Raw genomic sequence first — 113,970 nt, forward strand, 5'->3', positions numbered from 1 at the left:
GCGCAGGCGGCCGGCAAGCCGTTGAGCATCCGCGGGATGCCAGAAGACATGCGCGAAATCGCCCAGGTCAGTGAGCTGACCGAGCTGTTGGCGCATCCCTAACCCGCATCGACAAACAAGCCCCCCGTCCGAGTCCTGCTTGGCGGGGTTCGCAGGCGCGGGGCTTTTTTGTATGATGTCCGACCCGCGCGCACAGGGCGCCGATTGAGGTTGAGCATGCAGGCCGTAGAAGTGAAGAGCTTCCTTGAAGGAAAGCTGCCCGGAACGTTGGTAGAAGTTGAGGGCGAAGGCTGCAATTTCCAGCTGAACGTGATTAGCGATGAACTGGCGGCGTTGAGCCCGGTCAAGCGTCAGCAGCAGATCTATGCCCATTTGAACCCATGGATCACCGATGGCAGCATCCATGCGGTCACTATGAAATTTTTCAGCAGCGCGGCCTGGGCCGAGCGCACCTGAGCCCAAGGGCGTCGAGATTCTTATGGATAAATTGATTATTACCGGTGGCGTTCGTCTTGATGGCGAAATCCGCATCTCCGGGGCAAAGAACTCTGCCCTGCCGATCCTGGCTGCCACCCTGCTGTGCGACGGCCCGGTTACCGTGGCCAACCTGCCGCACCTGCACGACATCACCACGATGATCGAGCTGTTCGGTCGCATGGGCATTGAGCCGGTGATCGACGAGAAACTCAGCGTCGAAATCGACCCGCGCACCATCAAGACCCTGATCGCTCCGTACGAACTGGTTAAAACCATGCGTGCGTCGATTCTGGTGCTGGGCCCGATGGTTGCCCGCTTCGGTGAAGCCGAAGTCGCGTTGCCTGGCGGTTGCGCCATCGGTTCGCGTCCGGTCGACCTGCACATCCGTGGCCTGGAAGCCATGGGCGCGGTCATCGATGTCGAAGGCGGCTACATCAAGGCCAAGGCGCCTGAAGGCGGCCTGCGCGGTGCGCACTTCTTCTTCGACACCGTCAGCGTGACCGGTACCGAGAACATCATGATGGCGGCCGCTCTGGCCAAGGGCCGCAGCGTACTGCAAAACGCCGCTCGCGAGCCTGAAGTGGTCGACCTGGCCAACTTCCTCAACGCCATGGGCGCCAAGGTTTCCGGCGCCGGCACCGACACCATCACCATCGATGGCGTCGAGCGTCTGCACACCACCACCTACAAGGTCATGCCCGATCGTATCGAAACCGGCACCTACCTGGTGGCGGCGGCCGTGACTGGCGGTCGTGTGAAGGTCAAGGACACCGATCCGACCATTCTCGAGGCGGTGTTGGAAAAGCTGCGCGAGTCGGGTGCCGAAATCACTTGCGGCGAAGACTGGATCGAACTGAACATGCACGGCAAGCGGGCCAAGGCCGTCAACGTGCGGACCGCTCCGTACCCGGCGTTCCCGACGGACATGCAGGCGCAGTTCATATCCCTCAACGCCGTTGCCGAAGGCACGGGCGCCGTGATTGAGACGATCTTCGAAAACCGTTTCATGCACGTTTACGAACTGCACCGCATGGGCGCCAAAATCCAGGTCGAAGGCAACACTGCGATCGTCACCGGCACCGAAAAACTCAAGGGCGCGCCAGTCATGGCGACCGACTTGCGTGCTTCGGCCAGCCTGGTGATCTCGGCCCTGGTTGCCGAAGGCGATACCTTGATCGATCGCATCTACCACATAGACCGTGGCTACGAGTGCATCGAAGAGAAACTGCAGATGCTGGGCGCCAAGATCCGTCGCGTTCCGGGCTAGTAGTGCTGCATGGGCACAGGGACGTGCCTGTTGGATTGATATAAGTCGAGCCGGTTTCCGGCTCGATGCGTGTCCGGCGCCGATTGCGTCCGGGCATAAGATTGCTGATTAAGGGCTGACGTTTCCCATGCTGACTATCGCACTGTCCAAGGGCCGCATCCTTGACGACACCTTGCCGCTTCTGGCTGAAGCGGGCATCGTGCCGACCGAGAATCCGGACAAGAGCCGCAAGCTGATCATCCCCACGACCCAGGACGATGTACGTCTGCTGATCGTGCGCGCTACCGATGTGCCGACCTACGTCGAACATGGTGCCGCGGACCTCGGCGTGGCCGGTAAGGATGTGCTGATGGAATATGGCGGCCAGGGCCTGTACGAGCCACTGGACCTGCAGATCGCCCAATGCAAGCTGATGACCGCCGGTAAAGTCGGGGCGATCGAGCCCAAGGGCCGCCTGCGCATCGCCACCAAGTTCGTCAACGTCGCCAAGCGCTACTACGCCGAGCAAGGTCGTCAGGTCGATATCATCAAGCTTTACGGCTCGATGGAGTTGGCGCCGCTGATCGGCCTGGCCGACAAGATCATCGACGTTGTCGACACCGGTAACACGCTGCGGGCCAATGGCCTGGAGCCACAGGATTTCATTGCTGCCATCAGCTCCCGGCTGATCGTCAACAAAGCTTCGATGAAAATGCAGCACGCCCGTATCCAGGCGTTGATCGACACCCTGCGCAAGGCAGTGGAGTCTCGACACCGCGGCTGATTCACCTGCGCGACGTTAAGTTGCGCCCGTCTATCCGCCTCATAGCCAGAATCTCAGGTGCCCAAGCGGAAACGACTGCTAAGTTAGGGCGCCTGAGTTTTTGCCATTCCTATGAGGCTCTCGCTATGACCGCACCGACTGCAATTCGCCGACTCAACGCTGCTGACCCGGATTTCGCGCATCATCTGGATCATCTGCTGAGCTGGGAAAGTGTGTCTGACGACTCGGTCAATCAGCGGGTGCTGGACATCATCAAGGCTGTGCGTGAGCGTGGCGACGCGGCACTGGTGGACTTCACCCGCCAGTTCGACGGCCTGGACGTAGCGTCCATGGCCGACCTGATCCTGCCGCGCGAGCGTCTGGAACTGGCACTGACCCGTATCTCCGTGCCCCAGCGCGAAGCCCTGGAAGTCGCCGCCGCCCGTGTGCGCAGCTACCACGAAAAGCAGAAGCAGGACTCCTGGAGCTACACCGAGGCCGACGGCACCGTGCTGGGCCAGAAAGTCACGCCGCTGGACCGTGCCGGCCTGTACGTCCCGGGTGGCAAGGCATCGTACCCGTCGTCGGTGTTGATGAACGCGATTCCGGCCAAGGTCGCCGGTGTCACCGAAGTGGTCATGGTCGTACCGACTCCGCGCGGTGAAATCAACGAGCTGGTACTGGCCGCCGCTTGCATCGCCGGCGTTGACCGTGTGTTCACCATCGGTGGTGCCCAAGCGGTTGCCGCGCTGGCTTACGGCACCGAAAGCGTGCCGAAGGTCGACAAGGTGGTAGGCCCGGGCAACATCTATGTCGCCACCGCCAAGCGCCACGTGTTTGGCCAGGTCGGTATCGACATGATTGCCGGCCCTTCGGAAATTCTCGTGGTTTGTGACGGTCAGACCGATCCGGACTGGATCGCCATGGACCTGTTTTCCCAGGCCGAGCACGACGAAGACGCTCAGGCGATTCTGGTCAGCCCGGATGCCGAGTTCCTCGACAAGGTTGCCGCCAGCATCGACAAGCTGATGCCGACCATGGAGCGTGCCGCGATCATCGAAACCTCGATCAATGGCCGTGGTGCACTGATCAAGGTTCGCGACATGGAGCAGGCCATCGAAGTCGCCAACCGCATTGCTCCTGAACACCTGGAGTTGTCGGTCGCCGATCCGCAAGCCTGGCTGCCGCAGATCCGTCACGCTGGCGCAATCTTCATGGGCCGCCACACCTCTGAGGCCTTGGGCGACTACTGCGCAGGTCCCAACCACGTGTTGCCGACCTCCGGTACTGCGCGTTTCTCCTCGCCGCTGGGTGTTTACGACTTCCAGAAACGTTCGTCGATCATCTTCTGCTCCGAGCAAGGCGCGTCAGAACTGGGCAAGACTGCTTCCGTGCTGGCCCGTGGCGAATCGCTGAGCGCTCACGCACGTAGCGCCGAATACCGCATCAAAGACCAAGCGAAGGGGAACTGAGCATGAGCAAATTCTGGAGCCCGTTCGTCAAGGATCTGGTGCCTTATGTGCCGGGTGAGCAGCCGAAGCTGACCAAACTGGTCAAGCTCAACACCAACGAGAACCCGTACGGTCCGTCGCCAAAAGCCTTGGCGGCGATGCAGACCGAACTCAATGACAACCTGCGCCTGTACCCGGACCCGAACAGCGATCTGCTGAAAAATGCAGTCGCCAGGTATTACGGCGTGCAGAGCAATCAGGTGTTCCTCGGCAACGGTTCGGATGAGGTGCTGGCGCACATTTTCCACGGTCTGTTGCAACACGAGCAGCCGATTCTGTTCCCGGACATCAGCTATAGCTTCTACCCGGTGTATTGCGGGCTGTACGGCATCAAGTTCGATGCAGTGCCGCTGGATGAGGAATTCCAGATCAACCCGGCGGACTACGCCAAGCCGAACGGCGGGATCATTTTCCCTAACCCGAACGCGCCGACCGGTTGCCTGCTGGCACTGGACGCGGTCGAGCAAATCCTCAAGGCCAGCCCGAACTCGGTGGTGGTTGTGGATGAGGCTTATATCGACTTCGGCGGCGAGACCGCGATCAGTCTGGTGGACCGTTATCCGAACCTGCTGGTGACTCAAACCCTGTCCAAGTCCCGTTCGCTGGCGGGCCTGCGGGTTGGCCTGGCGGTTGGGCACCCGGAGCTGATCGAGGCGCTGGAGCGGATCAAGAACAGCTTCAACTCCTATCCGCTGGACCGTCTGGCGAATGTCGGCGCGGCGGCGGCGTTCGAGGATCGCGAGTACTTCGACAAGACTTGCCGTCTGGTCATCGAGAGCCGTGAGTGGGTGATCGCGCAGTTGCAGGCCAAGGGCTTTGAAGTGTTGCCGTCGGCAGCGAACTTCATTTTTGCCCGGCATCAGCAGCATGACGCGGCAGGGCTGGCGGCGAAACTGCGCGAGCAGGGCGTGATCGTGCGCCACTTCAAGCAGGAGCGGATTGCGCAGTTCCTGCGGATCTCCATCGGCACACCTGAGCAGAACCAGGCGCTGATTGACGGTCTTGGCGATCTTTAACCCACGACGACTAACCCTGATGTGGGAGCGGGCTTGCTCGCGAATACAGTTTTTCATTCAACAGAAATGTTGGCTGATCGACCGCTTTCGCGAGCAAGCCCGCTCCCACATTGGTTCTTGTATACGGCTTCAGTTTTCTTCTTTCTCTTTGACCGGAGCCGGCGGCGGACGCAGGCCGATTTCCGCGCTCAGCTTGAGTTCCTTGCCGTTGCGCATCACCTGGATCGACACCTTGTCGGTCGGTTTGATCCGCGCCACCTGATTCATCGAACGGCGACCATCACCCGCCGGCTCGCCGTCGATGGCAAGAATCACATCGCCCAGTTGCAGGCCGGCTTTCTGCGCCGGACCGTCGCGGAAAATTCCCGCAACGACAATTCCCGGACGTCCCGACAAGCCAAAGGACTCGGCCAGTTCCTGGGTCAACGGCTGCACTTCAATGCCCAGCCAGCCGCGAATCACCTGGCCGTGTTCGATGATCGACTTCATCACCTCCATCGCCAGTTTCACCGGGATCGCGAAGCCGATGCCCTGGGAGCCACCGGACTTGGAGAAAATCGCCGTATTGATGCCGGTCAGGTTGCCGCTTGCATCCACCAGCGCACCACCGGAGTTGCCGGGGTTGATCGCCGCATCGGTCTGGATGAAGTCTTCATAGTTGTTCAGGCCCAGCTGGTTGCGCCCGGTGGCACTGATAATACCCATGGTCACGGTCTGGCCGACGCCGAACGGGTTGCCAATGGCCAGCGCGACGTCGCCGATGCGGATGTTGTCGGAACGGCCAACCGTGATCGATGGCAAACTTTTCAGATCGATCTTCAGCACCGCAAGGTCGGTTTCCGGATCGCTACCGATCACCCGGGCCAGGGTCTCACGCCCGTCCTTGAGCGCCACGACAATCTGGTCGGCACCGCTGGTCACGTGGTTGTTGGTCAGGATGTAGCCTTCCGGGCTCATGATCACGCCGGAACCCAGGCTCGACTCCATGCGCTTTTGCTTGGGCGAGTTGTCGCCGAAAAAGCGCCGGAACTGCGGGTCTTCAAACAGCGGATGAGAGGGTTTGTTAATGACCTTGGTGGTGTAGAGGTTGACCACCGACGGCGCGGCCGTGGTCACCGCGTCGGCGTAAGACACCGGCCCTTGCTGTACGCTGGTGGTTTGCGGGGCTTGTTGCAGATTGACGTCGAGGCTCGGGAGCCCGACCCACTGCGGGTAACGCTGGATGATTAACAGAGCGACAAGCACGCCGGCCAACAGCGGCCAGCCGGAAAAACGCAGCGCCTTGAGCATTAAGCACGTCCTGAGAGAGTTGCAGGCGGAATGAGACCGCTCATAATGTCGCGCATTATACGAGGCCGCGCGTGCCTCTGAACGGGATATTTAGGAGTCTTTTATGGCCGTAGCCCTGAGCACCCTGGTCGAAGAAGCCGACCGTTACCTTGGCAGTTCGAAAATTGCCGATTACTGCCCCAACGGCCTGCAAGTGGAGGGGCGGCCGCAGGTGCTGCGCATCGTCAGCGGCGTCACCGCCAGTCAGGCCCTGCTCGATGCCGCCGTGCAAGCCAACGCCGATCTGGTGCTGGTGCATCATGGCTACTTCTGGAAGGGCGAGAATCCGTGCATCACCGGCATGAAGCAGCGTCGTCTGAAGACCTTGCTCAAGCACGACATCAGCCTGCTCGCTTACCACTTACCCCTGGATCTGCACCCGGACGTCGGCAATAACGTGCAGTTGGCGCGCCAGCTGGATATCACCGTCGAAGGCCCGCTCGATCCGGATAACCTGAAAATCGTCGGCCTGGTGGGCTCATTGAATGAACCGGCGACCCCCCGGGATTTCGCCCGACGGGTCCAGGAAGTCATGGGCCGCGAGCCACTGTTGATTGAAGGTAGTGCGATGATCCGACGGGTTGGCTGGTGCACCGGGGGTGGCCAGGGCTACATCGATCAGGCAGTAATGGCCGGGTGCGACCTGTTCCTCAGTGGCGAGGCGTCCGAGCAAACCTTCCACAGTGCCCGGGAAAACGACATCAGCTTCATCGCCGCCGGCCACCACGCCACCGAGCGTTATGGTGTTCAGGCGCTGGGGGATTACCTGGCACGACGCTTTGCCCTTGAACACATCTTCATCGATTGCCCGAATCCCATCTGAATACTCGATCCCAGAGACACCAATAATCTAATGTGGGAGCGGGCTTGCTCGCGAAAGCGGTCTTACATTCAGCGGCAGAGTTGAATGATCCACCGCTTTCGCGAGCAAGCCCGCTCCCACATTAGAAGCGCCGCTGTCCCCGAACCGGTGGGCATATTCATATACTTTTTCGATCTAGTTGGCGTCCTGATTAGAAGAGGTCGCTGTGCTAGGATTCCTCGCTCGAACACGGCCCGCTGGCCGTTCATAAGAAAGCTTTCGTGAGTAGCCATGGTCGACAAACTGACGCATCTGAAACAGCTGGAGGCGGAAAGCATCCACATCATCCGCGAGGTGGCCGCCGAGTTCGATAACCCGGTGATGCTGTACTCCATCGGTAAGGACTCCGCCGTGATGCTGCATCTGGCACGCAAGGCGTTCTTCCCGGGCAAGCTGCCGTTTCCGGTGATGCACGTCGACACCCAGTGGAAATTCCAGGAGATGTACAGCTTCCGCGACAAGATGGTCGCCGAACTGGGCCTCGACCTGATCACTCACGTCAATCCTGACGGCGTGGCGCAGGGCATCAACCCGTTCACCCACGGCAGTGCCAAGCACACCGACATCATGAAGACCGAAGGCCTCAAGCAGGCCCTGGACAAACATGGTTTCGACGCGGCCTTCGGTGGTGCGCGCCGCGATGAAGAGAAATCCCGCGCCAAGGAGCGCGTGTACTCGTTCCGCGACAGCAAGCACCGCTGGGACCCGAAAAACCAGCGTCCCGAGCTGTGGAACGTCTACAACGGCAAGGTCAACAAGGGCGAATCCATCCGCGTATTCCCGTTGTCGAACTGGACCGAACTGGACATCTGGCAGTACATCTACCTCGAAGGCATCCCGATCGTGCCGCTGTACTTCGCCGCCGAGCGTGAAGTCATCGAGAAGAACGGCACCCTGATCATGATCGACGATGAGCGCATCCTCGAACACCTGAGCGATGAAGACAAAGCCCGTATCGTCAAAAAGAAAGTGCGTTTCCGTACCCTTGGTTGCTACCCGTTGACGGGCGCGGTGGAGTCCGAGGCCGAAAGCCTCACGGACATCATTCAGGAAATGCTCCTGACGCGAACTTCCGAGCGCCAGGGCCGTGTCATCGACCACGATGGCGCCGGCTCCATGGAAGACAAAAAACGTCAGGGTTATTTCTAAGGGGTTGTCATGTCGCACGTATCTGATTTGATCAGCGAGGACATCCTCGCCTACCTGGGCCAGCACGAACGTAAAGAGCTGCTGCGCTTTCTGACCTGCGGTAACGTCGATGACGGCAAGAGCACCCTGATCGGGCGCCTGCTGCACGACTCCAAGATGATCTACGAAGATCACCTGGAAGCCATTACCCGCGACTCGAAAAAAGTCGGCACCACTGGTGAAGACATCGACCTGGCACTGTTGGTCGACGGCCTGCAGGCCGAGCGCGAGCAAGGCATCACCATCGATGTCGCGTACCGCTATTTCTCCACCGCCAAGCGCAAATTCATCATCGCCGATACCCCAGGCCATGAGCAGTACACCCGCAACATGGCCACCGGTGCGTCCACCTGTGACCTGGCGATCATCCTGGTCGACGCCCGTTACGGCGTGCAGACCCAGACCCGTCGCCACAGCTTCATCGCCTCGTTGCTGGGCATCAAGCATATCGTTGTGGCCATCAACAAGATGGACCTCAAGGGCTTCGACCAGGGCGTGTTCGAGTCGATCAAGGCCGACTACCTGGCGTTCGCCGAAGGCCTGAAGCTCAAGCCGACCAGCATGCACTTCGTGCCGATGTCCGCCCTCAAGGGCGACAACGTGGTGAACAAGTCCGAGCGCTCGCCGTGGTACACCGGCCAATCGCTGATGGAAATCCTCGAGACCGTGGAAGTGGCGGGCGATCGCAACTTTACCGACCTGCGTTTCCCGGTGCAGTACGTCAACCGTCCAAACCTGAACTTCCGTGGTTTCGCCGGCACCCTGGCCAGCGGCATCGTCAAGAAAGGCGACGAAGTCGTGGTCCTGCCTTCGGGCAAGAGCAGCCGCGTGAAGTCCATCGTCACCTTCGAAGGCGAACTGGAGCACGCAGGTCCTGGCCAGGCTGTAACGCTGACCATGGAAGACGAGATCGATATCTCCCGTGGCGACCTGTTGGTGCATGCCGACAACGTTCCGCCAGTCACCGACAGCTTCGAAGCGATGCTGGTGTGGATGGCTGAAGAGCCGATGCTGCCGGGCAAGAAGTACGACATCAAGCGCGCCACCAGTTACGTGCCGGGCTCGATTGCCAGCATCGTCAACAAGGTCGACGTGAACACTTTGGAAGAAGGTCCGGCCAGCGCATTGCAGCTGAACGAAATCGGCAAGGTCAGGATCGCGCTCGACGCGCCGATTGCCCTCGACGGTTACGACAGCAACCGCACCACCGGCGCGTTCATCATCATTGACCGGTTGACCAACGGCACCGTTGGCGCTGGCATGATCGTCGCCCAGCCTTTGGCCCACGGCACCAGCACGCACCACGGCAAACTGGCTCACGTCGCTACCGAAGAGCGCGCTCAGCGCTTCGGCCAGCAACCGGCCACCGTATTGTTCAGCGGCCTGTCGGGCGCGGGCAAGAGCACTCTGGCTTACGCCGTCGAGCGCAAGCTGTTCGACCTGGGCCGTGCGGTGTTTGTGCTCGATGGCCAGAACCTGCGTCACGACCTCAACAAAGGTCTGCCGCAGGATCGCGCCGGGCGTACCGAGAACTGGCGTCGTGCGGCCCACGTCGCCCGTCAGTTCAACGAAGCCGGCCTGCTGACCCTCGCCGCATTCGTTGCGCCGAGTGCTGAAGGTCGTGAACAGGCCAAGGACCTGATCGGCAAAGAGCGTCTGGTGACGGTCTATGTCCAGGCCTCGCCGGCGGTCTGTGCCGAGCGTGACCCGCAAGGCCTGTACGCTGCTGCCGGGGACAACATCCCGGGCGAGTCCTTCCCGTACGATGTGCCGCTGGATGCCGATCTGGTGATCGACACCCAGTCTGTTTCGCTGGAAGAGGGCGTGAAGCAGGTGCTGGATCTGTTGCGTAGCCGTGGCGCGATCTAAGTCTTAGCCAGAAATGAATAACCCGCCGATGAGTGATCAACGGCGGGTTTTTTATTTCAGGTCGACCCGGTCAACTGTGGGAGCGGGCTTGCTCGCGAATACGGACGAACATTCAACGTTGATGCCGACTGATGCGCCGCTTTCGCGAGCAAGCCCGCTCCCACATTGGTTCAGCGGCGGTCTGGGTATTCCCGATGCATTTGCCCCAACAACGCATCCTTGTCTTCCCACAACTGGTTAATCCACCCCTGAAACTGCAAGCGGTACTCACCATCCTGATCGTAGTTCTTGCCAATGAACTGCGGCGGAATCTTCAGTTCCTCAAAATGCACCACCACATCCGCGACATTCCCGCACAGTAAATCCCAGAAACCGGGACGTCCGGCGGGGTAGTGAATAGTCACGTTGACGATGGATTCCAATTGCTCACCCATGGCATCCAGCACGAATGCAATGCCGCCAGCCTTGGGTTTGAGCAAGTACTTGAACGGTGACTTTTGCTGGGCGTGCTTGCGCTCGGTGAAGCGCGTGCCTTCGACGAAATTGAAAATCCCCACCGGGTTATGGCGAAATTTCGCGCACGTCTTGCGGGTGGTTTCCAGGTCCTTGCCTTTCTTCTCCGGGTGCTTTTCCAGATAAGCCTTGGAGTAGCGCTTCATGAACGGAAAATCGAGCGCCCACCAGGCCAGGCCGATCACAGGGACCCAGATCAGCTCTTGCTTGAGAAAGAACTTCAACGGCTGGATGCGGCGGTTGAGCACGTATTGCAGCACGAGGATGTCGACCCAGCTCTGGTGGTTGCTGGTGATCAGGTAGGAGTGTTGATAGTCGAGACCTTGCAGGCCACTGATGTGCCAACGGGTACGGCGCACCAGATTCATCCAGCCTTTATTGTTGCTGATCCAGGCTTCGTGGGTATGGCTCATCAGCCAGTGTGCGAAACGCCGGGTAAGGGCGAACGGCAAGGCTTTCAACAGCGCCACGCAGAACAGAAAGGTGCAGAGCAATATCGTGTTCAGAGCCAACAGCACAGAGGCGATCACGCCTCGCAGCGGTGCAGGTAGAAAATCCAGCATTTAAATATCCATAGGTCGGTTGGCAGCCTGAATCGCGGTCAGTGCGATGGTATAGACGATGTCGTCGACCTGCGCGCCGCGCGGCAGGTCGTTCACCGGTTTGCGCAGGCCTTGCAGCATCGGCCCGAGGCTGACGCAGTCGGCGCTGCGCTGCACGGCTTTGTGAGTGGTGTTGCCGGTGTTGAGGTCGGGGAACACGAATACCGTGGCGCGACCGGCCACCTGGCTGTTCGGCGCCAGTTGCCGGGCCACGGTTTCGTTGGCGGCGGCGTCGTACTGCAACGGGCCATCGATCAGCAGTGAATTTTGCTGTTCGTGGGCGAGCAGGGTGGCCTCGCGCACTTTTTCGACTTCTTCGCCACTGGCCGAATCACCGCTGGAGTAGCTGATCATAGCCACCCGTGGCGTGATGCCGAACGCAGCGGCCGAGTCGGCGCTTTGCAGGGCAATCTCGGCCAGTTCACTCGCGCTCGGGTGCGGGTTCATGACGCAGTCGCCATAGACCAGCACTTCTTCGGGAAACAGCATGAAGAACACCGACGACACCAAGGTGCAGCCGGGCGCGGTCTTGATCAGCTGCAGGGCCGGGCGGATGGTGTTGGCGGTGGAGTGAATGACACCCGATACCAGGCCGTCGACCTCATCCAGCGCCAGCATCATGGTGCCGATCACCACGGTGTCTTCCAGTTGCTGCTCGGCCATTGGCGCGTTGAGGCTCTTGCTTTTGCGCAGGGCGACCATGGGTTCGACGTAGCGCTCGCGGATCAAATCCGGATCGAGGATTTCCAGCCCCGGCGGCAGCTCGATGCCCTGGGCGCGAGCGACCGCCTGCACGTCTTCGGGTTTGGCCAGCAACACGCAGCGAGCGATGCCGCGCGCCTGGCAGATCGCCGCGGCCTGCACGGTCAGCGGCTCGCTGCCTTCGGGCAGGACGATGCGCTTGTTGGCGCCCTGGGCGCGCTGGATCAATTGATAGCGGAATACCGCCGGCGACAGGCGCATCTCCCGAGGTGTGCCGCAGCGCTGGTGCAGCCAGTTGGCGTCCAGATGGCTGGCGACAAAATCGGTGATGATCTCCGCGCGCTCGCGGTCATCGATGGGGATCTCCTTGTTCAGGCCGTTCAACTGGTTGGCGGTGTCATAGGAGCCGGTGCTCACTGACAACACCGGCAGGCCAGCCTGCAAGGCGCCTCGGCACAGGTCCATGATGCGCGGGTCGGGCAGGGTGTCGCTGGTCAGCAACAGGCCGGCCAGAGGCACGCCATTCATCGCCGCGAGGCTGACGGCGAGGATGATGTCGTCGCGATCGCCGGGGGTTACCACCAGCACGCCGGGCTTGAGCAGCTCCACAGTGTTGCGCATGGTGCGAGCGCAAATGATGATTTTGGTCATGCGTCGGGTTTCGTAGTCGCCGGCGTTGAGCACTTGCGCGCCCATCAGGTCGGCTACGTCGCGGGTGCGCGGCGCGTTCAATTCCGGCTGGAACGGAATGCAGCCCAGCAGGCGGAAATCGCCGCTGCGCAACAGTGGCGAATGTTCCTTCAGCCGTGCGGCGAACGCCTCCATGCTCTCGTCGGTCTTGACCTTGTTGAGAATCACGCCAAGGACTTTCGGGTCCTTCGGGCCACCGAACAATTGCGCCTGCAATTCCACGCGGCCGGACAGTTCGGTCAGCACTTCGTTTTCCGGTGCCGAGACCAGAATCACCTCGGCGTCGAGGCTCTTGGCCAGATGCAGGTTGACCCGTGCGGCGTAGCTGGCGCTGCGGGTCGGTACCATGCCTTCGACGATCAGCACGTCCTTGCCGATGGCGGCCTGCTGATAGAGCGTGATGATCTCTTCGAGCAATTCGTCCAGTTGACCATCGCCCAGCATGCGCTCGACATGGGCCAGGCCCAAAGGCTGTGGTGGTTTGAGCCCGTGGGTGCGGGCCACCAGCTCGGTGGAGCGCTCGGGCCCGGTGTCGCCGGGATGGGGCTGGGCAATCGGCTTGAAGAAGCCGACTTTCAGGCCGGCCCGCTCAAGGGTGCGCACCAGCCCGAGGCTGATGGAGGTCAGACCCACGCCAAAATCGGTGGGGGCGATAAAAAAAGTTTGCATGCGGATTCTCTTGAGGTGCATGGCAATGGTGACGGCCTATGACTGGCCCTCTACCGAAATTCAGTGGTCAAGATTATCGCTAACCGAGCCTTGTGCGCACCAACCGCAAGCAAAGGGCTGGCCTATTTTTTCCTGGCGTTGCGCAGGGTCCATGACCCAGGCCCGGGATTGCCACGGCGGCTGATGCCGCAGGTGTTGGGTATGGCCGCAGGAAAGCTCGGCCACCCAGTGCCCGTCCTCGTCCTGATGGAAGCCTGTGATCGTCACACCCCGTCTGTCCGGGTTGTGTTCGCTTTCGGGCGATGGCTTCGCTAAACTTGGTCTTTCAAATTTCTTATGCAAAAGGTCTCGCCCCATGCTGATCGCCGCCAATAAGGCTGTCTCCATCGACTATACCCTGACCAACGACGCTGGTGAGGTCATCGACAGCTCCGCCGGCGGCGCGCCGCTGGTTTACCTGCAAGGTGCAGGCAATATCATCCCGGGCCTGGAAAAGGCACTGGAAGGCAAGGCCGTCGGCGACGAACTGACTGTAGCCGTTGAACCTGAAGACGCTTACGGCGAATACGCTGCCGAACTGGTCAGCACCCTGAGCCGCAGCATGTTCGAAGGCGTCGATGAACTGGAAGTGGGCATGCAGTTCCACGCTTCCGCTCCGGACGGCCAGATGCAGATCGTGACCATTCGCGACCTCGATGGCGACGACGTTACCGTTGACGGCAACCACCCGTTGGCTGGTCAGCGCCTGAATTTCCAGGTCAAGATCATCAACATCCGTGATGCCAGCCAGGAAGAAATCGCTCATGGTCACGTCCATGGCGAAGGTGGCCATCACCACTGATTTCTGCGCTAAGCTCAGATAACTGGAGAGGCGCCCCGAGGGCGCCTTTTTAGTCTGCGGTCGTCCCGGCGACACCGCCAAGTGGCTGTTTCGAGAAGAACACGGGAATCTGGAGTACGCCATGAGTGCTTTTCACGACCTTAAATTGACAGCCCTGGATGGACAGGAGCTACCACTGGCGCCCTTCAAAGGGCAAGTTGTGCTGGTGGTTAACGTCGCGTCCAAATGTGGCCTGACTCCGCAGTACGCGGCGCTGGAAAACCTTTACCAGCAATACAAGGCCAAAGGCTTCAGCGTGCTGGGCTTGCCCTGTAACCAGTTTGCCGGGCAGGAACCGGGTAGCGAGCAGGAGATCAAGGATTTCTGCAGCCTCAACTATGGCGTGACCTTTCCGTTATCCAGCAAGCTGGAAGTCAACGGACACGAGCGTCATCAGTTGTACCGCCTGCTGGCGGGAGAGGGCGCGGAATTCCCCGGCGACATCACCTGGAACTTCGAGAAGTTCCTGTTGGGCAAGGACGGCCGCGTACTGGCGCGTTTCTCGCCGCGCACGGCGCCGGATGATCCGACCATTGTCCATGCGATTGAAAAAGCCCTGAGCTGACGTCCCCCTGTAGGAGCGAGCATGCTCGCGATGGTCTTGAACGATAACGCGGGGTAACTGACACCCCACGGCGTTCTCAGGTTTATCGCGAGCAGGCTCGCTCCTGCAACGTTATTCGTTACCTTTTGAGCCTTAATCACCAAAATCAATAATGCTGTTAAATGCTTTGCGGACGCAATATTATGGCTGTCATAAAGTCATTCTTCCGTGGAGCGTCCCATGCCAGTAAAAGCCCTGTTCAAACCGTTCCACCTCGGCACCCTCCAATTGCCGACCCGCGTCGTCATGGCGCCGATGACCCGCTCGTTTTCCCCAGGTGGCGTCCCTAATTCCAAAGTGATCGAATACTACCGTCGTCGCGCCGCTGCGGGCGTCGGCCTGATCATCACCGAAGGCACCACCGTCGGGCACCAGGCTTCTAACGGTTACCCGAACGTTCCGCATTTCTACGGTGAAGCGGCTCTGGCCGGCTGGAAAAAAGTCGTCGACGCGGTCCACGCCGAAGGCGGCAAGATCGTTCCGCAACTGTGGCATGTGGGCAGCGTGCGTCGCATCGGCACCGAGCCGGACGCCAGCGTGCCGGGTTACGGCCCGTCGGAAAAAGTGAAGGACGGCCAGGTCGTGGTTCACGGCATGACTAAACAAGATATCCAGGAGGTGATCGCCGCGTTTGCCCAGGCTGCCAAGGATGCCCAGAGCATCGGCATGGACGGCGTGGAAATCCACGGCGCCCACGGCTATCTGGTCGACCAGTTCTTCTGGGAAGGCAGCAACCAGCGCACCGACGAATACGGCGGCAGCCTGGCCAACCGTTCGCGCTTCGCCATCGAGCTGATTCAGGCGGTGCGTGCCGCAGTCGGGGAAGATTTCCCGATTATCTTGCGCTTTTCGCAGTGGAAACAGCAGGACTACACCGCGCGCCTGGTACAAACCCCGGAGGCGCTGGGCGAGTTCCTCAAGCCGTTGTCTGATGCGGGTGTGGATATTTTCCACTGCTCGACCCGCCGTTTCTGGGAGCCGGAATTCGACGGTTCCGAGCTGAACCTTGCAGGCTGGACCCGCCAACTCACCGGCAAGCCAACCATCACTGTGGGCAGCGTCGGCCTGGACGGCGAGTTCCTGCAGTTCATGGTCAACACCGACAAGGTCGCGCAGCCTGCCAGCCTGGAGAAGCTGCTGGAGCGCCTGAACAACGATGAGTTCGACCTGGTTGCGGTCGGTCGTGCCTTGCTGGTTGACCCGGACTGGGCGCAGAAAGTGCGTGACGGTCGCGAGGAAGACATCCTGCCGTTCAGTCGTGAGGCGTTGATGAAGCTGGTTTAAGCGACGTCTGGACTTACGCCTTCGCGAGCAAGCCCGCTCCCACATTTGACCTCATCTCTCTGAGATAACCCGGTAACCTGTGGGAGCGGGCTTGCTCGCGAAGACTGACTAAAGGGCACTACAAAATCAGGGAACAATCGGTGTATTCGGCACCACCAGTTCCCCGGCACACGCCCCACGCAACTGCCCCTCGAATTGCTCGATAATCGTCGCCCAACCCTGTCGACTGGCATGCTGTCGCGCATTGAGCCTGATATTGCGCAACGCTTCGCTCTCCTCCAGCAACCACGCCGCTGCATCGCAGAACGCCTCTTCATCCCCCGGCATAGCCAATACTCCGTTGTAGCCATGCCGAATATGCTGGGCTGCCGCCGCCTGGTCGTAGGCCACTACCCCAAGCCCCGAGGCGAGCGCTTCAAGCACCACATTGCCGAAGGTTTCGGTCAGGCTCGGGAACAAAAACACATCCCCCGAGGCGTAATGGCAGGCCAGGGCTTCGCCACGCTGGGCGCCGCAGAAAACCGCCTCGGGCAGTTCCCGTTGCAGCTCCTGACGCTGCGGGCCGTCGCCGACCACGATCAGCTTGAGAACGTGCTGTGGATAACTTGTCTTGAGGGCGTCAAATGTACGTTTGAGCAAGCCGAGGTTCTTTTCCACAGCCAGACGACCGACATGAATGACGGCAATGTCTTGCTCGGCCAACCCCCATTGCTCGCGCAGGGCATTCAGGCGTTTGGCGGGGTGAAACAATTGGCTGTCGACACCCCTGGACAGCAAGGCCAGGCGTTCGAAATGACGCCGTTCCAGTTCCATTCGCTGACTGACACTGGGTACCAGGGTCAAATTGGAGCGGTTATGAAACCAGCGCAAGTAATGAGTCAGCAAACGTGTCAGCAGGCCAAGGCCGTACTCGCTGGTGTATTGCTGGAAATTGGTGTGAAAGCCACTGACCACAGAAATACCAAGGCGCCGTGCGGCGCGCAATGCCGACAACCCCAGCGGTCCTTCAGTGGCGATGTACAGCACGTCCGGGCGATGACGCTTCCAGCGTCGCAACAGCTTATGCATCGACGACTGGCCCCACTGCAGGCCAGGATAGCCCGGCAGCGGCCAGCCCCGGCACAACATCAATTCATCGTCGCTGCCCTGTTGCTGGTCACAGCCCTGGCGCGGTCGTACCAGCTCCACCTGATGCCCGCGCGCGCGCAAGCCATCGCACAAACGGCCAAGGGTGTTGGCCACGCCGTTGATTTCCGGTGGGAAGGTTTCGGTGATCAGGGTGATATGCAGAGTTGTCGTCATGACCCCAGTGTCGATTGGGGTCATGTCGTCAGTGTGACGTCGGGATGATGGATTTGTGACGACCGCTTAGCGCTGGGCCACCAGATTCTCGGCACCGCGCTCACGCACCCAGAACAGCGTCGCCCCGGCCACGGCGGCCGGCATCATCAGGATGTTGACCACCGGGATCAGCAGCACCAGATAAACGCTCCCGCCAAAGCTCATGCTCTGCCAGCGCTTCTCGCGCAGCCAGGCGAGCATCTCGTTCCAGCCCAGCTTGTGGTTGTCCGCCGGGTAGTCGATGTACTGGATCGCCATCATCCACACCCCGAACAGCAGCCATAGCGGCGCGGCAATGATGTTCAGCACCGGGATGAACGAGAGGATGAACAGCCCGATTGCCCGCGGCAGGAAGTAGCCGAGTTTGCGCATCTCCCGGGCCAATGTTCGCGGAACCATTGCGACCAGTTCGCCCCAGCTGAAAGCCGGGAAGTCGTCAGTGCCGCGTACCACCACCTCGACTTTCTCCGCGAGAAAACCGTTGAACGGCGCGGCGATGACGTTGGCGAGCATGGTGAAGGTGAAGAACACCATCAACCCCACCAGAACCACGAACAACGGCCAGAGGATGTAACTGAGAAAACTCAGCCAGTCGGGCAGGGACGGCATCAGCGCATCGACCCACAGGCTGAATTGATGGCCGGCCAGATAGATCAATCCGACGAACAGCACCAGGTTGATCGCCAGCGGCAAAAGCACAAACAGGCGCAGGCCGGGACTCAGCACCAGCTTGAGGCCTTCGCGCAGGTATTGCGGGCCGGACAGAACGGGGGCGGGCATAACGGGCTCCGAGCAGAGGGAAAACGCGCCGACCTTACCGGCTTTGCGGTGCAGGTGAAAGCGCGGCGGCGGTATCGACATTCACTGTAACAAAGACGTCCCTTTAGTCACGGTGATGGAATAGAGACCACCTATGAGCTGGATTGTTATTCGGTATTTCCTTAATCTTCGCCCCCTCGATACGCTGCACCCAACTTTTTACAGGACGGTCGGGTTCAAGCCTTCCCCAAGTGCTTGCAACCGTTCTTTTTTATTCCCGCCGGCGATCCGGCGTTCCGCGCCAGGTGTTCCGGGCCGGTCAACAGGAGCAGGTCATGTCTGAAGTTCGTCATTCGCGAGTGATTATTCTCGGTTCCGGCCCTGCCGGTTACAGCGCCGCGGTCTATGCCGCCCGTGCCAACCTCAAGCCACTGCTGATCACCGGCATGCAGGCCGGCGGTCAACTGACTACCACCACCGAAGTCGACAACTGGCCTGGCGATGTCCACGGTCTGACCGGCCCGGCGCTGATGGAGCGGATGAAAGAGCACGCCGAGCGTTTTGAAACCGAGATCGTTTTCGATCACATCAATGCCGTGGACTTCGCTGCCAAGCCGTACACCCTGACCGGTGACAGCGCGACCTACACCTGTGATGCCCTGATCATCGCCACCGGTGCCAGCGCTCGTTACCTGGGCCTGCCATCGGAAGAAGCGTTCATGGGCAAAGGCGTTTCCGCCTGCGCTACCTGCGACGGTTTCTTCTATCGCAACAAGCCAGTGGCCGTGGTCGGTGGTGGCAACACAGCGGTGGAAGAAGCACTGTACCTGGCCAACATTGCCAGCACCGTGACCCTGATCCACCGTCGCGAAACCTTCCGCGCCGAGAAGATCCTGATCGACAAGCTCAATGCCCGGGTTGCCGAAGGCAAGATCATCCTGAAGCTGAACGCGACCCTGGACGAAGTCCTGGGCGACAACATGGGCGTGACCGGCGCGCGTCTGAAGAACAACGACGGCAGCTTCGACGAAATCAAGGTCGACGGCGTGTTCATCGCCATCGGCCACACCCCGAACACTTTGCTGTTCGAGGGCCAGTTGACCCTCAAAGACGGCTACCTGGTCGTGCAGGGCGGCCGTGACGGCAACGCCACTGCGACCAACCTTGAAGGTATCTTCGCCGCTGGCGACGTAGCAGACCACGTGTACCGTCAGGCCATCACCTCGGCCGGCGCCGGCTGCATGGCGGCACTGGATGCAGAGCGCTACCTCGACAATCTGAAAAACGCTTGATTCTGTGTTCGTAAAAAAACCGGCTTCGGCCGGTTTTTTTTGTCCACAATTTAGTGCCTGATTACATTCCGGACCTAATGTGGGAGCCGGCTTGCCGGCGATGACGGTGCATCAACCCACATTGAGCTCGCCTGACACACCGCCTTCGCCAGCAAGCCGGCTTCTACAGGGATCAGGTTGTCAGGACAGTCTGGCCAGGCACGCTTCAAGAATATCCAGGCCTTCCTCCAATACCGCCGCCTCGGTAGTCAGCGGCGCCAACAGCCGAACAATGTGCCGCGACTTGCCACTTGGCATCAGCAGCAACCCGGCTTCCCGCGCCAGGCCCAGCAGTTGCGTCAACTGCGCCGAGGCCGGTGTGCCGTCGGCGTTGGCCAGTTCAATGCCACGCATCGAGCCAACGCCGGTCAGGCGTCCGAGGTAGGGGGACAGGTTGCGATCGCGCCAGGATTGGTAGCGGCTGACAATCGCCTCCTCCTGCTGCGAACCCCAGGCTTGCAGATTGGCGTCGGTCATTACGTCCAGCGTCGCCAGCCCGGCAGCGCACGCGATGGGGTTGCCCGAATAGGTGCCACCGAGTCCGCCCTTGGGCAAGTTGTCGAGCAGTGCCTTGCGCCCGACCACCGCGCCCAGCGGTACGCCGCCGGCGATGCTTTTGCCCAGCAGGATCAGGTCCGGCTCGATGCCCAGCCGCGAGAAGGCAAAGCGCTGCCCGGTACGGCCGAAGCCGGACTGGATTTCATCGGCGATCAGCAGGATGCCCTTCTCGTCGCACAAGCGCCGCAGCGCCTGGGCGAATTGCACGTCCATGGCCAGGAAACCGCCTTCACCCTGCACCGGTTCGACGATGAAACAGGCCACGTCGTCGACATCGATCTCGACGCTGAACAACCGCTCCATGGCCTTCAGGGCCTCGGCGCAGGTCACGTCGTTATCCTGGCTGGGGAAGGGCAGGTGGTACACCGGGCCGGGCAACACGCCGACTTTCTGTTTGTAGGGGGCAACTTTGCCGTTGAGATTGAGGGTGGCCAGTGTGCGACCGTGGAAGGCGCCATCAAAGGCGACGACTGCCGTGCGACCCGTAGCGCCGCGAACGATCTTCAAGGCGTTTTCAGCCGCCTCGGCGCCGCTGTTGGTGAACATTCCGCTGACCGGGTAATCCACCGGGATAAACGCGCAGAGGCGGTCCATGAACTCGATGTAGGGCGTATGGGGCGCAGCGTTGAAAGCGTAATGAGTCAGTTTTGTCGCTTGTTCGCCAATGGCCTGGACGATACGCGGATGGCAGTGGCCGAGGTTCAGCACGCCGATGCCGCCGACAAAGTCGATGTAGCGTTTGCCATCGGTGTCCCAGACCTCGGCATTTTTGCCGTGGCTGAGCGTGACAGGGTGAACGATGTTGATCGACTGACTGATGCTTTCGCTGTTCATGGATGACCGGCTCGAAAGAAGGGAGGCTTCTTTTATCTAAGCCGCGATCAGCGCTACCGGACAAACGAAATAAAGTGGCGGGATCAATCTTAAAAGTCTGGATGTGCTGTTCGATCAGGCGCAACCCCTGCAGGAGCGAGCCTGCTCGCGATGGTCGCGAACGATAACGCTGGGCGCCAGATACCCCGCAGCATTCCCAGGTTCATCGCGGCGATGTGGCGCAGACCCTGTAGGAGCGAGCATGCTCGCGATGGTCGTTAACGATAACGCTGGGCGCCAGATACCCCGCAGCGTTCTCAGGTTCATCGCGGCGATGTGGCGCAGACCCTGTAGGAGCGAGCATGCTCGCGATGGTCGCGAACGATAACGCTGGGCGCCAGATACCCCGCAGCGTTCTCAGGTTCATCGCGAGCAGGCTCGCTCCTACAAGTTGAATCAGCGGCGGGTCAGGGGCTGCCGGGTGAACGTCACCCCGGCCAGCCCATTGGCGATCAACGCACGGATATTGCCGTGGTCGCTGCCTTCAGGGGTGGCCAGCACTGAGCGGTAATGCTCGCCAAATGCCAACAGCGCTTCTTCATCGCTCAACCCTTCCAGCAGGGCCAGGCCCAGGGTCTTGCACGAACCTTCGTTTTGCAAGGCGGCGTTTTCCACACCGCCGTTGTTGAATGCCTGAGGCTGATAGTCATAGCCGGCGGCGATGAACGCCAGGGTATCGGCGAAAACGTGTTCGCCGCTCTTCAGGCTGGTGCGCAAGGTGTTCAAATCACTCATTGGGTTTTCCTTTGGCGAACGCCGCTTGTTGTTCGGCGCTGGCTTCTTGCTGGTATTGGGCTTTCCACTCGGCGTACGGCATGCCGTAGACGACTTCACGGGCGTCATCAAGGCTGACGTCGATCTGGCGTTCGTCAGCCGCGGCCTTGTACCACTTCGACAGGCAGTTGCGGCAGAACCCCGAGAGGTTCATCAGGTCGATGTTCTGTACATCCTTGCGGCTGTCCAGATGGGCCACCAGCCGGCGAAAGGCGGCGGCTTCGAGTTCCAGGCGTTGTTGATCGGTCATGGGGGTCTCTTCGAGACAGCTTTGAGCGGCAAGCTTCGAGCTGCAAGTGGATTGCGGTGCGGTGAAGTTTACAGCTTGCCGCTTGCCGCTTGAAGCTAACGGCTCGCTGCGAGCGTTATCGACACCGACTCTGCAAAACGCAGGGCATGAGGTTTGTCGACCTCGACTTCGGCGTACAGCACCGATTCATTGGCCATGACCAGATCGAGAATTTCCTGGGTCAGGCGTTCGAGCAAGGCGAATCGATTGCCTTCCACGTGCGCGATGATCGCTTTGGTGATGGTGCGGTAATTCAACGCGTGATCGATATCGTTGTCACGCACGGCATCCTGCGCCGCATACAGAATCGTCAGGTTGATCAACACATCCTGCTTGTTGAGGATTTCATCCTCGTTGATCCCGATGAAGGTGCGCAGGCACAGGTCCTTGACCCGGATGCGTGCCATGCCTGGTTGAAGTTGTGGCATTACTTCTTGCTCCGTCCAATCAATTGCAGGAACTCCTGGCGGGTGTTGCTCGACTCGCGGAAGGCGCCGAGCATCACCGAGGTGTTCATGGTCGAATTCTGTTTTTCGACGCCGCGCATCATCATGCACATGTGCTGCGCCTCGATGACCACCGCAACGCCGGCCGCGCCGGTCACTTGTTGTACCGCGTCGGCAATTTGCCGAGTGAGGTTTTCCTGGATTTGCAGGCGACGGGCGAACATGTCCACCAACCGCGCAATCTTCGACAGGCCCAGCACCTTGCCCGTTGGAATATAAGCCACATGAGCCTTGCCGATGAAGGGCAACAGATGATGTTCGCACAGAGAATACAGTTCGATGTTGTCGACGATGACCATTTCATCGTTGTCCGAGGCGAACAACGCGCCGTTGACGATCTCTTCGATACTTTGATCGTACCCGTGGCAGAGGTACTGCATGGCTTTGGCTGCTCGTGCCGGTGTATCGAGCAAGCCTTCGCGCTCGGGATTTTCACCAAGGCCGATGAGGATCTCGCGATAGCTCTGGGACAAGGACTGCCGGGGCAGGGGTAGCGTCATGGAACATCCTCGCGGGGCGGTTATTTGACGTGCCGTCCGCCGTTGACGGTCAGTGTGGTGCCGGTCACATAAGGGCTGTCGAGCAAATAGCGCAGGCTTTGGTAGATCACTTCGCTGCCAGGCTCAATGCCCAGTGCGGATTTTGCCAGCGCCTTGGCGCGGTAGGCCGCATCGTCATCGGCATTGAACAGTAGCAGGGCTGGCGCGATGCCGTTGACCTTGATGCCTGGCGCGTACTTCGCGGCGAAGGACAGGGTCAGGCTGTCGAGCCCGGCTTTACTGGCGCAATAGCCAATGTGCTTGCTGCTGCCCTTGCGGGTCACGTCATCGCCGATGTGCACGATGTCGGCCGGCGTCGAGCGTTGCAGCAAATCAGCGCAATGCAGGTTGATCAGGTAGGGCGCCAGCATGTGCACGCTGAACATGCGTGTGAACGCTGCGGCATCGGTGTCGGGGGTTTCGGCCAGCCATTCGGAAGCGTTATGGACAATCGCCCGCAGGCTGTCGGTATGGGTTTTCAGGTCGCTGATGAATGCGAAAATCCCGGTTTCACTGGAGAAATCCGCGAACAGTGCAGTCGCCCCCAGATCGCGCAGGGCTCGCACGCCCGGGCGCTCGGTGCGGTAGGTGAAGATCACCCGGTGGCCGTCTTCAAGCAAACGTTGCGCGCAGTGCAGGCCGACACGCTGGCCGGCGCCGGTGATGAGAATGGGGGCTGCGGAAGAGGTCATGAACGGCTCACGTCGCGGTAATAGCAAAACTATACCAGCGCGCGGTGGTGTTCACCTATCGAGGGTGCGTCGTCTGTGGGAGCCAGCCTGCTCGCGATGGCGGTAGATCAGGCGCCACTGATGTTGAATGTGGCGGCCTCATCGCAAGCAGGCTCGCTCCCGCAGGTTTATCTATGATTTTGCGTGGAGGGCTCGACGTGCAAGTGGCGTGCAGGCGTGGCATTCAACCAGTTGGCCAGCAACCGGGTCGAGAGGGGAATGAAGAGATACACCATCATCGGCGTCAGGCACAGGGTGCTGACTAACACCTTGGGCAGCAATGCCATGTCACTGAGCAATGGGCCCAGTACAAAGTTGAACAGCATCGATACCGGAAAAAATGCCAGCCAGATCGCCACTGCCTGTTTCCAGCGTGGCGGTCGTTGACCGGCCGCACCGAACCAGCCTTCGATACCGCTTACCCGATGTTCGGTTGGATGGGCGAACAGATCGCTGCCACGTCCGAGCCAGGCAGTGCGCGAAGCGGAGTGCTCCCAGGCGTGCAGGGTCTGCTCGTCGGCGAAGCGAAAGATGATCTGGAATTCGTCATCGTCGGGCGGCGGAGCAAGCACGCCGGAGCCGAGATAGCCGGGGAAGTCGGTGGCCAGTTGTTCGCCTTCGCGCAACCAGGCGATCAGCTCCTGATAGCGGCCATCGGCAACGCGGCGAGCAACCATCAGCGTGACGGGTGAGGTAGACATTGTGTATCTCCGTAAATACGTCTGCGATGTTCCGGGTAGGAACTTCGCCAGGCACAGCGCCGGGGTGGTGGGCTGCCTCTGGGGACTAGCAAGGACTATTCCGTATTCTACCTGTTTTCGTATTTGTTGTTTTTCGAGCAGCGATGGCTTGAATCAAAGTGGTGCAAGAGCGTTAAATGGGGGGCCGAACTACACATGGACGTAGAACGCCGATGCCCGTACTCACTGATGCTGCTTCAGGTGTACAGGTGTCCGCTTCGCTGGAACAGCAAGAGTTGTTTCCGATTCGCGAGGTGGCGCGCCTGACAGGAGTCAACCCGGTCACGCTCCGGGCCTGGGAGCGCCGTCATGGGCTGATCGTGCCCACGCGCACCGAAAGTGGGCATCGCCTGTATTCGATGACCGATATTGAGCGTGTTCGCAGTATTCTGGGCTGGATAGAGCGCGGTGTTGCTGTCAGCAAGATTGGCACGATACTGGCCAGGTCTGCTCCGTTGCAGCCATTGGCGCATCTGATTCCCAACGACCTGGTGCAAGCCGACTACGCGCAATGGCAGCAGCAGGTTCAGGCTGCCGTCAGCGCGTTTGACGAGATCCAGCTGGAGCGAATCTACGGGCAGATCTTTTCCACATATTCCCAAGCGGTGGTGTTTCAAGACATTCTGATGCCTGTCTGGAAGCAATTGCTGCATCGCCAGGATAGATTCGGCGGCTCCAGCGAGTGGCTGTTCTTCGATGGTTTCCTGCGGGATCGAGTGCTGCAACGACTGCTGTTGAATCGCGGTACAGATCCTCGAAGGGTGATTGTCGGCGCCCTGGCCGGCCAGTGCCGGGAACTGGAATTGCTGGTTGCCTCGCTGTTTCTTGGCGTAGGGCAGGCGGGAGTGCGAGTACTGAATATCGGTCAGTTGCTAGACGAACTGCCCCTGGTCTGCGAAAGGATCAGGCCCGAGGCGCTGGTGTTGTTCTCCAATCACCTGCCGGCAGCCGACTTGCCCCGGCGCTTGAACCGCCTGGCCATGAGCCTGGAATGCCGGTTGTTGCTGGCCGGGGATGCTTCTGATTTGGCGGAAGAGGAACTGGCCGGATCATCCATCGGTTGCCTGGGTCACGACGGCGATGTCATGTGCCAACGTCTGAAGCAGTTCCTGGCAGGCAATCTCGATACTTGAGAGTCATTGATGCAAGGCGGGGTGAGTCAGCCGATGCTGCTGCAGGATGTACTGGCGCAGGCGCTCGGTTTCGTCGGTATCACTCTGGCTCAATTGGTAGGCGTAGAAACCCTGTTCGGTTTCTTTCTCAAAGGTGCCGCGCAACGCGATCCGCTCATAGCCCGAAGGGCTGAACCACAGGGCAAAATGCTTGGGCGGTTTGGTCTTGTTGCGCACTTCCAGCAAAACCCCTTTGAACGACACTTCATGCACCCACATTGTGCCGGGTTGGCCAGTGGCGTTCTCCAGTGCCACAGGTTCATTGAGCACCAGCCGCCATGGTCGGACCAACGGCCCGTCTTCATAAATGGCAGGAACACCAAGGCGTAAATGCAAGGCATGGAATTCGTCTTCCACCAAGTGCAGGGGGAAGGCTATTTGCTGGTTTTCGAAACTCGCCTGAATGGTCACCTGTTCATGCGCTGCCAGCCGGGTGAGCAAGTCACGGATTTGCGATCCACCGTTGACGAGCAGGCTCGACGTCGCATCCCGCACATTTAGCTGCGGGTTGTGTTGCATGGTCTGGATGAAATCCAGCTCATCCTGGGTCAGGAGTGCGTCACGATGCATGGTCAGCTCGAAAGGTATAATTACAAAGTCATTGGTGATTATAGTTAATGACCATTAGTTCTCGGTTTTGTTTCTACCGTTCGTCGCCTGCAGTGCTGCAAGCTCAGACTTTAGCGCGGCCACCCGTGCTTCAAGCTGAACCACACGCTGTTGCGCCTTGACCTGAGCGGTGACGTCTTTCTGCACGCCGACGAAATAGGTTTGTCCGTCGTTGGGGTTCTTCACCGTCGAAAGGGACAATTCGTTCCAGAACGGCGTGCCGTCCTTGCGGTAGTTTCTGAGGATTTCCCGGCAGGATCCTTGGCCTTTCAGCGCGGCGCGAATAGATGTCAGCGCTTCCTGATCCCGGTCGCCGGACTGCAGAAAGCGGCAGTCCTGATAGAGGATTTCTTCACTGGTGTAGCCTGTCAGGCGTTCGAATGCCGGGTTGACGTAAATCAGGATGTTGTCTTGATCGCCTTCCTTTTCGGCAATCACGATGCCGTCGTTAGAGGCATTTATGACCATCTGCAAAAGCTGCGCGTTAATCATCGTGGCATCCATTCGTGATTGATTGTCGATTGCATTCTAAAAGAACATTCAACAGCGGGCTGTTAATATCCCGGTCCTCTACTTGGTATCAGGATTCAGATTGATGAAAGTCGCCATCATTTCCGGCTCGGTCTATGGCTCGGCGGAAGAAGTTGCCCGCCACGCAGCGAGCATTTTGCAAGCCGCCGGTTTCGACACCTGGCACAACCCGCGAGGCACGCTTGCAGACGTTCTGGCCTATGGCCCGCAAGCCTTTCTGGCAGTGACTTCGACCACAGGCATGGGCGAGTTGCCGGACAACCTGCAACCCCTGTATTCGACGATTCGTGACCAGTTGCCCGCCGCCTGGCGTGGCCTGCCGGGCGCCGTGATCGGATTGGGTGATGCCAGCTATGGCGATACGTTTTGCGGCGGCGGCGAACTGATGCGGGAATTGTTCAGCGAGATGGGCGTTCGTGAAGTCGTACCGATGCTGCGTCTGGATGCCAGCGAAAGCGTGACCCCGGAGACGGACGCCGAGCCTTGGCTAGCCCAACTGATCAGCGCCTTGCAGGGCTGAGAGACACCCAATTGCAGAAGCAGTCATGGTTCTGGCGGCCAGGCATTCACTGCCCACCTGACCATGACTGGCGTCGGTACTTTGACACCGATGCGGTTTCCCACAGCGACTGACTCGCCGGGCCATCAAGCTGGCTGCCAATGCAACTACACGAACCCTGCGGGGGACTAGACTCGGTAATCATTGGATACACACCATAATAAAAAGACCGAGGTTTCTGGCCGTGTACATAGCTCCAGTCTTATCCCCCAATCGTGTAAAAGACCGGGTCAGTGCAGCCGAGTGGCAAACTCGCGTCGACCTCGCTGCCTGTTACCGACTGGTAGCGCAGCATGGCTGGGATGATCTGATTTTTACCCACATCTCGGCCAAGGTGCCGGGCACTGAAGACTTCCTGATCAACCCGTTCGGGCTGATGTTTGACGAAATCACCGCATCGAGCCTGGTCAAGGTCGATCAGGCGGGCAACAAACTGATGGACAGCCCCTACGAGATCAATCCGGCGGGGTACACCATCCATAGCGCGGTGCATGAAGTGCGACACGACGTCGTTTGCGTGTTGCATACCCATACGGCGTCGGGTGTCGCCGTATCGGCGCAGAAACAGGGCATTGTGCCAATCAGCCAGCAGGCACTGTTTGTTCTTTCCAGCCTGGCTTATCACCCCTATGAAGGTGTCGCACTCAACCATGAAGAAAAAGCGCGGTTGCAGGCCGATCTGGGCGAAAACAACTTCCTGATGTTGCATAACCACGGTTTGCTGACCTGCGGCAGCACCATCGCCGACACGTTTCTGATGATGTTTACCTTCCAGCGCGCCTGTGACATTCAGGTCATGGCGCAAAACGGCAGTGCCGAACTGATTGCCATCGAGCCACAGGTTCTGGCCGGTGCCAAGGCGATGATTGCTGGCGTTACCCGAAGTGCTCAAGGAATGGGCGGAGCGTTGGCCTGGCCGGCGCTGCTGCGCAAACTCGATAAACTCGACCCGGGTTACAAACTCTGATGGAACTCCCCGAGATCCCGCTGTGTGTCTGGCGCAAACGCAGCCAGATGTTTGAATTCCGCGGGCAGGCCATCCGCTACTGGACGGCAGGTCAGGGCGAGCCCCTGCTGCTCATTCATGGCTTTCCTACAGCCAGTTGGGACTGGCACTACCTTTGGCAGCCGCTGGCCCAGCGTTTTCGTGTGATTGCCTGCGACATGTTGGGTTTCGGAGATTCCGCCAAACCGGTGGACCATGAATACAGCCTGCTGGAGCAGGCGGACCTGCAAGAGGCGCTACTCGCGCATTTGAAGGTCGAGCAAGCGGTGCACTTGTTGGCCCACGATTATGGCGACAGTGTGGCGCAAGAACTGCTGGCCAGGCATTACGAATCGCGCGTGATGCTGGCCAGTTGCGTGTTTCTCAACGGCGGCCTGTTTCCTGAAACCCATCGTCCGGTATTGGTGCAAAAGCTGCTGCTCAGCCCGTTGGGCTGGATGATCGGCCGCGCCTTCAGCCGGGACGGACTGGTAAAGAGTTTTCGGCAGATATTCGGGCCGCACACCCGCCCCAGCGAAAGCGAGATGGATGACTTCTGGAGCCTGGTGGAAAGCCATCGCGGGCCACGGATCATGCACAAATTGATCGGCTACATCCCCGAACGACGAGTCTGGCGTGACCGTTGGGTGACAGCGATGCAGCGTGGTGAAGTGCCGTTGCGGGTGATCGATGGCGAAGTCGATCCGATCTCCGGTGCGCATATGGTCGAACGTTATCGGCAACTGATTGCCGAGCCGGACACTGTGGTTTTGCCGGGCATCGGCCATTACCCGCAGATCGAGGCTGCGGGGCAGGTGCTCAGGCACTACCTGGAGTTTCGTGATCAATTGATGTCGCAACCGCGCAAAGTGGCCTGCTCCTGAGCAGCCACAGGACCGTGTCTACTTCTTCAGTCAATCATCCCCCAGCCTTATCGCGCACCATTCAGCCTTCCTCGTGTTCATTGTGACTCGCCGCGCCGTGCCTGACACTCGGACCTATCGTCCCTAGGCCTGCTGGAGTCCCCCAATGAATGAGTCTGTGCGCTTCGAAGATAAAGTTGTGATCATTACCGGCGCAGGTGGTGGCCTGGGACGCGCCCATGCACTGCTGTTCGCCAAGCAGGGCGCCAGGGTTCTGGTCAACGATCTCGGCGGCTCGGCCCAGGGCGAGGGCGCCAACGCTTCGGCGGCAGACCGGGTAGTCGCGGAGATTCGCGAGGCCGGCGGCATCGCCGAGGCCAACCACGACTCCGTCACCGATGGCGACAAACTTGTGCAACACGCCCTCGACGTTTTTGGCCGGGTCGACGTGGTGGTCAACAATGCCGGGATCCTGCGCGACAAGACCTTCCACAAGATGGACGACGCCGACTGGGACCTGGTTTACCGCGTCCACGTCGAAGGGGCCTACAAAGTGACCCGCGCGGCCTGGCCGCACATGCGTGAGCAAAACTACGGTCGGGTGATCTTCACTGCGTCCACCTCGGGCATCTACGGCAACTTCGGCCAGTCCAACTATGGCATGGCCAAACTCGGCCTCTACGGCCTGACCCGCACCCTCGCCATCGAAGGTCGCAAGAACAACATTCTGGTCAACGCCATCGCCCCGACCGGCGGCACCCGCATGACCGAAGGCCTGATCCCGCCGCAAGTGTTCGAGCAACTGAAGCCGGAACTGGTCAGCCCGCTGGTGGTGTACCTGGCCAGCGAGAACTGCCAGGAAACCTCCGGCCTGTTCGAAGTCGGCGGCGGCTGGATGGGCAAGGTCCGCTGGGAGCGCAGCCTGGGGGCAGGGTTTGATCCGCGGGTTGGATTTTCGCCTGAGGACGTGGCTGCCCATTGGCAGCAGATTTGCGATTTCGAAGGGGCGGCGCATCCGAAGGACAATATTGAAGCGTTGAAAGAGATGATGGGGAATTTGCAGAAGTATTCTCTGTAAAGAGTTGCAGGCGGGTTTTGTCGGAACGATTTGCCAAGATTCTATGAAACCCAACCAGAACGATGAGAAGGGTAGAGCAACTCGCGTATACGGTATCGGCAAGGCCACACTCTGTGTCCTTGCCGATTTTTTAATGGCGGATCACAGTCCGGTTTTCGCAGGTGATTCAGGGAAGTACTTGTGTACCAGCGCCGCCAGGTTTGCGGCCGTCTGTGCGTCGATCACCCCATCGTAATTTTTCGGGCGAAAGTGCAACTGAAACGCGCGGACAAGTGCTTTGAATCCCGCCTTGTTAGAGGCGTTAGATGTGTCATATCCATAACGTTTAAATAATCTCAATAATTCACATTGCGCCGGAACACCGGATGCCTCGTATTGCTGAAGATATTTGTCACGGGTTGATTCATCAAACCAGGCACCGACGCCCTTCAAGTAAAGTGTATGCCAGGGGAACTCTGGCCCGGGGTCGCTTCTGCGACCAATCGTGATATCGGAATGACCCAGAACATGCGTGGGGTTAATATCTGGATAACGCGTCAGAATATTCAGCGCCAGATCTTCAATCACGGCAATTTGCTCGGGATGATACGGCGGAAAAAAGAACTCACCATCGTTGTCGGTCGCCAGGTTGACGATTTCTACACCGATGGAAGACTCATTCAGCAGCCGGCGGTTACCCCACTGGCTGACGCCTGCATGCCAAGCGCGATCGCGTTCGTCCACCAGGTTGAAGACTTCCTGTTCCGTGTAGCCGGCTTCCAGGTAGGTCGGGTCGGTAATATCCGGAACCAGGTAATGAGCGCTGACAGACGGACCGGTCAATAAATCGATTGAGCGGGCAAAGTCGCTGGCGGTGTAGTGGAACACCAGAAAACGTACGCGACTGTCAAAGCCTGCAATTGAGCGATACTTGTTATATGTGATTTTTTTCATGGGGAGACTCGTGTGGTTAAGATTTAAACCAGCTGTCCATTCAGTGAAGGCTGGAAATTGATCTTAAGTCCAATAAGTGCTCAGGATGTTTGCGCAAGTATGTATGGGTGTTCCCGACAAGTGGGATAGCTTTATATAAAAATGTGTAGTGAATATTATTGGTTAATTGATGTTGCCCATAAAAAAGGCCGCTGCAAACGCAGCGGCCAAAGTAAGACGTTTGATCAAGGAGCAACAAATCAACGTCAGTGCACACAGGGCGATAAACCGAAGTCTTCAGTTCATCCGAAATCTGTCAGTAACGACCCGAGTCGTTACGTCCTGCGCTCAGGCGGTTTACCGTGAGCGCACAAAAAGCATAGACCCCGAATCCTCCAGGAAAAATACCGATTCCGGACATGCACTGTTGCAGCCCGGGCAACAGTCGGCGAAATCCATTGCTCAGTCATCCTTTCGAGCTACACCGCGAATACCTCCTTGGTGCGCTTATCGACCCCGGTACCCGGCAGTAGGGTGAAGCCTTCTGTCACTCACCGGGGAAGACGCATGACAAAAACAACAATGCGCGCCATCTTCACACCGCAAGCCTTGGCGGCTGCGGTGGCTTTGGGTTGCTGTGCCCAGGCACAGGCCATTTCATTCAACATCGGCGAGATCGAGGGGACGTTCGACTCTTCACTCTCGGTCGGCGCGAGTTGGGGGATGCGGGACGCGGATGACGCGTTGGTGGGCACGGTCAATGGCGGCAGTGGTCAGGCCTCGACCGGTGACGACGGGCGACTGAACTTCAAGAAGGGTGAAACCTTCTCGAAGATTTTCAAAGGTATTCATGACCTCGAACTGAAGTACGGCGACACCGGTGTGTTTGTTCGCGGCAAGTACTGGTACGACTTCGAGTTGAAGGACGAAGATCGTGAGTTCAAGCCGATCAGCGATCACAATCGCAAAGAGGGCGCCAAGTCGTCCGGGGGGCAGATCCTCGATGCCTTCGTCTACCACAACTATTCCATCGCCGATCTGCCCGGTACGTCGCGAGTCGGCAAGCAGGTGGTCAGTTGGGGGGAAAGTACTTTCATCGGCAACTCGATCAACAGCATCAACCCGGTCGACGTGTCCGCGTTTCGCCGCCCGGGTGCCGAGATCAAGGAAGGCCTGATTCCGGTCAACATGCTGTTCGCTTCCCAGGGCCTGACCGACAAATTGACGGTCGAAGGCTTCTACCAGCTGGAGTGGGACCAGACCGTCGTCGATAACTGCGGCACCTTCTTTGGTGTCGATGTGGTGGCGGACGGTTGCAACAAGGGCTACACCGTCGGCAACCCGGCCATTGCACCGTTGCAGCCGATTGCCGCTGCGTTTGGCCAGGGCTTCGAAGTCACCCGCGAAGGCGTGGTCGTGCCCCGTGGCGGCGACCGCGATGCGCGGGATTCGGGGCAGTGGGGTTCGGCGCTGCGCTGGTTGGGGGATGACACCGAGTACGGTCTGTACTTCATGAACTATCACAGCCGCACACCCAATGTCGGCACCACCACCGCCGGGGCCGGGACGCTGGCGAGCATTCCGGGGATCGTCGCTACCGCCAACCGTATCGCTCCCGGCACAGGCTCGGGGCTGGCGCAAAGCGTAATGCTCGGCCGCGGCCAGTACTACCTCGAGTACCCCGAAGACATTCGCCTGTATGGCGCGAGCTTCTCCACCACGTTGTCGACCGGTACCGCCTGGACCGGCGAGATCAGCTATCGCCCCAACGCCCCGGTACAGGTCAACACCAACGACTTGACCCTGGCGTTGCTCAATCCGATCGCCGGCGGTGCGGCGTCACCGATTGCGACCTCGCCCGGTGCCGACAACAAAGGCTATCGCCGCAAGGAAGTGACGCAGATCCAGAGCACCCTGACACATTTCATCGATCAAGTTGCAGGTGCCGATCGCCTGACCTTGGTGGGTGAGGCCGCAGTGGTCCGGGTCGGCGGACTTGAGGGGCGCAGCAAACTGCGTTACGGCCGCGATTCGGTGTACGGCCAGTACGGCTTCGGCGGTGACACCGATGGCTTCGTCACATCGACGTCATGGGGTTATCGCGCCCGGGCCATCCTCGACTACAACAACGTCATCGCCGGGATCAACTTGAAGCCCAACCTCTCATGGTCCCACGACGTCGCTGGTTATGGCCCCAACGGTCTGTTCAATGAAGGCGCCAAGGCGGTCAGCCTCGGCGTCGATGCGGACTACCGCAATACCTACAGCGCGAGCCTCAGTTACACCGACTTTTTCGGTGGTGATTACAACGTCCTCGAAGACCGTGACTTCGTGGCATTGAGCTTTGGCGTGAACTTCTGATCTGGCTGAAAAGGATAATTGCAATGCGCAAGATGATTCTGCAAATCGGCAGTGTTTTGGCCCTGAGCTTGCTGGCCGCCAATGTGATGGCCGCGGTATCGCCGCAGGAGGCCGACAAGCTGGGCACCAGCCTCACGCCCGTAGGCGCCGAGAAGGCCGGCAATGCCGCTGGCTCGATTCCGGCCTGGACCGGTGGCATCGCGAAAAACGCCGGCGCCGTGGACAGCAAGGGCTTCCTCGCCGACCCGTTTGCCAATGAAAAACCGTTGTTCATCATCACGGCAGCGACCGCCGACAAGTACAAGGACAAGCTCTCTGACGGTCAGCTCGCGATGTTCAAACGCTATCCCGAAACCTACAAGATCCCGGTTTACCCGACTCACCGCACCGTGGCCCTGCCGACGGAGATCTACGAGTCGGCCAAGCGCAGCGCGCTGAACGTGACCCCGATCAACGACGGTAACGGGCTGGCCAATTTCACCGGCAACCGCTACTACGCCTTCCCGATTCCGAAAAACGGCGTGGAGGTGATCTGGAACCACATCACCCGTTATCACGGCGGCAATCTGCGCCGTACCATCACCCAGGCAACACCACAATCGAATGGTGATTTCACTGTCATCCGCTTCAAGGACGAGGTGGCCGTACCGTCGTTGCTGGGGGATCTGAAACCGGGCAGTGATGAAAACGTCCTCAGCTATTTCAAGCAGGAAGTCACCGCGCCGGCGCGGCTGGCGGGCAACGTGTTGCTGGTTCACGAGACCCTCGATCAGGTCAAGGAGCCGCGCAAGGCCTGGATCTACAACGCCGGCCAGCGCCGGGTACGACGCGCGCCACAAGTGGCGTATGACGGTGTCGGCACCTCGTCGGACGGGTTGCGCACCACCGACAACTTCGACATGTTTTCCGGGGCGCCGGATCGCTACGACTGGAAGCTGATCGGCAAGAAGGAAATGTACATCCCCTACAACAGCTACAAACTCGATTCGCCAAGCCTCAAATACACCGATGTGATCAAGGCCGGGCATATCAATCAGGACCTGACCCGCTATGAACTGCACCGGGTCTGGGAGGTCGTCGCCACAGTCAAACCCAACGAACGGCACGTATACGCCAAGCGGCACATGTACATCGACGAGGACAGCTGGCAGGTGGCCCTGGCCGATCACTACGACGGGCGTGGCCAACTCTGGCGAGTCGCCGAAGGGCATGCGCAGTTCTACTACGATCACCAGGTGCCGGCCTACACCGTCGAAGCCTTGTATGACCTGATCGCCGGTCGCTACATTGCCTTGGGGATGAAGAACGAAGAGAAGCGCAGCTTTGAGTTCAACATCGATGCCAAAGCAGGGGACTACACACCGGCAGCCTTGCGGAGTACGGGCGTGCGGTAGTTTTCCTACATCGTTTGCACAAAAGGGTGACTTTTCGGTCACCTTTTTTATAGCGGGCGATCAGTGTGTTGAATACTTCTTCACCAAGCGCTCGGGAGAGGTCTAGGGTGGCGCCAGAATTATAAAAAAGGCGCACCACAATGACTGCAATGAGGGCCTGTCTGGATCGCCCCGCATTTGTGCCCCGATTGTCATCCCAGCACCTGTCGCGCCAGCGCCTGACCGAGCCGATGCTGGCCTCCACGGCGCGGGTGAAGTTGCTGTGTGCTCCCGCGGGCAGCGGCAAGAGCGCGCTGCTTACCGAGTGCTTGTTACGGGCACCGGAGCACTGTCGGGTGTATTGGCTGCCACTGGCGGGGGAGTCCTTCAGTGTTGGCGGATTTGTGTTGCGTCTGTCACAGGTGCTGGGCCTGGCTTCGTCGGATGAGTCAGGGTTGCTGGAGTCTCTGGCTCAGTTGCAAACTCCAACCTGGCTGTTTCTCGACGATTACTGTCGCCTGCCCAATCCAGAGCTCGATCGCCTGCTGGATCGCCTGCTGGCCGTCGCCAGTCCGGCGCTGACATGGTGGCTGGGTTCGCGTCGGCGACCGCCTTGCAACTGGCCACGGTTGCTGCTGGATGACCAACTGTATGAGTGCGAAAGCCGGACACTGGCGTTTACCGAAGCCGAGATCGCCCAGCTGCTTGTCCATGTCGAGCCATCCGTGGCGATGCAAACCGCCAGAAAAGTTTTCGAGCGCAGTGGCGGCTGGTGTGCCGGCGTGCGTATCACATTGCTAGAGGGTTGTCCCTGGGCGAGCGAGCAGGGGCGTTCGACGACGCTGCTCGATTACTTGCAACATGAACTGTTCAACACCCTGCCGCCGGAACTGGTCGAGGTATGGCAGGTGTTGGTCCATTTGCCGCGTTTCAATGCCAGCCTGTGCGAGCATCTTTTCGGCGCCGGTGAGGGCGCGCAATGGCTGCATGCGTTGCAGGAGGCGGGCTGCTTCATCGAACCCTGGGAGGACTCCGCCGAGTGGTTGCGAATCTTCGAACCATTGGCCAGGGCGATGCGTGACGAGCCAGGTTCGACCGGCCGTTCCTGGCATCGCCGGGCCTGCCAATGGTTCAGCGCCGAGGAGGACTGGCAGGGTGCGTTCGAGCAAGCGTTATTGGCGCAGGAGTTCGAGGTCGCGGTCAGCCTGTTGCAGCATTTCAGCGTTGAGCACCTGTTCAAACGCCAGAATGTAACCTTGTTGTTGAGGCTGCATGAACGCCTGGGCGAGCAATTGACCCTGGGGACGCCGCACCGGGTGGGGCTGATTACCGCTGCGCTGCTATTTGCCGGGCGCTTCGAGCAGGGGGCTGCCTGCATTGAACAGTTGGGACGCTTCGCCCCGCAGCCGACCGCGCTGTTGCAGCGCCAGCTGTTGGCCCGTTGGCAAGCGCAGCAGGGCTGGCTCCTGCATTTGCAGGGGCGCAAAGCGCCTGCGCGGGCACACTTCCTTGAAGCGCTGGACGACCTGGGCCCCGACGCCTGGCCGGCCAGGCTGCTGTGTTTTTCCGGGTTGACCCAGCAAGCGTTGCTCGATGCCGACCTGGACGCTGCCCAGTCTTTCAATCGCGACGCATTGTGCCTGGCGCGGGCGCAAGGCTCGCTGCTGTTCGAGGGCTTGCTGGAACTGGATCATGCGCAATTGCTGGAGCAACGGGGCGCGCCCGGGCGTGCCGAGCGGTTGCTGGTCGATATCGAGGAAATGCTGGGGCGCCAGGCCGATCGGCCGACGCCACTGCTGGGGCGCATTGCCTTGCGTCGCGGGCGGTTGGCTCTCAGCCAGGGGCAAGACGAATTGGCCGCAGAGTTGTTCCGCAGCGGCCTGGATGATTGCCTGCTCAGCCAGGACAAGCATGTGTTGTATGGCTTTCTCGGGCAGGCGCAGATAGCCGCAAATCAACGCGATTACGCCCATGCGTTTGATCGTCTGCGCGAGGCGGAACGGCTGATGCAACAGCGGCAGATTCCCGACACGGTTTATCGCGGAGTGTTGCTGCAAATCAGCAGCCATTTCTGGTTGCAGCAAGGGCGTGCGCAATTGGCTCGTGAAGCCTTGACCCGTGTCTTGCGTCATTATCGCGGGCCCCATGCGCGCCAGGCTCCTCCGGCGACGTTGCAGTTGATCACGCGTATCGAATATCAACTGTTGCTGGCAGAGACCTATCAGCAACAGGCGCAGCAGCCACTGCATCGGCTCAGGGAGTTACTCGATCACGCGCAGCGGCACGCCATGCTGACGCTGGAAGCGGAATTGCAACTGGTGATCTGCGAAGTGGCGGACCTCACCGGCGAGCCGGCTCTGGCCAAGAGCGCACTGGCTGCAGGCCTGGCGTTGGTGGAACGCTGCAATGGGCAACAGGCATTGCGCGAGCTGTGTCTACGCCAGCCTGACCTGCTCTGCCGCTTGCGCGGGGAAGTACCGGCGGCCACGCTGGCGCCCGACGCCAGCTTGTTGAGTACTCGTGAGCTTGAAGTGCTCGGGTTGATTGCCCAGGGTCACTCCAATCAACAAATTGCCGAGCAGCTGTTCATCTCATTGCACACGGTAAAAACCCACGCACGGCGTATCCATGGCAAGTTGGGTGTTGAACGTCGCACCCAGGCTGTTGCCATGGCCAAGAAACTGGGATTGATGCTGCACGCCTGATCACAAGCGCCGGGTTCAAGGGGGCGATACTGCGGGTTCAAACCCCATGCGCCAACTGACCGCACGGCTGGCCGCCAGCAAACGCCGGGCAGCGGGACCGTCTTCATCGGCATGGAACAGCGAGGTCGGCCCGACCACGGTCAGTACCGCGATTATTTTGCCCATCGTGTTGAACACCGGTGCCGACAGGGCATCCACGCCAGGCATCAGCAAGCCGTGGACATGATGCAGGCCGCGTTGGCGGATCTGTTCGCAGGTTGCCGACCAGGCCTGCTCATCCGCCATCGCATGGGCTGCGTTGCCTTGTAACTCCTGATCACGCAGCTCCACGGTCTCCCGTGCAGGAAGATAAGCGCCGAACACCAGCCCTGTCGAAGAGCTTAGCAGCGGCAGCACCGACCCCAGTTGTGTTACCACCGTCACCGCGCGCACCGCCGGTTCGATGTGCACCACCGTGGCACCCTGATTGCCCCAAACCGCCAGGAAACAGGTTTCGTTCAAGTCGTCGCGTAACTCGGCCAGGGGCAGGGCGGCGACTTTCAGCACGTCCATACTGTTGAGTGCCGCCAGGCCTACGCGCAAGGCTTCGCGGCCCAGTCCGTAATGGTTGGTGGCGGGGTTCTGTTCGGCGAAACCGCTGGCGATCAGCGCCTGCAGATAACGGTGAACCTTGCTTGCCGGCATCTGCACGTGTTCGGCCAGGCGCGACAGCGAGGTCGAAGGCGACAACATGGCCAGGGCCTTGAGGATGTCGGTGCCGACCTCGGCCGAGCGGACTTTCTGTTTGCCGTTGCTGTCGCTGGTAGGTTTTTCCATGGCGGCGGTGTGATCCCGTATCGAATGGGCGTCTTTATAACTTGACGGTCAATACCAATCAAATTACGTTATGCGTAATTGAATTACGATAAAAATAACCCAGGCGTGCCTTCAGCCCTGCACCAGGGCGACTGGCCGGCGCCGACTCCCGTTCAGGAGGCTCCATGAACACCGATTCAACGACGTCGGCGCTGGCGTATCTGCCTGGTTTCGGCAACGAATTCAGCAGTGAAGCGTTGCCCGGCGCACTGCCCGTCGGCCACAACTCCCCGCAGAAAGCGCCGTACGGCCTCTACACCGAACAGTTTTCCGGCACGGCGTTCACCATGCCGCGCAGCGAAGCGCGGCGAACCTGGATGTACCGCATTCAGCCGTCAGCCAACCACCCGGCGTTCGTCAAACTCGATCGGCAACTGGCCGGCGGCCCATTGGGTGAAGTCACCCCCAATCGCCTGCGCTGGAATCCGCTGGACATTCCCGCCGAGCCGACCGATTTCATCGATGGGCTGGTGAACATGGCGGCCAATTCGGCCGGGGAAAAACCGGTCGGGATCAGCATCTATCACTACAGCGCCAACCGCTCCATGGAGCGTGTGTTCTTCAATGCTGACGGTGAGTTGTTGCTGGTTCCGGAGTTGGGCCGCCTGCGCATTGCCACAGAGCTTGGCGTGCTGGAGCTTGCTCCATTGGAGATCGCCGTCCTGCCGCGTGGCCTCAAATTCCGTATCGAGTTGCTCGACCCGCAAGCTCGCGGCTATGTTGCCGAGAACCATGGTGCGCCACTGCGCCTGCCAGACCTGGGGCCGATCGGCAGCAACGGCCTGGCCAATCCACGAGACTTTCTGACCCCGGTCGCTGCCTATGAAAACCTGCAGCAACCGACCACCCTGGTGCAGAAATTCCTCGGCCAGTTGTGGGCCTGCGAGCTCGACCATTCGCCGTTGAACGTGGTGGCCTGGCACGGTAACAACGTGCCGTACAAATATGACCTGCGCCGCTTCAATACCCTCGGCACGGTCAGCTTCGATCACCCCGATCCTTCGATTTTCACAGTCCTGACCTCGCCGACCAGCGTCCATGGCCTGGCCAATCTAGACTTCGTGATCTTCCCGCCGCGCTGGATGGTGGCCGAGAACACCTTCCGGCCGCCGTGGTTCCACCGCAATCTGATGAACGAATACATGGGCCTGATCCAGGGCGAATACGACGCCAAGGCCGAAGGCTTCGTGCCTGGCGGCGCATCCCTGCACAGCTGCATGAGCGCCCACGGCCCGGACGGCGAAACCTGCACCAAGGCCATCAACGCCGAGCTCAAGCCTTCGAAAATCGACAGCACCATGGCCTTCATGTTCGAGACCAGCCAGGTGCTGCGCCCGAGCCGTTTCGCCCTCGATTGCCCGCAACTGCAAAACACTTACGACGCCTGCTGGGCCACGCTGCCCGCCACTTTCGACCCGACCCGGAGATAACCCATGACGCAAACAACCATTACTCGCAGCTGGGTTGCTTCGGCCAACGGCCATGCTGATTTCCCCCTGCAGAACCTGCCGTTGGGCGTGTTCAGCTGCCAGGGGTCGGCGCCCCGTTGCGGCGTGGCCATCGGCGAACATATTTTCGATCTGCAGGCGGCACTCGATGCCGGCCTGTTTGACGGTGCTGCAAAAACTGCGGTGGAAGCGACCCGCGGCGGTCAGTTGAACGCCTTTTTCGAACTGGGCCGTGACGCGCGAGTAGCCCTGCGCGAACGCCTGCTGGAATTGTTCGCCGAAGGCAGCACCCTGCACGGCAAGATTGAAGCCCAGGGCGCAAAACTGCTGCCGCTGGCGACGGACTGCGAAATGCACCTGCCGGCGAAAATCAACGACTACACCGACTTCTACGTCGGCATCGAGCACGCGCAGAACGTCGGCAAACTGTTCCGTCCGGACAATCCGCTGCTGCCGAACTACAAGTACGTACCGATCGGCTACCACGGCCGCGCATCGACCATTCGCCCCTCCGGCACCGACGTGCGCCGTCCGAAAGGCCAGACCTTGCCAGCCGGTCAGACCGAGCCGGTATTCGGCCCTTGCGCGCGCCTGGACTACGAACTGGAACTGGGTATCTGGATCGGCCAGGGCAACGACATGGGCGACTCGATTGCCATCGGTGACGCTGCCGATCACATCGCCGGTTTCTGCCTGCTCAACGACTGGTCGGCGCGGGATATCCAGGCCTGGGAATACCAGCCGCTGGGCCCGTTCCTGTCGAAGAGCTTCATCACCAGCATTTCGCCGTGGGTAGTCACTGCCGAAGCCCTGGAGCCATTCCGTCGTGCCCAGCCTGCGCGTCCACAGGGTGACCCGCAGCCGTTGCCGTACCTGCTCGACAAGCGTGACCAGTTGGGCGGCGCTTTCGACATCGAGCTGGAAGTGTTGCTGCTTACCGAAACCATGCGTGAACAGAATCTGCCAGCCCATCGTCTGACCCTGAGCAACACCCGGCACATGTACTGGACGGTGGCGCAAATGGTCGCGCACCACAGCGTCAATGGCTGCCAGCTGCAGGCCGGTGACCTGTTCGGTTCGGGTACCTTGTCGGGGCCGCAAAGCGGTCAGTTCGGCAGCCTGCTGGAGATCACCGAAGGCGGCAAGCAGCCCATCGAACTGGCTTCCGGCGAGGTGCGCAAATTCCTCGAGGACGGTGATGAAATCATCCTGCGTGGGCGCTGCACCCGCGAGGGTTTTGCTTCCATCGGTTTTGGCGAGTGCCGCGGCAAAGTACTGCCGGCGCGTTAACGGGAGCGGGGCATGGAACTCTATACCTACTACCGCTCGACTTCGTCCTACCGGGTGCGCATCGCGCTGGCATTGAAGGGGCTGGACTATCAGGCGTTGCCGGTCAACCTGATCGCCCCGCCGGGTGGTGAACACCGACAGCCAGCGTATCTGGGCATCAATCCCCAGGGGCGAGTGCCGGCGTTGCGCACTGACGAGGGCGAGTTGCTGATCCAGTCTCCCGCGATCATCGAGTACCTGGAGGAACGTTATCCACAGGTGGCGCTGCTTTCCAGTGACCTTGGCGCGCGCGCCCGGGAGCGCGGGGTGGCGGCGGTGATCGGCTGCGACGTGCATCCATTGCACAACGTCAGCGTGCTCAACAGGCTGCGCCAGTTGGGCCATGACGAACCGCAGGTGGTGGAATGGATTGGCCACTGGATCGGCCAGGGGCTGGCGACAGTGGAGCAGTTGATCGGTGATGGGGGTTATTGCTTCGGCCCTGAGCCTGGCCTGGCTGACGTTTACCTGATCCCGCAATTGTACGCGGCCGAGCGTTTCAATGTTTCCCTTGAGGCGTATCCACGGATTCGCCGCGTGGCGGCATTGGCAGCGAACCATTCGGCATTCATCAAGGCTCATCCGGCGAATCAGCCAGATACGCCTTGAATCAAAAACCGGATTTTTTGCTTTTAATGGACGATGGCATTGGGCGGTAAATGGCCCAGGCGCTCCGTCAGTCGAATCCGCTGGATCGGGTCGTCGCTGAGCATCAGGGCATGTTCCAGGTCGAAGCGTTCCGCATTCGGGCAGTCCAGCCTTTGATACAGGCTGGCCCGGGCCAGATAGTCGGAAGCGCTGGCGTTGCCCAGTTCGAGTACCCGCTCGGCGTCGATCAGGGCGCCAATGTAGTCTTCGTGCGACAGGTGCAACTGACGCAGGTTGCGCGACAGCCGCTGCAGCATTTGCACCGGTTCGGCGGTGACCAGATGTTCGGCGCTGAGCTTCATGTCCGGACCGTATTGACGGTGTAGCAGCTCCCGGCAATCGTTGGGATACAGGCGTCGACCGCCACAGGGGTCGAGCAGGTGATCGGCGCCTGGTACCCGCAACAGGAAGTGTCCGGGAAAGTTCACCCCGACCATGGGGATCTCCAGGCCTCTGGCCAGCTCAAGCGCAATCAGACCCAGGGTCAGAGGCTGCCCACGCCGACGTTCCAGGACTTTATTGAGCAACGCCACTTGCGGGCGCAACGGGGTGAAGTCGTCCTGGGCAAAGCCCAGGTCGTTCATGCGCCGCAGCAACGGCTGGGCCAGTTCGCTCACTGGCAGCATCGGCAAACCGCTACTGACCCGCTGTTGCAGTTCCTTGAAATCCGCCAGTGCGGCCTCGGGTTTGACCTCGGCGTCGTGTTCGGCCGCAATCCACAGCGCCGCCTCGAACAGTGCGGGCGGTGAACGTTGCAGGCAGGCGAAGAACGATTGGCGCGGGGTCATCAAAATCTCCGGGGGAATGCCTCGTTTTAGCCCCGTCGCCGGCTTTCGTCCAGTACCACGCGAGACTCCTTCGAGGTTATTTCCGAAAGCCTGCATGGCGCTCGTGCTTATTCCGGTGCGCTTCTGCAATTTTTGGGCGCAAGCCTATACTGGCGTCTACAAGAAAGTGATTCGGGAGCCTTACGATGTTCGCTCTCATGCAAAGCACTCGCCTTGAATCGCTGCATCTGAGCGTCGACCCGGTGACCGGGTTGAAGGCGGTCATTGCCATTCATAACAGCCGTTTAGGGCCCGCCCTGGGTGGTTGTCGTTACCTTGCCTATCCCAACGACGAGTCTGCGGTCGAGGACGCTGCGCGCCTGGCTCAGGGCATGAGCTACAAGGCGGCGCTGGCCGGCCTGGCCCAGGGCGGAGGCGTCGCGGTGATCGTGCGCCCGGCCCATGTCGAAAGCCGGGCTGCGCTGTTCGAGGCATTCGGGCGTTGCATCGAGCAGCTCGAGGGCCGCTACATCACGGCGATCGACAGCGGCACTTCAGTGGCCGATATGGACTGCATCGCCCAACAGACCCGGCACGTCACCAGTACCACATCGGCGGGTGATCCTGCTCCGCATGCGGCGATGGGTGTGTTCACCGGTATTCGAAGCACTGCCATGGCCCGGCTCGGCAGCGATAATCTGGAAGGTTTGCGCGTGGCCATCCAGGGGCTGGGCAATGTCGGCTATGCGCTGGCCGAACAGCTGCATGCCGCCGGCGCCGAATTACTGGTCAGCGATATCGACCACGGCAAGGTGCAACTGGCCATGGAACAACTCGGCGCTCATCCGATCGCCAACGACGCCCTGCTCAGCACGCCCTGCGACATCCTCGCGCCCTGCGGCCTGGGGGGTGTGCTCAACAGCCATTCGGTGGCGCAACTGCGCTGTTCGGCGGTGGCCGGCTCGGCAAACAACCAGTTGACTCATCTTGATGTCGCCGACCAGTTGGAGCGTCGCGGAATTCTGTATGCCCCGGACTACGTGATCAATGCCGGCGGGTTGATCTACGTGTCGCTCAAGCACCGTGGCGATGAGTTGGGCACCATCACGGCACACCTGTCGAAAATCAGTTCGCGACTGACCGAAGTCTTCGCCCATGCCCAGGCGGAAAAGCGCTCGCCAGCCCGGGTGGCCGACGAACTCGCCGAGAAAGTGCTGTACCGGTAGGAGCTGCCGCAGGTCGGGCCGCGTTCGGACGGTCTTTTGCTGAAGCCATGAAAAAGGCCCTGAGCCATTCGACTCAGGGCCTATTCAATTCGGGCATTGCTTACTTTGCTGCTTTCGATGCCTTGGCCGGTTTGGTCGGGGCGATCGGCTCGGCGCCGGCCTCTTCAACAGGTGCCGCGACTTCAACCGTTTCCGCGACTTCGGCAGGAGCACTGAGCAATTCGGACAGGGCGTCCGGCTGGCTCTTGAACGCCTTGGCAAATACATCGCGGTTCTTCGCCATGTAGATCCCGGCTTCTTCCACTTGCTGCTCGGTCAGGGACGGAACGGCTTTGTGCAGCACTTCAGCCAGCAACTCGGCCAGCTCGAGCATTTTGTCATGACGGTCAGCTTCGGCTTTATCCATGAACAAGCGCTCCAGATCTCGGCTGCTGCGGTATACCACTTCGACGGCCATTTACCACCTCACATGCCTTCACATTGGTTGTCTGTATCGACTACTGTATCTATATACAGCTAAAGAATAAGCGAATCCCCGTGGTTTGGGTAGTGGCTTTTTAATGTAGCTTGATTTCGGGGTTTGTCCGGTGGCCTGTGCAGCATCCATTCGCGAGCAACACCGGCTTCGGGGAGGCAGCCACGGGTGCGACCAAACGCCACGGCGCGCGATCCCTGACGGCTCGCCATCATGGGCTGGCCTTTTTTCTGCATGCAGAATAACCGTCACGTCCAACCCGCATCATCCGGTCGAGCAGACCTAAGGAAGCATCATCGTGAAAATCAATTGGGCCGAAAGGCTGCGGCAGAACGTGCATGAACTGGCCGAGTCCCTGGGCAACCTGTTCGTCGAATCCTTTCACTACCTGGCACTGTTTGCCATCGGAGCGGTGACCGCCTGGGCGGCGGTCATGGAATTTTTGGGGATGATCGAGCAGGGACGCATCAAGATCGATGACATCCTGCTGCTGTTCATTTATCTGGAATTGGGTGCGATGGTCGGGATTTATTTCAAGACCAACCATATGCCAGTGCGCTTCCTGATCTATGTGGCGATCACGGCGCTGACGCGGCTGCTGATCTCCAACGTGTCGCACCACAACCCGCCGGATATCGGGATCATCTACCTGTGCGGCGGGATCCTGTTGCTGGCGTTTGCGATTCTGGTGGTGCGCTACGCTTCGTCGCAATTCCCGTCGGTGAAGATCGAACACCCGCAACGCAAGATCGGTGCGGGTTCCGGGGAGCATCCCGAAATCGAGAAAGGCGAGCTTTAAAGGTACAGGTTGGGGCGGGGCCTGCCCTTGGTCCGTGGCGGCGGCAGGGTATGGCTGTCGCCATTGGTCATGGCATCGAGGATGGCCTTGGCGCTGTGGCCCTGTTCGATGGCAATGCCGAACTGAATGCTTTGCACCAGGCGCTTGAGGCGCTTGGGGTCATTGCGCTGGTCGGCGCTGATCATCCGCTTGGCTACCACGCGGCCCTTGTTGGAAAGGGTCAGCATGATGCTGCCATCGAGGCCCTGAATGCTCAGGTTGACCTGGTAATCCGGCGCAAAGGCATCGGTAATGAGCTGGAAAGGGTTGTCCATGATGCGTCACCGCCTGATTGAACGTGCAGTTGTTGACCGGCCGTGATCGGGTTTAGTTCGCAACACCGGACCATCGGCCATCGCCATCATCATTTCTGTGGAGCAGCCTGCGGCAGCTCTTCCAGCATGTAGCAAGGCGCGTGCCGGAAGAATTTTCGAACAATAAACACTGGAAATAGAAGGCGCGCACGAGGCCCGCCTGCTTTCTGCCCGCCCGATTCAGGGCAGTAAACAGCGGTATGCCACCAAAGCGGTCAGCACTCCACCCAGTTCACCGCCAGGCCGCCTCGGGAAGTTTCCTTGTATTTGTCATGCATGTCGGCGCCGGTATCACGCATGGTACGGATGACCCGGTCCAGGGAAATGAAGTGCTTGCCGTCGCCGCGCAGGGCCATCTGCGTGGCATTGATTGCCTTCACCGCAGCGATCGCGTTGCGCTCGATGCACGGTACCTGCACCAACCCGCCGACCGGGTCGCAGGTCAGGCCGAGGTTATGTTCCAGGCCGATTTCGGCGGCGTTCTCCAATTGCTCAGGCGTGGCGCCGAGCACTTCTGCAAGTCCGGCGGCAGCCATGGCGCAGGCGGAGCCGACTTCGCCCTGGCATCCGACTTCGGCGCCGGAGATCGACGCATTTTTCTTGCACAGAATGCCGACCGCTGCCGCACCCAGGAGGAAGGCAACGACGTCATCGTCCGAGGCATCCGCATTGAATTTCATGTAGTAGTGCAACACCGCCGGAATGATCCCCGCCGCGCCGTTGGTCGGTGCCGTGACCATGCGCCCGCCGGCGGCGTTTTCTTCGTTCACGGCCAGGGCAAACAGGTTGACCCACTCCATCGCCGACAAGGTCGAAGTGATGACATTTGGCTTGCCGATTTCCAGCAGGCTGCGGTGCAGTTTCGCCGCCCGACGAGGAACATTCAGGCCGCCGGGCAGGATGCCTTCGTGACGCAGTCCTTGCTCGACGCACTCGCGCATTACCGACCAGATGTGCAGCAGGCCTTGGCGGATCTGCACCTCGCTGCGCCATGCGCGTTCGTTGGCCATCATCAGTTCGCCAACTCGCAGGCCGTGCTGGTTGCATAGCTTGAGCAATTCAGCAGCGCTGGAAAAATCGTACGGCAATTCGACTTCATTGCCCGGCGCCTTGCCTGAGGCCGCCTCGGCCGCTTCGATAATGAAACCACCGCCCACCGAGTAATAGGTTTGCTCGAACAGTTCCCCGGTTTCGCCGAAGGCTGTCAGCGACATGGCATTGGGGTGGTAGGGCAGGCTCTCGTCGAGCAGCAGGAGATCGCGTTGCCAGTTGAAGGCAATGGTTGCCTGGCCTGCCAGATAAAGTTCGCCCGTTTCGCGCAGGGCCTGGATGCGCCCGTCGATGGTGCCAGGATCTATGCTGTCCGGCCATTCGCCCATCAAGCCCATGACACAGGCACGGTCTGTCGCGTGGCCGACGCCGGTTGCCGACAGGGAGCCGTAGAGGCGGATTTGTACCCGTCGCACGTCGGCCAGAAATCCTTGATCTATCAGGGCTTGGGCAAAGGTTGCGGCAGCACGCATTGGGCCCACGGTGTGGGAACTGGACGGACCGATGCCGACTTTGAATAGATCGAAAACACTGATAGCCATGCTAAACCCTATACAAGCAATGGAAGAGGAATCGCTGCCATTTGTGTAGGACAAGCGCAATTTCGGCGATACTGCCTGCCAAGGTCTTCCATGACCAACGACAATTCCTAAGACATCCTTTAGCAGGACTAAACGATGAGCCGTCAATTACACGCCCAGACTTATGTCTGGCTCAACGTGTTTGCCTGTGCCGCGCGACACTTGTCCTTCACCCGCTGTGCCGAAGAACTGCACATCACACCGGGGGCGGTCAGCCAGCAGATCCGTCAACTGGAGGAGCGTCTGGGGTTTCGCCTTTTCCATCGACGGGCCCGTGGGGTGGAGCTGAGCGCTCAAGGACAGCGACTGGCCATTACGGTCAACGAGGCCTATGGCAGCATCGACGCGGAACTGCGGCGGCTGGACGCGGGCATGATCAGCGGGATTTTGCGCGTGCGCTCGATTCCCTCCTTTCTGAGCAAATGGTTGACCCCGCGCCTGCCGCGCCTGCAGCAGCGCTTCCCGGATATCCAGTTGCGCCTGGTGGCCGAGGACAGCAGCGTGCCGTTGCACGAAGGGGACTTCGATCTGGCGATCGATCTGAACGATGGCAGTTACCCGGGCCTGTTATCCACAGCCTTGCTCGATGAGCAGATCTTTCCGGTGTGCGCGCCGAGTCTGTTGCGTGGCCGCCCACCGCTGCACGGCCCTGCCGACCTGATGCATTTTCCCTTGTTGCACGACATCACTGCCTGGCGCGGCAGTTACGAGTACGCGGAGTGGGAGTTCTATCTCAATGCCATCGGTTTCGAGGGGGCCGATGTACGGCGCGGACATACCTTCAACCGCAATCACCTGACGATCGAAGCGGCCATCGCCGGGATGGGCGTGGCGATTGCCCGGCGAACGCTGCTCAATGATGAGCTGGAGCGCGGCGCGTTGATCGTGCCGTTTGGCCTGGCGGTACCCAACCACAAACGTTACATGCTGCTGTATGCCCCGGGGGCACTGAGCCATCCGGGCGTGCGCGCGGTGCATGACTGGCTGGTAGAGGAGGCGGGGGTTTTTCGCGGTCTGCACCCGTTGGGCGAGCAGCAGATGTGAGGATTTCGCATCAACAAGTGGTGCGACCCAACTCCCGACCTTAGCAGCGCTTTTGCCCTTTGTCCGGCTTTTTTTGCGTATGAATATTTATCTTTTTTCAGGGGTTGAAATGTTCAGCGTACAGACCGATTGTGTAAGTAAGAGGTCACGGTGATGACGCCCAAGGGCTAACTGACCGGCCTCTCGCGAGCTAGCTGAAATAAGGGATGAACTATGCAAATCCAAGTCAATAGCGATAACCATATTCAAGGCAGTAAACGACTGGAGGAGTGGGTACGTACTACCATTGAGAGCACGCTCGAACGTTACGAAGAGGATCTGACCCGGGTTGAGGTTCACCTGCGGGACGAGAACGGCGACAAGCCCGGTCCTCACGATATGCGCTGCCAGCTGGAAGCGCGGCCAAAAGGCCATCAACCGATTTCCGTCACCCATAAAGCCTCCACCATGGAGCAGGCGATCGACGGCGCGGCGACCAAACTCGAACATGCGCTGGAACATATGTTCGGCAAATTACGCGGCAAGCGAGCTAGTGTGGTGCCCATCGAGAGTGGCGCCCATGCCGATCAGCTGCTGGAAGAAGAGTTTCTGGAGAACGAGCAGGCTGCGCTTAACGGCTGACAGCTGATTCATTTTACCTTCCCCCAGTCTTTCACCTGAAAACAACGGGCCTGCAATCGCAGGCCCGTTTTGTTTGTACCGCGTTGCGGGCGATTCGAACAAGCAATTGCGGGTTAACGCACAAACGCCTGCCGATATTCCCCCGGAGCCGCGCCCAGAGCCTGACGAAACCGGTTGGTAAAATGACTGGCACTGGAGAATCCGCAGGCCAGGGCAATATCTCCCAGCGGCTGCACTGTTGTGCGCAGCAAATCCCGCGCCCGGCTCAAGCGTCGCGCCAACACATACTGGTGCGGCGGCAAGCCGAAGCTTTCGCGGAACATTCGCGCAAAGTGGTATTCCGATAGCGCGCACAGCGCGGCCAACTGGCCCAGGCTGAGAGCTTCAGCCAGTTGGCTGTCGATAAACTCAATCAAGTGCCGACGCTGGTGTGCGGCCAGGCCACCCTTGAGGCGCAGACCTTGACGCACGCCGACCTGGCTGAGCAGGGCATGACTGAGCATTTCATGAGCCAGGCTGCTGGTTAGCAGGCGCTCCGCCGGTTCGTCCCAGTTGAGGGCGATCAACTGCCGAAAACGTAATGCCTGTTGAGGGTCCTCCAGAAAGGTTTGCTCACGAAGTTGTACCTCACGCGGTTCGCGATCGAGCAGGGTGACGCAGCCAAGGGCAAACTGTTGTGGGCTGAAATACAGGTGAGCCAGGCGAATGTCGCCGTTGATCACCCAGCCTGACTGGTGGTCGGCGGGCAGGATGCACAGCTTGTCCGGGGCGCCCTTTTTGCCGGGCTGGTCGCGGCGAAAGGTGCCGGTGCCTCCGGAGAGGTAGCAGGACAGGGTGTGGTGGCTGGGAGCTTCGTAATCCCTGGCATCGTGATGATTGCTCCACAAGGCTGCGGACAAGCCGTCACCGAGCTCGGCACTGTGCTCGAGACGAGCATTCGGCGAACTGTTGAGGGCTTGAAAGACTTGCAAGGTGTCCAGTGCGGCCATGATCGGTTCTCTCCAACGCCTTGCATCCTACTCTGTAGTCGATCACCTGCCAGCCCGTCACCTGACAAATGCGCAAGATTATGCAAGTGCGCCCAAGCCCATCGCAGGACACTGGGCTCCTATTGAGGAGCCTGTGTCATGAACCTTTCTTTGTACCTGTTGACCGTCTTGATCTGGGGCACCACCTGGATCGCCTTGAAATGGCAGCTGGGTGTGGTGGCCATTCCGGTGTCGATCGTCTATCGCTTCGGCCTCGCCGCGCTGGTGCTGTTCGTGATGCTGCTGCTAAGCCGGCGCCTGCAAGTGATGAACCGGCGTGGGCATTTGATTTGTCTGGCCCAGGGGCTGTGCCTGTTTTGCGTCAACTTCATGTGCTTTCTCACCGCCAGCCAGTGGATTCCCAGTGGCCTGGTGGCCGTGGTGTTTTCCACCGCCACACTATGGAACGCTCTTAATGCGCGGGTGTTTTTCGGCCAGAGAATTGCACGCAACGTACTGATGGGCGGTGCCTTGGGTCTGCTGGGCCTTGGGTTACTGTTCTGGCCGGAACTGGCAGGGCACACCGCCAGCCCTGAAACTCTTCTGGGGCTCGGCCTGGCACTGTGTGGCACCTTGTGCTTCTCGGCAGGCAACATTTTGTCGAGCCTGCAGCAGAAGGCGGGCCTCAAGCCGCTCACTACCAACGCCTGGGGGATGGCCTACGGCGCGGCGATGCTGTCGGTCTGGTGCCTGGTCAAAGGTATTCCATTCGATATGGAATGGAACACGCGCTACATCGGCTCGTTGCTGTACCTCGTCATTCCGGGATCGGTGATCGGCTTCACGGCCTACCTGACCCTGGTCGGGCGCATGGGGCCTGAACGTGCCGCCTATTGCACCGTGCTGTTTCCGGTGGTGGCGCTCAATGTCTCGGCATTTGCCGAAGGTTACCAATGGACGGCGCCGGCACTGGTGGGGCTGCTGATGGTGATGTCGGGTAATGTGCTGGTGTTTCGCAAGCCCAGGGCCGGCGTCAATTCCACGGCGGAAAAACTGGCCTGAAACTATTTAACTGTCCCTTGGCAAGGTGAGGAGTATTAATCCCAGGAACATATATTCAATATTGTTTCTGGCCCACTCATAACCGGTATGGTGAGGGGCGAAAGCCATGTCGAACCATTCATTAAGAATGATTGAGTAAAAGGTTTGGTAGGTGAAGATTGCTGTAGCGAAACCTATTATTGCAAATTTTTTTGCTTCATTGAATTCTCTGCGCGGTGCATTGAGCTTGTGCAGGAGTTGAAGGGTGCCCAGTAACAGACAAAAGGTGAAAATTATCTCGAGCGTAATGATGGCCCAGTACAATCGGTGATGAAAAAGGCCCGAGGTAACGGCCCTGTGGCGCCTGGAATCGTTGCCTTCGGTATTGGTCATGCTGAGGACATTACCAATGAACTCTGCATAGGCAGAGTAGTCGGTGAAGTTGTTGGCAAGAGTAGTTAGTCCGAATAGTGTCGCCATGAAAACAATTAAAACTTTGCTTCGCCTTATCACGTAGGCGCTGGTGAAATGGTGCATGTTGTGTGCTCCGAATATGCGGCGATGGATTTATCGATGTTCGGAGTTTATAGGGCTTTAGAAGGGAGGGGCCAAGGGGTGCTTTGCAAGTTATGTCTCTAACTGTGTTGTGCACAGTGGTTGGTTGAGGTTGTTTATTGATTTGTAAAGTGGCACGTCCAGCAGGACGTGCCTTCGTTCAATCAGCCTTTCCACACTTGCGGATTAACCAGATCCTGCGGTCGTTCGCCCAGCAAGGCGCTGCGCAGGTTAGTCAGGGCACGGTTGGCCATGGCATCGCGGGTTTCATGGGTGGCCGAGCCGATGTGGGGTAAGGTTACGGCGTTTTTCAGCTGAAACAGAGGCGACTCGGTCAGCGGCTCCTTTTCATAGACGTCAAGCCCGGCGCCACGGATCCGGTTGTTTTGCAGCGCTTCAATCAGGGCCGGTTCATCCACTACAGGCCCACGGGAAATGTTCACCAGAATGGCGCTCGGCTTCATTAGCGCGAGTTCACGATGGCTGATCAGATGTCGGGTCTTTTCGCTGAGGGGTACAACCAGGCAGACGAAGTCGGCCTCGGCCAGCAGTTGATCGAGGCTGCGAAATTGCGCGCCGAGTTCCTGCTCCAGTTCGGTCTTGCGGCTGTTACCGCTGTAAATGACCGGCATGTTGAAGCCCAGGCGACCGCGTCGGGCAATGGCCGCACCAATGTTGCCCATGCCGACGATGCCCAGGGTCTTGCCGTGCACATCACAACCGAACAGCGGTGCGCCGAGGGTCGCTTGCCATTGGCCGGCCTTGGTCCAGGCATCGAGTTCCGCGACGCGACGGGCGCTGCTCATCAAGAGTGCGAAGGCAAGATCCGCAGTGCTTTCGGTGAGCACGTCGGGCGTGTTGGTGAGCATGATCCCGCGTTCATTGAAGTACGCCAGATCGTAGTTGTCGTAGCCCACCGAGACACTGGAAACCACTTCCAGGCGGGTAGCGTTTTCCAGCTGAGTGCGACCGAGTTTGCGACCCACGCCGATCAGGCCATGGGCATTAGGCAGGGCTTCGTTGAATTGAGCGTTGATGTCACCGTTTTTCGGATTCGGCACGATGACGTCGAAGTCTTGTTGCAGGCGTTCGACCATTTCGGGAGTGACGCGGCTGAAAGCCAGGACGGTCTTTTTCATGAGGCGGGCTCGTCGGGCGGAGAATGCTGAGCACGCTAACATTCGCCCGGCGGCAGCTACAAGCGGCAAGTCACGGTGAAGGGAGCGGCTTTAAACTTGCCGCTAGAGGCTTGTCGCTCACGATCCGTTATACTGGCGCCTTTCGCGGCTCGCTGATCGGGCCCGACATTTATGCACCACCCGGAGCTTTCATGACATCCCCGAAACAACCGCCGGTAGCCGACGCATCCAGCGTCGCCCAGGCAGAGCTGCCAGACAGCGTCGACTCCAGCGCAGACAGCGAAACCGAAGCTGCGATCCCGGCGTTCAAGTTCCCGTTCAAGCCCGGCGAGCTGGCAGCGGCCAAGAACTCCAACCAGCCGTGGTACAAGAACGGCGCCAAGAACGGCCACACCAAGACTCCGGGGATGGCACCTCCCGGGACTCGTCGTTCGATGGGCAAGCGCTAGGTTTCAGGTTGCTCGGTGACTGCGGCGACTAATGCCGCCGCAAATACTGGCATCGAAGCATGTCATGCACCCTTCACTGTGCCTTGGCAGTTGGCCGGATAGAGTCCCATTCGGTGACATACGCGGTTTTGCTCTTTTTGCTGTACAGGCACAGCTCGGTACCTTGCGCGCCTTTCATGTGTTTTTGCGGGTACTGGCCCTGGAGCAGCAGCGCGGTATAACCGACGCGATCATCGAACTGCGCAGGGTTGCCGACGGGGTTGGCATTCTTCAGGCCGCTGGCCTTGGTGCAACTGGCCAGTACTGTCTTGTCGTAGGCGGCCCAGGCGTCAAGGCTGGAGGCGCTGGCCTGATGGGCGAGGGCGGCGATGCAGAGCAGGCTCAGGGTTGCGGCTTTCATGGTTCAGGAGTCCTTGGGCAGGTGCGGTCCAAGGGGTGAGTATGCCTGATGGTGGGATGGTATCTGTAAGGCCGTCATGGCGAGCCTGATCGCGAAGGCGATGTATCAGACCGGCACCGCCTCCCGGCGAACCACGCGCATCCCGACACTTTCATACAATCGCTGCGCCCGTTGATTGTCTTCCAGCACCTTCAAATCCACGAAACCCTCCCGGCGTTGTTGAAACGTCTTGAACGCCTGTAGCAGCAACGCGCGGCCCAAACCTTGTCGTTGAGCCCGCGGATGCACCACCAGATTGTTGATATACGCGCTGGTCCAGCACTGGCACACGGCAACCACGCCCTCGGCGTCCAGAGCAATGAAACACAGGGACGGGTCGTATTCGGGGTCGGTTTCGAACCGCTGTTGCCAGGCGTCCAGCGCCGGAACGCGACCACCACCTTGCCGATGGCCGAGCTCCATCAGTTGGTGCACGGCAGCGGCGAGGGCAGAGTGATATTGAGTCAACTGCACGCCGGCTGGCCAGATGGCTTGCGGCACGACGTCAGTAAGGTCGCGCCGCATCAGCCAGCAAAATTCTCCGGCCAAGACTCAATAACCTTGCTCGGCAACGGCCTTGGCTGCGGTGATCAGGCACTGGGTCAACTCGGGTGAAGAAAACTTGGTCAGTACCGCATTCGCCCCGGCCACGCGCGCTTTCTCTGCGTTCATCGCGCTGTCGAGGGAGGTGTGCAGCAATACATAGAGGTGTGCGAAGTCCGGCGTTTCACGCAGGGTACGGGTAAAGGCGTAACCGTCCATTTCCGACATTTCAATGTCCGAGACAATCAGGTTGATCTGATTGGCGGTGCCTTGCAGGTCCAGCAGGCAGTCGATGGCTTCCTTGGCGCTGCGGGCGGTATGACATTGCAGGCCGAGGTTGCGCAGGGTGTGCACCGACTGTTGCAGTGCGACCTGGCTGTCATCGACTACCAGAATCCGCGCACTGCCGAGCGTCTCGGCGTCCTCCATGCTCAGTTCGGTGGGTGCCATCTCGATCTGCACCGGGGCGATGCCGTGAATGACTTTTTCGATATCCAGCACTTGCACCAGGTTGCCATCGACCGAGGTCACACCGGTGATGTACGAACGCAGGCCGCCGGAACCGAAGGGGGGCGGGCGGATGTCGGTGGTCAGGCAATGGATGATCTTGCTGACTGCCTGAACATGCAGCCCCTGCTTGGAGCGACTGACATCGGTGACGATCAGGCAACCGCCGTTCGGGTCCTCCAGCGGGCGCTCACCAATGGCGCGGCTGAGGTCGATCACCGACAGCGACGCTCCGCGCAGGGTGGCGATGCCTTTGACGTGAGGATGCGACTCCGGCAACTTGGTCAGCGGCGGGCAGGGAATGATTTCACTGACCTTGAGCAGGTTGATCGCCATCAGCTTGCCGCTGCGCAAGGTAAACAGCAGAAGCGACAGTGAGTCTGCGCGGGCTTTGGTGGCGGTCATATGAACCTTCTGTTGAGAAAGGTGGCGGGCAATCCCGGGATGGCCAACGGCTATCGATGCCGGGTTATCGACTTGTTGGGGGCAGGCTTTAATGCAATCAGTCTACCTGTGGCAATGGGGCTTTCTGTTGTGAGGGCGCTCGCTGTGGTCACGACGCCTTCTGTGGTCAGGGAGCCTTCTGTGGTCAGGGAGCCTTCTGTGGCGAGGGGGCTTGCCCCCGTCGGAGTGCGAAGCGCTCCCCAGCCTTTGCGACCGCTTCGCGGTCGAACGGGGGCAAGCCCCCTCGCCACAGAAAGCCCCAATTCCCAGCAAGCCCCGTTCCACAGCAACCCCCATTCCACAGCATGCCCTCTTGCCACAGGGGGATTCATTTCATCCCCAAGCGCTTGGCCATGCGCCCCAGGTTCGCGCGATCCAGGCCTAGTTCACGCGCGGCACTAGCCCAGTTGTTGTGATGCCGTTCCAGGCACGCGGCGATCACTTGGCGTTGATAGTTCTCGGTGGCCTCGCGCAAGTCTCCCGTTACCAGCGTCATCGCAGGCGCTGCAGGCTGCTGTGCGGTGACTTCAACGCTGCCATTGGGCAAGTCCAGATCCGCGGCGCTCAGGCTTAGAATCTTCGGTCTCTCCTTACAGTTACCCAGCGCTTTGAGGGCGCTGCGGCCGATCAGGTGTTCCAGTTCGCGAACATTGCCCGGCCAGTCATAGGCAAGCAGTGCGTTTTGCGCATCACTACCCAGGCGCAGACTGTTGAGGCCCATGCGCGAACGATTCTGCTCCAGGAAATAACCGCTGAGCAGCAACACGTCACGCCCGCGATCGCGCAGCGCCGGCACCAGCAACGGGTAGACGCTGAGGCGGTGATAAAAGTCGGCACGATAACGGCCGCTGCGCACTTCCTCGGCCAGGTCGCGGTTAGTTGCCGCGATCAGGCGGACGTCGACCTGATGCTCCTTGTCCGAACCCAGTCGCTGCAGTTGGCCGCTTTGCAGCACGCGCAACAGCTTGGCCTGCACGGTCAATGACAATTCGCCGACTTCATCGAGAAACAGCGTGCCGCCATTGGCCAGTTCGAACTTGCCGCGCCGGTCGTTCATCGCCCCGGTAAAGGCACCGCGCACATGGCCGAACAGCTCGCTCTCCACCAGAGTGTCCGGCAGCGCGGCACAGTTGAGGCTGATGATCGGTTTGTCGGCGCGGGCCGAGGCGGCGTGAATGGCCTGGGCCACCAACTCCTTGCCCACCCCGGTTTCCCCGGTGATCAGCACGGTCAGATCGCTGCCGCCGACCAGATTGATTTCTTCCACCAGCCGTTTGTGGGCCTTGCTCTGGCCGATCATCTCGCGGCTCTGCTGGCCGCTGGCCTGGCGGTACACCTCGGCGCGCTGGTGTTCGTCTTCGGCGCGATTGGCCAGGCGTTCGATGCGCTCGGCGGCGTTGACCGTGGCGGCGGCGAGGCTGGCGAAGGCTTGCAGAGCGTCCAGTTCGATCGGTTCGAAGCGCTCCGGGTCGAGGGCATCGAGGGTCAGCAGGCCCCATGGACGCTCGTCGATAAACAGTGGGCAACCCATGCAATCATGCACTTCCAGATGATCATCCAGGCCATCGACCAGACCGTCATAAGGGTCGGGCAACTCGCTGTCGGCAGCGAAGCGCGTCGGCCCAGGGCTGCCGAGCAGTGCCTGGAAGCGCGGATGTTCGCTGACTTTGAAGCGCCGGCCGAGGGTGTCGGTGCTCAAGCCATCGACGGCCAGCGGCACCAGCCATTCGCCATCGAGACGCAGCAGCGCGGCAGCATCGCATGGCAGCAGGGCGCGCATGGCTTCGAGCAAGCGGCGATAGCGCTCGCCTTCGGGGAGTTCACGGGACAGGTCAGAGACCAGAGGCAGCAGTGCGGTCAGCAGGGATTTTGCAGTCATAGTGACTCCATGTAGTCGGTATGACTATAAAGCAGTCTGTGTCTAAATGACTATATTGATACTAAGCTTTTGATTTTAAACAGTAAAATAGTTGGCACGGAAGCTGATAAGTATAGGGCAATCAGTTAGCAATCAAGAAACCTGGAGTCACTTTATGCTGAGCGCCCAAGACCGTGCCATCGTCAAATCCACTGTCCCGCTGCTGGAAAGCGGTGGCGAAGCGTTGATCACGCACTTTTACCGCATGATGCTCTGCGAATACCCTGAAGTGCGCCCATTGTTCAATCAGGCCCACCAGGTTAGCGGTGATCAGCCGCGCGCCCTGGCCAACGGCGTGCTGATGTATGCGCGCCACATCGATCAGCTCGATCAACTGGGTGATCTGGTGGCCAAGATCATCAACAAGCACGTGGCCCTGCAGATCCAGCCGGAGCATTACCCGATTGTCGGCAGCTGCCTGCTGCGTGCAATCGCCGAAGTGCTGGGCGATGAAATTGCCACGCCGCAAGTGATTGCAGCCTGGGGTGCAGCTTACGGTCAACTGGCCGACATTCTGATCGGTGCCGAAGGCAGCATTTACGACCAGAAAGCGCAGGCACCCGGCGGCTGGCGTGGAGCGCGGGATTTCATCGTTGCAGCCAAGGTCGAGGAAAGCGCGGAAATCACCTCGTTCTACTTCGAGCCGGCTGACAAAGGACCGATTCTCGCTGCTGAACCGGGCCAGTACATCGGCATGAAACTGTTCCTCGATGGAGAGGAAATCCGTCGTAACTATTCACTGTCGGCCTTGGCGAGCAAAGGCCAGTACCGCATCAGCGTCAAGCGCGAAAGCGGTGGCCGCGCCTCCAACTATCTGCACGATCAGTTGCCGGTCGGTGCGAGCATCCAGTTGTTTCCGCCATCGGGTGAGTTTGTCCTGACTGCCAGCGACAAACCCCTGGTATTGATCAGCGGCGGAGTCGGCATCACGCCAACCCTGGCGATGCTCGAAGCGGCATTGCAAACCGAGCGTCCAGTGCATTTCATTCACTGCGCGCGCAACGGCAGCGTTCATGCGTTCCGCGACTGGATCGACGGGCTGGCCGAGCGTCATCCGCAACTCAAGCGCTTCTATTGCTATGCCGAGGATGACGGTGTGAGCCCGGCGGCGCACAAGGTTGGATTGCTGAGCCAGCAACAGTTGAACGAATGGTTGCCGCAAGAGCGCGATGTGGATGCGTACTTCCTCGGGCCGAAGGGCTTCATGGGCGCGATCAAGCGCCACCTCAAGGCCTTGGGTGTGCCGGAGAAACAGAGCCGTTACGAGTTCTTCGGGCCGGCTTCGGCGCTGGAGTAAGTAGCGAGGTGACTCGGGGTTCGAGTCGCCAGCTTCGCGAGCAAGCCCGCTCCCACACTGATCGCGGTGAACACAAAGTTTTGTGTCCGGCGTCAATCCAATGTGGGAGCGGGCTTGCTCGCGAATGCCGCACCGCGTTTTCAACTTGTGAAAAACCTTTGAAAGTTAATCCCTTCTTAACCCGCTTATCGTCTATTCCCCCAAATCCCCCGACACGCTCCAGGCTCTCAAAGGTCATGGCCAGCGTGTAGACTGGCGGGCAATCGATATATTGAAGGGAAACGCGATGAGCGAGGAAACCATGCGGTTGGGGCGTGAACGACGCTATCTGGTGTTGCTGGGCATCATTTGCCTGGCACTGATCGGTGGCGCGTTGTACATGCAGATTGTGTTGGGCGAGGCGCCTTGCCCGCTGTGCATCCTGCAACGGTACGCATTGCTGCTGATCGCCATTTTTGCCTTCGTCGGCGCCGCCATGCGTTCGCGCCGCAGCATCACGATTTTTGAAACCCTGGTGGTGATTTGCGCTCTGGCGGGTGTCGCAGTGGCCGGGCATCACGTTTATACGCAGTTCTATCCGGCGATCAGTTGTGGCATCGATGTGCTGCAACCGATAGTCGACGGCCTGCCGCTGGCGAAGATCTTCCCGCTGGGTTTCCAGGTCGACGGCTTCTGCTCCACGCCCTATCCACCCATCCTCGGTTTGTCGCTGGCGCAGTGGGCACTGTTGGCCTTCGTGCTGATCGTGATTCTGGTGCCGCTACTGACCTCGCGTAACCGTAAAGCGCTGCGCTGAGTTCATCTGCCGGCAGCCATTGTCGGACAAAAAAACGCCCCGGTCCTCGATGAGAGGAGCGGGGCGTTTTTGCATTTCACATGCCCGGTAAAAAGACCGTGATGCGTGACAGTCAGGGGTGCGACACGTGTGCGACACGTTGTCACAGCGAAAAGGTCGCAGGTCATTTCATGAAGCCGGATCAGCAGGTGATCGAGTCACCCAATCAGCCTGTTCCGGCCGTTGCCGACTTCCACCACGTCGAGCTGGAACAGGCAGTTTTAACAAGGTCTGGCGAATGGCCAGAGCCCTTGTCATATCGGGCTTGCGGCAAGGTCGAGGGCAATGGAAGTTGCGTCGATACTGTCTGAAATGCCGGGGGTAGACCTACTTATTTTGGTGTTTTTGTTGAGAATTTATTTCGATAAGATGCGCGACTTTTACGAGATCGGCGAATGATTGTTGCCGCTTCGGATAAAAATTATTTCGGGATGAGACATGGTTTATAAAACGCTACATATCTACAATCGCCCGCACTGAATTCCCGGCACTGCTCAATCCTTGATCAGGTACTGAGCGGGACAGGGTGTCGAGAGCTTCACGCGACCCCCGGTGTCGGTGCCGCCAACTACCCGCACCAAATGGAATTGGTCTGTAACAAGGCCTTTGACCACGAATTCGAATAAGAACTCAACGCAGGCCCAGGATTTGTCGAAACGCGTCTGACGCCACGACGGGCAGGCCCTTATTCAATCCAAGAAAAATGCCAACCCTTGGCAGGGTGAAGTGTTGGCGATCAAAACCCAACTGCATTGCGCAAGCTGCTTTAGAGGTCGTGAGATGAGTAAAAACAGGTACCCCAGACTACTAGGCTTATTGCCGCTGATCGGCACGTTGCTGCTGTCAGGCTGCAACATGACCTTGCTCAATCCCAAGGGCCAGGTTGGTCTGGACGAGCGAAACCTGATCATCACCGCAACGCTGCTGATGCTGTTGGTCGTGGTTCCGGTCATTGTCATGACCTTCCTGTTCGCCTGGAAATATCGCGCGTCCAACACCAGCGCTACCTACACGCCGAAATGGAACCACTCCACCAAGATCGAGATCGCGGTGTGGGCTGTTCCGGTACTGATCATCATTGCCCTGGGTTACGTCACCTACAAGTCGACCCACGCCCTTGACCCGTACAAGCCACTGGAATCCGACGTCAAGCCTGTGACCATCGAAGTGGTCGCGCTGGACTGGAAGTGGCTGTTCATCTACCCGGAACAAGGCATCGCCACGGTCAACAAGATCGTGTTCCCGGCGCACACCCCGATCAACTTCAAGATCACTTCCGACGCCGTGATGAACTCGTTCTTCATCCCTGCTCTGGGTGGCCAGATCTACGCGATGGCGGGCATGCAGACCAAGCTGCACCTGATCGCCAACGAAAACGCTGAAATGGACGGCATCTCCGCCAACTACAGCGGCGCCGGTTTCACCGGTATGAAATTCAAAGCGATCGCAACTTCCCAGGAAGATTTCGACGCCTGGGTCAGTGAAGTCAAAAAGGCACCTAAACAGCTTGAACAAGCTGAATACGCAGCCCTTGCCAAGCAGAGCCAGAACAACCCAGTCGAGCTCTACTCCTCGGTCACACCGAACCTGTTCCAGACCATCGTCGACAAGTACGAAGGCATGAAACCAGGTCCGAAAGTGAAGCACGAGAAGAAAGAGAAAGAAGTGGCCGCTACGGACATGGATTCGCATTCAGCTGCCGGGGCAGAGGAGTAAACGATGTTTGGTAAATTAAGTTGGGAAGCGGTCCCGTTCCACGAGCCGATCGTGATGGTGACCATCGCCATGATCGCGCTGGGTGGTCTGGCACTGTTTGCAGGTATCACTTATTTCAAGAAGTGGACCTACCTGTGGACCGAGTGGCTGACGTCGGTCGACCACAAGAAAATCGGCGTGATGTACATCATCGTCGCCATGGTCATGCTGCTGCGCGGTTTTGCCGACGCCATCATGATGCGTACCCAGTTGGCCATGGCCACCGAGGGTTCGCCTGGCTACCTGCCACCTGAACACTATGACCAGATCTTCACCGCCCACGGTGTGATCATGATCATCTTCATGGCGATGCCATTCTTCACCGGCCTGATGAACCTTGCAGTGCCGCTGCAGATCGGCGCGCGTGACGTTGCCTACCCGTTCCTGAACTCCCTGAGCTTCTGGCTGCTGGTTTCCGGCGTGGTGCTGATCAACCTGTCCCTGGGCGTCGGCGAATTCGCCAAGACCGGCTGGGTTGCCTATCCACCGCTGTCGGGTCTGCAATACAGCCCTGGCGTGGGGATGGACTACTACATCTGGGCGCTACAGCTATCGGGTCTGGGGACAACGCTGACGGGGGTCAACTTCCTGGCCACCGTGCTGAAAATGCGTACCCCTGGCATGAAGCTGATGGACATGCCGATCTTCACCTGGACCTGCACCTGGGCCAACGTCCTGATCGTGGCTTCGTTCCCGATCCTGACCGCTACCCTGGCACTGCTGACGCTTGACCGTTACATGGATTTCCACATTTTCACCAACGAACTTGGTGGCAATCCGATGATGTACGTGAACCTGTTCTGGGCATGGGGTCACCCTGAGGTGTACATCCTGATCCTGCCAGCGTTCGGTATCTTCTCTGAAGTCATCTCGACCTTCACCGGCAAGAAACTGTTCGGCCACCATTCGATGGTCTACGCATCGGGCGCGATCTCGATCCTGGGCTTCATGGTCTGGCTGCACCACTTCTTCACCATGGGTTCGGGTGCCAGCGTCAACGCCTTCTTCGGTCTGGCGACGATGCTGATTTCCATCCCGACGGGTGTGAAACTGTTCAACTGGCTGTTCACCATCTACCAGGGCCGTCTGCGTTTCACCAGCCAGGTGCTGTGGACCCTGGGCTTCATGGTGACCTTCGCCATTGGCGGCATGACCGGCGTACTGCTGGCCATCCCGGGTGCCGACTTCGTACTGCACAACAGCCTGTTCGTGATCGCGCACTTCCACAACGTGATCATCGGCGGCGCAGTATTCGGCTACATCGCAGGCTTCGCGTTCTACTTCCCGAAAGCGTTCGGCTTCAAGCTGCACGAAGGTTGGGGCAAGGCAGCGTTCTGGTTCTGGATCAGCGGCTTTTTCGTCGCGTTCATGCCGCTCTACGCTCTGGGCTTCATGGGCATGACCCGTCGCCTGAACGCCACCACCAACCCTGAGTGGGTGCCGTACCTGTACGTCGCCATGTTCGGTGCGGTGATGATCGCCGTGGGTATCGCTTGCCAGCTGATCCAGCTCTACGTAAGTGTGCGTGACCGCAAGAAGCCAGAGAACATGTGCGAACACGGTGACCCGTGGAATGCTCACACTCTGGAATGGTCGACCTCTTCGCCACCTCCGTTCTACAACTTCGCCGTGCTGCCAAAAGCCGACGTTGTCGACCCGTTCACCGAAGCCAAGGAAAACGGCACTGCGTACAAGGCCCCGGCCAAGTACCAGCCGATCCACATGCCAAACAACACCGCGACCGGTGTGGTCATGGGCGCACTGTTGACCGTGTTCGGCTTCGCGATGATCTGGCACATCTGGTGGCTGGCAATCGCTAGCCTGGCCGGCACCGTGATCTACTTCGTGATCCACGCGGCCCGTGATGATCAAGGCTATATGGTGCCGGTCGACGTGATCGAGCGCATCGAAGCCGAGCAGCACAAGCGTCTGGTAGCAGCCGGGAAAGTCCCAGCCACTGCCACCCGTGTTGAAACCTCGTTGGAACAGGCTTAAACCATGTCGAACTTAGTGACCAATGCTGGACACACCCATGTCGATGGACATGGGCATGATGACCATCACCACGACTCGGGCGAGATGACCGTATTCGGCTTCTGGCTCTACCTGATGACCGACTGCATTCTGTTTGCGTCGATCTTCGCAGCGTACGCGGTACTGGTTAACAACGTAGCGGGTGGCCCGTCGGGCCACGACATCTTCGAACTGCCATACGTACTGGGCGAAACCGCTCTGCTGCTGTTCAGTTCGATCACCTACGGCTTCGCCATGCTGGCGTTGTACAAGGGTAACAAGAAGGCAGTGCTGGGCTGGCTGGGCATGACCTTCCTGCTTGGCGCAGGCTTTATCGGCATGGAGATCAACGAGTTCCACCTGCTGATCTCCGAAGGCTACGGCCCTAGCCGTTCCGGCTTCCTGTCCGCGTTCTTCACCCTGGTCGGTACCCACGGTCTGCACGTGTCCGCGGGTCTGATCTGGATGGGCATCATGATGTACCAGGTCAACAAACATGGCCTGACGTCGACCAACAAGACTCGCCTGAGCTGCCTGAGCCTGTTCTGGCACTTCCTGGACGTGGTCTGGATCTGCGTCTTCACCGTTGTCTACCTGATGGGGACCCTGTAATGGCTAATGCACACTCCCATGACAGCCATGATGCTGGCCACGGCAGCGTAAAGTCTTACGCCATCGGCTTCATCCTGTCGGTGATCCTGACCGTCATCCCGTTTGGCCTGGTGATGTATCCAAGCCTGCCGAAGACCATGACGCTGGCAATCGTTCTGCTGTTCGCGGTAATCCAGGTGGTCGTTCACCTGTATTACTTCCTGCACCTGGACCGTTCCATGGCTCAGCGTAACAACGTGATTGCGTTCGTCTTCACAGCCATTGTGATCGTCCTGCTGGTTGGCCTGTCGTTGTGGATCATGTTCAGCATCCACACGTTCATGATGGCGAAGTGAGGTAAGTCCGCATGTCCCTCAAGCACTTTATCCAAATCACCAAACCGGGGATCATTTTCGGTAACGTGCTTTCTGTGGCAGGCGGATTTTTCCTGGCCTCCAAAGGGCATGTCGATCTGGCCATCTTCCTGGCCGCCATGATCGGCACGTCCCTGGTAGTCGCCTCCGGTTGCGTGTTCAACAACTGCATCGACCGCGACATCGACCTGAAGATGGAGCGCACCAAGAACCGGGTGTTGGTCCAGGGCTTGATCTCCCTGAAACTGGCCCTGATCTACGCGACTGTCCTGGGTGTCGCCGGCGTTGTGTTGTTGTACAAAGTAGCCAATCCGCTGGCTGCTTTGTTCGCGGTCATCGGCTTCGTGATCTACGTCGGCTTCTACAGCCTGTACCTCAAGCGCAAGTCGGTTCACGGCACGCTGGTGGGCAGTCTGTCGGGCGCCATGCCGCCGGTGATCGGCTACGTCGCGGTAAGCAATACCTTCGACATGGCCGCGCTGACCCTGCTGGTGATGTTCAGCCTGTGGCAGATGCCGCATTCCTACGCCATCGCGATCTTCCGCTTCAACGATTACCTGGCCGCATCGATTCCGGTGCTGCCAGTCAAGCGCGGAATCAAGGTGGCCAAGAAGCACATCCTGCTCTACATCCTGGCGTTCCTCGTGGCGACCTTGATGCTGACCTTCAGCGGCTACGCCGGCATGAGCTACCTCGCCGTCGCCGCCGCCATGGGCATGTACTGGCTGTACATGGCCTGGACCGGCTACAAGGCAGTGGATGACACGGTCTGGGCACGCAAGCTGTTCGTGTTCTCGATCTTCACCATTACCGCGTTGAGCGTGATGATGTCCCTGGACTTCAAAGTGCCGGCAGAGCTGTTGCTGACGTACGCGCCTTAAGATTCAGATGCTGCACCGAAAAGCCCCGCCTTCGAGAGAAGCGCGGGGCTTTTTGTTTGGATGTGTCTCGTCCTGAATAAGGTTTGCACCTGTTTCAGGACGAGACAATGCTTTTTAGCAGGTCGAGGTCGTTAGCAGGGTTTGTCAGGAAGATGACTCGCCGGTTGCCTGACTATAAGCATATTGCGTATAGTTAGGCGATGCGAACCGTATTCTTCGAAACCACATCCTTTACTGCCACCGTTGGCAATTATCTGACGGACGATGAGTATCGTGCGCTGCAAACCCGCATGCAGCTCAATCCCCTGGCGGGCGATGTGATGCCTCGCACGGGAGGCTTTCGAAAACTCCGCTGGGCCGATGAGCGTCGAGGAAAAGGCAGGCGAGGTGGCTTGCGGGTTATCTATTATTGGCTTATGAATGATGGCCAGTTCTGGATGTTTGCAATTTATGACAAAGATGAGCTTGAGAATTTGACCGCCGACCAAGAGAAGGTGCTCAAGAAAGCCATAGAAACAGAGTTGAAAAAACGAGGTACCCCATGAAAAAACGCGACCTGTTTGCAGAGTTGATGCAGGGCGTTGATGAGATGGCGGCTCAACGCGAAGGCAAGATTACGTTGCGCAACACGACCGTGGAGGACATTCCGGCTCCTGAGGTGGGGGCGCAGGAAATCGTTGCACTACGGGAAAAGTTGCACATGTCCCAAGCCGTTTTCGCCAAGCGAATTCGCACCAGCCCCAGCACCCTGAGAAACTGGGAACAGCAAAAGTCGAAGCCAAATGCTCAGGCCGCCTTGTTGATCAGGTTGGTGGAGAAATTTCCGGATATGGTTGATCGACTGGCAGTCGTTTGATCAAACCATCGAACAATTGAAAAGCCCCGCCTTCGAGAGAAGCGCGGGGCTTTTTGTTGGTGCAGTGTTTGGGATGGCAAGGCGGTGTCGCCGTTTGCGGAGTTTGACAAGGCCAATGTCTGGCTCGACGCGGCCACCAACAGCGTTCTGGCCCTGGGCTATCGGCCCTTGTTATTGTTGTTGCCATCAGCTTTATGGGTGCTTGGCCGCCGCTCCCTGAGCTTCACGCTGCTGTGTATTGGCGCAGCTGTGTGTTGAACGGGCAAGGGCGAGAATTTTTTGCAGTACTGATCAAGAGGACTGGCTAAATGATTGGGAACATGACCTGCGATGAACGCTTCATCGCCCTGGCCAAGGAATTCGGTTACGACATCTATGGCGAAAACACCGTCGGCGGGCATTACGCACCGCTGATCCGTCACCACGACGAACTCTATATCAGCGGTCTGGTGCCACGCATGAACGGCAAAATTCACTACCCTGGCCGGGTCGGGCTGGATCTGACCCTGACCGATGCGCAAGCGGCAGCCGGCATCAGTGCGCTGCGTGGGCTGGCGCTGATCGTCGATGCGATCGGTTCGCTGGACAAAATCAAATCGCTGATTCGGGTGACGGTGTATGTGAAGTCGACGGCGGATTTTGTCGACCTGAGCGAAGTGGCCAATGGTGCGTCGGATGTATTCAGCCATGTTCTGGGTGAGGCGGGCAAACACACGCGAACGACGGTTGGTGTTTATCAGTTACCGAAGAACGCCGCGATTGAGGTGGACATGATCGCGGCATTGCGTCCATCGGTCTCCTGAACAAGGATGGAATGAATCGCGGGCAATAAAACGCCCCGCACTGGGGCGTCATGCTGTTCACTCAAGCGGGGCACACACCTTGTGGTGAGGGGGCTTGTCGGACCGCCGCACCGCCCCGTTCGGCTGCGGAGCAGCCGCAAGACCAGTACACGCGGTGTATCTGATACGGCTCGGTGGCAGGTTTTGGGGCCGCTTCGCGGCCCAACGGGGCGGTGCGGCGGTCCGACAAGCCCCTCGCCTCAGGTAAGCCTTCCACCGGTGAACTTCAGCAGAATTAATGACGCTTTGGATTATTGCGCGGCGATGCTGTAGCCGGTAAAAGCGGTCTGCTGTTGCAGGGCGGTGATGATGTTCTTGCGGTTGACCGCCAGTTCAGCCCCGGAGTTGTCCAGGAACGTCTCGCCGTCCAGTTCCGCTTCTTCGCCTTCGCCAACGAAGGTAAAGCCGAGGAACTCCAGGGCTTCGCGGTCGACGTTCAAGCGCGAGCGCGGGGTGCGCAACGGCAAGGTGACGCTCACGCCGTCCTTGCTGATGGTGAACACTTCGACTTCTTTCTTGGCCCGTGCGGCTTTGCTTTTGCTGCTGCCAGGGTTGCTGATGGCCTGGTGTGTCTGGTTGAGCACCTTCAGGGCCAGGCCGTAGACGATCTCCTGAAACGCCGGGTCGTCCTTGAAACTGGAAAGGATGCGGCTGATCGGGAACTTGCTGCTCAGGTCTTCCAGAGCTGCGATGTCGGCGGCTTCGGCGTCTTTGAGTTGCTTGAGCTGGCCCATCAGTTCGTAGGCCTTATCGTCGTCGAAGCTGTCATGAGCCTGGCGAATGGCGGCGCGCAGCTCGCGAATCTGGTCGCTTTCGCGAGTGGACTGGAAAGCGTCCAGCACCATCTCGCTGATGGTCTTGGCCTGGGGCACGTGCTGTGAAAGATTGATGGAGTTTTCGTATTCCGCTTTGGACGACAAGGTGACTACGGATTCAGCGGTGTTGGAATCGGACATTGAAATTTCACTACTTCTGTAACTTGAATTGAGGCGAGAAAGCACGGGGGCCTTTTCAGGTCGCCTAATCTATTGGACCGGGGCGGCGTTGTCACGGATCAACAGGTGGCTGGTCATATTTTTGCCTTTCTGTGGGGGTGACCCTGCTCGCGATGGAGGTTAACGATAATGCGTTCATTCTGGATGAGCGCGGTGCCCCTGAGTCCATCGCGAGCCTGCTCGCTCCTACAGTTGATCTGATTTGCCACGGATGTTGTGAGCGACACATGAACCTTGTGGGAGCGAGCCTGCTCGCGATGCAGGTAGCGCGGTCCTCACACCTGATTCGGTACATTGAGGTTCATCGACCGCTGCGCCAATGAAGTGGCCGTTTGCTCATCGATCGGTAACGAAAACCGCAACGTCGCCCCCCGTCCCGGCACATCGATCAACTGAATCTCGCGCCCGTGCAGTTGCAGGATTCGGTGCACGATCCGCAGCCCCAGCCCGCCATCGCGCCGCGCACCACCAATGTTGAATGGCCGCAGGAACAGACCTTCGCGCAGTTCGGGGGCGATGCCGGGGCCGGTGTCGCTGACGGTCACTTCGACGAAAGATCCCTGCGCACGCAAGCTCAGTTCAACTTCTCCGCCCGTAGGGGTATGGCGCAGGGCGTTGTCGAACAGGTTGGTCAGCACTCGTTCGATCAGCCCCAGGTCGGCACAGGCCGCCGACACATTGGCTGCGAAGCAGGCTTTGAGTTCCACCTGGCGGGCTTCGGCGGTGAGCTCGAATTTCTGAAAAATATCCTGCGTCAGATCCGTCAGGGAAAAGCGTTCCAGCACCGGTTGCACGAAACCGTGCTCCAGGCGCACCAGCTCCAGCAGCGACTGCGCCAGCCCCCCGACCTTGCGGCTTTGATCCAGGGCAATGCCCAGATAGCGACGGCGGTCGGCAGGGGACAGCGTGGCGTCCTTGAGCGAAAGGGTTTCCAGATAACCGTGCAGGGAGGCCAGCGGTGTGCGCAGGTCGTGGGAGATGTTTGCCACCAGTTCGCGACGCTCCTGGTCCTGGCGGGTCAGGGTGCGCCATTGCTCGCCGAGGCGTGCCTGCATCTGCCGGAAAGTGGCATCGAGTATGGAAATTTCATCGTGCCCGGCAGTTATTTCCGCAGGGATGGGCAGGGTCGCAGAGGCCGGGACGCCATCGATGTCGAACCGGCTGACGGTTTCGGTCAGGCGGCGCAATGGCCGGGTGATCAGGGCAAACGCGGCAAGACCGGCAATCAGGCACAGCAGCGCGACCAGTGCGATGGACAGCAATGCGGTATTGAGTGCCGCGCTGGTCGCACCACGCGCGGCCAGGCGATCGTGATCTTCGCCGAGCAACACCACATACAGATAACCGACCTGCTTGCCATCGACCTTCAACGGCGCGGCGCTGAACACCTTGTGCGCATCGACGCTGCGCGGATCGTCGCCGGGAATCGGCAGGGCTTCGCCCCTGAGCAGGCGCTGGATCGGTGCCAGGTCGACCTGCTCGCGCTGTATCCGGCCTTCAGGCGCGGCGCTGCCGACAATCTTGCCCTGGTTGTCGAGCAGGTACACCTCGACACTCGGGTTGACCAGCATCAGTTGACTGAACAGATCGCGCACGGCATCGGGCATCAGGCCCTGGGTGTTCATCAGAACGGTGTCGTTGGCGATGTGTTGCGCCAGGTCCCGGGACACCCCTTGCACCACTTCCTGTTCATGCATCTGGTTGGAGCGCACCTGCATCCACGCCGAGGTACCGCAACACACCAGCAGCAGCGCGGCGAACACCAGGGACAGGCGTTGCGTCAGGGTCAGCCTCATGGCCGTGGCTCCTCACCGGTGGCGAATTTGTAGCCGCGGCCCCAGACCGTGAGAATGCGCACCGGTTGTGCCGGGTCGGTCTCGATCTTGGCGCGCAGGCGGTTGATGTGGGTGTTGACCGTGTGCTCGTAGCCTTCGTGGCTGTAGCCCCAGACGGCATTGAGCAGGTCCATGCGCGAAAACACCTTGCCGGGCTGGCGGGCGAAAAAGTACAGCAGGTCGAACTCCCGTGGCGTCAGGTCGAGACGACGACCGGCGAGGGACACTTCGCGGGTGATCGGGTCAATGGCCAGGCCGTCGATGATCAGGCCGCCGGCGTCCATCTTAAGGTTGCGCGCCATGGCGTCGACCCGGCGCAACAGGGCTTTGACCCGTGCCACCAGTTCGAGCATGGAGAACGGCTTGGCCAGGTAATCGTCGGCACCCAGTTCGAGGCCGAGAATACGGTGCACCTCGCTGGAGCGCGCACTGGTGATGATGATCGGCGTGTAGCGCGCCATGGCACGGGCACGCCGGCAGATTTCCAGGCCATCGACACCTGGCAGCATCAGGTCGAGGATCAATGCATCCCAGTTACCTTGCTGCAGCAGGCGCATACCTTCGTTGCCATCGGCGCTGTGTATCACTTCGAACTGTTCGTCACGCAGGTGCAGGCAGATCAGGTCGGCGATGTGCAGGTCGTCCTCGACCACGAGGACTCGTTTGGTCTGTTCCATCCAGCTCAATCCTTCGGCGCGATGCACCATTGTGCGAAATACTACCCACAGTAGGGCAGATGCATTGTGCGGGTTTTTCCGGTCCCGAGTTATCACGAATTGTTTAACTTCCCGTGAGGATTTGGCGATCACCCCAAGGCTAGTCTTGGCTCCATGAAACACCCCGTGGGATTCTTGGAGGCAAACATGTTTTCACGACGGCAATTTCTAGTGGCGAGCGGCGGGATGGGGGTTGCAGCCCTGGCGATCGGTGTATTGCCCCAATTTGCCAAAAGCTCAGCGCTGATCAGCGAGGCCGGCGCGCAAGAGGCGTTCGAAGTGAGCCACAGCGACAGCGAATGGCGCAGCATCCTGAGCGACGAGCAATACGAAATCCTCCGTGAAGAAGGCACCGAACGCGCCTACAGCAGCCCGCTGAACAATGAACACCGTGACGGGACGTTCGCTTGTGCCGGTTGCGATCTCCCGCTGTTTTCCTCGGCGACAAAATTCGACAGCCGTACCGGTTGGCCGAGTTTCTGGGCACCGCTGGAAAGGGCCGTGGCAACCCGCCAGGACCGCGCCTTTGGGATGGTGCGTGAAGAAGTGCACTGCCGGCGCTGTGGCGGGCACCTGGGCCATGTCTTCGATGACGGTCCCAAACCCACCGGCTTGCGCTATTGCATGAACGGCCTGGCGATGAAGTTCGAACCCTCGACCATCTGATTTTTTCATCCGGTTTTTTGTCGGTAGCCACCCTCTGGCCATCCAATTCTTCAGGAGTCATGCCCCATGAAAATCTTGCTCACATGGCGTCGCACATTGCTGGGGCTGGCGGCTGCCGGCATTATCAGTCAGTGCTCGGCGTTCTCTCTGGGTGGGGCTGAAGAGGCCGTCATCATTCCACCGCCGACTCTCGACGAAATCACCCAGGCCCGCAGCGAAACCGCGATTTTCGCCGGTGGTTGCTTCTGGGGTGTGCAAGGGGTGTTCCAGCATGTCAAAGGGGTGAAGAGCGCGGTCTCCGGCTATGCCGGCGGTGCGGCCGATACCGCGCAGTACGAGCGCGTCAGCGGCGGTGACACCGGCCATGCGGAGTCGGTCGAAGTGACCTTCGACCCCAACCAGGTCAGCTACGGCAGCCTGCTGCAAATCTACTTTTCGGTGGCGCACAACCCGACCGAACTCAACCGTCAGGGCCCGGACAGCGGCACCCAGTATCGCTCAGCCATTTTCACCAAAAGCGCTGAGCAACAGCGAGTCGCGCAGGCCTACATCACCCAGCTCGATGCGGCCCGTTCGTTCGACAAACCGATTGCGACCCAACTGGAAACCTTCAACGGTTTCTACCCGGCCGAAGAAGAGCATCAGGACTTTCTCACCGAACACCCGACCTACCCGTACATCGTGATCAACGATCTGCCGAAGGTCGCACAGCTCAAGCAACTGTACCCGGATCGCTATCAGGATCAGCCGGTGCTGGTGAAGGCGGACAGGTGAGGGGCGGCCCTCATTCGCAAATCAGATTCCTGCCCGAGATCTTCGAGCGATACAGCGCCTGATCGGCCCGCGCCATCAGGCCGGTCTGCTGTTCCTCGTCAAAGCGCTGGACCACCCCGAAACTCATGGTCACCTTGAAGTCGCCAACGGGCAACAGCTCCGCCAGGCCGTCACGGATCTTGCCGGCGAGAGACTTGGCTTCAGCCAGTGCGGTGTCGGGCAGGACCAGGATGAATTCGTCGCCGCCCCAGCGCGCCAGCAAGTCGCCGTCGCGGACGAAGCGTTTCACGTTTTCGACCACATGGGTCAAGGCGGCGTCACCCAGGGCGTGGCCATAGTGATCGTTGATGGTCTTGAAGTCGTCGATGTCCATGGCGATCAGCGACAACGGCTCGCGGAACCGCTCGGCGCGCTCGCAGGCCTGGGGCAGCACTTGGTCCAGGCGATAGCGATTGGCAATGGAGGTCAAGGTGTCGGTTTGCGCCAGCCTGCGATTCTCTTCGAGCTGCAACTGTAGCTGCAGGTTGACCCGGGACAACTCGCTGGTGCGCTCTTCGATAATTGTTTCGAGGGAGTGATTGCGCTGCTCGAGTGCTTTGAACAGGCGTCGTTTGTCCTCGATGCTGCGGTGTGCGCCGATCATCCGCGCCACTGAACCGTCGGGGTTGCGCGCCAGAATGTGGCCACGGTCTTCGATCCACAGGTAACTGCCGTCCTGCATACGGCAGCGATACTCGGCCTGGTACTCACTGGTGCGCCGGTTCAGGTAATCATCAAACACAGCCATGACCCGAGGGTAGTCATCGGGATGGATGACGTTTTCCCAGGTCAATACATTGTTGTCCAGCGAATGCGGTGTGTAGCCAAGCATCTCGTACCAGCGGGCGGTGCGATACACCAAACCGGTGTTGGCGTTCCAGTCCCAGATACCGTCGCTGATCAGCTCCATGATGGTATGCAGCATGCCGTCGTTCAGATCTGCCATGTCGAACTTCAGCGGCTCGTTATTTGATGTCTCACCCATCTCTGCGCTCCTTGCTTTGTGGATATTGCTGACCTATCGGCTGGCAGATTAGTGCAAGGCGCATTCGACCCGCTAGTGTCTGCCCCACAACTGCATGGCGAAGTCGACGAAACGACGCAATTTCGGCAAACGGTAGCGATCCTGAGCGTATACCAGGTGCATCGGCCGGCTGAGCGGCTGGTAATCCGGCATCAAAGCCTGCAGGTTTCCGTCCTTGAGGTCTTGCTCGACCAGGGCATCGGGCATCATCACGATGCCCATGCCGGTGCGCGCCGCCTGATGCATGGCTGCCGAACTATTGATCAGCATCGGGCCACTGACCGCAACGGCGACGTCGCCTTCAGGCCCGCTCAGACGCCATTGCTTTTCCACCGATTGCCAGTCGTCTCCGGCCGGATACGCGAAGGACAGGCAATCGTGGTGTTGCAGGTCGGCAGGGTGCTCCGGTACCCCCCTGCGTGCCAGGTATTGCGGGGCTGCGCACATGGTCAGGGTGTAGTCGATCAGTGGCCGGGCGATCAGGCTGGAAGGCTCAAGCGCACCAAGGCGGAACGCCACGTCGAAGCCGTTATCCAGCAGGTCCGGGCGCCGGTTGGTGAGCACGACATCGAGTTTCACCCGCGGGTTGTGCAGGCTGAACTCGCTCAAGGCCGGTGCCAGGCGTTCGGTGCCGAACGTCAGCGGCGCGGTGATGCGCAGGGTGCCACTGGGTTCGTCGAGGGCCTGTTCCGCCAAGCGTTCGGAATCCGCCACCAGGCCCAACACTTCAAGGCAACGCTGGTAGTACGCAGCGCCGAATTCGGTAAGGCGCTGGCGCCGGGTGGTGCGGTTGAGCAGGCGCACACCCAGGCGCTGCTCCAGGGCCTTGAGGTGATTGCCGACCATGGTCGTGGACATTTCGCACTGCAGGGCGGCGGCCGTCATGCTACCGGCCTCCACGACTTTGACGTAAACAGTCATTGCCTGGAACAGATCCATTATCAAGCCCAGCTTAAAAATGATTGAAGTTTTACCGGGTTTATCCAGTTCAGGTGGCTAACCATACTGCAAAAACACCGACCCTTGCCGTAAAGTCTTGTAGGAGCGAGCATGCTCGCGATGGACTCAAGAGCGCCGCGTTTAGCCAGTAAACCCGCGTTATCGTTAACGACCATCGCGAGCATGCTCGCTCCTACAAGGATCCCACGACCCTTGCTGGAGCTTGATGTCATGACCGCCGCCTGCCTGATGAGTACGTACCAGCCCCTGGCCTTGAGCTTCACCAAAGGCCTGGGCACACGCCTGTGGGACCAGGCCGGTCGTGAGTACCTGGACGCGGTCGCCGGCGTGGCGGTGACCAATGTCGGGCATTGCCACCCGAAAGTCGTCGCGGCCATCAGCGAGCAGGCCGGGCTGCTCCTGCACACGTCCAATCTCTACAGCATCGACTGGCAACAGCAGCTGGCGCAGAAGCTGACTCGGCTGGCGGGCATGGACCGGGCGTTTTTCAACAATTCCGGTGCCGAGGCCAACGAAACCGCGCTGAAAATCGCCCGGTTGCATGGCTGGCACAAAGGCATCGAGCAACCGCTGGTGGTGGTCATGGAGAACGCGTTCCATGGCCGAACCCTCGGCACCCTGTCCGCCAGCGACGGCCCGGCGGTGAGGTTGGGTTTCAACAAATTGCCGGGGGATTTCATCAAGGTGCCGTTCGGCGACCTCGAAGCCCTGGAACGGGTGCAACAGACACATGGCTCGCGGATCGTGGCGATCCTGGTGGAACCGATACAGGGTGAAAGCGGTGTGCAGCTGGCGCCGCCCGGTTATCTCAAGGCCCTGCGCGAATTGTGCAACCGGCGCTCCTGGCTGTTGATGCTCGACGAAATCCAGACCGGCATCGGCCGCACCGGCCAGTGGTTTGCCTGTCAGCATGAAGGCATCGTCCCGGACGTCATGACCCTGGCCAAAGGCTTGGGTAACGGCATCCCCATCGGTGCCTGCCTGGCTCGGGGCAAAGCCGCTGAACTGTTCACCCCTGGCAGCCATGGCAGCACCTTCGGCGGCAATCCGCTGGCCTGCCGGGTGGCCTGCACCGTGCTGGAGATTATCGAAGAACAAGGTCTGCTGGATAATGCGCGGCTGCAGGGCGAACGACTGCTCGAGAGATTGCGCATGGAACTGGCGGATGAACCCAACGTATCAGCGATCCGCGGGCAGGGCCTGATGATCGCTATCGAACTCAAGCAATCGATCCGCGACCTGAGCCTGATCGCCGCCAGGGATCATGCCTTGCTGATCAACGTGACGCGCGGGCAGATCATTCGCCTGCTGCCGCCGCTGACGATTGATGAGCGTGAGGTGGAGATGATTGTCAGAGGGGTGAGCCAGGTTGTGAAAGCGGCTCCTGCAGCGGATCAGTAGTGATATCTGCACATGACGATGCGCATTTCACCCTCTTCGATGGTATAGACCAGCCGGTGTTCAGCCGTAATCCGTCGAGACCAGAAACCGCTCAGGTTATGTTTGAGCGGTTCAGGTTTTCCAAGGCCGCCGAACGGTTCGCGCTGAATGGCTTTGATCAGTAAATTGATTCGTTTGAGGCCGGCCTTATCGTTTTGCTGGAACCAGAGGTAGTCCTCCCAGCCTTCGGAAGTGAACTCGATATTCATGTCTCAATAAGTTGCCTGGCTTTGGTTTTCCCTGCCCGCAGGTTGCCGATCGATTTGATTAGCCGTGCAGCATTGGCTGGCGAACGCAGCAGGTAGGCGGTCTCTTCCAGTGAGTTGTATTCCGCCAGTGACATCATCACTACCGGTTCGCCTTTCTGGCGAGTCACCAGTAATGGGGCGCGGTCCTCGTTGACCCTATCCATGGTCTCTGCCAAATGCGCGCGTGCGGTGGTGTAGTTGATGGTTTGCATGTTGTAGTCCTCGCTTGATGCTAAGAACGTACAGAAATGAGTACAGGATGACAAGGCGATACCTCTCAGTGGTCGTCAGGAAATGGGTGCACCAATGCCTGCACCGAGTATCGTCGAAATCACTTCGGGACGTTTCCGTGACCGTTGTAGTCCCATTCCGATTTGAACTTCCGGGGCATGGATCACTAGGTCTGCCGCAGTGAGCAGATCAAACCTGCCATCTCATCCCGTCCTGCCAGTTGTATCTTTGAGCCACCAAAACCATTGAACAACCGCCGATGACCTGCATAGCCGCTGTCCCCCTCACGGCTTCGATAGCTTGCGGCCCACTCCAGCATGGCGAGCAATCGATCATCGTCCTTTGTTTCCCGCTGGCGAATGTTGGCCACGCACTCTTGATCCTCGACGCACAGCCAGATCAGCGTCGTGGCGCGGTGGATGATTTCGCTGATGATCCAGCCATACACCCCTTCGATCACCCAGCGCTCTTCATCGGCCGCTACCCGGGCCAGGGCCAGCACGTGCGAGCCGGGGCGGGGGATGCTGTGTTTGTCGGACAGCCAGTGAATCCGGTCCAGATCAATCCACGGCACCTTCAATGACCGGGCCATTCGGCTGGCCAGCCAGCTCTTGCCGGAGCCGGAGTTGCCGATGATCAGGGTTCGGCGCAGGTCCAGGCTGTTCGGGGGTGGCAGATTCGTCTTCATGCGCGGGAGTACCTGCGACAGATTCGTCAGTCGTGCTGTTGCGGTGCAACCATCCGGGTCTTCGGCGAGCCGTTCGAGTTGTGCTGATAGATCGCTTCGGGCTGGCCTTGATCATTGAAGAACACCTGGCCGATCCCTGCCGAATTCCATAGCCGTTCGCCCGCTTCGGCATGTTCCGGGATGTGCGGCACGATGCGCATGCGCCGGCGTTTGGTCAGCCAGTTCAGTGGTGAGCGTGGGGAATACAACCAGCGGTTGAGACGGTCGAACCATTCGAGCAGGTTGCGCGGGAATTCATTCTTGATGCCGCTGCTGGTGATTTGCCAGATTTTTGGCCCGCCCTTGCGGTGTCGTATGAATACTTCGTAGACGAAGGAATAATGCACATCGCCTGACAGCACCACATAGTTACCCGGCGTACGCGAGTGTCGGAAAATATTCAGGATTACCTGCGCCGCACCGCGATGGGCCATCCAGTTTTCTGCGTCCACCAGCAGCGGATAACCGCACCAGCTGAACACTCGCTGCACGGTCTCAATCAGTTTGACGCCGAAAATCGGCGCGGGTGAAACGATGATCGCGCTCGGGTGGTCGAGCAGTTCCTGCTGCAGTTCGCTCAGGGCTTCCCAGTCCAGCAATCCCGACGGTTGCTTGAGGTTCATCTCGCTGCGCCAGCGCCGGGTACGGGTGTCGACCACCAGCACGGCCGGGGTGGTCGGCAACAGGTAATGCCAGTTCTGAAACTTCAGCAGGTCATTGATCAAGTCGTCCTGAACCGGGCTGTCGAGGTAGCGGTCATCGCCACTGGCGCTCAGTGCGGCGGCCTTCTCCAGCACGGTAGTGAATGCATCGGGATGGTTGCCCCAGCCCTGGCACAGCATGTAAGCGATCAGCGCGTTGCCGATAATGCGCCGGGAGAATGGATGGCCGTAGGCCGTTTCCTCCCATTGCGCGGAAAGGTTCCAGTCATCGGTAATATCGTGGTCATCGAAAATCATCAGCGTCGGCAGATGCGCCAGTGCCCGGGCGACGTTGCCCAGGCCGCGGGTGAAAGAATCGATGCAAATCTGCTCAGCGGCATAACGCTCGCGTCGTTGCGGCGTCAGGGCAGGGGGCTGTGGCGTGATCAAGGTCCAGGGAGTCGGCGACCAGACCAACAGGTACATGGCCATGACTTCGGCGAACGTCACCAGGTGATTGTCGGCACTGCTGCTGGTGAAAATCGGCTTGCGTGCACCGCCGAAAAAACGCTCGCGCAGGGTTTCGTTGCTCTGCAGCGCCGGCAACAGATCCGCGCGGTGATAGTAACTGGCAGGGTGCTCGTAGAGTTTGGCGCTGTCGCTGACCACCGCACCTTCGAGGTGCTCCTCAAACAGGCCCAGGCGTTTGATCAAGGCATGAATCGCCCGCAACATCGGCCCCGCTACGTCGTCGGCATACACCTGGTCGCCGGTCATCATCAGCAGCGCCGGGCGGTCGTGGGCTGCAGGTTGTTCTGCCAGCAACCGATCGACGCACAGCAAGCCGTCGGCAGCCGGGTGATGAGGCTTGCGGCAGGAGCCATGCAGCAACTGATCGACCCGCGAGCGCAAAACCAAGGTCGGGCATCGGGCATCGCCGTACAGCAGATGAGGCGCCCACTCGGCGATACCCGCCTGCTCGTCGTCTATCAGCAAGTCATACTCGATCAGTTCGTCATAGGGCAGGGCGGTATCGAGATGCACATCGATCAGATGCACGAAGGCATGGGCGCCGGCCGCAATGACCGTACACTGACTGGCATCGAGGCGGATATCGGCGCTACCTTGTATCCGCAAGGTCAGCGCCAGTGTCCTCGACCCGACCAGCCACAATACCAGGCGCCGGGGCTCCAGGCGCCGCAACAGCGGGCCGACGAGGACGGGTGGCAGGGCATGATCTTCAGTTTGTGGCAGCGGTGCGGGCATCCGGGTTCAAGACTCGAGAGGGTAGAGGCGGGCGATGATAACGCAGGTGGTGGCGGGACAGGCTAACGTGAAGCTGCCACGCCCTGTGTGAGGGTTCGGTAATATGTCGATCGCAAGAGGGGGATTCATGAACAAAGTCATCCTGCCGGCACTGGCCATTTTGCTATTCGCCCAGTCCCCGGCCTACGCCATCAACGACAAGTATCGCAAACAACTGGAGGCATCCGGTTGCACCCAGGTGAGCGAGCTCGAGGGCTGCGATATCCACAAGACCAAGGCGCAAAATGCCGAGGCCGGGTTCAGCAACCAGGCGCCGGTCACCACCGACACCACAACCGCGCCGACCCCCTATGCCGGGCAGTGGGTCGCCAAAAGTGACGCTGGCGCGACCGTCGCCACCATTCGCATCGACTCCAGGGAAAACGTCTGGGTCAATGGTGAGCGAGTCAAGGCCAAACGCACCGATGGCACGCTGCAATTCCATCAGGGCAAGCTCACTTTCACGATTCAGGGCGACCGACGGTTGATCAACGAAGACTACTGGATTGACAGCGATGCCGGGACCCGCGGGCCGATTCAGGTCGAGTAGCTTCGCGGCGCCGGAGGGTGCCGCCACGCCTGTCACGAAATGAAAAGCCATTGTCGTCTGATGAGAAGCATCGCAGCAGGCGTCAACTTACAGTCCAATCAGCGCAATTCGATGCCGCACGCCTACATTGCAGATTGGAGAACAAGAAAAATGGCCAAAGCCGTACGCTTTTACGAAACTGGTGGTCCCGAGGTTCTACGTTATGAAGACGTCGAGGTCGGCGATCCTGGTCCTGGCCAGGTCCGTCTGCGTCATGTAGCTGTGGGCCTGAACTATGCCGACACCTACTTCCGCAATGGTACCTATCCGATCCCGATGCCTAACGGAATGGGCGTCGAGGCTTCTGGCGTAGTCCAGGCCGTCGGCGAAGGTGTTACCAATGTCGAGGTCGGCGACCGCGTTACCTACACCGGTTTCCTCAATACCCTCGGCGCCTACAGCACCGAGCGCCTGATCGCGGCCGCACCGCTGATCAAGCTGCCTGAAACCATCAGCTTCGAGACCGCCGCTGCCATGACCATGCGCGGCCTGACGTCTTCGTACCTGATGCGTCGCATCTACGACTTCAAGGCTGGCGACACCATCTTGCTGCACGCTGCCGCCGGCGGTGTTGGCCTGATCGTTTCGCAGTGGGCCAAGCTGCTCGGCCTGAACGTGATTGGCACCGTGTCGACCGAGCAGAAGGCTGAAATTGCCCGCGCTCACGGTTGCGACCATACGATCAATTACAGCCATGAAGACGTCGCCGCTCGCGTTCGCGAGATGACCGATGGCGTGGGCGTCAACGTCGTGTTCGACAGCGTTGGCAAGAACACCTTCATGGGTTCGCTGGATTCGTTGAAACCCCGTGGCCTGATGGTTTGCGTGGGTACCGCGTCCGGACCGATCCCGGCCTTCGACCCAGTGATGCTGGCGATGAAAGGCTCGCTGTTCCTGACCCGTCCGGCCCTGGCCAACTACATCAGCGACCCGGCCGAAAAAGCCGAACTGGCTGGCGAGTTGTTCGACCACGTCGGCAGCGGCCGCATCAAGATCGAGATCAACCAGCACTACGCGTTGCAGGACGCGGTGCAAGCCCATCGCGATCTCGAGTCTCGCAAGACTACCGGCTCGTCGATTTTCGTCGTTTAAGGAGCTGCCAGCCATGAAAGTCGAACAATTGACCTGCAGCATTGGCGCCGAACTGATCGGCGTCAACCTGGCCGATGCGGTACATGACGACGGTCTGTTTGCCGAGATCCGTGCCCAGTTGCTCAAGCATCGCGTGGTATTCCTGCGCGACCAGGACATCTCCCGCGCCGATCACGTGGCCTTCGCCCGTCGTTTCGGCGAGCTGGAAGATCACCCTGTAGCTGGCAGCGATCCGGATCATCCGGGTCTGGTGCGTATCTACAAAAACCCTGATCAGCCGATGGATCGTTACGAAAACGCCTGGCACACCGATGCGACCTGGCGCGAAGCGCCGCCAATGGGTTGTGTGCTGCGTTGCGTCGAATGCCCACCGGTTGGTGGCGACACCATGTGGACCAACATGGTCGAGGCTTATGCCCGCCTTCCGGAAGACGTGAAGCTGAAGATTGCCGACCTGCGCGCCCGCCACAGTATCGAAGCGAGCTTTGGTGCGGCCATGCCGATCGAAAAGCGTCTGGCGCTCAAGGCGATGTACCCGGATGCCGAGCACCCGGTAGTACGTACCCATCCGGAAACCGGGGAGAAGGTGCTGTTCGTCAACGCCTTCACCACTCACTTCAGCAACTACCACACCCCTGATCGGGTGCGGTTCGGCCAGGATGCCAATCCGGGTGCGGGTGAGCTGCTGCGTTACCTGGTCAGCCAGGCTTACATCCCGGAATATCAAGTGCGCTGGCGCTGGAAGCCTAACTCCATCGCTATCTGGGACAACCGCAGTACCCAGCACTACGCCGTCATGGATTACCCGCCATGCCATCGCAAGATGGAACGCGCCGGGATCATCGGCGACAAGACATTCTGATCGCCCCTTCAGCAATAGCATTCGACTACACGTCTGCCCGGTATCCCCGGGCGGGCGGACAATCATAAAAATAGGAGTAATCCATGCAATTTTTCGACGATTCCCTGCACCCCGAAAACATGGAGAAAGTGGTTATCACCGTGGCCCCGTACGGCCCGGAGTGGATGCCAGAAGACTTCCCTGAAGACATCCCGCTGACCATGGATGAACAAATCCAGAAAGCGGTCGAGTGCTATGACGCCGGCGCCACCGTTCTGCACTTGCACGTGCGTGAACTGGACGGCAAGGGTTCCAAACGTCTGTCCAAGTTCAACGAGCTGATCGCCGGTGTGCGTGCAGCAGTGCCGGACATGATCATTCAGGTCGGTGGTTCGATTTCCTTCGCTCCAGAAAGCGATGGCGAAGCCGCCAAGTGGCTGTCCGATGACACCCGCCACATGCTGGCCGAGCTGACCCCGAAACCGGATCAGGTCACGGTGGCGATCAACACCACCCAGATGAACATCATGGAACTGCTGTATCCGGAATACCTGGAAGGTACTTCCCTGGCCAACCCTGCCTTCCAGGCGGCCTACAGCGAAATGACCGTGCCAGCCGGCCCGGCCTGGGTGATCGAGCACCTCAAGCGCCTGATGGACAACGACATCCAGCCGCACTTCCAGCTGACCGGCATCCATGCCCTGGAAACCCTTGAGCGCCTGGTACGCAAAGGCCTCTACAAGGGTCCGATGAACCTGACCTGGATCGGCATCGGCGGCGGTTTCGACGGTCCGAACCCGTTCAACTTCTTCAACTTCATCCACCGCGTTCCGAACGGTTGCACCTTGACCTCCGAATCGCTGCTCAAGAACGTGCTGCCGTTCAACACCATGGCGATGTCCATGGGTCTGCACCCGCGCGTAGGCAATGAAGACACTATCATTGACCATAAGGGCGCTCGTTTCGGCTCGGTGGCGCAGATCAAGCAGACCGTGCGCATCGCTCACGAGCTGGGTCGCGAAATCGCCAATGGTAAAGAAGCCCGTGCGATCTATCGCATCGGCGAGAAGTACAACTCCATCGAAGAAACCCTGTTGGCCAACGGCATGGCCCCCAACCGCAAGGCTGGGCAGAAAGGTGTGCCGCAACGCGGCTGACCGGTAGCGAGGACGGGAGGTCGACGACCTCCCGTTCGCTGCAAAAGTAATACGCTGGATAACAACAATAAATAAAGCTTGAGGAGGCCCCATGGCCTTTACACCGATCGCCGCAGACGATGACGACTCCGGTTGTGTCACCGTAGCGCGTAAGTATGCCTGGATAGTCTTTGCACTGACGTTCGGTCTGTTGATTTCCGATTACATGTCACGCCAGGTGCTGAACGCGGTGTTCCCGCTGCTCAAGAGCGAGTGGGCACTGAGTGACAGTCAGCTTGGTCTGCTCAGTGGCATCGTCGCCCTGATGGTCGGCCTGCTGACCTTCCCGCTGTCGCTGATGGCCGACCGTTTCGGTCGGGTCAAGAGCCTGGCGCTGATGGCGATGCTGTGGAGTGTGGCCACCCTGGGCTGCGCCCTGGCGCAGGACTACCAGCAAATGTTCATCGCCCGCTTCATGGTCGGCGTGGGCGAAGCTGCCTACGGCAGCGTGGGTATCGCGGTAGTGATTTCGGTGTTTCCGAAGCACATGCGCGCCACCCTCGCCAGTGCGTTCATGGCCGGTGGCATGTTCGGCTCGGTACTGGGCATGGCCCTGGGCGGCGCTATTGCTGCCAAGCTGGGCTGGCGCTGGTCGTTTGCCGGCATGGCGCTGTTTGGCCTGTGCCTGGCGGTGCTTTACCCGATCATCGTCAAGGAAGCGCGCATTGCTCCGCAGCGTGCTGCCCGGGCGATGGACAAGGTGGCAGCGGTCAAGCGTCCGCTGAGCACGCTGTGGTCCAGCCGTTCAGTGATTGCGACTTACGTCGGCAGCGGTTTGCAGCTGTTTGTGGGTGGCACGGTGATCGTGTGGATTCCGAGCTATCTCAACCGTTATTACGACATGCCTACGGGCAAGGCGGGCGGTATCGCCGCAATCATCGTGTTGTGCAGCGGCGCCGGGATGATCCTGTGCGGCATGCTCAGCGACCGCCTGTGCCGTCACTCGCCGGAGCGCAAGGTCAGCCTGGCCATTGCTTTCTGTCTGGGCAGTTGCCTGCTGCTGTCGGCGGCATTCGCCTTGCCGGCGGGGCCTGCGCAACTGGGCTTGATCTGTCTGGGCATGCTGATTGCCGCGGGTACCACTGGTCCTTGCGGGGCGATGGTCGCCAACCTGACCCATTACTCGGTGCATGGTACGGCGTTCGCTACCCTGACTCTGGCCAACAACTTGCTGGGCCTGGCGCCTGGTCCGTTCATCACTGGTCGCTTGTCCGACCTGATCGGCCTGCACGCGGCGTTTCAAGTGGTTCCCCTGATCAGCATTGCGGCAGCGGCCGTGTTCTTTTATGCCAAGTGTCATTACCAAAAAGATATCGCCCGATTAAAGGGTGAGAGCGTCACTGACTCCGTCAGTGGCGCCGCGTTAGAGGTGAAGTTGTGAGCGGTAGTTTACGTATAGATGTGTTTATCGATTTCATTTGCCCCTGGTGCCTGATCGGCAAGCGCCAGCTGGAGCGTGCGCAAGAAATGTTGCGCAGCAGCCAGCCGGACGTGCAGATCACCACCGTGTGGCACGGGGTGCAATTGCTGCCGCACATGCCGGCACAAGGCGAACCCTTTGCCGACTTTTACCTCAAGCGCCTGGGCAGTGCCGATGCTGTCAGCATGCGCCAGGCTCAGGTGAAAATGGCCGCAAGTGCTGTCGGGGTGTCCATCGACTTCAGTCGTATCAAGACGATGCCCAACACAGCAGACGCTCATCGTCTGCTGGAGCGGGTCAACGCGCAGGGCACTGCCGCCCAGTGTGACGCATTGATCGAGCGACTGTTTGAAGCGTATTTCCACAACGGCGAGGATCTGGGTTGCCGTGAAACCCTGATCGCCATTGCCCGCTCGTGCGGTGTTGACGCAGACACCGTGGCTGACTGCCTGCTGGGCGATGCCAGCCCTTATGACAGTCATCCGGCTGCTGCCAGTGGCGTGCCGAGTTTTCAGTTCGACGGGCGCCTGCAAGTCGTCGGCGCACAGCCTGCCGAGGCATTGCTCGCGGCTATGGGCGAAGCCTTGCGCGACAGTGAACGCAAGCGGAATCCGGCATGAGCAGACGTATTCCCGTTCCTGCCAGCAAGCATCCGCAGGTCGGTGGCCGTGCGTTATTCGAGTTCGAGGACAAAAGCCTCGCACTGTTCAATGTCGATGGCGAGCTGTTCGCCATCGATGACAGCTGTCCCCATCAAGGTGCCTCGCTGTGTGGCGGTCGCCTTGAAGGCCGGGTGATTCAATGTTGTGCCCACGGCCTGCGTTTCAATCTGCAGAGCGGCTATCTGCTCAATTCCACCCAGCTGAAAGTCGCTAACTACCCGGTCGAGATCATCGACGGCCAGGCGTTTATCGTCATCGTTACCGAGGAGTCCGCGCCATGAGCGCCATCGCTCTCACCCGTCTCCATGCCCGCACGCGCGAATTGGCGCCGGGTTTTATCGTCAGCCTGATCGTTGCGGCTGCCGCTTCGTTTTTGTCCGAGCACTACGGTGCGCCGGTCATGCTGTTTGCCTTGCTGCTGGGCATGGCGCTGAACTTCCTGGCGTCTGAAGGCCCTTGCAAGGCCGGCATCGAATTCACTGCCCGTACGGTACTGCGCATTGGCGTAGCCCTGCTGGGCATGCGCATCACCCTTGAGCAGATGGCGGCACTGGGCTGGAAGCCGGTAGCGCTGGTGGTGATTCTGGTGGTGGTGACTATCAGTGTCTCGGTGATCGCGGCCAAGTTCCTGGGCTTCTCGCGTCTGTTCGGCATGCTCACCGGCGGTGCGACTGCGATCTGTGGCGCTTCGGCGGCGTTGGCGCTGGCAGCGGCTTTGCCTAACCATCCGCAGAAAGAGCGCGCGACCTTGTTCACGGTGATCGGGGTGTCGGCACTGTCGACCCTGGCGATGATCGTGTACCCGATGATCGCCAACTATTTTTCGCTGTCGCCGCAGCTGGCCGGGGTGTTCCTCGGGGCCACCATCCACGACGTCGCCCAGGTAGTCGGCGCCGGTTACAGCATGTCGACCGAGACCGGTGACACGGCCACCGTGGTCAAGCTGATGCGTGTCGCCATGCTGCTGCCGGTGATCGTCACCGCGGCCATGATTACCCGGATGCAAGGCGCCGACCCGACTGGCAAGCGTCCGCCGCTGCTGCCGTGGTTCGCCGTTGGATTCCTGATCCTGGCGTGCATCAACAGCACGGGCTGGATCGCTCCGGCAGTGCAGGGCGGGGTCAATGAGTTGTCGCGCTGGTGCCTGGTGATTTCCATCAGTGCCCTGGGCATGAAGACCCGCCTCAAGGAACTGGCGGCGGTCGGAATCAAGCCGATCCTGTTGATGGTAGGGGAGACGGTGTTCCTGGTACTGCTGGTGCTGCTGTTGCTGCACTGGGGTGCTTGAGAGCTCGACGGTAATACACCTGATGGCAGGGCTTCACTTGACTGACTCCTCGTCGCAGTGAAGCTCTTGGCCGGTGTCACAAACACCGGCCTTTGCGGCGACTGTACCAGCAGTCGCCGTTTTTTTTTGCGAGTTCGTTACGCAGCCCCGGGAAACACAGGGACAAGAAGGGTGAATTAGCGGTTGCTGCAAATATGACGCCGGATGGTGCAAGCGGGAAAAGCGCAAAACCTATAGGAGCGAGCACGCTCGCGAAAAAAACCGAGCGCGTCGCGGGCATCCAGAAAGCCTGCGTTATCGTTGACGACCATCGCGAGCGTGCTCGCTCCTACAGGGGTTGTTCCGGGTCGGGATCTGCCGCGTCTGCCTGAAACCTCACAACGCCCGGTTTGTGCGTACTGCGCCAAACCGCCGGCGGCATGCCGAACTGGTTGATGAACCAGCGGGTGAAGGAGCTGGCCATGGAGTAGCCGAGCATGTCGGCGATGCGACTGAGCGGGTAGCTCGGGTTTTCCAGATAGCGCAGCACCAGGTCGCGGCGCACGTCGTTGATCACGTCGTTGAAGGCGCAGCCGTCGTCCTTGAGCCTGCGTTGCAGGGTGCGCACGTTCATGCCCTGGCTCTGGGCAATCTGTTCGATGGTCGCACGCCCCATGGGCAGCAGCAGGTAGATGGCCTTGCGCACCTCAAACAGCATTGAGGTGTTTTCCTCGCCCTGCAGCGAGTCGAGGTAGCTCTGGGCGTAGCGCGCCATGGCCGGGTCGGCATGGGGGTTGGCCATGTCGAGACTGGTATTGGGGCAGACAATGCCATTGAACTCGCTGCCGAACTCCAGGTTGCAGTGAAACAGGCGGCGATGTAGCTGAAGGTTGTCGGGAGCCTGATGCATGAAGTTGACGCTGTAGGGGTGCCAGTGGCTGCCCAGCAGCGCGGCACAGAGGCGGAACATCACGCCGATGGCCAGCTCCGTAGCCTGGCGGCTGGGCATTGAAGAGTCGGTGACCACTTCTTCGCGAATGATCACCATCTTGCCGGCTTCTTCAACGAAAATGGCTAAAGAATTGTTCATCAGGTGCCGATAATGCAGCACCACCTGCAAGGCGTCGCGCAGGCTTCGCTGATGGCTCAGCAGCAGGCTGACCACCCCGAAGTCCGACAGTTGACGCGATTCGGCCATGTTCAGGCCAAAGCTCTGGCAGCCGCTGGCGACAGCCGAGTCTTCCAGCAGGCGCACCGCGGTATCGATGGGGATGCGCGTTTCAGGTGCCATCAACTGGGCCCTGCTCAGGCCAACGCCGGCCAATACCTCACGGGGGTTGAACCCCAGGTACTGGGTAACCTCCAGGTAGTTGGTCAAGACGGCGGCGCGAACAAGCTTGGTCATGCGAAGGTCTTTCCTTGGCCAATATGGTTGGCGTAATTGTAGTTATAAGTGTGGCGACTATATCCAGCGCTTTGGCGATTGAACAGTTGTGAAATGGTCCAACGCGCGCACGCCTGAGTGCTCCGAATCGTCTACGCTGCTGCTTCAAGGGTGCTTGATCCATTGATTACAGCGGCTTGTCACGCACCAGCGGTTTTTTTGACCGGTGGTCGCGGGCGACAAGTGTCCGACAATTTGTCATCAAAAGAAAAGTGCCTGACGTCCAATGTAAAGCGCCAGGGGTGGCCGCTCTTTAATGTCGACACTACAAAAAGCCCCTGGCAAAAGAGCCAGTCGAGTTATCGAGAAAGCGAAAGGTATTGACGTGGACAAACTGCAAACCGCTGCCACCGTTCTGATCGTACCCGGTCTGCGCGAGCACGTTGCCGAACATTGGCAGACGTTGCTTGAAGCCAGGCTGAGCAAGGTACGCAGTGTTCCGCCACTGGAAACCGACAAGCTCGATTGCATGGCGCGTGTGCGGGCGATCCAGCACGAACTCGAACAAATCGACGGTCCGGTGATTCTGGTCGCCCACAGTGCCGGCGTATTGATGGTCGCCCACTGGGCTGCGCACTTCAGCCGCCCGATCAAGGGCGCCCTGCTGGCCGCACCACCGGATCTGGATGCCAGTTGGCCGGCAAACTACCCTTCCCCTGAAACCCTGCGCAGCAGCGGTTGGGACCCTCTTCCTAAAGCCCCGCTGCCGTTTCGCAGCATCGTGGCCGCAAGTACCAACGATTACCTGGCCAGCCTGGATGCTGCCACTGACCTGGCTAAATGCTGGGGCGCCGAGTTGCTCAATCTGGGTGACGTCGGCCATCTCAATCCGGCTGCAGGATTTGGCCCCTGGCCCCAGGCTGAAGAGCTCATTCTGGAGCTGGACCGCTAGTACAGGAGCCGGTCTGGCCCCTTGCCAGCCGGCGTTTTGCCCTCGCTCCTGAAAGCGCAGTCCCGATGGGATTGCGGGAGGGCAGCTGCGCTTAAAACAAAAAAAATGGCGGAGACAACGCAATGCACAACACGCACAACAATAAGAGTCATGGCTTCACTGCGGCCCGTTACACCGTGCTGGCTTCGGCCATTATGGCGGCGTACATGCCGCTCGCTCATGGGGTAGAAATCGACACCGGCAACCCGGACTGGACTGCGCGTCTGGACAACACCGTCAAGTACAACTACGGCGTGCGCACCGAAAGTGCCGACAAACGCATGTTGGCATCGCCGAACAACAACGACGGCGACTACAACTTCCGCAAGGCCGGCACCAACATCACCAACCGTATCGACCTGTTGACCGAGATGGATGTGGTCTACAAGAACAGCATGGGCTTTCGCGTCAGTGCTGCCACCTGGTACGACAAGGCCTACGAGAACACCGGCTCCAACTCCAACCCGTTCGTCAACGGCAACGATGCACGCTCGGGCCTGGTCGCCAACGATCCACGTCTGGCCGGGGTCGTCAATGACAACGTCGGTAACGGCAGCTCGCACCTGAGCAACTATGCCCAGCGTTATTACACCGGCCCGTCCGGCGAAATCCTCGACGCCTTCGTGTTCTACAGCACGGAAGTGGGCGAAGAGTCGCTGCTGAGCTTCAAGGCCGGCCAGCACAACGTGTTCTGGGGCGAGACCATTCTCAACCCGGTGCACTCGATCAGCTACGGCCAGTCCGGCCTCGACCTGGCCAAGCTGGCCGCGTCACCGGGTACTGAAGCCAAGGAACTGTTCGTACCGCGCAACCAGCTGTCGACGACCTTCACCGTCAATCCAGAGCTGACCATTGGCGCCCAGTACTTCCTCGACTGGGATGCCGCGCGCCTGCCGGAAGCTGGCACCTATTACGGCGGTTCCGACCTGGTGGGCACCGGCGCGCAGTCGTTCCTGCTGGGCAACACCAACGGCATCGTTCCGGGCAGCCCGCTGGGTTGTGGCGTGGCCCCGTGCAACGCGCTGACCAACGTCCGTCGCGGCAATGACCTGACGCCGGACAAGCGCGGCGACTGGGGCGTCATGGCCAAGTGGTCGCCAGCCTGGCTGGACGGCACCCTCGGCGTCTACTACCGCGAAACATCGGAAATCCTGCCGCAAGCCTGGCTGGATGCCCGCGGCGTCACGTCGGCCAGCGCCAACGGCACCCCGCCGGCAGGCGCAGTGCCAGGCGTGGTCAACATCCTCAACTCGCTGAACACCGCCACCTACCAGATGGCCTATGCTGACGACATCAAGATCGTCGGCCTGAGCCTGTCCAAGGATGTGGGCGGGGTGAGCGTGGGTTCGGACCTGAACGTTCGTCACAACATGCCGCTGGCCAGTATTCCGGCGATTGTCAGCAGCACCAGTCCGTTGGGTCTGGGCAGAGGGCTTGGCTTGTTGCCGGCACGTACCGCCGCCACCGGTGTGATTTACGACACGCCCAAAGATGGCGACAGCATGGCCGCCACCGGCGACACCTTGCACTGGACGCTCAACGGTCTGATGACCCTGCCGAAAACGCCTGTGTTTGACTCGGCGACTGTGCTCGCAGAGCTGTACTACAGCAACCTGCTCAAGCTCGATAGCAAAAACGAGGCGCTCTACAAAGGCAAGGATACCTATCGCGGCATCGACAAGGCGACCCGCGACAACTGGGGCCTGGCACTTAACTTCACACCGACCTGGTACCAGGTATTCCCGGGTGTCGACCTCAACGCCCCGATGTCGATCAACATCGGTCTTGATGGTGTGTCGCCGGTCTCCGGTGGCGGTGCCAAGGACACCGGTAACTACGCAGTCGGCATGGGTGCCGTTGTGTACAACAAATACTTTGTCGACCTGAAGTACGTGGACGCCTTCGGCAAGGCCGACAAGTGCAACAACAGTGGTGTGAGCACCGGACCAACTGGTGGTGACGGCTCGACACCCAACGCCTTCAGCGGCAACGAAAACTACGCCTGCTACGCCGGTGGCTACTCAGCCTTCTCCGGTGGTGGTGCTACGACTGAAGACCGTGGCGCTGTTTACCTGACGATGAAAACCACCTTTTGATGCACCACTTCTTACTTAATGTAAGCAGGAGAATAACAAGATGAAATTTGCACAAACCGTGTTGGCCGCTTCGCTGGCGATGATCCTCGCCGGCCAGGCACAGGCCGCTGTATCGGCTCAGGAAGCCGCCAAGCTGGGCACCAGCCTGACCCTGGTCGGCGCTGAAAAAGCCGGCAATGCCGATGGCTCCATCCCTGCCTACGACGGTGGCCTGACCACCCCGCCTGCCAGTTTCAAGGCCGGTGACAGCATGCGTCCGGATCCTTTTGTGAACGAGAAGCCAGTGCTGGTGATCGACGGCAAGAACGTCGATCAGTACAAGGGCATGCTCACCGCCACCACCGTGGAGCTGGCCAAGCGTTTCCCCAGCTTCCACGTCAACGTATACCCGACTCACCGTACCGTCTCGCTGCCTAAGGCGGTGCTGGACAATGGCGTGAAAAACGCCACCGGTGCCAAGGCACTGGAAGGTGGCCTGGCCATCGACAACGTGTTGCCTGGTGTGCCGTTCCCGATTCCTCAGTCGGGTAACGAAGCCATGTGGAACTTCCTGTTGCGTTACCAGGGTGTGAGCATGAGCTCCAAGTACGACTCCTGGAACGTTGACTCCGCCGGCGTTGCGAGCCTGGCCACTACCGGGCAGGCGTTCATCTCCTATCCGATCTACGAGAACCTGTCGCAGCCGATCAGCGGCTCCGATGTGTACTACCAGATGAAGCTGGCTTACACCGGTCCTGCACGCCGGGCCGGCGAAGCGATGATGCTCAAGGACGCCGCCAACCCGCTGCAACAGCCACGTCGCGCCTGGCAGTACCTGCCGGGCCAGCGCCGCGTCAAGCTGGCACCGAACCTGGCCTACGACACGCCTAACCCAGGCACCGCCGGCGCGGGCACCTATGACGACGCTTTCGTGTTCAACGGTGCGCTGGATCGCTACGACTGGAAGGTGGTCGGCAAGCAGGAAATGTACGTGCCTTACAACACCTACAAGCTGACCTACGTCCAGGACCCGAAGTCGATCACGACGCCGAACCACCTGGCTCCGGAGTTCGTGCGCTGGGAGAAACACCGCGTATGGGTAGTCGAGGGTAATCTGAAGGCTGGCGCTCGTCACATCTACCAGAAGCGCCGCTTCTACCTCGACGAAGACAGCTGGAGCGCTTTGGCCTCGGATCAGTATGACGCCCGTGGTCAGCTGTACCGTGGTTCGTTCGCCTTCCTCAGCCAGAGCTATGACAAGCAGGTACCGGACGCCACGCCGTTCATGATCTATGACCTGGTGGGCGGTTCCTACAACATCAACGGTGTAGTCGGCCCGTACGGCGGCATCCAGTACATCGATCCGCTCTCCAAGGCTCAGTGGTCGTCGGAATCCCTGGCGGGCGCCGGCATTCGCTAAGCAAGCTCAATTGTAGGAACAAGTCTCCTCGCGATGAACGCAAGATCACCGCGGGGAGCCAGATATCCCGCGTCATCGTTAACGTCTATCGCGAGCATGCTCGCTCCTACAGAAAGGCGACGGACCTGTAGGGGCGAGCATGCTCGCGATGCACGCAAGATCCCCGCGGGGAGCCAGACATCCCGCGTCATCGTTGACGACCATCGCGAGCATGCTCGCTCCTACAGAAAGGCGAAGCAGTTTTGAAGAGGACGCAGTATGTGTTCGTATAAAAATAATATTGTGCAACTGACCCTCGGTGTTGTGCTCTGCCTGCTGCAGGGTGCCGCCCAGGCCGCCGATTATGTCGACGTCCTGGATCTGCCAGCCAAGGTCAGCGCCCTGGCGGGTAAAAGCCCGCTGTCCGGCGTAGCCCGTGCGGGCGAACGCGTGGTGGTGGTTGGCCAGCGCGGTCACATCCTGTTTTCCGACGATTCCGGCAAGCAATGGCAACAGGCCGTTGTGCCAGTCAGCGCCGACCTTACGGCGGTGAGTTTTCCAACGGCTACCCAAGGCTGGGCAGTGGGCAACGACGGCGTGGTGCTGCACAGCAGCGATGCCGGCGCGACCTGGGCCAAGCAGCTCGATGGCCGTCAGATCGGCGATTTGCTGATCAAACATTATTCCGCTTTGGCCACTGCCGAACCGGACAACGAAACGTGGCCCAACCTGGTCGCCGAAGGCCAGCGCCTGGTTGAACAGGGCGCCGACAAACCGCTGCTCGACGTGTGGTTCGCCAACGACAAGCTCGGCTATGTGGTGGGCGTGTTCAACCTGATCCTGCGCACCGAGGATGGCGGCCAGACCTGGACCCCGTTCCAGGACCGCACCGACAACCCACAGGGTTTCCATCTCAACGCCATTGCCTCCACCGGCGACGCTTTGTACATCGCCGGCGAGCAGGGCCTGCTACTCAAATGGGACGAGAGCGCGCAGCGCTTCACCGTCCTGGAAACACCGTATCAAGGCAGCTTCTTCGGCGTGCTCGGCAAGCCGGGCGAAGTGCTGGTGTACGGTTTGCGCGGCAACGTGCTGCGCAGCACCGATGGCGGCCAAAGCTGGACCGCACTGGATACTGGCCTGCACGTCAGCATTACCTCCGGCCTGGTCGACGCCAGCGGCAAGTACCGCTTGTTCACCCAGGGTGGGCAGATGCTGGTCAGCCAAGGCAGCGGCGAGCAGTTGCACCTGGTGCGCAAACCGGCACCGACCCCCATAGCCGGCGCAACGCAGTCCGCTGCTGGCGCACTGGTGGTGGCAGGCAGCCGTGGCGTCCAGGCGCTGTCCGTCGATCCAGACCTCGAACCCTAAGAGCGAGAACCCAGTCATGGGCAACATAAAACAAGAAGCCATGCCGGTGATCCGCGACCTGCGCGATTTCGACCAGAACTCCGGCAATCGCCTGGAACGCCTGGTGTTCAACTTCCGCCCGCTGTTCATGCTGCTGATGGCGCTGGCCACCGTGGTGTTGGGCTTCATGGCGGTGACCCGCCTGGAGCTGCGTCCAAGCTTCGAAAAAATGATTCCGCAGAGCCAGCCGTACATCCAGAATTTCCTCGAGAACCGCGCGTCCTTGCGCGGCCTGGGCAACTCGGTGCGGGTGGTGGTGGAAAACACCCAGGGCGATATCTTCGACCCCGAGTACCTGGACGTGCTCAAGCAGGTCAACGACCAGTTGTTCCTCACCGAAGGTGTCGACCGCGCCTGGATGAAGTCGCTGTGGAGCCCGGCAGTACGCTGGACCGAAGTCACCGAGCAAGGCTTCCAGGGTGGCCCGGTAATGCCCGACACCTACTCGGGGCAGCCGGAACAGATCGAACAACTGCGCCAGAACATCTCCCGCGCCGGCATCGTCGGCAGCCTGGTGGCCAGCGACTTCAAGTCGAGCATGCTCATCGTGCCGCTGCTCGATAAAGCTGCTGCGGGCGGCCAGCGCATCGACTACCACGCCTTTTCGCAGATGCTCGAAGAGCAATTGCGCGACAAGATCGAATATGCCGGCGACAGCGCCGCGCGTAAATCCGGGGAAGAGGGCAAGGGCAAGTACAAGGTGCGGGTGATCGGTTTCGCCAAGCTGATGGGCGACCTGATCGACGGCCTGATCCAGGTGATGATGTTCTTCGGCCTGGCCGTGATCACCTCGCTGATCATCATCTACGCCTACACCCGTTGCGTGCGCAGCACGATGCTGGTGGTCGGCTGCTCGCTGATCGCGGTGGTCTGGCAACTGGGCATCGTCGCCTGGCTGGGCTACGCCATCGACCCGTACTCGGTACTGGTGCCGTTCCTGATCTTCGCCATCGGTGTGTCCCACGCCGCGCAGAAGATGAACGGCATCATGCAGGACATCGCCCGCGGCACCCACAAGCTGATCGCTGCGCGCTACACCTTCCGCCGTCTGTTCATTGCCGGTGTGACCGCCTTGCTCGCCGATGCGGTGGGTTTTGCCGTGCTGATGCTGATCGACATCCCGGTGATCCAGGACCTGGCGATCACCGCCAGTATCGGTGTCGCGGTATTGATCTTCACCTCGCTGCTGCTGATGCCGGTGGCGCTGTCCTACGTCGGTGTTGGCGCCAAGGCGGCGGAGCGCGCGCTGAAAATCGACAACCGTGCCGAACGCAACAAAGGCTTTGGCAAACTGTGGGCGATGCTCGATCGCTTCACCACGCGCAAGTGGGCCATCGGTGCGGTACTGGTCGCGTTGCTGATGGGCATCGGCGGCTTCATGGTCAGCCTGCAGTTGAAAATCGGCGACCTGGAAAGCGGTGCGCCGGAGTTGCGCGCCGACTCGCGTTACAACATCGATAACGCCTACATCACCAGCCACTACGCACTGTCCAGCGACCTGTTCGCGGTGATGATCAAGACCGCCCCGGAAGGCTGCCTGAACTACAAGACCCTGGTCCTGGCCGACCGCCTGGCCTGGGAGCTGCAGCAGTACCCGGGCGTGCAGGCGACCTCCTCGCTGGTCAACGCTGTGCGCCAGATCACTGCCGGTACCTACGAAGGCAACCCCAAGCTCAACAGCATCCAGCGCAACCAGGACGTGTTGAACTACGCCGCCCAGCAAGCCTCGGTCAACTCGCCGGAGCTGTTCAACAACAACTGCTCGCTGATGCCGGTAATCGCCTTCCTCAAGGATCACAAGGCTGAAACCCTGGATGCCGTGGTGGCGATTGCCGACAAGTTCGCCAAGGAAAACAGCACCGAGGATCGCCAGTTCCTGCTCGCCGCCGGCAGCGCCGGCATCGAGGCCGCGACCAACATCGTGGTGCGCGAAGCCAACCACACCATGCTGCTTTACGTGTATGCGGCGGTGACGCTGTTCTGCCTGATCACCTTCCGCAGCTGGCGGGCGACCCTGGTGGCATTGCTGCCGCTGGTGCTGACCTCGATCCTCTGCGAAGCCTTGATGGTGGCCATGGGCATCGGCGTGAAAGTGGCAACGTTGCCGGTAATCGCCCTGGGGGTGGGTATCGGGGTGGACTACGCCTTGTACCTGCTCAGCGTGCAATTGCACTTCCAGCGCCAGGGCATGCCGCTGTCCCAGGCCTACCGCAATGCGGTGTCGTTCACCGGCCGCGTGGTTGGTCTGGTCGGCATCACCCTGGCTGCCGGTGTGGTGTGCTGGGTCTGGTCGCCGATCAAGTTCCAGGCCGACATGGGCATCCTGCTGACCTTCATGTTCCTGTGGAACATGCTCGGTGCGCTGATCCTGATTCCGGCGCTGTCGTACTTCCTGCTGCGCGAACGTGTGCCGATGCCTGATGTAGATGACGCAGACGAACCAGCCGATAACACCGAAATGTCTCAACGTCCCGGCGTTACCAATGCCATGACAATTTCCGAGTAAGTAACGATGTCTGAATACAAAGCTCCATTGCGCGACATGCGCTTCGTCCTCAACGAGGTTTTTGACGTATCCCGTCTGTGGGCCGAGTTGCCTGGCCTGGCCGATGTGATCGACGAAGAAACGGCTGCCGCTATCCTTGAAGAAGCAGGGAAAATCACTGGTGAAGTGATTGCCCCGCTGAACCGCAGCAGCGATGAGCAAGGCTGCACCTGGAGCAATGGCGCTGTGTCTGCGCCGGACGGTTTTGCCGCGGCCTACCAGGCCTTCGCCGAAGGCGGCTGGGTGGGTGTGGGTGGTGATCCGGAGTTTGGTGGCATGGGCATGCCCAAGGCCATTTCGGCGCAGGTCGAGGAAATGGTCAACTCGGCCAGCCTGTCCTTCGGTCTGTACCCGATGCTGACGGCGGGCGCCTGCCTGTCGATCAAGGCGCACGCCAGCGAAGAGCTCAAGGCCGCCTACCTGCCGAACATGTACGCCGGCACCTGGACCGGTTCGATGTGCCTGACCGAAGCCCACGCCGGTACCGACCTGGGGCTGATCCGCACCAAGGCCGAACCCCAGGCCGACGGCAGCTACGCGATCAGCGGCAGCAAGATCTTCATCACCGGTGGCGAGCACGACCTGACCGAGAACATCATCCACCTGGTGCTGGCACGCCTGCCGGACGCACCGGCCGGGCCTAAAGGTATCTCGCTGTTCCTGGTGCCCAAGGTGCTGGTCAATGCCGACGGTTCCCTGGGCGAGCGCAACGCGCTGTCCTGCGGTTCGATCGAACACAAGATGGGCATCAAGGCCTCCGCTACCTGCGTGATGAACTTCGACGGCGCCACCGGCTGGATCGTCGATGCGCCGAACAAGGGCCTGGCGGCGATGTTCACCATGATGAACTACGAGCGTCTGGGTGTTGGCATCCAGGGTCTGGCGCAAGGCGAGCGTTCCTACCAGAACGCCGTGGCCTACGCCCGTGACCGCCTGCAAAGCCGTGCGCCGACCGGAGCGCAGAACAAGGACAAGTCCGCCGACCCGATCATCGTCCACCCGGACGTACGTCGCATGCTGTTGACCATGAAAGCCTTGAACGAAGGCGGTCGTGCATTCTCCAGCTACGTGGCCCTGCAACTGGACATCGCCAAGTACAGCGAAGACGCCGCAGCCCGTACCCGCGCGCAAGAACTGGTAGCGCTGCTGACCCCGGTGGCCAAGGCGTTCCTCACCGACATGGGTCTGGAAACCACCATCCACGGCCAGCAGGTGTTCGGTGGCCACGGCTTTATCCGCGAGTGGGGCCAGGAGCAACTGGTGCGTGATGTGCGCATCACCCAGATCTACGAAGGCACCAACGGCATCCAGTCCCTGGACCTGGCCGGGCGCAAGATCGTCGGCAGCGGCGGCGCACTGTATCGCCTGTTCGCCACCGAGATTCGCGATTTCACCGCCGGCGCCAGCGCCGACCTCGCTGAGTTCATCCAGCCGTTGAATGCCGCCGTCGACACCCTCGACGACCTGACCGCATGGCTGCTGGACCGCGCTCAACAGAACCCGAATGAAATCGGTGCGGCCTCGGTCGAGTACCTGCAAGTGTTCGGCTACACCGCCTATGCCTACATGTGGGCACTGATGGCCAAGGCGGCCAAGGACAAGCAAGGCGAAGACGACTTCTACACCAGCAAGCTGGCCACTGCGCGCTTCTACTTCGCCCGCCTGCTGCCGCGCATTCACTCGTTGAGCGCATCGGCCAAGGCCGGCAGCGACTGCCTCTATCAACTGGATGCAGCGCAGTTCTAAGAACTGCGCCTACGCATAGAAAGGATCAGGAACAAATACCCATGATGGCGACAAAAATAATCCCGCCGGCCGACGGTGCCTACACCTATCCCTTGCTGATCAAGCAACTGCTGCTGTCCGGTGAGCGCTACGAGCCGGGCCGGGAAATCGTCTACGCCGACAAACTGCGCTACAGCTACAAGACGCTCAACCAGCGCATCCGCCGCCTGGCCAATGCGCTGACGGCAGCCGGCGTTAAAGCCGGCGACACCGTGGGCCTGCTGGACTGGGACAGCCACCGCTACCTGGAATGCTTCTTCGCCGTACCGATGATCGGCGCGGTGCTGCACACCGTAAACATTCGCCTGTCCCCGGATCAGGTGCTCTACACCATGAACCACGCCGAGGACGACCTGGTGCTGGTGCATGATGACTTCCTGCCGCTGGTCGAGCAGGTTCAGGATCGCCTGACCACCGTCAAAGGCTTCATCCAGCTCACCGATGACAGCGCCGCCGAGACTTCGCTGCCGGTACTGGGCGAATACGAGCAGTTGCTGTGCGCGGCGTCGGACCAGTACGAGTTCCCGGACTTCGACGAGAACTCGGTGGCGACCCTGTTCTACACCACCGGCACCACCGGCGCGCCAAAAGGGGTGTACTTCACCCATCGCCAACTGGTTCTGCACACCCTCAATGCCGCCGGTACCCTGGGTGGTTATCAAGGCCAGCCACTGCTGCGCTCCGATGACGTGTACATGCCGATCACGCCGATGTTCCACGTGCATGCCTGGGGCGTGCCTTATGTCGCGACCCTGATGGGCATCAAGCAGGTCTACCCTGGCCGCTATGAACCCAACAGCCTGGTCCGGCTGCACCGCGAAGAGAAGGTGACCTTCTCCCACTGCGTGCCGACCATTTTGCAAATGATCCTCAACTGTGAGGAAGGCAAGGCCGCCCGTTTCGACGGCTGGAAAATGCTCCTGGGCGGCAGCGCGCTGACCCTCGGCATCGCCAGCGACGCCAGCGCCAAAGGCATGGTGGTACACGCCGGCTACGGCATGTCGGAAACCTGCCCGTTGCTGTGCCTGACCTACCTGCGTGATGAAGACCTCAAGCTGCCGATGCAAGGTCAGCTGCCGATCCGCATCAAGACTGGCACGCCGGTGCCGATGGTCGACCTGAGAATCGTCGACGGCAATGGCAAAGACGTCGCCCACGATGGTGAGTCTCTGGGCGAGATCGTTGTGCGTGCGCCATGGCTGACCCAAGGCTATCTGAAGGAGCCGGAAAAAGGCGCCGAGCTCTGGGAAAACGGCTGGCTGCACACCGGCGACCTGGCTTCCATCGACGCCATGGGTGGCGTGGAAATCAAGGACCGCATCAAGGACGTGATCAAGACTGGCGGCGAGTGGATCAGCTCCCTGGACCTTGAGAACCTGATCAGCGAGCACGAGGCTGTCATGTCCGTCGCGGTGGTGGGTATTGCCGACGAGCAATGGGGCGAACGCCCGATGGCGCTGGTGGTGTGCGAGCCTGGCCAGTACCTGGACCGCAAGATCCTCGAAGCCCATCTGCAGACCTTCGTTGAATGCGGTCGCATCAACAAGTGGGCGATTCCCAAGCAGTTCAAGTTCGTCAACGAAATCCCCAAAACCAGCGTTGGCAAGATCAACAAAAAGCTGATCCGCGAAAGCGAAACCAACTGAGCCTCACATCCTCGGGCGCTGCCTCTTTGAGTGCATGCGCTGCCGGGGAGGGATAAGCCTGTCATTACCTCGGTGGCAGGCGGATTCTGGATAGCATCGGCGGGCTCATCTTTGCCATAGTCATGGCAAGACAAACCGCTGAGCGCCATGCCGACGGCGAGCAGGGCAGGGGAAATCCGCTGATGGATCAGCGGATTTCTCACTGTCGTGCGCATCCAGCCAGGTTTGCGTTCATTGACGGGCAGCGCTCGGTTGCTCGCAAGTGAAAGTCGAGCGGCAAATTCTGGCACTTGTGCCAAGCTCATTGGTGCCCAATCGCCTGTCGCCCAGGCAATCCAGAGGAAACCCATGACATGAACCTCATCCGCTCAAAAAACGCCCGCCGTGAATTCTACAAAGCCGTGTGGTTCTACTTCCGCGTGGTCTGGCCGATCTTTTCCATATTGATTGTGCTGATCGTCGCGCTCGGGCTGATCATCGGTCACCTGGAAGGCTGGGCGCCCTATGACGGTATCTACTTTGGCTTCGTGACCGGTTTGACCATCGGCTACGGCGAGCTTGTGCCCAAGCTGCCGATCTCACGGGTATTGGCAATTATCCTCGGTTTCAACGGAGTACTGATGACCGCGATTTTTGCGGCGATCAGCGTGCGGGCAATTGAGGCTACGATCGGGGCCGACAAAGACCAGGAGCCGGAGTAACCCTGTCTATCTCAGCGACACCGTCCCACTGTAGGAGCGAGCACGCTCGCGATGGACGCTAACGATAACGCAGGCTCCCTGGCTAACCGCAGCGCTCTTTAATCCATCGCGAACAGGCTCGCTCCTACAGTTTTTTCAGCCTGCTCCACCGAGTACAAGTCCACGCCCTGATGTTCCGTCTGCCAGGCGCTTGTCATCACACACAACCCCCTGTAGGAGCGTAATGCTGTTCACTTAAGCAGGGTCACACACTTGTGGCGAGGGGGCTTGCCCCCGTGGGTCGCGGAGCGGCCCCAATACTTGCCACCGAGGTGTATCAGGTACGTCGCGTGTTATGGTTTTACGACTGCTCCGCAGCCGAACGGGGGTAAACCCCCTCGCCACAAGTTGTGCCCCCCGCTTAAGTGAACAGTATTACCCTGTAAGAGCGAGCATGCTCGCGATGGNTGCTCCGCAGCCGAACGGGGGTAAACCCCCTCGCCACAAGTTGTGCCCCCCGCTTAAGTGAACAGTATTACCCTGTAAGAGCGAGCATGCTCGCGATGGTCGTTAACGATAACGCAGGCTCCTTGGCTAACCGCAGCACCTGTAGGAGCGAGCACGCTCGCGATGGTCGTTAACGATAACGCGGGCTTCCTGGCTAAACGCAGCACCTGTAGGAGCGAGCATGCTCGCGATGGACGCTAACGATAACGCGGGCTTCCTGGCTAAACGCGGCGCTCTTTAATCCATCGCGAACAGGCTCGCTCCTACAGTTTTTCAGCCTGCTCCACCGAGTACAAGTCCACGCCCTGATGTTCCGTCTGCCAGGCGCTTGTCATCACACACAACCCCCCCTTAGGAGCGTAATGCTGTTCACTTAAGCAGGGTCACACACTTGTGGCGAGGGGGCTTGCCCCCGTGGGGCGCGGAGCGGCCCCAATACCCGCCACCGAGGTGTATCAGGTACGTCGCGTGTTATGGTTTTACGACTGCTCCGCAGCCGAACGGGGGTAAACCCCCTCGCCACAAGTTGTGCCCCCCGCNCGCCACCGAGGTGTATCAGGTACGTCGCGTGTTATGGTTTTACGACTGCTCCGCAGCCGAACGGGGGTAAACCCCCTCGCCACAAGTTGTGCCCCCCGCTTAAGTGAACAGTATTACCCTGTAAGAGCGAGCATGCTCGCGATGGACGCTAACGAAAACGCAGGCTCCCTGACTAACCGCAGCACCTGTAGGAGCGAGCACGCTCGCGATGGTCGTTAACGATAACGCGGGCTTCCTGGCTAAACGCGGCGCTCTTTAGTCCATCGCGAGCATGCTCGCTCCTACAGTTTTTCAGCCTGCAGGTCAGGGGTATCGCCCAGGGTTGTGTAAATCTAAGCCCCCCAACCCGCCCCACTCACCGCTGCCTGCACCAGCGGATGCAATTGCGCCCCCTGATGCTCCATCTGCCAAGCCAACAACTCGTTGCGCATGCTCGGCGCCCAATACATCTGCAGATGATTACGCACGCCCAGCACCGCCTGCTCCTGGTCCGGCTGGCTGGCAAAGTACTGGGCGATCTGGTTGGCCATCTTGATCAGGTTGTCCGTACTCATCGGCGTACCTCCGCGTTATCACCACGGGCATGTCGACGATCCTTGAGCAAACGGTCCTGTTCGTCACTGAATGCCTGGAAGCGCTTCTGCCACTCCGACGGGTGATACACGCGGCTGACTTCCACCGCCGTGACCTTGTACTCCGGACAGTTGGTGGCCCAGTCGGAGTTATCGGTGGTAATCACGTTGGCCCCCGATTCCGGGAAGTGGAACGTGGTGTACACCACGCCCGGCGCGACCCGTTCGGTGATCCGCGCCCGCAATACCGTCTGCCCGGCACGGCTGCCAATACCAACCCAGTCCCCTTCGTTGATACCACGGCTTTCAGCGTCGGTCGGATGGATTTCCAGCCGGTCTTCGTCATGCCAGGCCACGTTCTCTGTACGCCGGGTTTGAGCACCAACGTTGTACTGGCTAAGGATGCGCCCAGTGGTCAGCAGCAGCGGATAACGACTGTTGACCTTCTCCTCGGTAGGCACGTACCCGGTCAACATGAAACGCCCCTTGCCGCGCACGAACTCCTCGATGTGCATGGTCGGCGTTCCGTCCGGTGCCGCCGCGTTGCACGGCCATTGCAGGCTGCCGTGGCGATCCAGTTCGGCGTAGCTGACGCTGGTGAAGGTCGGCGTCAGGCGGGCGATTTCATCCATGATTTGCGATGGATGCTGGTAGTGCATCGGGTAGCCCAAAGCGTTGGCCAGCGCCACCGTACCTTCCCAGTCGGCCTTGCCGCCCAGCGGGTCCATAACCTTGCGCACCCGCGAGATACGTCGTTCGGCGTTGGTAAAGGTGCCGTCTTTTTCCAGGAACGAAGCGCCCGGCAAAAACACATGGGCGAACTTCGCGGTTTCGTTGAGGAAAATATCCTGCACCACCACGCACTCCATGGCCGACAGCGCCGCAGTGACGTGCTGGGTATTCGGATCGCTCTGGGCGATGTCCTCGCCCTGGCAATACAGGCCCTTGAAGCTGCCGGCCAATGCCGACTCGAACATGTTGGGGATACGCAGGCCCGGCTCGGCCTGCAGAGTAACGTTCCACGCCTGCTCGAACTGCGTGCGCACCACCTCGTTGGAGATGTGCCGGTAGCCAGGCAACTCGTGGGGGAACGAGCCCATGTCACAGGAACCCTGAACGTTGTTCTGCCCCCGCAGCGGGTTCACGCCCACGCCTTCGCGGCCGATGTTGCCGGTGGCCATGGCCAGGTTGGCGATGCCCATGACGGCGGTGCTGCCCTGGCTGTGCTCGGTGACGCCGAGGCCGTAGTAGATCGCCGCGTTGCCGCCGGTGGCATACAGGCGCGCAGCGGCACGAATGTCGGCAGCAGGCACACCGCAGATCGCGCCCAGCACTTGCGGCGAGTTTTCCGGCCGGCTGACGAACTCGCGCCAGTTGGCGAAATCACTGCCCTCGCAACGGGCGTCGATAAAGGCCTGATTGAGCAAGCCTTCGGTGACGATCACATGCGCCAATGCGTTGAGCATGGCGACGTTGGTGCCGGGGCGCAGAGCCAGGTGCAGTTCAGCACGGGCATGCACCGAATCCACCAGATCAATGCGGCGTGGATCGATGACGATCAGCCGAGCGCCTTCACGCAGACGGCGCTTGAGCTGGGAAGCGAATACCGGGTGCGCATCGCTCGGGTTCGCGCCCATCACCAGAATCACGTCAGCCTGCATCACCGAGTCGAAACTCTGGGTGCCGGCGGACTCGCCCAACGTTTGCTTCAGGCCATAACCCGTCGGCGAATGGCAAACCCGCGCACAGGTGTCGACGTTGTTATTGCCGAACGCCGCGCGCACCAGCTTTTGCACCAGATAGGTTTCTTCGTTGGTGCAGCGGCTGGAGGTAATCCCACCAATGGAGTCGCGACCATATTTTTGCTGTAAACGACGGAATTCACTGGCGGCATAGGTCACCGCTTCATCCCAACTGACTTCCTGCCAAGGGTCGTTGATGTGCTGGCGGATCATCGGCTTGGTAATGCGATCCGGGTGGGTGGCGTAGCCCCAGGCAAAGCGCCCCTTGACGCAGGAGTGGCCGTGGTTGGCCTGGCCGTTCTTGTCCGGAACCATGCGCACCAACTGGTCGCCTTTCATCTCGGCGCGGAACGAACAGCCCACGCCGCAATAGGCACAGGTGGTGATCACGCTGCGCTCGGGCTGACCCAGTTCGACCACGCTTTTTTCCATCAGGGTCGCAGTAGGGCAGGCCTGTACACAGGCGCCGCAGGACACGCATTCCGAATCGAGGAAGTTATCCCCACCCGCAGCGGCCACCCGGGATTCAAAACCGCGCCCGGTAATGGTCAGGGCAAAGGTGCCTTGGGTTTCTTCACAGGCTCGCACGCAGCGGTTGCAGACGATGCACTTGCTCGGGTCGTAGTCGAAGTAGGGGTTGGATTTGTCCTTCACATCGGCCAGATGGTTGTCGCCTTCGTAGCCGTAACGCACCTCCCGCAGACCGACCTGACCGGCCACGGTTTGCAGCTCGCAGTTGCCGTTGGCCGAGCAGGTCAGGCAGTCCAGCGGGTGATCGGAGATGTACAACTCCATCACGTTGCGCCGCAGCGTCGCGAGCTTCGGCGTCTGGGTGTGCACGCTCATGCCTTCAGTCACTGGCGTGGTGCAGGACGCGGGGTAGCCGCGCATGCCGTCGATCTCCACCAGGCACATGCGGCAGGAGCCGAAGGCTTCCAGGCTGTCGGTGGCGCAGAGTTTGGGAATGGTGGTGCCCAGCAACGCAGCGGCGCGCATCACCGAAGTGCCTTCGGGCACGCTGATGCTGCGGCCGTCGATGTTCAGGGTGACCTGCACCTGGCTGTCGCGGGCGGGAGTACCAAGGTCAATGTCTGTTTTCGGGTCGAAGAGAGTGATCATTGCTCGGCCTCCGGGGGCAACAAGCCGAAGTCGGCGGGGAAGTGCTTGAGGGCGCTGGCGACCGGAAAGGACACCATGCCGCCCAACGCGCACAGCGAACCGTATTGCAGGGTGTCGCACAGGTCCTTGAGGATGATCACCTGCTCATCGCGCCCGTTCGGGTCTTGCGCGGCCAGCAACCGGTCGATTACCTCCACGCCCCGGGTCGAGCCGATGCGGCACGGCGTGCATTTGCCACAGGATTCCTCGGCGCAGAACTCCATGGCGAAGCGCGCCATGTGAGCCATGTCCAAGGTGTCGTCCGCCACCACCACACCACCGTGACCGAGCATCGCGCCGATGGCGGCGAAGGCTTCGTAATCCAGCGGCGTGTCGAATTGCGACGGCGGCACCCAGGCGCCGAGCGGGCCACCCACTTGCGCAGCCTTCAGCGGCCGACCACTGGCGGTGCCGCCGCCGTAGTCTTCCACCAGTTCGCGCAGGGTCAGGCCAAAGGCCCGTTCCACCAGCCCGCTGCGACGCACATTGCCCGCCAACTGGAAGGGCATGGTGCCCAGGGAACGGCCCATTCCGTAATCGCGATAGAACTGCGCGCCCTTGGCCAGAATCAGCGGAACCGAGGCCAAAGTCAGCACGTTATGCACAAGCGTCGGCTGGCCGAACAATCCCTTCAAGGCGGGGATCGGCGGCTTGGCGCGCACGATCCCGCGCTTGCCTTCGAGGGAGTCCAGCAGCGCGGTTTCTTCACCGCAGATGTAGGCGCCGGCACCGACCCGCACTTCCATATCGAAAGCCTGACCGCTGCCGCCGACATTGGCGCCGAGGTAACCATTCTTCCGGGCAATCTCCAGCGCATTGCGCAGGATGGCCACGGCATCCGGATACTCCGAGCGCACATAGATGTAGCCATAAGTGGCGCCGACGCACAGGCCGGCAATGGCCATCCCTTCGATGAGCAGGAAGGGGTCGCCTTCCATCAACATGCGATCGGCAAAGGTGCCGGAGTCGCCTTCGTCGGCGTTGCACACGATGTACTTTTGCGCCGCTTCAGTCGCACGCACCGTGCGCCATTTGATCCCGGCGGGGAAGGCCGCGCCGCCACGGCCACGCAGGCCGGAGTCGAACACCTCCGTCGCAGTCCGTTCGCCACCGAGGGTGACGGCTCTTTTCAAACCCTCGAAACCGCCATGATCCAGGTAATCGTCGATGTACAGCGGCTGTGTGATGCCAGCGCGGGCAAACAGCAGGCGTTGTTGAGTCTTCAGATAGGGCAACTCTTCCACCAGACCCAGGGCCAATGGATGAGCAGATGGCTCGCCTTTCAGGGCTTCGAGCACTGACGGTACATCGTCAGCACACAGTGGGCCGAAGCCGAAACGACCTTGCGGCGTGTCCACTTCCAGCAATGGTTCCAGCCAGTACAGGCCACGCGAGCTGGTGCGGCTTATCACCAGCGGTACAACGCGACCCCGGCCATGGATGACAAGGGCCTCCACGACCTCTTCGGCACCCACGGCACGGGCTACCGAATCACGAGACACATAGAAAGCGGGCATTATGCGTCCTCCCGGCAAGCGTCGAGCAGAGCATCCAGCCGTTCAGCAGTCAGCCGCGCATGCACCCGGCCATCCAGCTCCAGCGCCGGCGAACAGGCGCAAGCCCCCAGGCAATACACCGGCCGCAAACTGATGCTGCCATCGGCGCTGCTGCCGTGATCGTCCAGTTGCAGACGCTCACGCAGCTGCGCGGCCAACTGCTCGGCACCACGACTCTTGCACGACTCGGCCCGGCACAGCCGCAGGATATGCCGCGCGGGCGGCGCGGTACGGAAGTCATGGTAAAAACTGATCACCCCACGAACCTCGGCCTGACTCTGGTTCAGCGCATGGGCAATCTCGGGGACGGCGGCATCGGGGATGTACCCAATGCGCTCCTGAATATCATGAAGAATGGGCAACAGCGCACCCGCAGAGCCCTTGTGGCGCTCCAGCAGGCTGTTGACCAAAGGCAGGTGCAACTCAACATCAGGCATTCAGCAATCCTCACGGTCACGGACACACAAGAGGGTAGTCGGTTGTCCGGAAGTGTTGGCTGCGGCACTCACACCACGTCACGGCATCGTGGCAATTTGGCCGTTGGCCAGGGCACCCTGAGCGGGCATCTTGTTGTGCCCGGTGCGGTCTTCGCCGCACCTCGACTGGGCATAAAGGGCAGCTTGCCACGCCGCTATTGATCCAACTGCACCAAAGCGACGTGTTTGGTTCTGCCTACGACTATCCATTAAGTCTAGATGAGTGAGACGCGGGGCGTTCACACACTGGCCTGATGCCCAAAGGGCCTGTCGATGCCTGATGTATAGCAAGCATTACAGGCGAGAAGAAGTATCAGAACCGTGAGCAATTCTACGGAGCAGATGCACTGATCCAATCCGTCATAACCCCCTCCATGCGTGCCGGTTTCAGATATCCAGCACCAGCCGTTGGCCACGACATCCGGACACACACGCCGCGATCCAACCCCCACTATGGCGCTGTGCATCACTCAGACATTCGTCGCGGTGCTCGGGTTCGCCTTCAAGCACCCGGCACACGCAAGCGCCGCACATGCCCATGCCACAGGAAAACTCCAGACTGACCCCAACCCGCGCCGCCGCCTCGATCAGGCTTTCCCCGGCTTGCACCTGTACCTCACAACCACTGCGTCGCAGCTCCAGTGAAAAGCTCTGCGCATCAAGGGTCGCGAGCTGCCGGGCCTGGAAATGCTCGCGATACAGGGCTGTGGCCGGCCAGTTCGCCTTTAGCGCCGCCTGTTCGACGGTGTCCATGAAGCCGGTCGGGCCGCAGCAGTACAAGCCGGCGGCGCTTTGCCAGGCGGGAAATTGACTGGTCAGCAGCTCGGCGATCTGCCCGGCGCGCAACCCGCCGTACCACTGGACGTCGGCGCCCAGGCGTTGGATGAAAGGCGCCTGGCGCGTCTCCCGGGTGAAGTACAGCAAGCGCACGGGTCGACCTTCGGCCAGGCATTGGCGATACATTGGCAGCAACGGCGTAATGCCGATGCCCGCTGCCACCAGCGTCACCGGCCCGTTGCCCGGTTGCAGGGCAAACAGATTGCGTGGCGCGCTGACTTCGATCTGCGCGCCCAGGCGCAGTTGCTCGTGCAGCCAGCGCGAGCCACCCCGGGAGGTGGGCTCGCGCTTGATCCCCAGGTACAGGTGGCCATCTTCCGGCAGGCTCAGCACCGAGTACTGGCGCACCGCGCCGTTGCCCAGGCGCAGGTCGACATGGGCGCCTGGCGTCCAGGTGAAGGGCAGGGGCGCGGCGTCGACGGGGGCCAGTTCGATACCCAGAACATCGTCGGCTTCCAGGCGCAGGCTGCGCACGTGCAGGGCAGACCAGCTCATGCGCGTACTCCTGCGGCCTGCTGCAATCGGCGCACCGCGTCCCGGGCCTGGGCGCCGAGTTCGGCCAGGTCGAGGTCGGGCAGTTGGTCGTTGTCGACGGTCAACCGCCCGCCCACCAGCAAGGCGCGCAAGGTCGGGCGTCCGCCTCCCACCACCGGGCCGATCGCCGGGTCGTGCAGGCCGAAGTAGCGCGGCTGGTCGAGGCGGTAGATCGCCAGGTCGGCCGCCATGCCCACCTGCAGGCTGCCGACGGCGTCCAGGCCCAACACCTTGGCCCCGCCGGCGGTACCCCAGCGCACCACGTCTTCCACCGTTGCCGCGTGGGCACCGCCTTCCTCGTCGCCGCCGGCATGACGCGGCCGGGTGCGTTCGCCGGCCTTGGCCCGCTGCATCAGCCAGGCGGCATGGGTTTCGCTGATCATGTCGCAGGCCTCGTTGGAGGCGGCGCCGTCCACGCCGATCGACACCTGCATCCCGGCAGCTTCCATGGCCACCACATCGGCGATGCCGCTGCCCAGGCGGCCATTGCTTTGCGGGCAATGGGCGATGCCCGTGCCGCTGGCCCCGAGCATCCGGATTTCTTCGGCGTCGAGTTTCACCAGATGGGCGAACCACACGTCCGGCCCCAGCCACTCCTGCTCGGCACAGAACGCCACCGGCGACATGCCATGGCGTTGTTGCACCTCATTCTGGTATTCGACGGTTTCGCTCAGGTGGCTGTGCAGGCGAATGCCCAGCCGCCGGGCGACCCGGGCAGTTTCGCGCAGGTGCTCCGCTGGCATGGAGTAGGGCGGGCTGGTGGGCGCCATCACCACCCGACGCCAGGCGTCGGCGGCCGGGTCGTGGTAACGGCGCACCAGGCGTTCAACGTCGCCCAGGTACTGCTCCAGAGTCTCCGGCCCGGCCACCGCGTTGCCTTCGGCTTGCCGCGCCTGCGTGGCGCCGCCACGGCACAGGACAAAACGCAGCCCCAGCCGTTCGGCTTCCTCGAACAGCACCTCGGCGCTGTCGAAGGCCATGCCCGGCAAATACAGGTAATGGTGGTCGGCGACGGTGGCGCAGCCGGAGCGCGCCAACTCGACCAGACCAATGCGTGCGGCCAGGCGAAAGCTCTGCTCGTCAAACAGGCCGCGATAGCGATAGGGCACGGCCCCAAGCCAGGCCCCCAGGCTCTGGTCGATGCCTTCGGGAATGCCTTTGAGCAGCGACTGGAACAGGTGATGGTGGGTATTGACCCACGCCGGGTAGACCACGCAATCGGTGGCATCCAGCACGCGCTCCCCGGGCAGGGCTTGCAGGGCGCCGATGGCAGCGATGCGCCCGTCGATGATGCGAATATCGGGCCCGGCATGGCGCGCCGCCGCGCCGGACAAACCGGTGAGAATGGCGCTGGCATTGCGCACCAGCCAGCTGTTTTCAAACGTCATGTGAGGCTCCATACGCCGCACCTGCGGCGGACTCAAAGGGTTAGCCGAGTTCGCTTTCGTGCCAGTTGCGCAGGCTCAACCGGGCCAGCAGGGCCATGAGGCTGAACAGCGCGACACCGGTCAGGGCGATCAGCAGCAGGGCGGCGAAAAGCCTTGGAATATTCAGTTGAAAGCCGGCCTGGAGAATCTGGTAGGCCAGCCCGGCGCCGGTACCGCCGGTGCCGGCGACGAACTCCGCCACCACAGCGCCGATCAAGGCCAGCCCGCTGGCAATGCGCAACCCGGCAAAAAAACACGGCAGGGCGCTGGGAATGCGCAGGCGCAGCAGTACCTGCCAGCGGCTGGCGCGGTTCAGGCGGAACAGATTGAGCAGACCAGGGTTGACGCTGCGCAGGCCCAGTACGGTGTTGGCGATGATCGGGAAGATCGCCACCAGGGTCGCGCAAATCACCAACGCCAGCGTGGTGTTGCTGCACCAGATGATGATCAGCGGCGCCACGGCCACTACCGGCGTGACCTGCAACAGGATGGCGTAGGGAAACAGGCTGGCTTCCAGCACCCGGCTCTGCACGAAGACAAAGGCCGCCAACGTGCCGATCAGCACCGCCAGGGCGAACGAGAAGAAGGTGATCTTCAAGGTCATCCACAACGCACCCAGCAGCATCGGGCCATCGCTGATCAAGGTGCGGCCGATATCGGCCGGGGAGGGCACCAGGTACACCGGCACCTGCCAAGCCACGCAGGCCAGTTGCCACAGACCGAGCAACACGGCGCCAAGCAGCAACGGCGAGACGATGCGCAACACTGTGGGGTGACGCAACCAGGGAGTAAAGGATGGGCTCATGATCGGGCTCTCATAGTGAAATCAGCAAGGGTCGCCATTGGCCTGGGCCAGCAGTCGGGACAGGCGTGCGCACTGCTCGATAAAGGCCGGGGAGGTGCGGTAGGTCTCGTCCCGCTCCAGGGGGCCGTCGATCTCGATGTCGGCGATCACCCGGCCCGGACGTGCGCCCATCACTACCACCCGCGACGACAGGTACACCGCTTCGAAAATGCTGTGGGTGACGAACACCACGGTCAGGTCGCGGCTGGCCCACAGCTGGCGCAGGTCGCTGTCGAGCTTGTTGCGAGTGAACTCGTCCAGGGCGCCGAACGGCTCATCCATCAGCAGCAGATTGGGCTCGGTGGCCAGGGCCCGGGCGATGGATGCGCGCATTTGCATGCCGCCGGACAGCTCCCGCGGGTACACCTGACTGAAGCGGTCCAGGCCGACAAGGGCCAGCGCCGCATCGACCTTGGGCTGGCTCTGGGCCTTGGGCACACCGGCCAGGTCCAGGGGCAGGCGCACGTTATCGCTGACCCGTGCCCAGGGCATCAGGGTCGCCTCCTGAAACACCATGGCCAGGCTTTGCCCTTGCGTCGGGCTGGCCGGGCTGTCCTTGCCCCACCAGCGCACATGGCCGGCGGAGGGCTGTTCGAGGCCGGCGAACATCTTCAGCAGGGTGCTCTTGCCGCAGCCTGAAGGGCCGAGCAACGACACGAACTCGCCGCGCTGAATCGCCAGCTTCACTCGGCTCAAGGCCTGGGTGCCATTGCTGTAGGTTTTTTCCACCTGGTTGGCGAACAGCGGCGTTTGCACACCCACGCTGTCGGTGCCGGGCAACGCCTGTGGCCGGGCGTCGGCTGGAGTTATGGTTTGCATCAACATAGCGCTCTCCCCTGGGGTCATGAGCGACCGGATAAGCCCCGGCGCACCGGGGCGCTGAACTCAGTGGCTGAGGAACACTTCGCTTTCGCCGTGGGCTTCGAGCAGGCCCAGCAGTTGCCGGCGAATCACCAGGCCGGGCTTGTCCGACGGCATGTGCAGCTCCACCCTGCGGCGGGTGTCGACACAGGCGTCGTAATCGGTGGCCTCAAGGATGTCGCGGTCTTCGGCGGTGATCGCCGCGTCCCAGTCGATCAGCTCCTGGGTCGAGCATTGTTCCTCGCTGTCGTTGCGGTACAGCCACTGCACCAGCATCAGGCGCCCGTCTTCCATGGGCGTCGCGCAGTTGTAGATGATGTGGTGGATGCCGCTGTCCGGGTACATGCAGCCAAAGCGCCGGGAGAAGGGTAGGTAATAACGGTTGATCAGGTGGCGCTGGGTGATCGGCTCGCGGGTGCCGGTGATGCGAAAGCTTTCCTCGGGGTTGCGGATCGGCACCCGGGTTTCGGCCTCGAAGCCGTAATCGGTTTCGCGGAACTCGTAGCCGGCCGGCGCCGGCTGGTCGAACAGGCCGAAGTTGGCTTTGTGGACGAAGGAAAAGTGCGAGTTGTCGAAGGAGTTTTCCATGACCCGCAGCGGGCTGGTTTTCCACTCTTCATAAAACTGGAAGATGCGCCGGTAGCCCGGTGCGCCGTCTTCGGGAAACTCAGGGATAGGCTGCAGCGGATCGTCGAGGGCGACCCAGGCGTAGCCGTATTTTTCCTGGCAGTGAAAGGCCTGGACCGAGGCGCCCGGCGGAATCATGCCTGCAGGGTTTTGCGGGATCTTCACGCAGGTGCCGGTGCAGTCGTATTCCCAGCCGTGATAGCCGCAGGCGATGTTGCCGTCCTCGCTGACGAAGCCCTTCGAAAGCTTGGCGGTGCGGTGGCAGCAACGGTCGCGCATGGCCACCGGGGTGCCGTCGGGGCGCTTCCACAGCACCAGGGCTTCACCCAGCAGCGTGAAGGGTTGCGGGCCGGCATCCAGCGCGGTCATGGGCAGCAGGGCGTACCAGAAGCGGCGCAATACAGGTTGTTTGGTGACCAACATAACAAGTGTCCTCACGGTGTTCGTTCAGCCGGCTCTTGGGCCCGGGCTTTGGGTTCTGCGTTGGGGCAATCGGCTTAGCGGCTGGCGGCCTGCTCGGCGGTCGGCAGCACTTTCAAGTCCTGGACAAAGCGCGTGGTGTAGGCCTTCTGCCAGGGCGCATCGGCACCAAGAAGGCCGGCCTCGACCATGAAGTTGCGGGTGGCCTGCCAGCGCGCATCGCTCATCACACCGATGCCTTGGGTGGCGGCATCACCCCCGGTGACCAGTCGGTATTGCTTGAGGGTCGACAAACCCCAGGCGAGCAGCTCATCGCTCATGTTCGGGTTGTCGGCCTTGATCAGGTGGTTGGCGCTCGGGTTGTCCAGGTAACGCTTCCAGCCCTCCATCGAGGCGCGGACAAAACGCTGGACCCGGTCAGGGTGCTGATCGATCACGTCCTGGCGGGTGGCCAGGGTCGAGCCGTAGGGCGGGTAGCCGGCGTCGGCAAACAGGAAAAAGTTGGCTTTCTCCCCGGTCTTCATCGCCTGGAACAACTCGGAACTGGCATAGGCCTGCTGCGTGGTGTTGGCGTCCGCGAGGAAGGGTTGCAGGTTGAAGGTGTAAGGCCGGGCCTGGCTGTCCTTGAGTTGGTACTTACCCTTGAGCCACGGCCACCAGGTTTGCTGGCCCGAGGTGGACACCAGCACTTGCTTGTTCTGCAGGGCGTCCAGGCCGCTGACGTCGGCATGGGTCAGCAAGCCTTGTGGGTCGCCTTGAAAGGGCGCGGCCACGGCCACCACCGGCAGGCCTTGCTCCACGCTCTTGAGGATCTGCAAGTCGTAGTTGACGATGAAGTCGGCCTGCTTGTTGACCAGCAACTGCATGCCATTGACCTGCGGCCCACCCATGCGAATGGTCACGTCCAGGCCTTCTTTCTCGTACAAGCCATCCGCCAGGGCCTGATAGAAACCACCCTGTTCGGCCTGGGCGTACCAGGAGGTCAGCAGCACTACCTTGTCATTGGCCAGGGCCAACGGAGACGCAACCAGGGCAGCGGGCACGAGGGCCATGGCCAGTAGCGAGCGAAGCGGTTGACCCAAGGCAAAGCGAATTTTCATGATGTGTTCTCCACAACGATTCGAAAACCGCCGCGCGCCAATCGGCACGCCAGCGAGGGACCGACTGGAGAGAACGTGGGAAGAGAGAGGGCGCCAAGGCTTAGTCACGCGGCTAACACTTCTCTCTTGCCCGGGGCGTTGGCGCCGCGTTCAAGCATCCAATCGGACGTACGCCCACAGGGAAGGGCGCAAGAGCAATGCCCGGTGCCATGGCTGGCACTGACCGCTTCTACTCGAGGGTAGCTAAAGCCAGAAGTGTGCCAAGTTGTTGCTGCCCCGCAGTCAGGGGATTCGGCGTTTAAGGCGCTCGGGGAGCAGTGGGGAGATGAATCGCGATGGTGCGAATTTTTTTGGGCGGGCCTCAAGTTGGTGCGCAGCGCATTCGCCGATTGAGTGTGCAGTTTCAGGCGTGGATTGTGCTGAATGGGGCTTGCTGATTGTATTCGATCAGTTGGCACAACCCGTGCTAAGTCCCGTATCGAGTAGAAGCGGTCAGCACTGAGCGGCTCCAACAGGACCCAAGGTGCAGGGCATTGCTCTGGCGGCATTACGCCGCGTACCCGGCAAGGGGCGCCCCTCATTACGTTGAGGGCCAGAACAGTGGCTAACCCGCAGCTCGGGCATGCCTTGCCGGTGATATCCGCCAATCACCTGACAAGGGCAGCCCATGAAAACATCTACATTACTTGCACCTCTTTTACGCCGCAGCCTGCTGCCGCTGTTCGCCCTGGCCAGCGCCAGCGTCGAAGCCGGCCCGTTGTTGTGGAACGACAACAGCCTGAGCTACCTCTACGGCCAGCACTTCAAAGTCGACGGCACCGGCGACGACACCCAGCAAACAATCACCTTCGAACACGCCAGCGGCTGGACCTGGGGCGACGTCTTCATGTTCGTCGACAACAAATGGTCCAACGGCCTCTCGGGTGACGACGGCCATTCCTACTACGGCGAATTCTCCCCGCGCCTGTCCCTGGGCAAAATCAGCGACCGCGATCTGAGCTACGGCATCATCAAGGACGTGCTCATGGCCGCCACCTACGAACGCGGCAAAGACCGCAACCGCAAATACCTGCTCGGCCCCGCCGTCGACCTCGCCCTGCCAGGCTTCGATCGCTTCTCCCTGAACACCTACTACCGCAAACCCGACGGCATCACCGGCAAGGCCTCCGGCCAATGGCAGATCAACCCCACCTGGTCCATGACCCTCCCGCTGGGCCGCTCCGACATCCTCTTCGACGGCTACCTGGAGTGGTACGTCAACGATGTCGGCACCAAAGGCACCTCCGACTACGTAGCCAAGAGTTTGCACTTCAACCCGCAGATCAAATACGACGTGGGCAAGGCGCTGGGGCAACGGCAGAAGCAGTTTTATGCGGGGATCGAGTGGGATTACTGGTCGAATAAATACGGGATTGAAGACACTTCAGGATTTGAAACAGACCAGAACGCGCTGAGTCTCTTGCTGAAGGTGCATTTCTGACGGGAAAGCGTGGCGGGTAGGGCGTTTGACCGGGGCGCGTGGTGCCCCGGTTTCACCCTGTCACAATTTTCGTCGCCGTTTTCTGTAGGGCTTGTGGGAGATTTCCCTTTCTTGATTCATCCCCGATGCCCAGGTACGTCACGATCAGCCTGGATCTCACCGCCAGAAAACAGGGAAAAGCAGATGATTGATTTCAACAACAAAGGCTTCTTCAAACTCAAGCAAAACGAAGAATACGCAGAACGCGTCAGTGCGTTGCTGCTGGACGG

Annotated in this window: 108 protein-coding genes and 1 pseudogene (2 of these 109 running past the window's edge); 61 read left to right on the plus strand and 48 right to left on the minus strand. The window is 60.3% G+C overall.

What is annotated here, in order from left to right; all coding sequences use genetic code 11:
• From ASE98_RS19620 to hisC, 6 genes are all read left to right on the plus strand, one after another.
• Window positions 1–102 carry the end of an STAS domain-containing protein gene (locus ASE98_RS19620; RefSeq protein ID WP_060542989.1) on the plus strand. It extends 204 nt beyond the left edge of the window, so the window shows 102 of its 306 coding nt (coding positions 205–306); its start codon lies beyond the left edge, outside the window; its stop codon occupies window positions 100–102.
• 114 nt (window positions 103–216) lie between these two features.
• Window positions 217–456 (plus strand): BolA family protein, encoded by a 240-nt coding sequence (locus tag ASE98_RS19625; protein WP_007912386.1) that lies wholly within the window; start codon window positions 217–219, stop codon window positions 454–456.
• A 22-nt stretch (window positions 457–478) separates the two neighbouring features.
• On the plus strand, window positions 479–1,744 hold the full coding sequence (gene murA / locus ASE98_RS19630; protein ID WP_060542990.1) for a UDP-N-acetylglucosamine 1-carboxyvinyltransferase: 1,266 nt from the start codon (window positions 479–481) through the stop codon (window positions 1,742–1,744).
• Between the two features lie 127 nt (window positions 1,745–1,871).
• Window positions 1,872–2,507: an ATP phosphoribosyltransferase gene (gene hisG / locus ASE98_RS19635; protein ID WP_060542991.1), complete on the plus strand. Its 636-nt coding sequence runs from the start codon at window positions 1,872–1,874 to the stop codon at window positions 2,505–2,507.
• Between the two features lie 125 nt (window positions 2,508–2,632).
• A complete protein-coding gene (gene hisD, locus ASE98_RS19640) occupies window positions 2,633–3,958 on the plus strand; it encodes a histidinol dehydrogenase (RefSeq protein ID WP_060542992.1) in 1,326 nt (441 codons plus the stop codon).
• 2 nt (window positions 3,959–3,960) lie between these two features.
• Window positions 3,961–5,013 carry a histidinol-phosphate transaminase gene (gene hisC, locus ASE98_RS19645; protein WP_060542993.1) on the plus strand — a complete coding sequence of 351 codons (1,053 nt, stop codon included), beginning with the start codon at window positions 3,961–3,963 and terminating at the stop codon, window positions 5,011–5,013.
• A gap of 129 nt (window positions 5,014–5,142) precedes the next feature.
• Here the strand turns inward: hisC and algW are convergent, their stop codons facing one another.
• Window positions 5,143–6,303 carry a Do family serine endopeptidase AlgW gene (gene algW / locus ASE98_RS19650; RefSeq protein WP_060542994.1) on the minus strand — a complete coding sequence of 387 codons (1,161 nt, stop codon included), beginning with the start codon at window positions 6,301–6,303 and terminating at the stop codon, window positions 5,143–5,145.
• 103 nt (window positions 6,304–6,406) lie between these two features.
• Here algW and ASE98_RS19655 point away from each other — a divergent pair, with 103 nt between their 5' ends.
• From ASE98_RS19655 to cysN, 3 genes are all read left to right on the plus strand, one after another.
• Window positions 6,407–7,165 (plus strand): Nif3-like dinuclear metal center hexameric protein, encoded by a 759-nt coding sequence (locus tag ASE98_RS19655; protein WP_060542995.1) that lies wholly within the window; start codon window positions 6,407–6,409, stop codon window positions 7,163–7,165.
• A gap of 270 nt (window positions 7,166–7,435) precedes the next feature.
• The gene (gene cysD / locus ASE98_RS19660; protein WP_060542996.1) at window positions 7,436–8,353 is read left to right on the plus strand and encodes a sulfate adenylyltransferase subunit CysD; all 918 of its coding nucleotides are present in this window, start codon (window positions 7,436–7,438) and stop codon (window positions 8,351–8,353) included.
• A 9-nt stretch (window positions 8,354–8,362) separates the two neighbouring features.
• Window positions 8,363–10,261: a sulfate adenylyltransferase subunit CysN gene (cysN, locus tag ASE98_RS19665; RefSeq protein WP_060542997.1), complete on the plus strand. Its 1,899-nt coding sequence runs from the start codon at window positions 8,363–8,365 to the stop codon at window positions 10,259–10,261.
• 170 nt (window positions 10,262–10,431) lie between these two features.
• Here the strand turns inward: cysN and ASE98_RS19670 are convergent, their stop codons facing one another.
• The 3 genes from ASE98_RS19670 to ASE98_RS26145 are packed head-to-tail and all read right to left on the minus strand — an operon-like array spanning window position 10,432 to window position 13,824.
• Entirely contained in the window at window positions 10,432–11,337 is a 906-nt protein-coding gene (locus ASE98_RS19670; RefSeq protein WP_060542998.1) for an acyltransferase, read from the minus strand.
• Complete coding sequence (pta, locus tag ASE98_RS19675; protein WP_060542999.1) at window positions 11,338–13,437, minus strand: phosphate acetyltransferase; 2,100 nt, start codon at window positions 13,435–13,437, stop codon at window positions 11,338–11,340.
• A 60-nt stretch (window positions 13,438–13,497) separates the two neighbouring features.
• Window positions 13,498–13,824: a DUF3565 domain-containing protein gene (locus ASE98_RS26145; RefSeq protein WP_082457590.1), complete on the minus strand. Its 327-nt coding sequence runs from the start codon at window positions 13,822–13,824 to the stop codon at window positions 13,498–13,500.
• On the opposite strand from ASE98_RS26145, the gene ASE98_RS19680 reads away from it, so the two are divergent.
• From ASE98_RS19680 to ASE98_RS19690, 3 genes are all read left to right on the plus strand, one after another.
• On the plus strand, window positions 13,793–14,278 hold the full coding sequence (locus tag ASE98_RS19680) for an FKBP-type peptidyl-prolyl cis-trans isomerase (RefSeq protein WP_008054392.1): 486 nt from the start codon (window positions 13,793–13,795) through the stop codon (window positions 14,276–14,278). The genes ASE98_RS26145 and ASE98_RS19680 overlap by 32 nt on opposite strands.
• Before the next feature lie 121 nt (window positions 14,279–14,399).
• Window positions 14,400–14,882: a glutathione peroxidase gene (locus ASE98_RS19685; RefSeq protein WP_060543000.1), complete on the plus strand. Its 483-nt coding sequence runs from the start codon at window positions 14,400–14,402 to the stop codon at window positions 14,880–14,882.
• Window positions 14,883–15,101: 219 nt separating this feature from the next.
• A complete protein-coding gene (locus tag ASE98_RS19690; protein WP_060543001.1) occupies window positions 15,102–16,205 on the plus strand; it encodes an NADH:flavin oxidoreductase in 1,104 nt (367 codons plus the stop codon).
• A 126-nt stretch (window positions 16,206–16,331) separates the two neighbouring features.
• On the opposite strand, the gene ASE98_RS19695 is transcribed toward ASE98_RS19690, so the two are convergent.
• Both ASE98_RS19695 and cysZ read right to left on the minus strand, forming a co-directional pair.
• Entirely contained in the window at window positions 16,332–17,531 is a 1,200-nt protein-coding gene (locus ASE98_RS19695) for a glycosyltransferase family 4 protein (protein WP_060543002.1), read from the minus strand.
• 42 nt (window positions 17,532–17,573) lie between these two features.
• Complete coding sequence (cysZ, locus tag ASE98_RS19700) at window positions 17,574–18,326, minus strand: sulfate transporter CysZ (RefSeq protein WP_060543003.1); 753 nt, start codon at window positions 18,324–18,326, stop codon at window positions 17,574–17,576.
• A 314-nt stretch (window positions 18,327–18,640) separates the two neighbouring features.
• Here cysZ and trxB point away from each other — a divergent pair, with 314 nt between their 5' ends.
• Entirely contained in the window at window positions 18,641–19,597 is a 957-nt protein-coding gene (trxB, locus tag ASE98_RS19705; RefSeq protein WP_060543004.1) for a thioredoxin-disulfide reductase, read from the plus strand.
• 180 nt (window positions 19,598–19,777) lie between these two features.
• Here the strand turns inward: trxB and ASE98_RS19710 are convergent, their stop codons facing one another.
• From ASE98_RS19710 to ASE98_RS19740, 7 genes are all read right to left on the minus strand, one after another.
• Window positions 19,778–21,028, minus strand: coding sequence for a 2-aminoadipate transaminase (locus ASE98_RS19710; protein WP_060543005.1), 1,251 nt, complete (start codon window positions 21,026–21,028; stop codon window positions 19,778–19,780).
• Between the two features lie 435 nt (window positions 21,029–21,463).
• Window positions 21,464–21,802, minus strand: coding sequence for a HopJ type III effector protein (locus ASE98_RS19715; RefSeq protein WP_060543006.1), 339 nt, complete (start codon window positions 21,800–21,802; stop codon window positions 21,464–21,466).
• Entirely contained in the window at window positions 21,795–22,091 is a 297-nt protein-coding gene (locus ASE98_RS19720; RefSeq protein WP_007944633.1) for a DUF1244 domain-containing protein, read from the minus strand. The genes ASE98_RS19715 and ASE98_RS19720 overlap by 8 nt, the downstream gene beginning before the upstream one ends.
• A gap of 95 nt (window positions 22,092–22,186) precedes the next feature.
• Window positions 22,187–22,558: a dihydroneopterin triphosphate 2'-epimerase gene (gene folX / locus ASE98_RS19725; RefSeq protein WP_059403284.1), complete on the minus strand. Its 372-nt coding sequence runs from the start codon at window positions 22,556–22,558 to the stop codon at window positions 22,187–22,189.
• Complete coding sequence (gene folE / locus ASE98_RS19730; protein ID WP_060543007.1) at window positions 22,558–23,136, minus strand: GTP cyclohydrolase I FolE; 579 nt, start codon at window positions 23,134–23,136, stop codon at window positions 22,558–22,560. Before folE ends, folX begins: the two co-directional genes overlap by 1 nt.
• 20 nt (window positions 23,137–23,156) lie before the next feature.
• The gene (folM, locus tag ASE98_RS19735; protein ID WP_060543008.1) at window positions 23,157–23,867 is read right to left on the minus strand and encodes a dihydromonapterin reductase; all 711 of its coding nucleotides are present in this window, start codon (window positions 23,865–23,867) and stop codon (window positions 23,157–23,159) included.
• Window positions 23,868–24,034: 167 nt separating this feature from the next.
• Window positions 24,035–24,607, minus strand: coding sequence for an antibiotic biosynthesis monooxygenase (locus ASE98_RS19740; RefSeq protein ID WP_060543009.1), 573 nt, complete (start codon window positions 24,605–24,607; stop codon window positions 24,035–24,037).
• A gap of 212 nt (window positions 24,608–24,819) precedes the next feature.
• Between ASE98_RS19740 and ASE98_RS19745 the strand changes: the two genes are divergently transcribed.
• Window positions 24,820–25,779, plus strand: a complete 960-nt coding sequence (locus ASE98_RS19745) for a MerR family transcriptional regulator (protein WP_060543010.1) — start codon at window positions 24,820–24,822, stop codon at window positions 25,777–25,779.
• A 3-nt stretch (window positions 25,780–25,782) separates the two neighbouring features.
• Here the strand turns inward: ASE98_RS19745 and ASE98_RS19750 are convergent, their stop codons facing one another.
• Entirely contained in the window at window positions 25,783–26,388 is a 606-nt protein-coding gene (locus ASE98_RS19750) for a hypothetical protein (protein ID WP_060543011.1), read from the minus strand.
• A 54-nt stretch (window positions 26,389–26,442) separates the two neighbouring features.
• Window positions 26,443–26,919 (minus strand): PAS domain-containing protein, encoded by a 477-nt coding sequence (locus tag ASE98_RS19755; RefSeq protein WP_060543012.1) that lies wholly within the window; start codon window positions 26,917–26,919, stop codon window positions 26,443–26,445.
• Window positions 26,920–27,022: 103 nt separating this feature from the next.
• Between ASE98_RS19755 and ASE98_RS19760 the strand changes: the two genes are divergently transcribed.
• From ASE98_RS19760 to ASE98_RS19775, 4 genes are all read left to right on the plus strand, one after another.
• Window positions 27,023–27,478, plus strand: coding sequence for a flavodoxin (locus tag ASE98_RS19760; protein WP_060543013.1), 456 nt, complete (start codon window positions 27,023–27,025; stop codon window positions 27,476–27,478).
• A gap of 229 nt (window positions 27,479–27,707) precedes the next feature.
• A complete protein-coding gene (locus ASE98_RS19765; RefSeq protein WP_371318102.1) occupies window positions 27,708–28,484 on the plus strand; it encodes a class II aldolase/adducin family protein in 777 nt (258 codons plus the stop codon).
• Window positions 28,484–29,386, plus strand: a complete 903-nt coding sequence (locus ASE98_RS19770; protein WP_060543015.1) for an alpha/beta fold hydrolase — start codon at window positions 28,484–28,486, stop codon at window positions 29,384–29,386. Before ASE98_RS19765 ends, ASE98_RS19770 begins: the two co-directional genes overlap by 1 nt.
• A gap of 145 nt (window positions 29,387–29,531) precedes the next feature.
• Window positions 29,532–30,443: an SDR family oxidoreductase gene (locus ASE98_RS19775; RefSeq protein WP_060543016.1), complete on the plus strand. Its 912-nt coding sequence runs from the start codon at window positions 29,532–29,534 to the stop codon at window positions 30,441–30,443.
• 141 nt (window positions 30,444–30,584) lie between these two features.
• On the opposite strand, the gene ASE98_RS19780 is transcribed toward ASE98_RS19775, so the two are convergent.
• Window positions 30,585–31,376, minus strand: coding sequence for an N-acetylmuramoyl-L-alanine amidase (locus tag ASE98_RS19780; protein WP_060543017.1), 792 nt, complete (start codon window positions 31,374–31,376; stop codon window positions 30,585–30,587).
• 546 nt (window positions 31,377–31,922) lie between these two features.
• Here ASE98_RS19780 and ASE98_RS19785 point away from each other — a divergent pair.
• From ASE98_RS19785 to ASE98_RS19795, 3 genes are all read left to right on the plus strand, one after another.
• Window positions 31,923–33,716 (plus strand): DUF1302 domain-containing protein, encoded by a 1,794-nt coding sequence (locus ASE98_RS19785; protein ID WP_060543018.1) that lies wholly within the window; start codon window positions 31,923–31,925, stop codon window positions 33,714–33,716.
• A 23-nt stretch (window positions 33,717–33,739) separates the two neighbouring features.
• Window positions 33,740–35,110 carry a DUF1329 domain-containing protein gene (locus ASE98_RS19790; protein ID WP_060543019.1) on the plus strand — a complete coding sequence of 457 codons (1,371 nt, stop codon included), beginning with the start codon at window positions 33,740–33,742 and terminating at the stop codon, window positions 35,108–35,110.
• A gap of 140 nt (window positions 35,111–35,250) precedes the next feature.
• A complete protein-coding gene (locus tag ASE98_RS19795; RefSeq protein WP_060543020.1) occupies window positions 35,251–37,794 on the plus strand; it encodes a helix-turn-helix transcriptional regulator in 2,544 nt (847 codons plus the stop codon).
• A gap of 15 nt (window positions 37,795–37,809) precedes the next feature.
• Here the strand turns inward: ASE98_RS19795 and ASE98_RS19800 are convergent, their stop codons facing one another.
• Window positions 37,810–38,610 carry an IclR family transcriptional regulator gene (locus tag ASE98_RS19800; RefSeq protein WP_060543021.1) on the minus strand — a complete coding sequence of 267 codons (801 nt, stop codon included), beginning with the start codon at window positions 38,608–38,610 and terminating at the stop codon, window positions 37,810–37,812.
• Window positions 38,611–38,774: 164 nt separating this feature from the next.
• Here ASE98_RS19800 and hmgA point away from each other — a divergent pair, with 164 nt between their 5' ends.
• Genes hmgA through maiA form a run of 3 tightly spaced genes read left to right on the plus strand, consistent with a single transcriptional unit; the run spans window position 38,775 to window position 42,035 of the window.
• Window positions 38,775–40,079, plus strand: a complete 1,305-nt coding sequence (gene hmgA, locus ASE98_RS19805) for a homogentisate 1,2-dioxygenase (protein ID WP_060543022.1) — start codon at window positions 38,775–38,777, stop codon at window positions 40,077–40,079.
• Between the two features lie 3 nt (window positions 40,080–40,082).
• Window positions 40,083–41,387 carry a fumarylacetoacetase gene (gene fahA, locus ASE98_RS19810; protein WP_060543023.1) on the plus strand — a complete coding sequence of 435 codons (1,305 nt, stop codon included), beginning with the start codon at window positions 40,083–40,085 and terminating at the stop codon, window positions 41,385–41,387.
• A 12-nt stretch (window positions 41,388–41,399) separates the two neighbouring features.
• Window positions 41,400–42,035: a maleylacetoacetate isomerase gene (maiA, locus tag ASE98_RS19815; RefSeq protein WP_060543024.1), complete on the plus strand. Its 636-nt coding sequence runs from the start codon at window positions 41,400–41,402 to the stop codon at window positions 42,033–42,035.
• Window positions 42,036–42,058: 23 nt separating this feature from the next.
• Here maiA and ASE98_RS19820 read toward each other — a convergent pair whose 3' ends face one another.
• Window positions 42,059–42,862 (minus strand): SirB1 family protein, encoded by an 804-nt coding sequence (locus tag ASE98_RS19820; protein ID WP_060543025.1) that lies wholly within the window; start codon window positions 42,860–42,862, stop codon window positions 42,059–42,061.
• A 185-nt stretch (window positions 42,863–43,047) separates the two neighbouring features.
• Here ASE98_RS19820 and ASE98_RS19825 point away from each other — a divergent pair, with 185 nt between their 5' ends.
• Window positions 43,048–44,067: a Leu/Phe/Val dehydrogenase gene (locus ASE98_RS19825; RefSeq protein ID WP_060543026.1), complete on the plus strand. Its 1,020-nt coding sequence runs from the start codon at window positions 43,048–43,050 to the stop codon at window positions 44,065–44,067.
• Window positions 44,068–44,269: 202 nt separating this feature from the next.
• Here the strand turns inward: ASE98_RS19825 and ASE98_RS19830 are convergent.
• A pseudogene (locus ASE98_RS19830) lies at window positions 44,270–44,524 on the minus strand (YebG family protein); the annotation flags it as partial.
• Between the two features lie 316 nt (window positions 44,525–44,840).
• Between ASE98_RS19830 and ASE98_RS19835 the strand changes: the two are divergent.
• Window positions 44,841–45,341 (plus strand): phosphate-starvation-inducible protein PsiE, encoded by a 501-nt coding sequence (locus ASE98_RS19835; protein WP_060543028.1) that lies wholly within the window; start codon window positions 44,841–44,843, stop codon window positions 45,339–45,341.
• Here ASE98_RS19835 and ASE98_RS19840 read toward each other — a convergent pair.
• Window positions 45,338–45,655, minus strand: coding sequence for a DUF3509 domain-containing protein (locus tag ASE98_RS19840; RefSeq protein WP_060543029.1), 318 nt, complete (start codon window positions 45,653–45,655; stop codon window positions 45,338–45,340). The genes ASE98_RS19835 and ASE98_RS19840 overlap by 4 nt on opposite strands.
• A gap of 254 nt (window positions 45,656–45,909) precedes the next feature.
• Window positions 45,910–47,286 (minus strand): L-serine ammonia-lyase, encoded by a 1,377-nt coding sequence (locus ASE98_RS19845; RefSeq protein WP_060543030.1) that lies wholly within the window; start codon window positions 47,284–47,286, stop codon window positions 45,910–45,912.
• Window positions 47,287–47,421: 135 nt separating this feature from the next.
• Between ASE98_RS19845 and ASE98_RS19850 the strand changes: the two genes are divergently transcribed.
• The gene (locus ASE98_RS19850; RefSeq protein WP_060543031.1) at window positions 47,422–48,369 is read left to right on the plus strand and encodes a LysR substrate-binding domain-containing protein; all 948 of its coding nucleotides are present in this window, start codon (window positions 47,422–47,424) and stop codon (window positions 48,367–48,369) included.
• 213 nt (window positions 48,370–48,582) lie between these two features.
• On the plus strand, window positions 48,583–48,990 hold the full coding sequence (locus tag ASE98_RS19855) for an HPF/RaiA family ribosome-associated protein (protein ID WP_060543032.1): 408 nt from the start codon (window positions 48,583–48,585) through the stop codon (window positions 48,988–48,990).
• A 113-nt stretch (window positions 48,991–49,103) separates the two neighbouring features.
• Here ASE98_RS19855 and ASE98_RS19860 read toward each other — a convergent pair whose 3' ends face one another.
• A complete protein-coding gene (locus ASE98_RS19860) occupies window positions 49,104–49,979 on the minus strand; it encodes an AraC family transcriptional regulator (protein WP_060543033.1) in 876 nt (291 codons plus the stop codon).
• Window positions 49,980–50,117: 138 nt separating this feature from the next.
• On the opposite strand from ASE98_RS19860, the gene ASE98_RS19865 reads away from it, so the two are divergent.
• A complete protein-coding gene (locus tag ASE98_RS19865; RefSeq protein WP_060543034.1) occupies window positions 50,118–51,020 on the plus strand; it encodes a DMT family transporter in 903 nt (300 codons plus the stop codon).
• Window positions 51,021–51,026: 6 nt separating this feature from the next.
• Here the strand turns inward: ASE98_RS19865 and ASE98_RS19870 are convergent, their stop codons facing one another.
• Both ASE98_RS19870 and ASE98_RS19875 read right to left on the minus strand, forming a co-directional pair.
• Complete coding sequence (locus tag ASE98_RS19870; protein WP_060543035.1) at window positions 51,027–51,536, minus strand: DUF2165 family protein; 510 nt, start codon at window positions 51,534–51,536, stop codon at window positions 51,027–51,029.
• Window positions 51,537–51,718: 182 nt separating this feature from the next.
• On the minus strand, window positions 51,719–52,693 hold the full coding sequence (locus tag ASE98_RS19875; RefSeq protein WP_060543036.1) for a 2-hydroxyacid dehydrogenase: 975 nt from the start codon (window positions 52,691–52,693) through the stop codon (window positions 51,719–51,721).
• Between the two features lie 191 nt (window positions 52,694–52,884).
• On the opposite strand from ASE98_RS19875, the gene ASE98_RS19880 reads away from it, so the two are divergent.
• Entirely contained in the window at window positions 52,885–53,142 is a 258-nt protein-coding gene (locus ASE98_RS19880; protein WP_060543037.1) for a hypothetical protein, read from the plus strand.
• 73 nt (window positions 53,143–53,215) lie between these two features.
• Here ASE98_RS19880 and ASE98_RS19885 read toward each other — a convergent pair whose 3' ends face one another.
• The 4 genes from ASE98_RS19885 to norR all read right to left on the minus strand — a co-directional run bounded on the left by ASE98_RS19885 (window position 53,216) and on the right by norR (window position 56,954).
• Window positions 53,216–53,542 carry a hypothetical protein gene (locus ASE98_RS19885; protein ID WP_060543038.1) on the minus strand — a complete coding sequence of 109 codons (327 nt, stop codon included), beginning with the start codon at window positions 53,540–53,542 and terminating at the stop codon, window positions 53,216–53,218.
• Between the two features lie 105 nt (window positions 53,543–53,647).
• The gene (locus tag ASE98_RS19890; RefSeq protein ID WP_060543039.1) at window positions 53,648–54,106 is read right to left on the minus strand and encodes a GNAT family N-acetyltransferase; all 459 of its coding nucleotides are present in this window, start codon (window positions 54,104–54,106) and stop codon (window positions 53,648–53,650) included.
• Window positions 54,107–54,133: 27 nt separating this feature from the next.
• Window positions 54,134–55,036, minus strand: a complete 903-nt coding sequence (locus ASE98_RS19895; RefSeq protein WP_060543040.1) for a chemotaxis protein CheV — start codon at window positions 55,034–55,036, stop codon at window positions 54,134–54,136.
• A 367-nt stretch (window positions 55,037–55,403) separates the two neighbouring features.
• Entirely contained in the window at window positions 55,404–56,954 is a 1,551-nt protein-coding gene (gene norR, locus ASE98_RS19900; protein ID WP_060543041.1) for a nitric oxide reductase transcriptional regulator NorR, read from the minus strand.
• A gap of 154 nt (window positions 56,955–57,108) precedes the next feature.
• On the opposite strand from norR, the gene hmpA reads away from it, so the two are divergent.
• The 10 genes from hmpA (at window position 57,109) to ASE98_RS19955 (ending at window position 66,398) form a co-directional block, all read left to right on the plus strand.
• Window positions 57,109–58,290: an NO-inducible flavohemoprotein gene (gene hmpA, locus ASE98_RS19905; RefSeq protein WP_060543042.1), complete on the plus strand. Its 1,182-nt coding sequence runs from the start codon at window positions 57,109–57,111 to the stop codon at window positions 58,288–58,290.
• A 286-nt stretch (window positions 58,291–58,576) separates the two neighbouring features.
• Window positions 58,577–59,086: a disulfide bond formation protein B gene (locus ASE98_RS19910; RefSeq protein WP_060543043.1), complete on the plus strand. Its 510-nt coding sequence runs from the start codon at window positions 58,577–58,579 to the stop codon at window positions 59,084–59,086.
• An 819-nt stretch (window positions 59,087–59,905) separates the two neighbouring features.
• Complete coding sequence (gene cyoA, locus ASE98_RS19920; protein ID WP_060543045.1) at window positions 59,906–60,841, plus strand: ubiquinol oxidase subunit II; 936 nt, start codon at window positions 59,906–59,908, stop codon at window positions 60,839–60,841.
• A 3-nt stretch (window positions 60,842–60,844) separates the two neighbouring features.
• Window positions 60,845–62,875 carry a cytochrome o ubiquinol oxidase subunit I gene (cyoB, locus tag ASE98_RS19925; RefSeq protein ID WP_060543046.1) on the plus strand — a complete coding sequence of 677 codons (2,031 nt, stop codon included), beginning with the start codon at window positions 60,845–60,847 and terminating at the stop codon, window positions 62,873–62,875.
• Between the two features lie 3 nt (window positions 62,876–62,878).
• Window positions 62,879–63,505: a cytochrome o ubiquinol oxidase subunit III gene (locus ASE98_RS19930; protein WP_060543047.1), complete on the plus strand. Its 627-nt coding sequence runs from the start codon at window positions 62,879–62,881 to the stop codon at window positions 63,503–63,505.
• The gene (gene cyoD, locus ASE98_RS19935; RefSeq protein ID WP_060543048.1) at window positions 63,505–63,840 is read left to right on the plus strand and encodes a cytochrome o ubiquinol oxidase subunit IV; all 336 of its coding nucleotides are present in this window, start codon (window positions 63,505–63,507) and stop codon (window positions 63,838–63,840) included. The genes ASE98_RS19930 and cyoD overlap by 1 nt, the downstream gene beginning before the upstream one ends.
• 11 nt (window positions 63,841–63,851) lie before the next feature.
• Window positions 63,852–64,739, plus strand: coding sequence for a heme o synthase (gene cyoE, locus ASE98_RS19940; protein ID WP_060543049.1), 888 nt, complete (start codon window positions 63,852–63,854; stop codon window positions 64,737–64,739).
• A 200-nt stretch (window positions 64,740–64,939) separates the two neighbouring features.
• Window positions 64,940–65,284 (plus strand): hypothetical protein, encoded by a 345-nt coding sequence (locus tag ASE98_RS19945; RefSeq protein WP_060543050.1) that lies wholly within the window; start codon window positions 64,940–64,942, stop codon window positions 65,282–65,284.
• Complete coding sequence (locus tag ASE98_RS19950) at window positions 65,281–65,595, plus strand: helix-turn-helix domain-containing protein (RefSeq protein ID WP_060543051.1); 315 nt, start codon at window positions 65,281–65,283, stop codon at window positions 65,593–65,595. Before ASE98_RS19945 ends, ASE98_RS19950 begins: the two co-directional genes overlap by 4 nt.
• Before the next feature lie 308 nt (window positions 65,596–65,903).
• Window positions 65,904–66,398, plus strand: coding sequence for a RidA family protein (locus tag ASE98_RS19955; protein ID WP_060543052.1), 495 nt, complete (start codon window positions 65,904–65,906; stop codon window positions 66,396–66,398).
• A 290-nt stretch (window positions 66,399–66,688) separates the two neighbouring features.
• Here ASE98_RS19955 and ASE98_RS19960 read toward each other — a convergent pair whose 3' ends face one another.
• From ASE98_RS19960 to ASE98_RS19970, 3 genes are all read right to left on the minus strand, one after another.
• Window positions 66,689–67,393: a hypothetical protein gene (locus tag ASE98_RS19960; protein ID WP_060543053.1), complete on the minus strand. Its 705-nt coding sequence runs from the start codon at window positions 67,391–67,393 to the stop codon at window positions 66,689–66,691.
• Window positions 67,394–67,707: 314 nt separating this feature from the next.
• Window positions 67,708–69,228: a sensor histidine kinase gene (locus ASE98_RS19965; RefSeq protein WP_060543054.1), complete on the minus strand. Its 1,521-nt coding sequence runs from the start codon at window positions 69,226–69,228 to the stop codon at window positions 67,708–67,710.
• The gene (locus ASE98_RS19970; RefSeq protein WP_060543055.1) at window positions 69,225–69,944 is read right to left on the minus strand and encodes a response regulator transcription factor; all 720 of its coding nucleotides are present in this window, start codon (window positions 69,942–69,944) and stop codon (window positions 69,225–69,227) included. The genes ASE98_RS19965 and ASE98_RS19970 overlap by 4 nt, the downstream gene beginning before the upstream one ends.
• Before the next feature lie 186 nt (window positions 69,945–70,130).
• Here ASE98_RS19970 and msrB point away from each other — a divergent pair, with 186 nt between their 5' ends.
• Together msrB and msrA are read left to right on the plus strand one after the other, a co-directional pair.
• Window positions 70,131–70,649 (plus strand): peptide-methionine (R)-S-oxide reductase MsrB, encoded by a 519-nt coding sequence (gene msrB / locus ASE98_RS19975; protein WP_060543056.1) that lies wholly within the window; start codon window positions 70,131–70,133, stop codon window positions 70,647–70,649.
• 66 nt (window positions 70,650–70,715) lie between these two features.
• Window positions 70,716–71,423: a peptide-methionine (S)-S-oxide reductase MsrA gene (msrA, locus tag ASE98_RS19980; protein WP_060543057.1), complete on the plus strand. Its 708-nt coding sequence runs from the start codon at window positions 70,716–70,718 to the stop codon at window positions 71,421–71,423.
• Between the two features lie 10 nt (window positions 71,424–71,433).
• Here the strand turns inward: msrA and ASE98_RS19985 are convergent, their stop codons facing one another.
• The gene (locus ASE98_RS19985) at window positions 71,434–72,447 is read right to left on the minus strand and encodes a sensor domain-containing diguanylate cyclase (RefSeq protein ID WP_060543058.1); all 1,014 of its coding nucleotides are present in this window, start codon (window positions 72,445–72,447) and stop codon (window positions 71,434–71,436) included.
• Between the two features lie 72 nt (window positions 72,448–72,519).
• Window positions 72,520–73,425 carry a LysR family transcriptional regulator gene (locus ASE98_RS19990; protein WP_060543059.1) on the minus strand — a complete coding sequence of 302 codons (906 nt, stop codon included), beginning with the start codon at window positions 73,423–73,425 and terminating at the stop codon, window positions 72,520–72,522.
• Window positions 73,426–73,656: 231 nt separating this feature from the next.
• Between ASE98_RS19990 and ASE98_RS20000 the strand changes: the two genes are divergently transcribed.
• Complete coding sequence (locus ASE98_RS20000) at window positions 73,657–74,847, plus strand: aspartate aminotransferase family protein (protein ID WP_060543061.1); 1,191 nt, start codon at window positions 73,657–73,659, stop codon at window positions 74,845–74,847.
• Here ASE98_RS20000 and ASE98_RS20005 read toward each other — a convergent pair.
• The 4 genes from ASE98_RS20005 to ASE98_RS20020 form a co-directional block, all read right to left on the minus strand.
• Entirely contained in the window at window positions 74,841–75,095 is a 255-nt protein-coding gene (locus tag ASE98_RS20005) for a Txe/YoeB family addiction module toxin (RefSeq protein WP_060543062.1), read from the minus strand. The genes ASE98_RS20000 and ASE98_RS20005 overlap by 7 nt on opposite strands.
• A complete protein-coding gene (locus ASE98_RS20010) occupies window positions 75,092–75,346 on the minus strand; it encodes a type II toxin-antitoxin system prevent-host-death family antitoxin (RefSeq protein ID WP_082457593.1) in 255 nt (84 codons plus the stop codon). The genes ASE98_RS20005 and ASE98_RS20010 overlap by 4 nt, the downstream gene beginning before the upstream one ends.
• Before the next feature lie 185 nt (window positions 75,347–75,531).
• Window positions 75,532–76,023 (minus strand): adenylate kinase, encoded by a 492-nt coding sequence (locus ASE98_RS20015; RefSeq protein WP_060543190.1) that lies wholly within the window; start codon window positions 76,021–76,023, stop codon window positions 75,532–75,534.
• 56 nt (window positions 76,024–76,079) lie between these two features.
• Window positions 76,080–77,999 carry an alkaline phosphatase D family protein gene (locus ASE98_RS20020; protein ID WP_060543063.1) on the minus strand — a complete coding sequence of 640 codons (1,920 nt, stop codon included), beginning with the start codon at window positions 77,997–77,999 and terminating at the stop codon, window positions 76,080–76,082.
• 127 nt (window positions 78,000–78,126) lie between these two features.
• Here ASE98_RS20020 and ASE98_RS20025 point away from each other — a divergent pair, with 127 nt between their 5' ends.
• The 8 genes from ASE98_RS20025 (at window position 78,127) to ASE98_RS20060 (ending at window position 85,126) form a co-directional block, all read left to right on the plus strand.
• Entirely contained in the window at window positions 78,127–78,588 is a 462-nt protein-coding gene (locus ASE98_RS20025; RefSeq protein WP_060543064.1) for a hypothetical protein, read from the plus strand.
• A 150-nt stretch (window positions 78,589–78,738) separates the two neighbouring features.
• Window positions 78,739–79,719 (plus strand): quinone oxidoreductase family protein, encoded by a 981-nt coding sequence (locus tag ASE98_RS20030; RefSeq protein ID WP_060543065.1) that lies wholly within the window; start codon window positions 78,739–78,741, stop codon window positions 79,717–79,719.
• Window positions 79,720–79,732: 13 nt separating this feature from the next.
• Window positions 79,733–80,581 carry a TauD/TfdA dioxygenase family protein gene (locus tag ASE98_RS20035; protein ID WP_060543066.1) on the plus strand — a complete coding sequence of 283 codons (849 nt, stop codon included), beginning with the start codon at window positions 79,733–79,735 and terminating at the stop codon, window positions 80,579–80,581.
• An 83-nt stretch (window positions 80,582–80,664) separates the two neighbouring features.
• Entirely contained in the window at window positions 80,665–81,717 is a 1,053-nt protein-coding gene (locus ASE98_RS20040; protein WP_060543067.1) for a 3-keto-5-aminohexanoate cleavage protein, read from the plus strand.
• 91 nt (window positions 81,718–81,808) lie between these two features.
• Entirely contained in the window at window positions 81,809–83,137 is a 1,329-nt protein-coding gene (locus tag ASE98_RS20045) for an MFS transporter (protein ID WP_060543068.1), read from the plus strand.
• Complete coding sequence (locus tag ASE98_RS20050; protein ID WP_060543069.1) at window positions 83,134–83,796, plus strand: DsbA family oxidoreductase; 663 nt, start codon at window positions 83,134–83,136, stop codon at window positions 83,794–83,796. The genes ASE98_RS20045 and ASE98_RS20050 overlap by 4 nt, the downstream gene beginning before the upstream one ends.
• The gene (locus ASE98_RS20055) at window positions 83,793–84,119 is read left to right on the plus strand and encodes a Rieske (2Fe-2S) protein (protein ID WP_060543070.1); all 327 of its coding nucleotides are present in this window, start codon (window positions 83,793–83,795) and stop codon (window positions 84,117–84,119) included. Before ASE98_RS20050 ends, ASE98_RS20055 begins: the two co-directional genes overlap by 4 nt.
• Window positions 84,116–85,126, plus strand: coding sequence for a YeiH family protein (locus tag ASE98_RS20060; RefSeq protein ID WP_060543071.1), 1,011 nt, complete (start codon window positions 84,116–84,118; stop codon window positions 85,124–85,126). Before ASE98_RS20055 ends, ASE98_RS20060 begins: the two co-directional genes overlap by 4 nt.
• Window positions 85,127–85,454: 328 nt before the next feature.
• Here the strand turns inward: ASE98_RS20060 and ASE98_RS20065 are convergent, their stop codons facing one another.
• Complete coding sequence (locus tag ASE98_RS20065) at window positions 85,455–86,510, minus strand: AraC family transcriptional regulator (RefSeq protein ID WP_060543072.1); 1,056 nt, start codon at window positions 86,508–86,510, stop codon at window positions 85,455–85,457.
• Window positions 86,511–86,874: 364 nt separating this feature from the next.
• Between ASE98_RS20065 and ASE98_RS20070 the strand changes: the two genes are divergently transcribed.
• From ASE98_RS20070 to ASE98_RS20105, 8 genes are all read left to right on the plus strand, one after another.
• Entirely contained in the window at window positions 86,875–87,441 is a 567-nt protein-coding gene (locus ASE98_RS20070; protein WP_060543073.1) for an RBBP9/YdeN family alpha/beta hydrolase, read from the plus strand.
• A 122-nt stretch (window positions 87,442–87,563) separates the two neighbouring features.
• A complete protein-coding gene (locus ASE98_RS20075) occupies window positions 87,564–89,576 on the plus strand; it encodes a DUF1302 domain-containing protein (RefSeq protein ID WP_060543074.1) in 2,013 nt (670 codons plus the stop codon).
• 40 nt (window positions 89,577–89,616) lie between these two features.
• Window positions 89,617–90,975 (plus strand): DUF1329 domain-containing protein, encoded by a 1,359-nt coding sequence (locus tag ASE98_RS20080; RefSeq protein ID WP_060543075.1) that lies wholly within the window; start codon window positions 89,617–89,619, stop codon window positions 90,973–90,975.
• Window positions 90,976–91,233: 258 nt separating this feature from the next.
• Window positions 91,234–92,325, plus strand: coding sequence for a WD40/YVTN/BNR-like repeat-containing protein (locus tag ASE98_RS20085; RefSeq protein WP_060543076.1), 1,092 nt, complete (start codon window positions 91,234–91,236; stop codon window positions 92,323–92,325).
• A gap of 16 nt (window positions 92,326–92,341) precedes the next feature.
• Window positions 92,342–94,870 (plus strand): efflux RND transporter permease subunit, encoded by a 2,529-nt coding sequence (locus tag ASE98_RS20090; RefSeq protein WP_060543077.1) that lies wholly within the window; start codon window positions 92,342–92,344, stop codon window positions 94,868–94,870.
• Between the two features lie 6 nt (window positions 94,871–94,876).
• The gene (locus ASE98_RS20095) at window positions 94,877–96,655 is read left to right on the plus strand and encodes an acyl-CoA dehydrogenase C-terminal domain-containing protein (RefSeq protein WP_060543078.1); all 1,779 of its coding nucleotides are present in this window, start codon (window positions 94,877–94,879) and stop codon (window positions 96,653–96,655) included.
• 41 nt (window positions 96,656–96,696) lie between these two features.
• The gene (locus ASE98_RS20100; protein ID WP_060543079.1) at window positions 96,697–98,340 is read left to right on the plus strand and encodes a fatty acid--CoA ligase; all 1,644 of its coding nucleotides are present in this window, start codon (window positions 96,697–96,699) and stop codon (window positions 98,338–98,340) included.
• 353 nt (window positions 98,341–98,693) lie between these two features.
• Window positions 98,694–99,041, plus strand: coding sequence for a potassium channel family protein (locus ASE98_RS20105; protein WP_060543080.1), 348 nt, complete (start codon window positions 98,694–98,696; stop codon window positions 99,039–99,041).
• A gap of 1,358 nt (window positions 99,042–100,399) precedes the next feature.
• Here the strand turns inward: ASE98_RS20105 and ASE98_RS20110 are convergent.
• From ASE98_RS20110 to ASE98_RS20155, 10 genes are all read right to left on the minus strand, one after another.
• Window positions 100,400–100,621, minus strand: coding sequence for a formate dehydrogenase subunit delta (locus ASE98_RS20110; RefSeq protein ID WP_060543081.1), 222 nt, complete (start codon window positions 100,619–100,621; stop codon window positions 100,400–100,402).
• On the minus strand, window positions 100,618–103,500 hold the full coding sequence (gene fdhF, locus ASE98_RS20115; RefSeq protein ID WP_060543082.1) for a formate dehydrogenase subunit alpha: 2,883 nt from the start codon (window positions 103,498–103,500) through the stop codon (window positions 100,618–100,620). Before fdhF ends, ASE98_RS20110 begins: the two co-directional genes overlap by 4 nt.
• On the minus strand, window positions 103,497–105,056 hold the full coding sequence (locus tag ASE98_RS20120) for a formate dehydrogenase beta subunit (RefSeq protein ID WP_060543083.1): 1,560 nt from the start codon (window positions 105,054–105,056) through the stop codon (window positions 103,497–103,499). The genes fdhF and ASE98_RS20120 overlap by 4 nt, the downstream gene beginning before the upstream one ends.
• Complete coding sequence (locus ASE98_RS20125) at window positions 105,056–105,532, minus strand: formate dehydrogenase subunit gamma (RefSeq protein WP_060543084.1); 477 nt, start codon at window positions 105,530–105,532, stop codon at window positions 105,056–105,058. The genes ASE98_RS20120 and ASE98_RS20125 overlap by 1 nt, the downstream gene beginning before the upstream one ends.
• Window positions 105,533–105,958: 426 nt before the next feature.
• On the minus strand, window positions 105,959–106,903 hold the full coding sequence (locus tag ASE98_RS20130) for a PDR/VanB family oxidoreductase (protein WP_060543085.1): 945 nt from the start codon (window positions 106,901–106,903) through the stop codon (window positions 105,959–105,961).
• On the minus strand, window positions 106,900–108,330 hold the full coding sequence (locus ASE98_RS20135; protein ID WP_060543086.1) for an amidohydrolase family protein: 1,431 nt from the start codon (window positions 108,328–108,330) through the stop codon (window positions 106,900–106,902). Before ASE98_RS20135 ends, ASE98_RS20130 begins: the two co-directional genes overlap by 4 nt.
• Window positions 108,331–108,370: 40 nt before the next feature.
• Complete coding sequence (locus ASE98_RS20140; protein ID WP_177336989.1) at window positions 108,371–109,099, minus strand: ABC transporter permease; 729 nt, start codon at window positions 109,097–109,099, stop codon at window positions 108,371–108,373.
• A gap of 96 nt (window positions 109,100–109,195) precedes the next feature.
• Window positions 109,196–110,038 carry an ABC transporter ATP-binding protein gene (locus tag ASE98_RS20145; RefSeq protein WP_082457594.1) on the minus strand — a complete coding sequence of 281 codons (843 nt, stop codon included), beginning with the start codon at window positions 110,036–110,038 and terminating at the stop codon, window positions 109,196–109,198.
• 60 nt (window positions 110,039–110,098) lie between these two features.
• The gene (locus ASE98_RS20150) at window positions 110,099–111,124 is read right to left on the minus strand and encodes an aromatic ring-hydroxylating dioxygenase subunit alpha (protein WP_034150857.1); all 1,026 of its coding nucleotides are present in this window, start codon (window positions 111,122–111,124) and stop codon (window positions 110,099–110,101) included.
• Window positions 111,125–111,198: 74 nt separating this feature from the next.
• Window positions 111,199–112,221 (minus strand): ABC transporter substrate-binding protein, encoded by a 1,023-nt coding sequence (locus ASE98_RS20155; protein WP_060543088.1) that lies wholly within the window; start codon window positions 112,219–112,221, stop codon window positions 111,199–111,201.
• A gap of 667 nt (window positions 112,222–112,888) precedes the next feature.
• Here ASE98_RS20155 and ASE98_RS20160 point away from each other — a divergent pair.
• Together ASE98_RS20160 and ASE98_RS20165 are read left to right on the plus strand one after the other, a co-directional pair.
• On the plus strand, window positions 112,889–113,701 hold the full coding sequence (locus ASE98_RS20160; RefSeq protein ID WP_060543089.1) for an outer membrane protein OmpK: 813 nt from the start codon (window positions 112,889–112,891) through the stop codon (window positions 113,699–113,701).
• A gap of 183 nt (window positions 113,702–113,884) precedes the next feature.
• A protein-coding gene (locus ASE98_RS20165; RefSeq protein ID WP_060543090.1) for a PH domain-containing protein crosses the window boundary here: on the plus strand, window positions 113,885–113,970 show its 5' portion. 283 nt of this gene lie beyond the right edge of the window; only the first 86 of its 369 coding nucleotides appear in the window; its start codon is at window positions 113,885–113,887; the stop codon falls past the right edge of the window.

Origin of the sequence: Pseudomonas sp. Leaf48 (genome assembly GCF_001421885.1) — a bacterium.
In the GTDB taxonomy this organism is placed as follows: Bacteria; Pseudomonadota; Gammaproteobacteria; order Pseudomonadales; family Pseudomonadaceae; genus Aquipseudomonas.

Coding starts and splice junctions, on each gene's coding strand:
- cysD (WP_060542996.1), top strand. CDS start 7,436: ATGGTCGACAAACTGACGCATCTGAAACAGCTGGAGGCGGAAAGCATC.
- ASE98_RS19875 (WP_060543036.1), bottom strand. CDS start 52,693: ATGAAAAAGACCGTCCTGGCTTTCAGCCGCGTCACTCCCGAAATGGTC.
- ASE98_RS20125 (WP_060543084.1), bottom strand. CDS start 105,532: ATGCCTGATGTTGAGTTGCACCTGCCTTTGGTCAACAGCCTGCTGGAG.
- ASE98_RS20075 (WP_060543074.1), top strand. CDS start 87,564: ATGCACAACACGCACAACAATAAGAGTCATGGCTTCACTGCGGCCCGT.
- ASE98_RS20090 (WP_060543077.1), top strand. CDS start 92,342: ATGGGCAACATAAAACAAGAAGCCATGCCGGTGATCCGCGACCTGCGC.
- cysZ (WP_060543003.1), bottom strand. CDS start 18,326: ATGCCCGCCCCCGTTCTGTCCGGCCCGCAATACCTGCGCGAAGGCCTC.
- ASE98_RS19930 (WP_060543047.1), top strand. CDS start 62,879: ATGTCGAACTTAGTGACCAATGCTGGACACACCCATGTCGATGGACAT.
- ASE98_RS19990 (WP_060543059.1), bottom strand. CDS start 73,425: ATGGATCTGTTCCAGGCAATGACTGTTTACGTCAAAGTCGTGGAGGCC.
- ASE98_RS19685 (WP_060543000.1), top strand. CDS start 14,400: ATGAGTGCTTTTCACGACCTTAAATTGACAGCCCTGGATGGACAGGAG.
- maiA (WP_060543024.1), top strand. CDS start 41,400: ATGGAACTCTATACCTACTACCGCTCGACTTCGTCCTACCGGGTGCGC.
- ASE98_RS19720 (WP_007944633.1), bottom strand. CDS start 22,091: ATGACCGATCAACAACGCCTGGAACTCGAAGCCGCCGCCTTTCGCCGG.
- ASE98_RS20055 (WP_060543070.1), top strand. CDS start 83,793: ATGAGCAGACGTATTCCCGTTCCTGCCAGCAAGCATCCGCAGGTCGGT.
- ASE98_RS20005 (WP_060543062.1), bottom strand. CDS start 75,095: ATGAATATCGAGTTCACTTCCGAAGGCTGGGAGGACTACCTCTGGTTC.
- ASE98_RS19655 (WP_060542995.1), top strand. CDS start 6,407: ATGGCCGTAGCCCTGAGCACCCTGGTCGAAGAAGCCGACCGTTACCTT.
- ASE98_RS19855 (WP_060543032.1), top strand. CDS start 48,583: ATGCAAATCCAAGTCAATAGCGATAACCATATTCAAGGCAGTAAACGA.
- ASE98_RS20135 (WP_060543086.1), bottom strand. CDS start 108,330: ATGACGTTTGAAAACAGCTGGCTGGTGCGCAATGCCAGCGCCATTCTC.
- ASE98_RS19910 (WP_060543043.1), top strand. CDS start 58,577: ATGAGCGAGGAAACCATGCGGTTGGGGCGTGAACGACGCTATCTGGTG.
- murA (WP_060542990.1), top strand. CDS start 479: ATGGATAAATTGATTATTACCGGTGGCGTTCGTCTTGATGGCGAAATC.
- algW (WP_060542994.1), bottom strand. CDS start 6,303: ATGCTCAAGGCGCTGCGTTTTTCCGGCTGGCCGCTGTTGGCCGGCGTG.
- msrB (WP_060543056.1), top strand. CDS start 70,131: ATGTTTTCACGACGGCAATTTCTAGTGGCGAGCGGCGGGATGGGGGTT.
- folE (WP_060543007.1), bottom strand. CDS start 23,136: ATGACGCTACCCCTGCCCCGGCAGTCCTTGTCCCAGAGCTATCGCGAG.
- ASE98_RS19795 (WP_060543020.1), top strand. CDS start 35,251: ATGACTGCAATGAGGGCCTGTCTGGATCGCCCCGCATTTGTGCCCCGA.
- ASE98_RS19625 (WP_007912386.1), top strand. CDS start 217: ATGCAGGCCGTAGAAGTGAAGAGCTTCCTTGAAGGAAAGCTGCCCGGA.
- ASE98_RS19715 (WP_060543006.1), bottom strand. CDS start 21,802: ATGAGTGATTTGAACACCTTGCGCACCAGCCTGAAGAGCGGCGAACAC.
- ASE98_RS20145 (WP_082457594.1), bottom strand. CDS start 110,038: ATGTTGATGCAAACCATAACTCCAGCCGACGCCCGGCCACAGGCGTTG.
- hisC (WP_060542993.1), top strand. CDS start 3,961: ATGAGCAAATTCTGGAGCCCGTTCGTCAAGGATCTGGTGCCTTATGTG.
- ASE98_RS19820 (WP_060543025.1), bottom strand. CDS start 42,862: ATGACCCCGCGCCAATCGTTCTTCGCCTGCCTGCAACGTTCACCGCCC.
- ASE98_RS20155 (WP_060543088.1), bottom strand. CDS start 112,221: ATGAAAATTCGCTTTGCCTTGGGTCAACCGCTTCGCTCGCTACTGGCC.
- ASE98_RS19680 (WP_008054392.1), top strand. CDS start 13,793: ATGCTGATCGCCGCCAATAAGGCTGTCTCCATCGACTATACCCTGACC.
- ASE98_RS19950 (WP_060543051.1), top strand. CDS start 65,281: ATGAAAAAACGCGACCTGTTTGCAGAGTTGATGCAGGGCGTTGATGAG.
- hmgA (WP_060543022.1), top strand. CDS start 38,775: ATGAACACCGATTCAACGACGTCGGCGCTGGCGTATCTGCCTGGTTTC.
- ASE98_RS20110 (WP_060543081.1), bottom strand. CDS start 100,621: ATGAGTACGGACAACCTGATCAAGATGGCCAACCAGATCGCCCAGTAC.
- ASE98_RS19955 (WP_060543052.1), top strand. CDS start 65,904: ATGATTGGGAACATGACCTGCGATGAACGCTTCATCGCCCTGGCCAAG.
- ASE98_RS26145 (WP_082457590.1), bottom strand. CDS start 13,824: ATGGAGACAGCCTTATTGGCGGCGATCAGCATGGGGCGAGACCTTTTG.
- fdhF (WP_060543082.1), bottom strand. CDS start 103,500: ATGATCACTCTCTTCGACCCGAAAACAGACATTGACCTTGGTACTCCC.
- ASE98_RS20010 (WP_082457593.1), bottom strand. CDS start 75,346: ATGCAAACCATCAACTACACCACCGCACGCGCGCATTTGGCAGAGACC.
- ASE98_RS19770 (WP_060543015.1), top strand. CDS start 28,484: ATGGAACTCCCCGAGATCCCGCTGTGTGTCTGGCGCAAACGCAGCCAG.
- cysN (WP_060542997.1), top strand. CDS start 8,363: ATGTCGCACGTATCTGATTTGATCAGCGAGGACATCCTCGCCTACCTG.
- ASE98_RS19985 (WP_060543058.1), bottom strand. CDS start 72,447: ATGGGTGAGACATCAAATAACGAGCCGCTGAAGTTCGACATGGCAGAT.
- cyoB (WP_060543046.1), top strand. CDS start 60,845: ATGTTTGGTAAATTAAGTTGGGAAGCGGTCCCGTTCCACGAGCCGATC.
- hisG (WP_060542991.1), top strand. CDS start 1,872: ATGCTGACTATCGCACTGTCCAAGGGCCGCATCCTTGACGACACCTTG.
- ASE98_RS20150 (WP_034150857.1), bottom strand. CDS start 111,124: ATGTTGGTCACCAAACAACCTGTATTGCGCCGCTTCTGGTACGCCCTG.
- ASE98_RS19885 (WP_060543038.1), bottom strand. CDS start 53,542: ATGAAAGCCGCAACCCTGAGCCTGCTCTGCATCGCCGCCCTCGCCCAT.
- ASE98_RS19800 (WP_060543021.1), bottom strand. CDS start 38,610: ATGGAAAAACCTACCAGCGACAGCAACGGCAAACAGAAAGTCCGCTCG.
- cyoE (WP_060543049.1), top strand. CDS start 63,852: ATGTCCCTCAAGCACTTTATCCAAATCACCAAACCGGGGATCATTTTC.
- ASE98_RS20030 (WP_060543065.1), top strand. CDS start 78,739: ATGGCCAAAGCCGTACGCTTTTACGAAACTGGTGGTCCCGAGGTTCTA.
- ASE98_RS19960 (WP_060543053.1), bottom strand. CDS start 67,393: ATGTCCGATTCCAACACCGCTGAATCCGTAGTCACCTTGTCGTCCAAA.
- ASE98_RS20080 (WP_060543075.1), top strand. CDS start 89,617: ATGAAATTTGCACAAACCGTGTTGGCCGCTTCGCTGGCGATGATCCTC.
- ASE98_RS19845 (WP_060543030.1), bottom strand. CDS start 47,286: ATGGCTATCAGTGTTTTCGATCTATTCAAAGTCGGCATCGGTCCGTCC.
- msrA (WP_060543057.1), top strand. CDS start 70,716: ATGAAAATCTTGCTCACATGGCGTCGCACATTGCTGGGGCTGGCGGCT.
- ASE98_RS20085 (WP_060543076.1), top strand. CDS start 91,234: ATGTGTTCGTATAAAAATAATATTGTGCAACTGACCCTCGGTGTTGTG.
- ASE98_RS19710 (WP_060543005.1), bottom strand. CDS start 21,028: ATGAACAGCGAAAGCATCAGTCAGTCGATCAACATCGTTCACCCTGTC.
- ASE98_RS20065 (WP_060543072.1), bottom strand. CDS start 86,510: ATGACCAAGCTTGTTCGCGCCGCCGTCTTGACCAACTACCTGGAGGTT.
- ASE98_RS19965 (WP_060543054.1), bottom strand. CDS start 69,228: ATGAGGCTGACCCTGACGCAACGCCTGTCCCTGGTGTTCGCCGCGCTG.
- ASE98_RS20060 (WP_060543071.1), top strand. CDS start 84,116: ATGAGCGCCATCGCTCTCACCCGTCTCCATGCCCGCACGCGCGAATTG.
- ASE98_RS20035 (WP_060543066.1), top strand. CDS start 79,733: ATGAAAGTCGAACAATTGACCTGCAGCATTGGCGCCGAACTGATCGGC.
- ASE98_RS20040 (WP_060543067.1), top strand. CDS start 80,665: ATGCAATTTTTCGACGATTCCCTGCACCCCGAAAACATGGAGAAAGTG.
- ASE98_RS19945 (WP_060543050.1), top strand. CDS start 64,940: ATGCGAACCGTATTCTTCGAAACCACATCCTTTACTGCCACCGTTGGC.
- cyoA (WP_060543045.1), top strand. CDS start 59,906: ATGAGTAAAAACAGGTACCCCAGACTACTAGGCTTATTGCCGCTGATC.
- ASE98_RS20000 (WP_060543061.1), top strand. CDS start 73,657: ATGACCGCCGCCTGCCTGATGAGTACGTACCAGCCCCTGGCCTTGAGC.
- cyoD (WP_060543048.1), top strand. CDS start 63,505: ATGGCTAATGCACACTCCCATGACAGCCATGATGCTGGCCACGGCAGC.
- ASE98_RS20025 (WP_060543064.1), top strand. CDS start 78,127: ATGAACAAAGTCATCCTGCCGGCACTGGCCATTTTGCTATTCGCCCAG.
- ASE98_RS19670 (WP_060542998.1), bottom strand. CDS start 11,337: ATGCTGGATTTTCTACCTGCACCGCTGCGAGGCGTGATCGCCTCTGTG.
- ASE98_RS19895 (WP_060543040.1), bottom strand. CDS start 55,036: ATGACCGCCACCAAAGCCCGCGCAGACTCACTGTCGCTTCTGCTGTTT.
- ASE98_RS19860 (WP_060543033.1), bottom strand. CDS start 49,979: ATGGCCGCACTGGACACCTTGCAAGTCTTTCAAGCCCTCAACAGTTCG.
- ASE98_RS19790 (WP_060543019.1), top strand. CDS start 33,740: ATGCGCAAGATGATTCTGCAAATCGGCAGTGTTTTGGCCCTGAGCTTG.
- ASE98_RS19785 (WP_060543018.1), top strand. CDS start 31,923: ATGACAAAAACAACAATGCGCGCCATCTTCACACCGCAAGCCTTGGCG.
- folX (WP_059403284.1), bottom strand. CDS start 22,558: ATGCCACAACTTCAACCAGGCATGGCACGCATCCGGGTCAAGGACCTG.
- hisD (WP_060542992.1), top strand. CDS start 2,633: ATGACCGCACCGACTGCAATTCGCCGACTCAACGCTGCTGACCCGGAT.
- ASE98_RS19870 (WP_060543035.1), bottom strand. CDS start 51,536: ATGCACCATTTCACCAGCGCCTACGTGATAAGGCGAAGCAAAGTTTTA.
- fahA (WP_060543023.1), top strand. CDS start 40,083: ATGACGCAAACAACCATTACTCGCAGCTGGGTTGCTTCGGCCAACGGC.
- ASE98_RS19750 (WP_060543011.1), bottom strand. CDS start 26,388: ATGCATCGTGACGCACTCCTGACCCAGGATGAGCTGGATTTCATCCAG.
- ASE98_RS20020 (WP_060543063.1), bottom strand. CDS start 77,999: ATGCCCGCACCGCTGCCACAAACTGAAGATCATGCCCTGCCACCCGTC.
- trxB (WP_060543004.1), top strand. CDS start 18,641: ATGTCTGAAGTTCGTCATTCGCGAGTGATTATTCTCGGTTCCGGCCCT.
- folM (WP_060543008.1), bottom strand. CDS start 23,867: ATGACCTCTTCCGCAGCCCCCATTCTCATCACCGGCGCCGGCCAGCGT.
- ASE98_RS20120 (WP_060543083.1), bottom strand. CDS start 105,056: ATGCCCGCTTTCTATGTGTCTCGTGATTCGGTAGCCCGTGCCGTGGGT.
- norR (WP_060543041.1), bottom strand. CDS start 56,954: ATGACTGCAAAATCCCTGCTGACCGCACTGCTGCCTCTGGTCTCTGAC.
- ASE98_RS20100 (WP_060543079.1), top strand. CDS start 96,697: ATGATGGCGACAAAAATAATCCCGCCGGCCGACGGTGCCTACACCTAT.
- ASE98_RS20105 (WP_060543080.1), top strand. CDS start 98,694: ATGAACCTCATCCGCTCAAAAAACGCCCGCCGTGAATTCTACAAAGCC.
- ASE98_RS19825 (WP_060543026.1), top strand. CDS start 43,048: ATGTTCGCTCTCATGCAAAGCACTCGCCTTGAATCGCTGCATCTGAGC.
- ASE98_RS19890 (WP_060543039.1), bottom strand. CDS start 54,106: ATGCGGCGCGACCTTACTGACGTCGTGCCGCAAGCCATCTGGCCAGCC.
- ASE98_RS19695 (WP_060543002.1), bottom strand. CDS start 17,531: ATGACCCCAATCGACACTGGGGTCATGACGACAACTCTGCATATCACC.
- ASE98_RS19690 (WP_060543001.1), top strand. CDS start 15,102: ATGCCAGTAAAAGCCCTGTTCAAACCGTTCCACCTCGGCACCCTCCAA.
- ASE98_RS20045 (WP_060543068.1), top strand. CDS start 81,809: ATGGCCTTTACACCGATCGCCGCAGACGATGACGACTCCGGTTGTGTC.
- ASE98_RS19850 (WP_060543031.1), top strand. CDS start 47,422: ATGAGCCGTCAATTACACGCCCAGACTTATGTCTGGCTCAACGTGTTT.
- ASE98_RS20160 (WP_060543089.1), top strand. CDS start 112,889: ATGAAAACATCTACATTACTTGCACCTCTTTTACGCCGCAGCCTGCTG.
- ASE98_RS19970 (WP_060543055.1), bottom strand. CDS start 69,944: ATGGAACAGACCAAACGAGTCCTCGTGGTCGAGGACGACCTGCACATC.
- hmpA (WP_060543042.1), top strand. CDS start 57,109: ATGCTGAGCGCCCAAGACCGTGCCATCGTCAAATCCACTGTCCCGCTG.
- ASE98_RS19880 (WP_060543037.1), top strand. CDS start 52,885: ATGACATCCCCGAAACAACCGCCGGTAGCCGACGCATCCAGCGTCGCC.
- ASE98_RS19755 (WP_060543012.1), bottom strand. CDS start 26,919: ATGATTAACGCGCAGCTTTTGCAGATGGTCATAAATGCCTCTAACGAC.
- ASE98_RS19865 (WP_060543034.1), top strand. CDS start 50,118: ATGAACCTTTCTTTGTACCTGTTGACCGTCTTGATCTGGGGCACCACC.
- pta (WP_060542999.1), bottom strand. CDS start 13,437: ATGCAAACTTTTTTTATCGCCCCCACCGATTTTGGCGTGGGTCTGACC.
- ASE98_RS20130 (WP_060543085.1), bottom strand. CDS start 106,903: ATGAGCTGGTCTGCCCTGCACGTGCGCAGCCTGCGCCTGGAAGCCGAC.
- ASE98_RS19760 (WP_060543013.1), top strand. CDS start 27,023: ATGAAAGTCGCCATCATTTCCGGCTCGGTCTATGGCTCGGCGGAAGAA.
- ASE98_RS19775 (WP_060543016.1), top strand. CDS start 29,532: ATGAATGAGTCTGTGCGCTTCGAAGATAAAGTTGTGATCATTACCGGC.
- ASE98_RS19780 (WP_060543017.1), bottom strand. CDS start 31,376: ATGAAAAAAATCACATATAACAAGTATCGCTCAATTGCAGGCTTTGAC.
- ASE98_RS19840 (WP_060543029.1), bottom strand. CDS start 45,655: ATGGACAACCCTTTCCAGCTCATTACCGATGCCTTTGCGCCGGATTAC.
- ASE98_RS19740 (WP_060543009.1), bottom strand. CDS start 24,607: ATGTCTACCTCACCCGTCACGCTGATGGTTGCTCGCCGCGTTGCCGAT.
- ASE98_RS20095 (WP_060543078.1), top strand. CDS start 94,877: ATGTCTGAATACAAAGCTCCATTGCGCGACATGCGCTTCGTCCTCAAC.
- ASE98_RS19745 (WP_060543010.1), top strand. CDS start 24,820: ATGCCCGTACTCACTGATGCTGCTTCAGGTGTACAGGTGTCCGCTTCG.